Raw genomic sequence first — 110,649 nt, forward strand, 5'->3', positions numbered from 1 at the left:
GCCGAAGGTCAAGGCGGTCGACACGCTCGCCGCCGGCGACGTCTTCCACGGCGCCTTTGCCGTCGGCCTTGCCGAGGTCATGCCCATGGAAGAGGCCCTGCGCTTTGCCAGCGCCGCCGCCGCGCTCAAATGCCTGCGCTTCGGCGGAAGGCTGGGCGCGCCGGATCGGGCTGAAACGCTGGCCATGATGGCGGCGCACTGGCCGCCATCGGAACTAGGCTAAGGAATCCGCTTACGATTTGGCCGGATGCTCCACCGCCTGCCGGCCGAAATCCGGCACGTCGATATCCTGCCCTGCCTCGATGATCGAGCGGCGGATGGCGCGGGTGCGGGTGAAGAGGTCGAACAGCTTTTCGCCATCTCCCCAGCGGATCGCCCGCTGCAGCGAAGCCAGGTCCTCCGAGAACCGCGCCAGCATCTCCAGGATCGCGTCCTTGTTGTGCAGGCACACGTCCCGCCACATGGTCGGGTCGGAGGCGGCAAGGCGGGTGAAATCGCGAAAACCGGAAGCGGAATATTTGATGACCTCGCTCTTGGTCACCGCTTCCAGATCGTCCGCCGTGCCGACAATGTTGTAGGCGATGATATGCGGCAGGTGCGAAACGATCGCGAGCGTCATGTCGTGATGCTGCGGGTCCATCGTGTCGATGTTGGAGCCACAGCGCCGCCAGAACTCCGAAAGCGTCTCGAGCGCCGCGGGGTCGGTGCCCGGCAGCGGCGTGAAGATGCACCAGCGGTTCTCGAAGAGATCGGCAAAGCCCGCGTCGGGTCCGGATTTCTCCGTACCCGCCAACGGATGTCCGGGGATGAAGTGCACGCCTTCCGGCACATGCGGCTGCATCTGCGCGATGACGGAAGCCTTGGTCGAGCCGACATCGGTGAGGATGGCACCCTTCTTCAGCGCCGGCGCGATCTCGGCCGCGACCTCGCCGGACGAACCGACCGGCACCGAGACGATGACGAGATCGGCGTCGCGCACCGCTTCTTTTGCATCCGTCGTATAGGAATCGCCAAGGCCCAACTCCTCGGCCCGCTTCAGCGTCGAGGCGCTGCGCGTCGCGATGGCGATGTGCCTGGCGAGCCCCTCGCGACGGATGACGCGAGCGAGCGACGAGCCGATCAGGCCGATGCCGACCAGCGCTATTTTCTCGAACATCGGTGATGTCATGGTGTCTAGCTTTTCAGGAAGGTCTTGAGCGCGTCGATGACCCCGTGATTGGCCTCTTCGGTGCCGACGCTCATGCGAAGCGCGTTGGGGAAGCCGTAGCCGGTGACGCGGCGCAGGATGTAACCGCGCGCACTGAGATAGTCGTCCGCGGCCGCCGCTGAGTGCCTGTTATCGTCGGGAAAATGGATCAGCACGAAATTGCCGACGCTGGGCGTAACGCGCAGGCCGAGCTTGGTCAGTTCTTCATTCAGCCAGGCCAGCCATTTCTCGTTATGCGCCGCGCTGCGCTCGATATGGGCCCGGTCGCGGATCGCGGCGATGCCGGCCTCGATCGCGGTTGCATTGACGTTGAAGGGGCCGCGAATGCGGTTGATCGCATCGACGATATGCGCCGGTCCATACATCCAGCCGATTCGCGCGCCGCCGAGGCCGAGCTTGGAGAAGGTGCGGGTCATCACCACGTTCTCCGAGCTGCCGACGAGCTCGATGCCGGCTTCATAGTCGTTGCGCCGCACATATTCGGCATAGGCCGCGTCGAGCACCAGGAGCACGTTCTTGCGCAATGCCGCGTGCAACCGGCGCACCTCTTGGAACGGCACATAGGTGCCGGTCGGATTGTTCGGATTGGCAAGGAACACGATACGCGTCCTGGGCGTAACCGCGGCGAGGATCGCGTCGACATCGGCGCGCTCGTCGGTTTCCTTCACCGCCACCGGCTTGGCGCCCGCCGCCTGGATGTAGATCTTGTAGACCATGAAGGCGTGTTCGGTGAACACGGCCTCGTCGCCCGGCGCCAGATAGGTCTGTGCCAGGAGCCCCAGGATCTCGTCCGAGCCGTTGGAGCAGATTATGTTCGCCGGATTGAGCCCATGCACCTCGGCGATCGCCTCGCGCAGCCGCCGCGCCGTGCCGTCCGGATAGACGTCGAGCTTCGCCGCCACCTCGCGCGCGGCCTCGATCGCCTTCGGCGAGGGCCCGAGCGGGTTTTCGTTCGACGACAGCTTGTAGACTTTCGTCACGCCGGCCGGCGCGGTGCTTTTTCCCGGCACATAGGCCTCGATGTCCATGATGCCCGCGCGGGGCGTCGGACGGGGCTGATCCTGCTTCATGTCACAAATCCGTCGAGAGGGCCTTTAAAGGCCGCAGCGGAAATACAAGCCGTGACCGGCAATGTCGAGAGGTCTGCTGCATATCGCCGAGAAGTGTGCAGCGGCTCCTGCGACAACGACACACATTAAAACAAGGGCTTGAAGCGCGTGGCTCGGATCTGTTTCGGCGCCCCGCTTCAGCCGGGCACGGCGTTAATCGTCGCGGCCGACAATCCGGGTCTTGCGCGTCTGCTGAAGCTGCAAAATCCCTCGGCGCAGTTGCTCGAACAAAGCCGGCGGCAGCATTCCATAGGCGTAACTGCCATCGGAACGCGGTCGAACATCGTAGCCGGGCCAAAGGAACCTGTTCGATTCATCAAAGCGCAGCCAATGCCGGCCGTCGTCGAGGCCAAGGGCCCGGCATACTGCCGGCGGAATCTCGATTGACGCGGAATTGTCCGGTGGCGGGCTATGGGTAATCGGTGCGACTATGGTGTGGATGTGACCTTCCGCATCGCGTGGCGTAGCGACAACGATCGCGCAGGGGCGATCCTTCGTGCCTTCGATACCGCCCGGTCATGTTCGGTGCTCCAAAGAAAACTATAGCGAACGACAAGACCCAGCCTTGGAACCGGCAGTGTCACTTCGGTTCCACGCCATATTCGGCAGCTTCGATGGAGGCGATTGTATCCTCATCGAGATCGCCCACGATCAGGATTTCGCGCTCCCGGCGCTTCAGCGATTCGTAATGCGCGAACTCGGCGGCAGAGAGATACGCTCCGACAATCCGGCCATGACTGGTCACGTTGATGACCTTCTTGGCGATGGCTTCATCCTGATATTTCGCAAAATTTCGGGCGAAGTCACTCGCCGGAACCGCGGTGTGGCGTGGCATATCTGCCTCCATCCGATAAAAAACAGCTGGTGAAGTGAGTGAAACAGATCGAACCGGTATCTGTCACGCAATATGCGCAATCTACACAAATTACGCAAGATGGGCTCACCGGAACGCCGCCGTTGACGTTCGCACAACGCAGACGTAAAAGAACCATGAACTTCGTGGTGATTTGGCCGGTCGGCTTGCAGCCACGTTAAACAACTCGCTAAAGGGCCGTTTGCAACCTGTAACCGGCTTTGCGACGGCAAGCCGGTTTTTTGTTGTCCGCCGCTGGCCGGACACCGCATCGCGACGAGACAGATGCGGGACAGGATGAGGACGGACATGGCCGCTCAGCGCGCTGCAAGAACCAACGACGAGGCAGACCATCCGTCGAGCCCGGTGCTGCAGTTCGGCCCCGACAAGCCGCTGAAGCTCGATGCCGGCACCTTGCTTTCGCCTTTCCAGATCGCCTACCAGACCTACGGCACGCTGAACGACGCGCGCTCCAACGCCATCCTCGTCTGCCATGCGCTGACCGGCGACCAGCACGTTGCCAACACCAATCCGGTGACCGGCAAGCCGGGCTGGTGGGAGGTGCTGATCGGCCCCGGAAAGATCATCGACACCAATCGCTTCTTCGTCATCTGCGCAAACGTCATCGGCGGCTGCCTCGGTTCTACCGGCCCGGCATCGACCAATCCGGCGACCGGCAAGCCCTACGGCCTCGACCTGCCGATCATCACCATACGCGACATGGTGCGCGCGCAGGCGATGCTGGTCGATCATTTCGGCATCGAAAAGCTGTTTTGCGTGCTTGGCGGCTCGATGGGCGGCATGCAGGTGCTGGAATGGGCGGCGAGCTATCCGGAGCGGGTCTTCTCGGCCCTGCCGATCGCCACCGGCGCCCGCCATTCCTCGCAGAACATCGCCTTCCACGAGGTCGGACGGCAGGCGGTCATGGCCGATCCGGACTGGCATGGCGGCAAATATCTCGAGCTCGGCAAGCGGCCGGAAAAGGGGCTCGCCGTCGCGCGCATGGCCGCCCACATCACCTATCTTTCGGAAGCGGCGCTCCACCGCAAGTTCGGCCGCAATCTGCAGGACCGCGAGGCGCTCACATTCGGCTTCGACGCCGATTTCCAGATCGAGAGCTATCTGCGCCATCAGGGCATGACCTTCGTCGACCGCTTCGACGCCAATTCCTACCTCTATCTGACCCGCGCGATGGACTATTTCGACCTTGCCGCCGATCACGGCGGGCGCCTCGCCGATGCCTTCGCCGGCACCAAGACGCGCTTTTGCCTGGTCTCCTTCACCAGCGACTGGCTGTTCCCGACCGAGGAGAGCCGCTCGATCGTGCATGCTTTGAACGCGGCGGGCGCTTCCGTCTCCTTCGTCGAGATCGAGACCGATCGCGGCCACGACGCCTTCCTTCTCGACGAGCCGGAGCTGTTCGCGGCCATCAATGGTTTCATCGCCTCCGCTGCCCGCGCCAGGGGGCTCGGCCTATGAGCGGCAGGCGATCGCTGAGGCATGTCGCCCAGAACCGCGCCGTGGCTTCCGGACAACGACATGCATCAAGACAAAGGGCGGAGGTGTCCCCATGAGCGTCAACCGCGCCCAGCGTGTCGACCTCGACGTCGTCACCGATCTCATTCCAGCCAATTCGCGCGTGCTCGACGTCGGCTCGGGTGACGGCGTGCTTCTGGAACTGCTGCAGGAGACCAAGCAGGTCGACGGCCGCGGAATGGAACTGTCGCAGCGCGGCGTCAATGAATGCGTGGCGCGCGGCCTTTCCGTCATCCAGGGCGATGCCGACAAGGATCTCGGATTCTACCCCGACAAGGGCTTCGACTTCGTCGTGCTGTCGCAGACGCTGCAGGCGACGCGCAACCCGAAGGTAGTGCTCGATGAACTGCTCAGGATCGGCAACCGCGCCATCGTCTCCTTCCCCAATTTCGGTCACTGGCGCGTGCGCTTCTCGCTTTTGATCAAGGGCAGGATGCCGGTCACCAAGGACCTGCCCTATTCCTGGTACGACACGCCCAACATCCACTTCTGCACCATCCGCGACTTCGTCAACCTGTGCGAGGAGCTCGGCGCGACCGTCGAGAAGGCGACCGCGCTCGACGCCAACGGCCAGAAGATCGGCCTGTCGATGCCCTGGTGGTTCTGGAATTTCTTCGGCCAGCAGGCGGTGTTTCTGCTCAGACGCTGACGCCGCGCGATCGGCTCCATGAGCGCATGATTCTCACCGCCGGACCTGGTCGGCGGACGGCCTCCCCGGGCCGGAAGGCCGATTATGTTGCCATCAAACCGCAATGTTGCGGAAAAGCCGCGGATTTCCGGCATTTCTTGGTAAGCGCGGCGTGACAGAAAGGTGGCTTTTTTGTAGCGTCGGCCACAAATCAAAGGTGGGATACCAACATAGTCATCAAACCCGTCCGGCAGACACCAGAACCGACCGGTAGCGGCAGCCCGATGTCGAGCGAAGACGTTCCGCTGATTACGGTGATCACGCCGACGCACAACCGGCGCAGCCAGGTCGTGCGCGCGGTGGAAAGCGTTCTGGCGCAGACGCTTACCCGCTTCGAGCACATTGTGGTCGACGATGGTTCGACGGACGGGACGGCTGCCGCGCTTGCTGAAATCCGCGACCCCAGGCTGATCTATGTCGGCGCCAAATGGCGCGGCGCCAATGCCGCGCGCAATGCGGGCATCGAGCGCGCCCGGGCGCCTGTAGTGACTTTCCTCGATTCGGACGATGTCTATCTGCCGGACCGGCTGGAGCGGACGTTGGCGCACTTTGAAGAGAATCCTTCGCTGGAGGTGCTGATCAGTTCGTTCCTGTCGCTGAAGGGGAGCCGCAGCACCAAATGCATCAATCGCGGCGCCTTTCTCGACAAGAGCAAACTGCAGCGCGCCCTGGTCTCGCAGACCATCTTCATTGCCGGCTCGGCTATCACCGCCAGGCACGAGTCGCTGCTCGCGATCGGCGGCTATGACAGCGACATCACGCGCATGCAGGATCGCGAGCTTCTGCTGCGCTTCGCTCGGCGCGGCGGCGCTCTTTTGTCCGAAGACATCGACTGGAAGAAGTACAATTCGGAGAGCTCGATCTCCGGCCGCCGCGACGGTTATGTCGCGGCCTATGCCAATCTGATCGACAAGCACCCCTATATCGCCGACCGATATCCGGACGTTCCGCCCTATATGATCGCGCGCCAGATTATCGCCGACATCTTGAAGGGCCGGCTGCACCAGGCCTTTTCCGGCTATCTCGCCAACCGCTCGTCCAAGGCGCTCGGTTATTCGCTGCCGCAGCTTCTGCGCGGCTATGTCGTCGGCCGGCGTTGGCGCCGCGATTGCTACGACGAGTTCCGCGCCAAATACGGCGCTCGGGCGGCTTGAGACGGACTGCTAGAGCAATTCCAGGAAAAGTGTGAGCGGTTTTCCGTCCGGAATTGCGTAAAAACAAGGAGATAGTGCGTTTAACCGTTTCCGTGAAACGGTGAAACGCACTATCTGTCGAGTTCGGGAAAATATGGATCTGAGAACCGCCGCCGAAGGCGCTCGCCCAGCAGGCAATCGACGGGTGCGGCATCCTCGACGCGAATGGATTTGGCGTCGGTGAGGCCGCTCACCTCCTGGACCAGCTTGCGGCGGATGGCGGTCGAGAATTCTGACGCCGCGTAGATCGGCAGCACAAAGGAACCCGCTCCTCCGGTCACGCAGTCGGCGTAATAGCGGTCGAGACGGCTGACGCTCGGCGACGGCCTGATGAGTATGGGCAGGCCGTTGATGACGATACCCTTGGCGACGGTGGCATCGCGGATCTCGGCGACGGGCAGCCCGATATTGTTGGGTCCGTCGCCCGATATGTCGATGACGCGGCGCGGCGCCGAAAAGCCGCTTCTCTCCAGGAGCCCGGCGCCGAAGCCGAGGGCGCCTGAAATCGAGGTGCCGCGGAAGCTGCGGAACGGCCGCGCTTCTATCCTGTCGGCAAAAGCGTTGGCGCTGGCCTCCCCATCGATGATCTGCCAGGCAATGACGCCGTCGTCGCGCACCACGCCCGCCCATTCGAAATAAGCGAGCGCGATGCGGCCATTTCGACCCGAGCGCACGGCATTGATGAAGTCGGGATGGCGCAGCGCCTCGACATAGCCGGCGCGCTGCAGGGCGAACTCGTCCTCGTCCATCGACTGCGAGATGTCGACGGCAAGCACGAGTTCCACATCGACCTGCGTGCCGCCGTCAGGCGCGGGCAACGAAGCCGCCTCGGCGCAGGCGAAACAGGCAAGCAGGCTGAGTATCTCGAGCATGGCAGCCTCGAACGACCCGGCGAATCTTCCCGGCGATCGCGGCGAAAATAAAGCTATTTCTTCCTGGCGCGGGCAGTCATGGGCGGCGGCTCGATCGCTCCGGCGCGGACGCGCGCCGGCTTCAGCGCCGGTGCGCCGGTATCTTTCACGATATTCAGCGCGCGCGGGAAGAACTGGGTGTTGTGCAGGCCGCGCCCTATGTTCAGGATGGCTGTCCCTGGCAGGCGCTTTTCCATCATCGCCAGTACCCGTCGCAGCGACGGGCCGTCGAACGCGTCGAGCGCCTCGTCCATGATCACCCATTTTGGCTTGCGCAGGGCGAGTCTGGCGAAAGCCAGCGCTCGTTGTTCGTCATCGCTGAGCTCGCGTTCCCACCGCCCGGGATGGTCAAGTTCGGTTGCCAGCCGATCGAGGCCGAGCTCCATGAGCACGGCCGCGATCTCGGCATCGCTGGCTGGGGCCTCTCCGTTCGGATGATCGAGGACCTCGCGCAGCGTACCGGCCGGGAAATAGGGCACGCGCGGTACGAAGATGGGAGTCTCGCCCGCCGGAAGGCCGATCCGGCCGCTACCCCATGGCCACAGGCCGGCAATGGCACGGAAGAACAACGTCTTGCCGGCGCCCGGCTCGCCGGTGATCATGACACGCTCGCCGGAATGGATTTCGACCTCCGTCTCGGCAAGCTTGGTGCAGCCTTCCGGCGAGGACACCTGAAGCTTGTCGAAGGTCAGGCGGCCATTGGCGTTTTCGCCGAATTGGATGCGTTTCTCCGTGTCGTGCAGCGCATCGGTCTCGGTGAGCGCGATACGGAAATCGGCCACGCGCATCAGCGTCGCGCGCCAGTCGGCGATGCTGCCGATGTTGTTGATGAACCAACGGAGCGACGAATGGACCTGGTTGAAGGCGCCGACCGCCATCATCAGCCCGCCGAACGAGATGTCGCCGGAAAAGTAGACTGGCGAAGCCACCAGGATGGGCGCAACCACCGTTATCCAGCCATAAGTGTCGGTCACCCAGGACAGGTTGATCTGCGCGGTAAAGATGCGCCGCATGGCGCCCAGCACCGCGCCGAGGTCAAGCTCGAGCCGGCGCCTGGCATCAGGCTCGCCGTGGTAGAGCGCAATGGCGTCGACATTCTCGTTGACCCTTACCATCGAGGAGCGCAACTCCGCTTCGCGGGTATAGCGCTCGCTGTTAAGGCCGATCAGCGGACGACCGACCAGCCAGCTCAGCCACGAGGCTATCCCGGCATAGAGGAACGCGGCCCACACCATGTAGCCCGGTATCGCCAATGAATAGCCGCCGATGTGGAACACGAAGCCGGAAGACAGCTCCCACAAGACGCCGATGAAGGAGACGAGCAGGATGAGGGATTGCAGCAGGCCGACGCCGAGATCCGTCGACAGGTCCGACAAGTGAGCCGCGTCCTGCTGCATGCGCTGGTCGGGATTGACACCGATGGCACCGGCATTGGCCAACCGAAAGGCGCGCGCCGGACGCATCCATTGATCGATCAGGTCGAGCGTTAGCGCCTCGCGCAACCGCAAACGGATCATCTGGTTGAGCCAGGTCTGGCCGATATTGAGCACCAGAAGCCCACCGGCGATCATCGCGAAGACGAGAAGCTGGTGCAGGAAGTCCGACATGTCGCGACGCGCCAGCGCATCGTAGAAAGGCTGGTTCCAGCGGTTGAGCAGAACCTGCCCGATCGAGGTTGCGACGATGACCGCGACGATACCGATCGAGACCCAGGCAAGCTGGGTGCGCACCGGCGAGGACTTGAGCCCCTGCCTGATCGTCGCCACCTGGTCGGCGAGGCTGCTTGCCTCGACCGAGACAGCGGCCTTTTGTGGCGCCGGCTTCTTATTGGTTTGGTCGTCCATTGGGGATATTCCTGATTCCGCGGCGGTCACGAGTGTAGCGCCAAACGAGCAAGCTCAGGTCGAGCATGCCTCAGATAGGGTAACGATCGCCGCGCGATGCAAGGCGCTGCCGCGATCACGAACGCGTCACTTTGCCGGGAGCGGGGTCGACCGCCGGCCAAGCCGCGTCGCGCCCTGTGGCGAGAAGACCGGCACGAAGACGCGGCGCGAGGCGCGCTGAGCGACCGGCACCCCCTGGTAGAGCCGTTTCTGCGCCTCGACGACGATGACGCCGGAAAAGATCGGCCAGAACCGACGGCCGGCCCGCTCCAGCACATTGTGGAACCGCATCATGAAACGCCGTGGCGACGGCGGAAAGAACAGCGCATCGCTCCACGTCGCCGGGGTGAAGTTCGCCTCGCGCAGCAACTCGGTCAGCTGGCCGCGCGAGAACGGCCGGCCGTTGCCGAAGGGCGTGTGCTCGAAGCGCGCCCACACACCGCGCCGGTTGGGCACGACGATGACGACTCTGCCCGCCGGCGACAGCACGCGCCAGATCTCGTTCAGCGTCTCGCGCGGGTTTTCGGCGTGTTCGAGCGAATGCACCAAGAGCACGCGATCGATGCAGGAATCGACCAGCGGCAATTCCTCGTCGAAGACCAGCGCCGTCGCCGCCGGCCCGGTCGCCGGCCACACCACCGCGCCCTGCGTAGCCGGCATGAAAGCGAAGACGCGCTCGGCATCGGTGCCGAAGCGTTCCAGCCACGGCAGTGTATAGCCGAGGCCGACCAGCCGCTCGTTGGGCACGGTCGTCCAAATGGACGACAGCGCCATGGTGATCGAATGCTCGGCCAGGCGGCCAAGCGTGGACGAGTAGAAGGAACGCAGGTCGACGATGTCCGAATGCATGCGCGGGACGGTAGCCGCGATAAATGCCAAGTTCAACAAAGGCGGCAAATTCGATAAACGCGCCAAGTTCGATAAACCCGGATGACATCGGCGGCCGGTCGCCCTATGTCTGCGGCGACAACGGAGACAGATGCCGATGGCCGTCGAGATCGAGCAGTTCATGTGCCGCACCGACAATTTCGGCGTGCTGGTTCACGATCCGAAAAGCGGCGAGACGGCGATCATCGACGCGCCGGAAGAAGCGCCGATCCTGGCGGCGATCAAGCGCACCGGCTGGATGCCGACATTGATCCTCACCACGCACCATCATGCCGACCATGTCGAAGCCAATCTGGCGCTGAAGGAGCGCTTCAAGCTGCGCATCATCGGCCCGGAAGCCGAGAAGGCAAAGATTCCGGGCATCGATGAGACGGTCAGCCAAGGCTCGGTCGTGCGCCTTGGCGAGGAACGGATCGAGGTGATCGAGACGCCTGGCCACACCGCCGGCCATGTCTCCTACCACCTGCCGGCCTCGAAAGTGGCCTTCACCGCCGACACTTTGTTCGCGCTGGGTTGCGGCCGCCTGTTCGAGTGCAAGCCGTCGGTGATGTATGAATCGCTGAAGAAGCTGGCGGCGCTGCCGGCGGAAACCGCCATCTATTGCGGCCACGAATACACTCTGGCCAACGCCCGCTTCGCGGTGACGGTAGATCCGGGCAACCCGCTGCTGAGGCAGCGCGCGGCCAGGGTCGAAGCGCTGCGCGCCGACAACAAGCCGACATTGCCGACGACCATCGGTGAGGAGCTGTCGACCAACCCGTTCCTGCGCTGGCACGACCCGGCGATCCGCAAGCATCTCGGCATGGAGAAAGCTTCGGACGCCGAGGTGTTCGCCGAAATCCGCAAGCGCAAGGATAATTTCTGAGTATCGATGAAAAGCGCCGCCGAGATCATTGCAACGCTTGGCCTCGAACCGCATCCCGAGGGCGGCTGGTATGCCGAGACGTTTCGCGACGCCGCGGGCGGCCCGCGCGGTCATTCGACCGCGATTTACTTCCTACTCGAGCAGGGCCAGCTTTCGGCATGGCATCGGGTGAAGGACGCGGCCGAGGTCTGGCATTACTATGCCGGCGCACCGCTGGCGCTGTCGATGCATGAGGAAGGCGCAGGCGTGGTCATCGAGCAGGTTCTGGGCACCGCCATTGCCGCGGGCGAGCGGCCGCAGATCGTTGTGCCGGCAGGCTGGTGGCAGTCGGCGCGCAGCCTCGGCGAATGGACGCTGGTCGGCTGCACGGTGGCGCCTGGCTTCGATTTCGCCGCTTTCGAGCTGGCTGAGCCCGGCTGGCAGCCGACAACAAACTAAGCCAACAGAAAACCCAGCGTGATCGCCAATTGGGCGGCGTAATAAAGCACCCAGACCGCATAGCGCATCCAAAGGCGCTGCGGCGAGATCGCCGCGAGCAGGAAGCGCTCGGCCGCCAGCAACCCGTCCGAGGCGATGAACAGCACCGCGCCGGCAATGACCCAGGCGCTGGCGGTGGTGAGCGCCGAAATGCCCATGGCGAGGATCGCCCCGACATAGACGGCGATCGGGATGCGCAGTTGCGGACCGACGCGGCGCCAGAGCGCGGCAAGCATGACGATGCTGAATGCAGCCATGGCCAGCGCGATCGCGCCCCGCCAGGATTCGGCGCTCAAAAGGCCGAGCCCGCCGCCTGACTGCGCGAACAGCGCGACATAAGCGACGTGGCCGGCGAGGAAGCTCGCCAGCCCGCCGAGAAAGGGCTTTTCGCCTTCGCGCGACAGGAAGGCGTCGCCGATGGCGCTCAAGCCCAGCGCAGCGACAAGCAGCAGCGGACCGCCCTGCTTGGCGGCAAGCACAGCCAGCAAAGCGACTGCAAGCGTCTTTGCCGCCGTGCGCGTCCATTTCGGCGGCATGTCGAGCGCGAAGGCGTAGATCACGGCCGCGACGAACGAGAACAGAAGCGTCGCGTTGGCATTGGCCTCGATGCCGCCGGGAAACGGCATCATGCGTTCACCTCTTTGGCCCCCGGCTTGCGCATCAGCAGAGACTTCGCGGCCAGCGCAGCGCCCCCGGTGATGAGCACGCAGGCCGCGAGGATGCGCAGCGACGGCTCCGCGACGCCGGCAGCGATCAGCACCAGCGTCGACAACAGCGGCGCGGCATAGCTCGCGGCGCCCAGCACCTGGATATTGCCGCGCTTGACGCCGATATCCCAGGCGTAGAAGGCCGCGCCAACCGGCATCAGGCCGAGCCCGATGACGGCCAGCCACTGTCCAGGGCCCTCTGGCAGCACCGTTTTCTCAAGCAGAAGATGACAGGCCAGCGAAAGCACCGACGTCGCCGCGCAGAACCAGGTGACGATGGAGGTCGGCACCGAGGGGAAGCGCCGCGACAGAAGCGAATAGGACGACCACAAAAGCGCGCAGACGGCGGCCATCGCGTAACCGAAGGCATAACGCGCGTCGAAGGCCAGCCCGCCACCCTTGGTGACGATCAGGACCGTGCCGGCAAGCCCGAGCAGAGCGCCGACGACATGGTTCCAGGCCAGCCGCTCGCCCGGCATCAGCGCGGAACCCAGCACGATCAGCAACGGCCATAGATAGGCGATCAGGCTCGCCTCGACAGCCGGCGCGTTGCGCAGCGCGGTGAAGTAGAAGAAGTGGTAGCCGAACAGGCCAGCTATGCCGATCACCCAGACCTGTGGCGGGATCTTCTGGTTTCTGTCGGCGGCCGGCATCACCAGCCGCGCCGCTAAGCCAACGCAGGTGCCGATGGCGAAGGTGATGGCCGACAGCAGGAACGGCGGCACCTGCCCGGAAGCGTCGGTGAGCAGCGCCAGCAGCGCCCACATGGCAACCGCCGAAAAACCGATCAGTGTTGCGCGCCCCATGCGTTTCCCCGGCGGCGCGCCGGGCGCCTGACTTAATTAACTGCCTCGAACCGTCCGGCGCTGATGGTCAGCGGACCGATCTGGGTCCCGACCGTGGCGCGGATCGGCGCATATACGCCGGATTGACCGACCGGCGCAAACGTCACCAGCATGCGGCTCTTGTTCTGGAGGTAATTCAGCGCCTTGCGTCCCTTGCGATAGCCCGCTACCGGCTCGAAGCCCATCTTGCAGGTCACTGTGTCGCCCTTGTAGCCCGGCACCGAGATCGAGCCCTTGGAGGCATAGGTCAGTGTCAGGTCGGCGCGCATCTCGCCATCATAGAACTTGACCGTGCGTCCGCAGACCTTGTCCAGGCTGTCGGCATGGATGACGGTCGCGGCCATCGGGTCGAGCACCGATTTCAGGTCTCCGTCGCCGATCGGCACCCAACTCTTCGGATCGCGTTTCTTCGGAGCGGGAACGACTTGCGTGGAGGTGACCGCGCCGTTGCTGAAGCGGATGTCGACCATGGAGGCCTTCTTGCCGGACGTGTAGTCGGCCCTGAACGCCTGCGGCGTCATCCGCTTGTCCGAAATGATGCCTTTCGACGAAATCGTGCCTTTGGTGTCGTCGAACAGCCGGCCGAGCCCCGCGGCCGAGACGGTGCCATTGATGGCGTAGGTATTGCCCTCATAACGGCTGGAAAAAGTCGCCCTGGCGATCGAAAGGCCAAGATAGGAGACCGTGTATTCGCCCTTGAAGGACTGTGGCGAGGGGGCGGCGAAGGTGGTTGCCGGCACGACAAGGGCAAGCAGGCTGGCAAGTGCATGAGCAGGACGGAGCATGGTGGCTGGCGAATCCCTGGCAGTTCGGCCGAAACGCTAAGGCTCCAGCCTGGCATATCCCTTCGTGAAGGGCTTATAATACGAAATCCGGCCTTTATATGGAGCGCGCCGGACGGCAGGCTACGTGCCGGAGCTTGACGCAGTGGTGAAATGCCACTATGGAACGCCAACTTTTCCAAAGGCCGCCTGACCGAGACCGCGCGCCGCCTGGCGCGGGCAGAATGGTTTGGCAGGTTTAGAAACTGAAGGTTAGACAAGATGTCCCGCACCTGCGAACTCACTGCCAAGGCAGTCCAGACCGGCAACAATGTGAGCCACGCCAACAACAAGACCAAGCGTCGCTTCCTGCCGAACCTGGTCAATGTGACGCTGATTTCCGAAGCGCTGAACCAGAACGTTCGCCTGCGCATTTCGGCCAACGCGCTGCGTTCGGTCGAGCATCGCGGCGGCCTCGACGCCTTCCTGGTCAAGGCCGACGTCAAGGAATTGTCGCAGCGGGCTCGTCTGCTGAAGAAGCAGATCGCCAAGAAGCTTGCCGAGCAGTCGGCCGCTTAACTCAGCTTTCGGGCGGGGACGACCGCCTCGGGCACCGGCCATATCCGTTGCTCGAATAAGAGCGAGCGTCGGCACGACGCTCGGCTGGTTCCATTACCCAGGATAAAAAAATGAATTTCCTGACGCGATACCTGCCCTTCGTGGCCGCCATGGCGCTTGTCGTCGTGGCCTCCAACATCCTCGTGCAGTTCCCGATGCAAGGCCAGGTCGGCGGCTTGGCGCTCGCCGACGTGCTCACCTGGGGCGCCTTCACCTATCCGTTCTCCTTCCTGGTCACCGACCTCGCCAACCGACGCTACGGCCCGGCCGTGGCGCGCAAGGTGGTGTTCGTCGGCTTCATGACGGCGGTGACCTGCTCGATCTTGATCCCACCCTTCCTGTTCCGTCATGGCCTGATCGAGTTCGAGACCGCCGCCGACCGGCTGGTGCGCATCGCGGGCGCTTCTGGCGCCGCCTTCCTCACCGCGCAATTGCTCGACGTCACCGTGTTCAACCGGCTGCGCCGGCAGAGCTGGTGGCGCGCGCCGATCGTCGGCACGCTGGTCGGCTCGGTGTTCGACACGGTCGTCTTCTTCGGCGTCGCCTTTTCCGCCGCCTTCGCTTTTGCCGGCCCCAATGACGGTTTTGCGCTGGAGACCGCGCCGCTGATGGGCGTGCTGCCGGTCGAGACGATGCGCTGGGTGTCCTGGGCGCTTGGCGACCTTTCGGTCAAGTTGATCATCGCCGTGGTGGCGCTGATCCCCTACCGGCTGCTCGCCGCGCGCTGGAGCCAGCCGGCAATGGCGGTGTAAGCCATGCTTCCAGCGGGTGGAATCAGGCCGTGATCCCCTGGGTTCAACTCGACTCGGCCCGCACGCCCGATGGCGGCCAGGAACTTCGCCTGAAGCAGCGCGGCACTGAATTTTCGATCATGCTCGGCACCAACGAGCTGATGAACAGCCGCCTCAGCGGCTCGGAGGAGGCGCTCGCCAGGCTTTCCTGCGAACGGATCGCTGGCCGCAGGCAGCCGGGGATCCTCATCGGCGGGCTGGGCATGGGTTTCACCTTGCGCGCCGCCCTCGGCGCCCTCGGTGAGGACGCCGCCGTCACCGTTGCCGAGCTTGTCCCCGCGGTCGTTGGCTGGGCGCGTGGCCCGATGGCGAAAATCTTCGATGGCTGCCTCGACGATCCTCGCGTCAGCATTCGCGAGGCTGATGTCGGTCAGCTGATAAGGGCGCGGAAAGCCGCTTGGGACGCCATCCTGCTCGACGTCGACAATGGTCCCGAGGGCATCGTCTACAAGGGCAATGACTCGCTCTATGACGCGGCCGGGCTGGCCGCCGCGCGCGCCGCGCTAAAACCAGGCGGCGTGCTGGCGGTCTGGTCGCAAGGACCGGACAGTGGTTTCACCCGGCGGCTGAAGCAGGCAGGCTTCGCGGTCGAGGAGGTCGCCACGCGCGCCCACGGTAAGCGCGGCGCCCGCCACGTGATCTGGATTGCACCCAAGGGGCCTTGAGCCACAGGATTGCCACGGCGGCTTTACGCTTTGTTACGGCCGATGATGCAGGATCGCGAAAACTCTCCAGGGCATTGCGACCAGCATGACCGTGCAAGGCACCGGTTGGAAAAACGATCTCCTGCTTGCGTTGTGCGCCACGCTGGTGGTGCTGGCGATCGACGCGGTGTCCGGCTTCCCCGCCCTTGCCAATTATGGCGCGGACAATGACAGCATGCTGCGGCTGGTCGAGGTCCGCGACCTGCTCGCCGGCCAGGGCTGGTTCGATCTCCATCAATACAGGATGGGCACGGCGGGCGGCTTCGTCATGCACTGGTCGCGGCTGGTGGATGCGCCGCTCGCATTGCTTATCATGGCCTTCGATGCGCTGGGTGTAGGCACCGCCGCCGCCGAACGGGCAGCGCAGATCATCTGGCCGACCGCGCTCTATGGACTGACCATATTCGTGCTCATGCGCGCCTCGCGGCGCTTCGCCGGCGCCGACGTCGCGATGCCCTCGCTCATCCTGTCTACGGCGGCGCTTTTCTATCTGGTGATCTACAGCCCGGGCGTGATCGATCACCACAATGTCCAGCTGCTGCTGACGGCAGCCAGCCTCTGGCTTCTGATGGAAGCGCCCTCCTGGCGCCCTGCTGCCCTTCTTTCGGGCATTTGCGCCGGCCTGACGCTGGCTGTCGGCATGGAGACCGCTCCCTATGTGGCGACGCTCGGCATCTGCGCCGCGGTCCTGTTCATCCTCGACGACAAGGAGCGCCTCCCGGCGCGCGGCTTCGGCCTTGGATTTGCCGGCGTCGCCTTCCTGGTGTTCGTGACGACCATCCGGCCGTCCGAGTGGGGCGTCGCCCAATGCGATGCCTTCTCGTCCTTCCAGTTCGTGGTTGCGGCACTTTCCGGATTCGGCCTCGCAATCGCCAGCGCGTTGAGCGCGTCGACGGCGCGGGCCAAGCTTGTCTCGATGCTGGCGCTAGCGGCGGTGGTCGCGGCCGTGGCGATCGTGTTCTTCCCGCAATGCCTTGCATCGCCCTACGCGGGCATGGACGAACGCATCCGCACCTATTGGCTGGCCGACGTGGTCGAAGCGCAGCCCCTCTGGAGCGTCGCCATCCACCAGCCGAAGCTGATGGCGGCGCGCTATGTGACGCCCTTCATCGCCATGCTGCTGATCGGCTTTCAGTTGCGAAGCCGTCGCCTGCGCCGCGAGGAGACGCTCGCCGCCATCCTGCTCGTCGTCGCCTTCGGCATCAGCCTCTGGCAGGTTCGCGGGTCGACCTTCTCCGTCGCCTTCGCCGTGCTGCCGCTCTCGGCCTGGATCGCGAAAATCCGCCTCAAGGCGAGCGCCGCGCCCTCATGGCGCCTTTCCACCGGCATCGTCATGGCATGGCTGGTCTCGCTCAATGCAACCTGGGCCGGAGTCGCTGTGGCGGCGCAGTCCGTGGTCCAGAAGGCGCCGCAGCGGGTGAATTCCGATCCCGACCATGCCGTGACCTGCGGCAAGCCGGCCGACTTCCTCGACCTGGCCGCCTTGCCGGCCACGACGGTCCTTGCCTCGTCCAATCTCGGCTCGGGGATATTGATGTTCACCGGACACCGGGCGCTGGCCGGCCCCTACCACCGCAATGTCGGTGGCAACCTCGCCATGCTCGACGCTTTCATGGGAACGCCGGAGGCAGCCCGCGCCGTCATCCAGCGCGAGCAAGTGGGGTTGATCGCGATCTGTCGCGGCAACACGGAAGAGATATCGCTGGGCCTGGACGCGCCAGACGGCCTTGCCGCGGCACTGCTGCGGGGCGACGTACCGGATTGGCTCGAGCTGGACGCCTCGACCGCGGGAAAGCCGATCGAGATCTACAAGGTTCGTTGAATATCGGCTTGCGGCCAAATCAGCATCGTTGACCGCGCGCCTTGCAACGCGCTCGTTCTGCGCCGATGCAACACCACCTCGTGATCTGGAAAACCGCGATCGAAGCCGGTCCGTGTATCATTGCAATCCAGCCTGTGCTTTGGTTAGCATTCGGCGCGGTCAGCGATATATCTATTCAAGAAATTTTTGGATTCGGGCTCTTTGGATTGGGAAGGGTTATCCATGTCGGTCATAGACAGCGCGGCGGCCCCAGCATCAGCCACACAAACGCTGCAGCATGTCGTCTCCCACATGGTGGAGGCCGTGAACCGCGCCAGATTTGTGGAGATGCCGTTCTGGCACCTGGAAATGACCGATGTCTTCCCGGCGGACCTTTATCTGCGCATGCGCGCGGCCATGCCCGAGGCGCGCGAATATCGCGCGCTCAAGGGGCGCAACAAGGTGAATATCAAGGCCGACGGCACCGCAACACGGATCAAGATCGATCTCTATCCCGAATATATCCGCCATCTGCCGGCTGAGAAACGAGCCGTCTGGGCCCTGGTCGGCAAGGCATTGCATGCGCCGGAACTGAAAGACGCATTCATGCGCCGCCTTGCCCCGGGCCTGGAGCGCCGGTTCGGCTCGGACTTCATGAAGGTCGACATGTATCCGGTGCCGATGCTGACGCGCGACGTGGCGGGCTACAAGATCGGTTTCCACACCGACACGAAATGGAAGGGCATCACGGTACAGTTCTATTTGCCGGAGGATGAAAGCATCAACCACGTCGGCACGCGCTTTGCCCAGCGCAAGCCGGGCGGGGGCGGTTTCGAGAATTCGCACCGGATGTCGTTTTCGCCGAACACGGGCTACGCCTTTGCAGTCGGCACCGACACCTGGCACGCGGTCGATACTGTCGGGCCGGAGGTGCGCACCCGCGACAGCATCCTGCACACCTATTTCGTCGACAACACCGCGTCGCTCAAGATCCGCAACCGAAGCAAGCGCGCGGCCAATTTCGTGATGAACGAAGTCCGCCACGTCGGCCGGTAACCTCTCGCCGCCCGCAAAGCCGGGCTCCATGCCGGCTCAGTCCTGGTGCAGGATGAATTCCAGGTAGAGGTTGCGCTGCAGGATCGAATGGTTGTCGTCGGATACCAGCGACACCATCAGCGCGCCGTCGTCGCGGGTCCAGACGTCGAGCCCTTCCATATTGTCGATCTGGTAGCCCATGTCGGCTTCCATCAGCACCGGCCCGTCGGCGACCACGCCCTTCTCGACGCTCTCGCCATAGATGCGCCGCAGCCGCATCTTCACCCCGCGCGCGATCGAGAAGCTGCGCTCCAGGAGCAGCAGGTCGCCGTCCGGCAGGAAGGCACCGTCGGTGATGTCGAAATCGCCGTTTCGCTTGATGGTAAAGACGCCTTTGTGCGGCCCTTCGATAATGGCGGCGTAGACGTTGCCCGCCTTGTCGAGGCTCCTTTCCGAGACCACGACCAGCCCACCCGCGTGCTGCCCGTAAGGGTTGGCGTAGGCGACGGTCTCGAAGCCGCGGTTCTGGCGCAGCTCCCTGGCGGGAACCAGATAGTCGAGCTGCCGGACCGGCGCTTTCATATTGTCGGGATCGATCTTGAACTGGGCCACGCGCCGGGCGCGCTCGAAGCCGACGGTGGCGATGCCGTCCTTGACCGCGAGCCCCTCCGCGTCGACCCCCCATTTCCGGTCGATCGGCCGGCCCGCGGCGTCAACCATCTGCTGCATGCGAAAATTCTTGACGCCCGAGGGGCGCTTGCCAGCGTCATGCGTGATCGTGCCGAAGAACCAGAAGCCGGTATCGGCGACCCCGATGAAGTCGCTGCCCGGCTTGAGAAAGCGAAGCGCCGACAGCGCGCCGAAATCGCGCGCCGGCGAGGTCATCTCCAGCCCGCCGACGAATTCGAACGGCCCGAACCGCGTCTCATCATGGCCGACATGGAACTGTGTGATCGGCCGCGCCGAAATCTCGACCGTTTCGACGGGAGCTTTCTGGGCGGCGATGGCCGGCGAAGCGCAGGTCAGCACGCAGGCGAATAGCGTCCGCCGCGCACGCCGCCCCGAAAAGATCATCCGGCGCGCCGCAAACCGCCGCGGCGGGTGTCGCGCGCGCTTTCCTCGCCGAACAACGAGGCGAGCTGCTCGGTCATGGCGCCGGCCAGTTCCTCGGCGTCGACGATGGTGACCGCGCGGCGATAGTAGCGCGTGACGTCGTGGCCGATGCCGATGGCCAAAAGCTCGACCGGCGAGCGCGTCTCAATCAGCTCGATAACCGCCCGCAGGTGCCGCTCCAGATAGTTGCCCGGATTGACCGAGAGCGTCGAATCGTCGACCGGCGCGCCGTCCGAGATCATCATCAGGATCTTGCGCTGCTCGGGCCGGCCGATCAGCCGGTTATGCGCCCAAAGCAGCGCCTCGCCGTCGATGTTTTCCTTGAGCAGGCCCTCGCGCATCATCAGCCCGAGATTGCGCCGCGCGCGCCGCCACGGATGGTCGGCGGACTTGTAGATAATATGGCGCAGGTCGTTGAGCCGGCCGGGATTCGGCGGCTTGCCGTCCTTCAGCCATTTCTCGCGCGCCTGCCCGCCTTTCCAGGCGCGGGTGGTGAAGCCGAGGATCTCCACCGAAACGCCGCAGCGCTCCAGCGTGCGCGCCAGGATGTCGGCGCAGGTGGCAGCGACCGTGATCGGCCGGCCGCGCATGGAGCCCGAATTGTCGAGCACCAGCGACACCACCGTGTCGCGGAACTTGGTGTCGCGCTCCTGCTTGAAGGACAGCGGCTGCATCGGATCGATGACGACGCGCACCAGACGCGCCGGGTCGAGATAGCCTTCCTCCAGGTCGAAATCCCAGGAGCGGTTCTGCTGCGCCATCAGCCGACGCTGCAGCCGGTTGGCGAGCCGCCCGACGACGCCGGACAGGTTGGCGAGCTGCTTGTCGAGGAAGGCGCGCAGCCGGTCGAGCTCCTCTTCCTCGCAAAGGTCCTCGGCCCCCACCGTCTCGTCGAAGGCAGTGGTGAAGACCTTGTAGTCGATTTCCTTCGGCAGGTTGAGGAAAGGGTTGTCGTTGCGCTTGGCCTCGCCCGGCGTTTCGGCGTCGGAATCGTCCTCGTCGGAGAGGTCGTCGGAGGTGGCGTCCGTCGCTTCCGTCTCGGCCGACTCTTCCTCGTCGGCGGAGGCTTCGGCGTCTTCCGACTGCGACTGCTCGGAGCCTGAATCCTCCTCGCCGCCTTCCTCGCTCTGTTCCTCGCCCTGCTGCTCGTTCTCTTCGTTTTCCTCGGTGTCGTCGGTTTCCTGGTCGTCGCCGAGTTCCTCGGCCATCTCCATGGAAACGAGCATGTCGCGCACGACGCGGGCAAAGGCCTGCTGGTCCTCCAGCTTGGCCGACAGGCCGTCGAGGTCGCCGCTCGCTTTCTCCTCGACCCAGGGGCGCCAGAGATCGACCAGCCGCTCGGCGCTCTTCGGCACGGACCGGCCGGTGAGTTTTTCGCGCACGATCAGCGCGATCGCTTCCTCCAGCGGCGCGTCGGCCTTGTCCCTGACGTCGACGAGATTGGCCTTGGCGTATTTGTCCTCGAGCATCGAGCCGATATTGTCGGCCACGCCCTGCATGGCGCGGCTGCCGATCGCCTCGACGCGCGCCTGCTCGACGGCGTCGAAGATGGACCGCGCGAGCTTGCCTTCCGGCGCCAGCTTGTTGTGGATGCGCTGGTCGTGGCAGGCGCGCTTCAGCGCCATGGAATCGCCGATGCCGCGGGTGATCGCGATGTCGTTGCGGGAAGCCTTCTTCGGCAGCTCGGGCAGCCGGGCGCGATTTCCCGCCAGTGCCGGCCGGTCCTTGGCGAAGCCGACCTCGAGGTCCTTGTCGCCGGCGACTGCGCGCATGCACACGGTGACGGCGCGCTTGAAGCTGTCCGCTTCAGACCCGTTCTTCGGCTTGTTGCGCGTGTTGTCGCCCGGACCCGCCATTGATCATTCCCTGCGCGTTTTCATGCTGAAAGGCCGAAGGCCTTTCAGCGGCGCGCCTAGCCCAGCACCACGTTGGCGGCGCTTTCCGGCAGATCCTCGCCGAAGGCGCGCTGGTAGAACTCGGCCACCACCGAACGCTCCAGCTCGTCGCATTTGTTCAGGAAGGTCAGCCGGAACGCCATGCCGATGTCGCCGAAGATCTCGGCGTTTTCAGCCCAGGTGATGACCGTACGCGGGCTCATCACGGTCGACAGGTCGCCGTTGATGAAGGCCGAGCGCGTCATGTCGGCGACGCGCACCATCTTGTTGACGACGTCCCTGCCCTTGTTGTCGCGATAGTGCTTGGCCTTGGCCAGCACGATGTTCACCTCATTGTCGTGCGGCAGGTAATTGAGCGTGGTGACGATCGACCAGCGGTCCATCTGCGCCTGGTTGATCTGCTGCGTGCCGTGATAGAGGCCGGTGGTGTCGCCAAGGCCGACCGTGTTGGCGGTGGCGAACAGCCGGAAGGCCGGATGCGGGCGGATGACACGGCTCTGGTCGAGCAGCGTCAGCCGCCCCGAAGATTCCAGCACGCGCTGGATGACGAACATCACGTCCGGCCGGCCGGCGTCATACTCGTCGAAGCACAGCGCCACATTGTGCTGATAGGCCCAGGGCAGGATGCCGTCTCGGAACTCGGTGACCTGCAGGCCTTCCTTGACGACGATGGCGTCCTTGCCGACGAGGTCGATACGGCTGACATGGCTGTCGAGGTTGACGCGCACGCAGGGCCAGTTGAGCCGCGCCGCCACCTGCTCGATATGCGTCGACTTGCCGGTGCCGTGATAACCCGACACCATCACGCGGCGGTTGTAGGCAAAGCCGGCGAGGATCGCCAACGTCGTCGCTTTGTCGAACAGATAATCCGGGTCGATGTCCGGGACATGCTCGGTCGCCGCCGAATAGGCGGGAACGACCATCTTGGAGTCGAAACCGAATTTCTCCTTCACCGACACCGTCGTATCGGGCAGGTTGGCGATGTCGCGATCGACCTTGTTCATCTCTATCAACGTCTCCACGGGCGAAACGCCGCGTTTCGCCGGCAATCGATTTTGTCCGGGGGCGGTCTTAGAGCCTTTTCCAACCTTATGAAAGTTGGAAAACGACACGGACCGTAGGGCCGCTCAGCACAATCCTGCCTGCTTGAGCACGCGATAGGCCTGCAGCACATCGCGGAACCGGTCTTCCGAACCTCGGTCGCCGCCATTCGCATCCGGATGGTGGCGCTTAACCAATTCCTTATAACGCGCCTTGATGTCCTGACCAGTCGCCTTTGTATCAAGGCCAAGCGTTTCCAGCGCCTTGGCCTCAAGCGGCTTTGCCTTGCGTTCGCGCGGCTCGCGCGCGCCTGAGCCGAACAGGTTGAACGGGTCGCGCATGCGGTTGTAGTAGCCGGCGCGCCCCGAGCGCTGCTGCGCGAAATCCGGCGCCGAGCGCGTCCCGCCGCCATTGGCGCCCATGCGCCAGGTCGGCCTGTGGCCGGTCAGCGCCTCTTTCTGGAAGCGGGCGATCTCGCTGTCCGACACGCCGGAGAAGTAGTTGAAGCCCTTGTTGTATTCGCGCACGTGGTCGAAGCAGAAGCGGAAATACTCGCCCTCCTTGAGCCGTCCGACCGGCGCCCGGTGCGTGCCGGCCTCGTTGCAGCCGTCCCACTGGCAGACCGGCGCGCGCGACTTCAGCTCGGCGTCCTTCTCCGGCCGGATCCGGATCTTTTCGAAATATTTGGGATACGCTTTCATTTCACCCATTTATGGGCTGTTCGCATATGCGAAACAAGAATTGACATTTCGCCGATGATCGCCCTAACCGCTGAATCGCGGCTTAAAGCGGTCAAAACATAAGACTGCGGCCATGCCGTCAGTGTTTTTGCGGCTGTGCCGCATAAAAGTTGCGGCCATGCCGTCATGTGGTGAAGGGAAGCCCGGATGTCCATACAGGCAAAGATGGAAGAAAAGCTGAAAGCGGCATTTTCGCCCGAGCGGCTCGCCGTCATCAATGAAAGCCACCTTCACGCCGGCCATCACCATGTCGAGTCCGGCCATCATGCGACATTCGACGGCACCGGCGAGACGCATTTCCGCGTCCGCATTGTCTCGCCGCGTTTTGCCGGCATGAGCCGCATTGACCGCCACCGCGCCGTCAACGAACTGCTTGCCGACGAATTGAAGGCAGGCGTGCACGCGCTGGCGATCGAGCCGGCGGCACCCGGCGAGAAGACGCGCTGGTAGTCAGGCCACCGTTGCCTTCAGGAACGCCAGCGCCGCCGCGGTCAGGGCATCGCCATCCTGCCCGAAATCGCTATTGATCGACATATGCGTATAGGCGCTTCCGTCGAACAGCGTGACCTTGGTGCCGGTGGCGCTCAGGCGTTCCGCGAAAGCCTTTGACTCTTCGCCTCGCCCGGGCGCGCGCGAATAGGCGATGAAGGTCGGCGGATGTTTTTTGCCGTCGACATAGCTCGACGGCGACAGCGCCGCCCATTGTTTCGGGTCGGAGAAGACACGCGCATAGGCGCGCACCATGCCGCCATGTCTCGAAAGCGCGGCAAGATCATAGGCCCTGGTGTCGTCCAGGATCAGCGCGGCGACGGCCGGCAACCCTCCGCGCATGCCGGTCAGCGCAACAAGATGGCAGTCGGCCGAATGGCCCATGCCGACGATGCGGTCCGGATCGCCGCCATGCCGGGCGATGTTGGCGCGCACATAGGCGTAGGCCTTTTCGACATCGCCGGCCTGGGTGGCGACATCCGCTTCCGGCAGCATTCGGTAATCGATCGAGACGAACACGAAACCATTAGCGAGCAGGAAGTCCGGCTTTGAGCCGACCTGACTGCGCTTGCCGAACCGCCAGGCGCCGCCATGGACGAAGAACACCACCGGCAGGTTCTTTGCGCCGGCCGGCGCGTAGATGTCGAGCTTGGCCGGGCCGTAATCGAGGGTTTGCGGGTCCGGCTGGCCCGGACGCCCCGCGGCTGACGCACCCGCCGGCGACAGCGCCGCCAGGGCTGCCACGATGAAACTGCGTCGATCGATCATCGCCATCTCCGGCCCGGTTGGGCAGCCGCGGGCACGGATGCTCGCTACGCGCCTCGTTTACGAACCAAAAATGACAACTTTCGGTGCGAAACCAAATCCGCTCCTTGACCGTCCGCTGGCAATCACCACGTATGTTCATAGGCGAGCATTTGCGGCCGAATCGGGGTGTCCCGAAGGCCAATACCGGAGTGCATTGTGCGCTTCCCCTTCACGTGAAGGGAACCACAATGCTTTCCGGCGGTTGATGAAGCGATGAGCCGATTGGCAGCCTATCGGCTCCGAGGCAAAGCATCATGCGCGAGAACCAATCCGACGTCTTCGATCTGTTTTCGGAGATCTATTCCAACGCGGCCCAGGAAGAGATCAGCCTCCAGCAATACCTGCTGGCCTGCCGCGAGGACAAATCCATGTACGCCTCGGCGCCCGAACGCATGGTAGATGCGATCGGCGAGCCGAATCTGGTCGATACCAGCAAGGACGAGCGGCTCGGCCGCATTTTCTCCAACCGCACCATCAAGATTTATCCTTCCTTTTCCGACTTCTACGGAATGGAGGATACGATCGAGCGCATCGCCGGATATTTCCGCTACGCCTCGCAAGGCCTCGAGGAACGCAAGCAGATCCTCTATCTTCTCGGCCCGGTCGGCGGCGGCAAATCCTCGCTCGCCGAACGGCTGAAGAAGCTGATGGAGGAGCGGCCCATCTACACGCTCAAGGTCGGCAACCAGATCAGCCCGATCTTCGAATCGCCGCTCGGCCTTTTCCATCCCGACCGCATGGGCGATCTGCTGGAGGATAAATACGGCATCGCCCGCCGTCGCCTGAACGGACTGATCTCGCCCTGGGCGGCCAAGCGCCTGGATGAGCTGTCGGGCGACATCTCGAAATTCAGCGTCGTCAAGCTGATGCCGTCACGGCTGCGCCAGATCGCCATCGCCAAGACCGAGCCGGGCGACGAGAACAATCAGGACGTCTCGGCCCTGGTCGGCAAGGTCGACATCAGGCAGTTGGAGCATTTCAGCCAGTCCGACCCGGACGCCTATTCCTACAGCGGCGGCCTCAACCGGACGACGCAAGGCCTGCTCGAATTCGTCGAGATGTTCAAGGCGCCGATCAAGGTCCTGCACCCATTGCTGACGGCAACCCAGGAAGGCAGCTATAACGGCACCGAGAATTTCGGCGCCTTCCCCTATCAGGGCATCGTCGTCGCCCATTCCAACGAATCGGAATGGCAGCAGTTCAAGAACAACAAGAACAATGAGGCCTTCCTCGACCGCATCCTGGTGGTCAAGGTTCCCTATTGCCTGCGCATCACCGAGGAGCGGCAAATCTACGAGAAGCTGTTGCGCGAAAGCGAGCTGGCAAAGAGCCCCTGCGCGCCCGAAGTGCTGGACATTCTCAGCCGCTTCACCGTGTCGACCCGCCTTGCCGAGCACGAGAACTCGCCGCTCTACACCAAGATGCGCGCCTATGACGGCGAGAACCTCAAAGAGATCGACCCGAAGGCGAAGTCCGTCCAGGAATATCGCGATGCCGCCGGCGTCGACGAGGGCATGACCGGGGTCAGCACGCGTTTCGCCTTCAAGATCCTGTCGCAGACCTTCAACTACGACACCAAGGAGGTGGCCGCCGATCCGGTCCACCTGATGTACATCCTCGAAGAGGCGATCAAGCGCGAGCAATTCCCGAAAGAAACGGAGGCCGCCTATCTTGAGTTCATCAAGTCGGAACTCGCTAGCCGCTATGCCGAGTTCATCGGCCACGAGATCCAGAAGGCCTATCTGGAATCCTACAGCGAGTACGGCCAGAACCTCTTCGACCGCTACATCGCCTATGCCGATGCCTGGATCGAGGATCAGGACTACAAGGACCCTGACACCGGCCAGATACTCAACCGCGAGGTTCTGGAGAAGGAATTGTCGCAGGTCGAAAAGCCGGCCGGCATCGCCAACCCCAAGGACTTCCGCAACGAAGTGGTCAAGTTCACCTTGCGCGCCCGGGCGCGCAACCATGGCCGCAATCCTTCCTGGACGAGTTATGAAAAGCTTCGCGAGGTTATCGAGAAGCGCATGTTCGGCCAGGTCGAGGACCTGTTGCCGGTGATCAGCTTCGGCTCCAAGCAGGACAGCGTCACGGAGAAGCGGCACAATGAATTCGTGCAGCGCATGGTGGAGCGCGGCTATACCCAACGGCAGGTGCGCCGATTGGTCGACTGGTACATGCGCGTGAACAAGGCGGGTTGACGAACGCCCGAACGGTGCCATGCCGATCTTCATCGACCGCCGTCTAAACCCGAAAGACAAGAGCCTTGGCAATCGCCAGCGCTTCCTCAGGCGTGCCCGCGAGGATCTCAAGCGCAGCATCCGCGACAAGGTCCGCACCGGCGGCATTGCCGAGCTCGACCGCGAACACGCCGTGCCGATGCCGCGCAAGGGCACCGACGAACCGAGCTTCGGCGACGACAGGCAAAGTGGCCGGCGCCAGCACATCCTGCCGGGCAACAAGACGTTCAGCCCCGGCGATCTCATCGACAAGCCTGGCGGCGGCGGAGGCTACGGATCGGCTCCGGGGACCACGGAATCCGAAGACGACTTCCGCTTCGTGCTGTCGCGCGAGGAGGTGCTCGACCTTTTCTTCGAGGACCTCGAATTACCGGATCTGGTCAAGCTCAACCTCAAGCAGATACTGAGCTTCAAGCCGAGGCGGGCAGGCTTCGCCGCAAGCGGCGCGCCGACCAACATCAATGTCGGACGCACGATGCGCAACAGCCACGGCCGGCGTATCGCGCTGAGACGCCCCAAGCAGGCGGAGGTGGACGAAATCGCCCGGCAGATCGCCGAGTTGGAAGCGAAGCCGGCAAGCGCCGCCGTGCGCGAACGCATCACGGCGCTGCGCGAAGAGCTCGAGCGGCTTGAGCGCCGGCGCAGGCGGATTGCCTATGTCGATCCGGTCGACATCCGTTTCAACCGCTTCGATCCACAGCCGGTGCCCAATGCGAACGCGGTCATGTTCTGCCTGATGGACGTCTCGGGTTCGATGGGAGAGCGCGAGAAGGATCTGGCCAAACGCTTCTTCGTTCTGCTGCATCTGTTCCTGACGCGCCGCTATGAACGCATCGAGGTCGTCTTCATCCGCCACACCCACCAAGCCAAGGAGGTGGACGAGCAGACGTTCTTCTACCACACCGAAAGCGGTGGCACGGTCGTCTCCACCGCGCTCGAGGAAATGCATCGCATCATCAAAGAACGCTATCCGGTCGCCGAATGGAACATCTATGCCGCCCAGGCCTCCGACGGTGACAACTTCGCCACCGACTCCGAGCGCTGCATAGAACTGCTCGACCGCAAGCTCATGCGGCTTTGCCAGTATTTCGCCTATGTGGAGATCATCGACGAGCGGGAAAGCCATATCTTCGGCTCGACCGAGAACGGCACGTCGCTCTGGCGCGCCTACAACGCCGTCGACGGCAAATGGCCGAACTTCCAGATGAGGCGCATTGCTGCGCCGGCCGATATTTACCCGGTCTTCCGCGAGCTCTTCGCCAGGCAGCCCGCCCTGCGCAAGAGCGCTTGAGGGCTTCTGCAATGGTCAGCCAGGCGCGCAAATCCGAATTGCTGTTTTCCGGCTCGGACTGGAATTTTGCAAAGCTGTCCCGCGTCTATGACGAGATCGAGGCGCTCGGCACCGAAGAGCTGGGCCTCGACATCTATCCTGTGCAGATGGAGGTGATCTCTTCCGAGCAGATGCTCGATGCCTATTCCTCGGTCGGCATGCCGCTGATGTACCGGCATTGGTCGTTCGGAAAGCGTTTCCTCTACGACGAGTTTCTCTACCGCAAGGGCGCGCGCGGCCTGGCCTATGAGTTGGTCATCAACTCCAATCCCTGCATCGTCTATCTCATGGAAGAGAACACCATGGCCCTGCAGGCCCTGGTGACAGCGCATGCCGCGCTCGGGCACAACCATTTCTTCAAGAACAATCATCTCTTTCGGCAATGGACCGATGCGGGCGGCATTCTGAGCTATCTGGATTTTGCCAAGGGCTATATCGCCCGATGCGAGGAACGGCATGGCCTGGCGGCCGTGGAAGCAATCCTGGACTCGGCCCACGCGCTGATGGAGCAGGGCGTGTTCCGCTACCATCGGCCGCCGAAACTGTCGTCCGAGCAGCAGCGCGAGGGGCTGCGCGAGCGCCTCGAATACGAGGAGCGCTCCTTCAGCGATTTGTGGCGAACGCTGCCGCCGTCGCAGGGAAAGACCAAGCCGGAAGTGGGGGATGAAATCCTTGCCGAGCGGAAGAAATCGCTCAAGCTGCCGGAGGAGAACCTGCTCTATTTCCTGGAGAAGAACAGCCTCGTCCTCGAGCCGTGGCAGCGCGAGATCGTCAGGATCGTGCGCGTCATCGCGCAATATTTCTACCCGCAGCGGCAAACCCAGGTGATGAACGAAGGCTGCGCCACCTTCGTGCACTACACGATCATGAACACGCTGTTCGATCGTGGCCGCATCAGCGAAGGCGCCATGCTCGAGATCCTGCGCAACCACTCGAACGTGGTCTTCCAGCCGACCTATGACGATCCGCGCTACTCCGGCATCAATCCCTATGCGCTCGGCCTCGACATGATGCAGGATATCCAGCGTATCTCGACCGTGCCCACCGCCGAGGACCGCGACTGGTTCCCGGACATCGCCGGCCGCGGCGACTGGCGCGACACCCTGCTCGACGCCTGGGCCAACCACCGCGACGAATCCTTCATCCGCCAGTATCTGAGCCCGGCGCTGATCCGCAAATGGCGGCTCTTCGTGCTGGCCGACGGCGCTGACGAGCCGCATTACGAGGTGGCCTCGATCCACAATGAGCGCGGCTATGCCAGGATACGGTCGGCGCTGGCGCAAAGCTACGATATCGGTGCCAGCCGCCCCGACATCCAGGTGGTCGACGTCGACCTGCTGGGCGACCGGCATCTGCGGCTGCAGCACAAGGTCAAGGACGGCATCATGCTCGAGGGCCAGAGCCGCGACGCAACCCTGCGCCATATCCGCAACCTTTGGGGCTACGAGGTCAGCCTGGCCGCAATCGACGCCGGGACCGGCGCGACGCTCAGCGAGCGCTGGACGAAGGAATTGTGAGATCGCAAGCCGCTCCGCCTAGAGCAATTCCAGGAAAAGTGTGAGCGGTTTTCCGTTCGGAATTGCGTAAAAACAAGGGGATAGAGCGGTTCGCCGTTTCCGTGAAACGGTGAAACGCTCTAGGTGTGTTGAGATTCAGGTCAGGCCGAGCCGAAAGTGGTGGCTTCCGAGAACCGGAGCGGAGCGTACTTAAGTACGTGAGCACCGGAAGCGCAGGAGGCCTCCATTCGCAGGCCGGCATCACCTGAACATCGACACACCTAGCTTTCGCTGGCGGGCCTGATCCTCAACCTCGCAATGCGGTTCTTGTCGCGCTTCATCACGACGAAACGCTTGCCGTGAAAGGTGAAAGCCTGCTTTTCCTCGGGGATCGACTGCGTCTCGTGGATGACGAGACCGGCGATCGTGGTGGCCTCCTCGTCGGGCAGATCCCAGTCGAGCGCGCGGTTCAAGTCGCGGATCGGCACGGTGCCGTCGACGACGACCGAGCCGTCGGCTTCTTTCTTGACGCCCTGCATGTCGACATCGTGCTCGTCGGCGATCTCGCCGACGATCTCCTCGATGATGTCTTCCAGCGTCACCAGCCCTTCTACCTCGCCATACTCGTCGACGACGATGGCGAAATGCGTCTTGCGCCGCAGGAAGGCGTTGAGCTGTTCCTGCAAGGTGGTGGTGTCCGGCACGAACCAAGGCTTCGCCGCGATCTTCATGACGTCGATCCGCGAAAAGTCGTTGCCGACCTCGTGGAGGGCCCTCAGCAGGTCTTTCGCGTGCAGGACGCCGACGATGTTGTCGAGCGAGCCCTTCCACAGTGGCATGCGGGTGTGCGGACTCGTGAGGATCTCGCGCACCACTGCCTCGGGCGCATTGTCGGCATTGACCGAACGCATATTGGTGCGATGGACCATGATATCCGACACTTCGAGCTCTTCGAGGTCGAAGAGGCCCTCGAGCCGGTTGCGCTCCTCGCGGCCGGCTTCGCCGTCGCGACGGGAATCGTCGCTGTCATGATCCTTGCCGTTGCGCTCGGATCGCTGCGGCGGCTCGATCGGCCGCAGCGCGTAGCCGAAAGCGGCAAGCAGGCGGGCGCGGAACAGAAGCGCCGAAAGCAGGATGACGGCGAGGACGGCGGCGACGATCCAGCCGGCGTCGGTCATCCGGAACGGCTCCTCTTGGACCGTTCGGAACGGCTCCTCTTGGACCGTTCGGGATGGCTTGCTTTGAGCGTTGCGGGATGGCTTGTCTTGAGGAAAGCCAGCACTTCCGAGGGCGGCACGTCCTTGGCGATGAATGACTGGCCTATGCCGCGCGTCAGGATGAAGGTCAGCGCGCCGCGCGAGACCTTCTTGTCCTGGGTGATGAAGCCGAGCAGCGCATCGGCGTCGGGCAGTTCGCCCGGAATATCGGCCATGCGCCAGGGCAGGCCGACGGCGCGCAGATGCGCTTCAACGCGTTCCGCGTCGTCCGGGCTTGCCAGGTTGAGCCGCGCCGAGAATCGATGCGCCAGCGCCATGCCGATGGCGACGCCCTCGCCATGGACGAGGCGGGATCCGTCATATTGCGTGGCGGCCTCCAGCGCATGGCCGAATGTGTGGCCGAGATTGAGCAGCGCGCGGTCGCCGGTCTCGAACTCGTCGCGGGCAACGACGTCGGCCTTGGCGCGGCAGGCCTCGGCGATCGCCTCGACCCGCGCGGGGCCGCCGGCAAAGACTTGCCCCCAGTTCTGTTCCAGCCAAGCGAAGAATGCCGGGCGATCGATCAGTCCGTATTTGGCGAGCTCGGCATAGCCGGCGCGGAACTCGCGGATAGGCAGCGTGTCGAGCACTTGAGTGTCTGCGAGCACCAGCCTGGGCTGGTGGAAGACGCCGACCAGGTTCTTGCCGCGCGGGCTGTTGATGCCGGTCTTGCCGCCGACGGAGGAATCGACCTGCGCCAGGAGCGAGGTCGGGATCTGTACGAAATTCATGCCGCGCCGCACGATGCCGGACGCGAAGCCGGCCAGGTCGCCGATGACGCCGCCGCCGAGCGCGATCACGACGTCGCGGCGTTCGAGCTTTGCGGCGAGCACGCCGTCGACCACCTCCTCGAGATGGGCGAAACTCTTGGTCTTCTCGCCGGCCGGCAGCGTGATGACAGCGGACTGGATACCGCCTTTCTCCAATCCCGCCTTCAGCGTGTCGAGATGCGCGGCGGCGACGTTCTCGTCGGTTACGATGGCCGCGCGGGTGCCGGGAAGCCGGCGCGCGATCTCCTCGCCGGAGCGCGCAAGCAGCCCCGAGCCGATCAATATGTCATAGGCGCGCTCGCCCAGCCCGACCTCGACCTTCACCGGTTCGGCATGGCTCACGACTGCACCTCGTCCGTTGTGGCGCTTGTAGCGCCCGTCGCAATCGCCTCGACGCCGAGATGGGCGCAGAGCGCCGCGACGACTTCGCCGGCAATGATCTCCTTGCGGTCGTCGCGCGTCGGCACGGTCAGATCGGCCGTGGCGTAGACCGGATAACGCTCGCCCATCAGCTTTTCCAGCACGCCGCGCGGATCGGGGTTCTTCAACAGAGGCCGGTTCTGTTTCTTCGAAACCCGCTCCATCAAGAGGTCCAGATCGGCCTTCAGCCAGACCGAGACGCCATGCGCCGAAATCGCCTCGCGCGTGTGCGCGTTCATGAAGGCGCCGCCGCCGGTCGACAGCACCTGCGGTCCGTTCTCCAGCAGGCGCAGGATCACGCGCTGCTCCAGGGCACGGAATTCCGGCTCGCCATAGCGCTCGAACAGTTCCGGCACCGTCATGCGCGAGACGCTTTCGATCTCCTGGTCGCTGTCCATGAAGGGCAGCGAAAGCATTGTCGCCACCTTACGGCCGATCGCTGTCTTGCCCGCCCCCATCAGCCCGACGAAGACGATCGAACGGCCGCCGAGCCGTTCGACCAGCGCGGCATGGCCTTCGTCCGTTGGATTTGCGGGCAGAGCGTTCATCAGGGCCTCTTTGCGCCGTATCGACATCAAAAGCCTGTTTGCGTCAAGCACGGCTGGAGAAACGTCCTAAGCAGGTTCCGCGAAAGTGGCCCACGGCTTTTCGAAGAGAACCTGCGAAAAGCAACAATCCCCAAGCAGGCATTCCAGGGCTTGCCCGCGAATGCCTGCTTGGAAGCTTTCCGGCAAAACCTGCAGTAACCGGAATCCTTCGTCCTTGAATTGCCTGGATTGCCGTCCCATAAGGGCACAGGGCTTTGGAAACGCAGAACAACAAGACGGGCGAAATTTGAATGCCGACTTTGTTTCGCTTCGTCGTGACGCTGGCGGTTCTGGCAGGCATTGCCTATGGCGCGATGTTCGCGCTGGCGATGTTCGTGGAGCCGAAAAAGGCGGAAATGAGCATCCGCATTCCCGCCGAGAAGCTCAACCCCAAGAAGAACTGACAAACCCGGCCCGATGAACAGCGCCGCCCGCATCGAAGCCTTCCTCGAAATGATGAGCGCCGAACGGGGAGCGGCTGAAAACACGCTTTCGTCATACCGCCGCGACCTGGAGCACGCTTCCGAGGCGATCAAGGGCGGACTTGCGGGCGCCGGATCGGCCGACATCCGCGCCTATCTCGACGAGGTGGCCGCCCGCGGCTTCGCGCCGACCTCGCAGGCGCGCAAATTGTCGGCGATCCGGCAGTTCTTCAAATTCCTCTACGCCGAGGGGCTGCGCGGCGACGACCCGACCGGCACGCTGGACAGCCCGCGCAAGGGTCGGCCGCTGCCGAAGACGATGAGCGAGGCAGAGACCGGCCGCCTGCTCGACCGGGCTGCGCAGGAAGCCGGCGAAGCTGGTCCGGATGGCGACCGGATGGCGGCGTTGCGCCTACACGCGCTGGTCGAGGTGCTCTATGCTACCGGCCTGCGCGTGTCGGAGCTGGTCGGACTGCCGGTGACGGTGGCGCTGCGCGACGACCGCTTCTTCATGGTGCGTGGCAAGGGCGACAAGGAACGCATGGTGCCGCTCTCGACCAAGGCGCGCGCGGCCATGCGCGCCTGGCTTGCCGCCAGGGCCGAGCGGCCGGCCTTCGCCGAGAGCCCATTCCTGTTTCCGGCCTCCTCCGACAGCGGCCATCTTTCCCGGCAGGTTTTCGCCCGCGATCTCAAGGGCTTGGCCGCGCGGTCCGGCATCGCGGTGGCGAAAATCTCGCCGCATGTGCTTCGCCATGCTTTTGCCAGCCATCTCTTGCAGAACGGCGCCGATCTCAGAGCCGTTCAGCAACTCCTTGGCCACGCCGACATCTCGACCACGCAGATCTACACCCATGTACTGGAGGAGCGGCTGGTGCGGCTGGTCAACGATCATCATCCGCTTGCCGACTAGGCCCCATATCGCTATGTGAGGGCGACGTTCCACCGCCCGGAGCCGGCATTTCAGCGGTTCCGCCAGCCATTTCGCCTTCCGACGGATCGGTCCGCTCAAGCATGTACAACTACCTCGACTTCGAAAAGCCGGTGCAGGATCTGGAGCTCAAGATCCTTGAGCTGAAGAAGCTTGCCGAGAACGGCGAGGCGGTCGATGTCGCCGAAGAGATCAGCCGGCTGGAAAAGCGCTCGCGCGACGCGTTGCGCGATCTCTACAAGGCGCTTACCCCCTGGCAGAAGGTGCAGGTCGCGCGCCACCCCGACCGCCCCCATTGCGTCGACTACATCAAGGCGCTGTTCACCGATTTCACGCCCCTGGCCGGCGATCGCAATTTCGGCGACGACCAGGCGATCGTCGGCGGCTTCGCCCGCTTCCGCGGCGAGCCGGTGGCGGTGATCGGTCAGGAAAAGGGCTCGGACACGGCAAGCCGCATCAAGCACAATTTCGGTTCCGTGCGGCCCGAAGGCTACCGCAAGGCGGTGCGCCTCATGGAACTGGCCGACCGTTTCAAGATCCCGCTTCTGACGCTGGTCGACACCGCCGGCGCCTATCCCGGCGTCGGCGCCGAGGAGCGCGGCCAGGCCGAGGCGATCGCGCGTTCGACCTCAGCCTGCCTGGCGCTGAAAGTGCCTTCGATCTCGGTGGTCATCGGCGAAGGCGGCTCCGGCGGCGCCATTGCGATCGCCACCGCCAACCGGGTCTACATGCTGGAACACGCCATCTATTCGGTGATCTCGCCGGAGGGTGCCGCTTCGATCCTGTGGCGCGACACCACCCGCTCCAAGGACGCGGCGACCAACATGAAGATCACCGCGCAGGATCTTCTCGAGATGAAGATCATCGACGCCATCATTCCCGAGCCGATGGGCGGCGCCCAGCGCGCGCCGGAGACGGTGATTGCGTCCACCGGCGACCTTATCGCCAGGACAATGAAGGACTTTGCCGGCGCCAACACGGATTTCCGCGAGCAACGCCGCGAGAAGTATCTGGCGATGGGCCGCAGCCTCTAGAGCAAGGAAAAGTGTGCGCGGTTAGGCTCGGCGTCTTCGCCGTAGCCTTCCGTCGGGAATTGCGCTGAAACAAAGAGGTAGAGCCGCTTGCCGTTCCGAAACGGTGAACCACTCTCCGGCATCTGGCGGTAAACTGTGGCGGCGACGCGCAATTTCGCCACAAAAATGCCGCCGCATTCGGCTCAATGAAACTTGCCGTGAGGGGTTTGCCCAGATTTGTGTGAAGGCTTGCGGTAAGGAATTTTCAAGGTTAACGGGCTTACGGTCCACTGGTGTTCAGCCTGCGGGCCCGGCCATGCAGATAGCCGTTGGCCCGAGAGAAAAGACGTAGCCCTATCGATGTTTGCCAAGCTTGCCCGCACTGGAGTCCTGATCGCCGCCGTAGGCATCGCCGGCTGCAATGATTCGTCGATGAAGGATTTCGCGCCGGAAGCCAACAAGCCGCTGCCGGACAAGATCCTCGCCGACATGAAGGCCAAGGGCATGGTGCGCACCTCCTCGGTGATGGCGCGCATCTTCAAGGAGGAAGGCAAGCTGGAGATCTGGAAGGCCAAGACCAACGGCCGCTACGATCTCGTCGCCACCTACGACATCTGCAAATGGTCGGGAAAGCTCGGCCCCAAATACACCGAGGGCGACCGCCAGGCGCCGGAAGGCTTCTACACGGTCCGACCGTCGCAGATGAACCCGCGCTCGAACTACCATCTGTCGTTCAACATCGGCTTCCCCAACGCCTATGACCGCGCCAATGGCCGCACCGGCCAGAACCTGATGGTGCATGGCGCCTGCTCGTCGTCCGGCTGCTATTCGATGACCGACGCGCAGATCGAACAGATCTATGCCTTCGGCCGCGACGCCTTCCAGGGCGGCCAGACCGAGTTCCAGATCCAGGCCTTCCCGTTCCGCATGACCGCCGCCAACATGGCGCGCTACCGCAACGACCCGAACTACGAGTTCTGGAAGATGCTGAAGGTCGGTTACGACAATTTCGAGATCACCAAGGTGCCGCCGAAGGTCGACGTCTGCGAGAAGCGCTACGTCTTCAATCAGGTGGCGCCTGAAGGCACGACCTTCGACCCGACCGGCCCCTGCCCGGCGACGACGCAGCCGGATTCGCTCAAGATGGCCTACGCCAATTACGAGAAGAGCTATGACGCGGCCTTCAACTCGGCCGTGAACTCGAGCAATCCGCCGCCGAAGCCGACGATTGCCGGCATCAAGGAAGCCAGCATCGTTTCCGACTGGTCGAAGCGCCGCGCCCGCGGCGAGCGCGTGCCGATCGATCCGCCGTCGATGAACGCCGACGGTTCGGTGACCGAGACGACCCGCATGGGCCGCATCGACTCCCCGCTCGGCCGCAAGATGGCCGCTCTCGACGCCGAGAAGGAAGCCAAGCGCAAGGCCGAAGAGCAGCGCCTGGCGGCGATCGAGGCGGCCAAGGCCGCCAAGGAAGCAGCCAAGCAGCAGGCCCTGGCCGAGAAGGAAGCCGCCAAGCAGGCAGCGCAGCAGCCGGTCGTCACAGCCGGCGTCGAAGCGGCACCCGCGCAGGAAAGCCAGCAGGCCGCCGAAGCCGACCAGGGCACCGTGTCGAAGCTGAAGAAGAAGCTGCTCGGCATGTTCGGCGGCTGAGAGCCTCCAGCTTGGCGAAGCCGCCCGCCATCTACGATCTCAAGGGACTGAACTGTCCTCTGCCGGTGCTGAAAGCCCGCAAGCGGCTGGCCGCCATGCGGCCGGGCGTCAGGCTCTGGCTGGAAACCACCGATCCGCTGGCCGTGATCGACATCCCGGCCTTCTGCGCCGAAGCCGGACATCAGTTGGTCGAGACGGCCGCGGTCACCGGCGGCCACCGCTTCCTGGTCGAACGCGGCAACGCGGCCTGAGCCGGCGTCGTTTTCGGCCTATAACCCTGCAATTGCCAGCGGATTGGCTTCGAGCGCGGCCCGGTCGGGCGTGTCGATCGAAGGCTTGTTGGTGAAGGCGGCGAACAGCCGCTGGATATAATCCTGCGGCATGTCCAGCGTGATCAGCACCAGCCTTGTGCCGCGCTGGCCGTCGGGCCAGGCCGGCAGCCGTGCCGGTGGATGCAGGATCTTCTGCACGCCGTGAATGACCAGCGGCCGCGACGGATCCTCCGCAAGCTCGATGACGCCCTTCATCCGCAGCAGCTTCTCGCCATGCGTCGAGCGCAGAAGGTCGAGGAACATCTCGATCGCCGAGAACGGCACCGGGCCATCATGGACGAGCGAGTGCGTGCGCACACGCGCGTCATGGCGATGCTCATGATGATGGTGATCATGATCGCCGTCATGGTGATGATGGTCATGATCATGGTGATGATCTTGATCATGGTTATGATCTTGATGCGCCGCCTCTTCGCCAAGCCAGCGCCGCACGTCGGCGGACTTGGTCTCAGGGTCATAGAGACCGCAATTGAACAGCGCCGCGGCGCCGGCGTCGTTGACGTCGAGCAGGACGGCGCCCGGATTGACCTGCTTCAGCCTTGCCCGCAACGCTTCGACCTCGGCCGCGTCGGCAAGGTCGGTCTTGGTCAGCACGATGCGATCGGCCACCGCCGCCTGCTTCACCGCCTCGACATGGGCGTCGAGCGTTGCCTCGCCATTGACGGCGTCGACCAGCGTGATGACGCCGTCGAGCCGGAAGGCCTGCACCAGCGCGGGATGCGCCATGATCGACTGCAGCACCGGTGCCGGATCGGCCAGCCCCGTCGTCTCGACGACGACGCGGGCGAGTTTCGCGATGCGGCCGGTCTGCAACCGGTCGACGAGATCGGCCAGCGTGTCGACCAGGTCGCCGCGCACCGTGCAGCAGAGGCAGCCGTCGGAAAGCTGGATGATGCCGTCGGAAGCCTGCTCGACCAAAAGATGGTCGATCGCCACCTCGCCGAACTCGTTGATGATCACCGCCGTGTCGGCAAGCGCCGGATCCTTGAGCAGCCGGTTGAGCAGCGTCGTCTTGCCGGCGCCGAGAAAGCCGGTGAGCACCGAAACCGGGATGGGAAAGCCGCCCATCATGATGGCTAGTTCGCCGCCTTGGCGGGTTGGTCGCCTTGCGCCGCGGCTGCGGCCGTTCCTGTCGCCGCCGGCTCGGCGCCGGCCGGCGCCGGCCTGTCGGGCCGCCAACTCGGCAGCGGCACGTCGGCATAGTTCTGATCGGTCTGGTCGACGAATGCCTTCGGCGCCGGCCCCGTGGCGCCGCCCAAGCCAACCGCGATCAGCGTCGGATGATCGAGTTTCACCTGATAGGGCGACTTCGGCTTATCCTTGGCAGCGACCTCGGGGGCCGCCTCGGATTGCTCCTCCTTCGGCTTCTTCTTGCAGATCTCGTCATGCAGGTCGTTGGGCGACAGCGTGTCGCCATAGGGCTTGAGCGCGGCCAGCGTGGTCGAACCCGCCGCCGGCGTATCGAAACCCCGGTCGAGCAGCTTTGCCGCCACCTCGGCGCGGCTAACCGCCGATTTCTCGCCAAGCACCACCGCGACCAGCGTGCGGCCGTTGCGCGTCGCGGAGCCGATCATGTTGAAGCCGGAAGAGCAGACGAAGCCGGTCTTCATGCCATCGGCGCCGGGATAGCGGCCGATCAGGAGATTATAGTTCGGGAGCGCCTTCTTGCCGACGGCGAGGCCCTCGATCGAGAACCACGGGGCATATTGCGGAAAATCATTGCGCAGCGCCGTGACCAGCACCGCGAGGTCGCGCGCTGTGGTGTACTGTTCCGGCGAATAGAGCCCGTTCGGATTGACGAAATGCGTACCGACCATACCGAGCCGGGCCGCCTCGGCGTTCATGCGGTCGGCGAAGGCCGCCTGCGATCCGCCGATATTCTCGCCCACGGCCATGGCGATGTCGTTGGCCGATTTGACCAGCATCATCTTCAGCGCATTGTCGAGCCGCATCACCGAGCCGGGCTTGAAGCCCATCTTGCTCGGCGGCTCGCCGGCCGAATGCTTCGTCACCTTGATCGGCGAATCGAGCGCAACCTCGCCGGCCTGGATCGCACGAAAGGCGACATAGGCGGTCATCAGCTTGCTGAGCGAGGCCGGATACCAGCGCTTGAACGCGTCCTGATGCTCCAGAATGGAGCCGCTCTTGAGGTCGAACAGGACCACCGGATTGGCGCGCGCAACGCCGGCAAACACCGGAAGCGCCAGCGCGCCCGCCAGCAACAGGTTGAGGAAATGCCTCTGCCGCATGATCAAATCCGAAATCGCCTCTTGCCGTAATCGGCGCTGGGTCCGTAAGATTTCGTTACCCATCGCCCGCATAAATGCGGCCCAGCCCCTCGACCCGGACCCCTTTGTTGCGGTGCTATTTACCCTATGTGACGCCAAAATGGCAAAGTTCAAGACAATCACAATTGCTGGGCAGCGGCTCTGAACCGCCTGCCGTCAACCAGGAAATGGACCGATCATGCCGATTCTGAACCGCGCCGCGCAAATGCAGGAAGAAGTCGCCGGCTGGCGACGACATCTGCACCAGACACCGGAGCTGAATTTCGACGTCTTCCAGACCGCCGGCTTCGTCACCGAGAAACTGAAGGCCTTCGGCTGCGACGAAGTGGTGACGGGACTGGGCAGGACCGGCGTCGTCGGCATCATCCGCGGCCGCAAGGGCGATGGCCCGACCATCGGGCTGCGCGCCGATATGGACGCGCTGCCGATCGACGAGATCACCGGCAAGCCATGGGCCTCGACCGTGCGCGGCAAGATGCACGCCTGCGGCCACGACGGCCACACCGCGATGCTTCTGGGCGCCGCCAAATATCTTGCCGAAACGCGCAATTTCGCCGGCACCGTTGCTGTGATCTTCCAGCCGGCCGAGGAAGGCGGCGGTGGCGGCAACGAGATGGTCAAGGACGGCATGATGGAGCGCTTCGGCATCGAGAAAGTGTTCGGCATGCACAATATGCCGGGCCTGCCGGTCGGCCAGTTCGCCATCAAGCCCGGCCCGATCATGGCCGCGACCGCGGAATTCACCATCACAGTCAAGGGTCGCGGCGGCCATGCCGCGATGCCGCATGGCACGATCGATCCGATCGTCATCACCAGCCAGCTGGTGGGCGCGCTGCAGACCATCGCCTCGCGCAGCACCGACCCGGTCGAGGCCGTGGTGGTGTCGGTGACGAAGTTCCACGCCGGCGATGCCTATAACGTCATTCCCGAAAGCGCCGAGATCGCCGGCACCGTGCGTACCTTGAAGAAGGAAGTGGCCAAGAAATCGGAAGAGCGCATCCGCGCGCTCTGCGCCGGCCTCGCCGCGGCCTTCGGCGCCACCATCGAGGTCGATTACGACGCCAACTATCCCGTCACCTTCAACCATGCCGAGGAAACCGTGTTTGCCGGCGACGTCGCCGCCGACATCGCCGGCGACAGCCATGTCCACCGCGCCATCCAGCCGGTGATGGGCGGCGAGGATTTCTCCTATATGCTGGAAGCCCGCCCCGGCGCCTTCATCTTCATCGGCAACGGCGACTCGGCCGGCCTGCATCACCCGGCCTACGACTTCAACGACGAGGTCATCCCGCACGGCATGAGCTACTGGGTGAAGCTGGCCGAGACGGCACTGGCGGCCTGACGGCACAGGCTTGGCAACAGGAGGCGGCCGCCCATCGCAAGACGGCCGCCCGATCGGCTTTCAGACTCCTCTTGGCGAACCGACTCGAAGCGTTTATGTGTCGGGCCGCGTGGTCCCGTAGCTCAGTAGGATAGAGCGGCAGATTCCTAATCTGTAGGTCACAGGTTCGATTCCTGTCGGGATCACCACCTCTTCAACAGACCGGTGAAAAATGCGGGCCGGCGGTGCCGCGCCGGTCCCGCAATCGGCGCACCGGTCTGGAGGGGCCGATGCGCGGCGACACTTGAACCCTCAGGCAACCTTGCGATCGGGCTGGCGCGCAAAGATCTCCTGGACCTTGGCCGCTATCGCCTTGCCGAGGTCGCGGTTGTTCTCAGCCGTGAAGTGGATGCCGTCGCAGCCGTCGGTGGTGATGAAGTCGCCGGCATTGAGGAAATCCACCTTCGCGAAATCGGCCATGGCGCGGTATTCGGCTGCCAGCGCCGCCGTCTTCTCATGACCGCCGGCGAACATGCCCTGGAAGAAGGGATGAGGCATGGGTGTCAGCGGCGGCGGCGCGACCACCAGTGCCTGCGGCGCCGGATAGGGTGTGCCGACACCACCGGCGCTGGTGAGTATCTGGCCGACGAGCTTGGCCATGCCGTTGGCGATCTCATAGGGCGTGCGGCGGAAGAACGACTTGGTGTCGTTGGTGCCGAGCATGACGATGACGAGGTCGAGCGGCAGGTGGCTGGCGATGGCCGAGGGCAGATAGGCGCTGCCGTTGAGGCGCGGATCGTTGGGGTCGTCGAGACTGGTGGTGCGCGCGCTCAAACCCTCCTCGATCACATGATATCCCTCGCCAAGATGCGAGGCCATCACACCCGTCCAGCGGTCTTCATAGGCGTAGCGATGCGTCGGCGATCCCTCGATGACCGGAATCCACCCCCAGGTCAGCGAATCCCCAAAGCACAAAATCGATCTTTTGGTCATGTCTCCAATCCATTTCCCTTGCGATTGATTATTTGGCCGCTCGGAACTTGCCCGCTCAGTTCGACCTGCTCCTGATGCCGTAGAAGATCGCCGCCAGCAGGATGATGAGCCCCTGCGCGATCAGCTTGCCGGGCTCGTCGACGCCGAAGGTGGTCATCACGACGAACAGCAGCGCAAACGACAGCACGCCGAAGAAAGGTCCCCAGACGCCGCCTTCCCCACGCCCGAAGACGACGCCGCCAAGGATGGTCGCGGCGACTGCCAGGATCGGCAGGTCGAGACCGACCCTGACGCTGCCGACAGCGATCGAAGCCGTCTGCACCAGCGCGGCAATGCCCGCGAACAGGCCGGCCAGCGTATGCGTCAGCACGACCGTGCGCGCGACCGGCACGCCGGAGAAATGCGCCGCCTGCACGTTCTCGCCCACTGACGTGACGAAGCGGCCGAAAACCGTGCGCGACAGGAACAGCGACAGCGCCGCCGAAGCCGCGACCCAGAAGATCACCGGAGTCGGAACCGGGCCGAGCTTGGTGTTGTAGATGTCGGCGAACATGCCGGGCACATCGCCGGGCGGCTTGCCACTCGACAGATATTGCACGAACCCGACCAGGACGATGCCGACAGCCAGCGTGACGATGACGGCTGAGACCCGTCTCACCCCGACCATCAGGCCGTTGAAGAAGCCTACGGCGAGACCGATAGCCAGCGCCAGGACAATGAAGAACGCCATGGAAGCGCCGGGAAAGACGCCGGACGAGATGGTGTAGTTGATAAGCAGGATGACGCCGCCCCCCGACAGGTCGATGCTTCGCACCCGCATGACCAGAAGCTGGCCGAGCACCAATATGCCGAGCGGCACGATCTGGCGCACGAATATGCCCATGATGTTGAGGTTGAGCATATTCGGCCGCGCGACCCACAGGACCGCAAGCAGCACGGCAAAGACGTAATAGGCCGGCGGGACGCGCAGCAGGCGGCGCATGACGGGATTGGCGAGCGCGGCGGCCACTTACAACCCCATCTTCTTGCGCGATTGCAGGGCGACCACCAGAAGCAGGATCGCGCCCTTGATGGTGGTCTGGATGAAGGGCGACACGTTCGTCAGGTTCATGCCGTTGGCGAGCAGCGCCATGACGAGGGCGCCGATGACGGTGCCGTGCAGGCTGCCGATGGCGCCGGAAAGCTGAGTGCCGCCGATGGCGACGGCGGTGATCGCGTCTAGCTCGAAGAGCAGCCCGACATTCGGGTCGCCAGAGACGATGCGCCCGGCGAGGAAGATGCCGGCAAGGGCCGCGAAACAGGCGCAGATCACATAGGCGAGCACGATGTTGCGCCGATCGGCGATGCCGAAATTATGCGCCGCATCCTCGACGCCGGACGACACCCCGCCGCCGATCGCGAAAAGATGCAGCCCGAAGCGCGAGCCGTAGAGCAGCTTCCAGGCGACCGCGAGCGTGACGATGCCCCAGAACACCGGCATTGGTATCCCGAGGAAGGACCCGGCCACGGCGCTGATGACGATATCCGGCACCGTGCCGCCCGAAACCGGCCGCAGCACCCGTGTGATCCCGAGCAGGATGTATTGCATCGACAGCGTCGCGATGATCGGATGCACGTTGAAGCGGGTGATGATGAAGCCGTTGCTGAAACCGACCAGCGCGGCCAGCACGAACACCGCCGGGATCAACGCCCAGGCGGGTCCGCCGAGGGCGAGCACCGCCGTCGTGAAGCTGATCATCGACCCGACCGAAAGGTCGAGCCCGCCGAGCAGGATGACGAACATCTGTCCGACCGCCGTGATGACGAGCGGCATCGCCTGCGGCACCAGGTTGAGCAGGTTTTCCCCATTGAGGAACTGCGCTGTCTGGAGGCTCAGCCAAAGCGCGATCGCCAGGACGATCAGCAAGGGCAGCAGCCACATGCCTTGCCTGGATCCCCTCGCCCCTGTCAGGCGTCTGCTAATGGCTGTCATTGATGATCCTTGCCGTCCCATTGGCGCCGAGCGCCGCGTCGAGGATGTTGTGCTCCGTGGCGTCGGCCGCCGGCATTTCCTTCACGATCGTGTCGTTGTGGACGACGCAGATCCGGTCGCAGAGCCCGATCAGCTCGATCGTCTCGCGCGACAGCACAAGCACCGCGCCGCCCTTGCGCGCAAAGTCGCGCAGCAGCCGGTAGATCTCGGATTTTGCGCCGATGTCGACGCCGCGCGTCGGTTCCTCGACCAGCAGGATGTCGATGTCGGCGGCAAGGTAGCGGCCGAGCAGCACCTTCTGCTGGTTGCCGCCGGACAGTGTGCCGACGGCGGCGCCCGGGCCGCCGGCCTTCACGGCAAGGCTCGACATCGTGTCGGCGATCAGCCGCTGATAGCCTTCCGCAAGCGCCAGCTCCGACCGTTTCGAATGCAGCGCGGCGGCGATGTTGTGCGCCACCGAAAGGCCGAGGAAGAGCCCGTCTTCCTTGCGATCCTCCGGCACGAAGCCGACACCCATCGCCTGCAGGCGGCGCACGCCGCCGCCAGACGGCACCGGCAAGGGCAGCGCTTTGCCCTTGATCGTCACGCGGCCGGCGAAAGGGTAATATTGACCGACCAGCGAGCGCAGGAAGCGTTGCTGGCCCTGCCCTTCCAACCCGGCCAGCGCGACGATCTCGCCGCGGCTGAGCGACAGCGAGAACGGTTTCGAACGCTCGGTGATACGGAAATCCTCGACCGAAAGCACAACCGGACCCGGCGCATCGCCGCGCTGCGGAAAGAGGTCGGCCAGCTCGCGGCCGACCATCATCGCGATCAGCGTCGCCGGTGTCATCTCGGCAAGCGGCCTGGTGCCGACCAGCTCGCCATCCTTAAGGACCGTGACGGTGTCGCAGATGGCGAAGATCTCGTCCATCCGGTGCGAGATATAGACCACCGCCTTACCCTCGTCCTTCAGCCGGCGGATGTGGCGGTTCAGCACCTCGACATCGGCGGCATTGAGCGCCGCCGTCGGCTCGTCGAGGATGAACACGCTGGCGTCGGTCATGATGCCGTGCGCGATCTCGACGAATTGCCGTTCGCCAATGCTGAGCCTCGAGACCAGTGTGCCCGGATCGAGCGTGAGCCCCAGCTCGGCAAGCGCCTTGCCCGCCTCGCGCCGCATGCGCCGATGGTCGACACCACCGAAAGCGGCGGTCGGCTCCCGGCCGAGAAACATGTTTTCGGCAATCGTCAAGTTGGGCAGCAGCGACAGTTCCTGGAACACGGTCGAGATGCCGGCTTCCAGCGCGTCCTTCGGCCTGTGGAAGACGACCTGTCGCCCGTCGCGCAGGATGGCGCCGCCATCCGGCTGGTGGACCCCGGCGAGGATCTTCATCAGCGTCGATTTGCCGGCGCCGTTCTCGCCCATCAACGCGTGGACGGAGCCGGATTGGAGTGTGATCGAGACGCCCTTCAGCGCCGCCGTGCCGGCGAACGCCTTCCGGATCTCGGACATTTCGACAAGGGTTTTCACGAAACAAGCACCGCTTCGTTCAGGGGAGTTCCGTGGCGCGGGCCTGCATCGCCGCCGCCCGCGCCACCATGGCCACCTTTATTTCTTGGCGTAGAACTCCTTGAGCTTGTCCTCGGGAAGCTCCGATGGCCACCAGACATTGGCCGAGAGATCGTCGCGATAGTATTTCTTGACCTTCTCGACGTCCCAGCCGGGCGGGTTGTAGTCGTAGTGCTTCTTCAGTTCCTTGCCTTCGAGCAGGGCCACCGCGGCGCGGATGCCGGCCGCTCCTTGCGCCGGGCTGTATTCCGCCGAGATCGACTTGAAGCCGTCGGCGATCCATTGGCCGAAGAAGCCGTTATTGCCCTCGCCGGTGATCGGTGGGATCTTGGCGCCGAACTGCTTGAAGACGTCGACGCAGGCGCGCGTCATGTCGGCGCCGGAAGACCAGATGCCATCGACCTCGGGATTGTTGAGGTAGAGCGTCTCGCAGAGCTTCTTGGCTTTGTCATACTGCCAGTCGCCATGCTCCTCGGCGATGATCTTGACGTCGGTCCCCTTCAGCGCCTGCAGCAGGCCGTTGTAGCGGTTGGTGTCTTCCGGATGGCCGGCGAGCCCGCGCAGCACCCAGATATTGCCCTTGCCACCGAGTTCCTTGACCAGGAAATCGCCCATCACCTTGCCGAAATGCTCGGCGCCGCCCTGGATCTCGGTGGTGAAGGCGTCGCTCTCGATGCGGCCCGTATGCACGATGACGGGTATGCCCGCCGCCACGGCCTTGGCGATGCTGGCGTCCGCCGAGGTCGACGTGACCGGCTGGACGATGATGGCGTCGACCTTCTGGGCGATCAGGTCCTCGATGTCGGCGACCTGCTTCTTCTGGTCGAAACCGGCGTCGAGCAGGATGAATTTGGCTATGCGCTTGTCCTTGGCGGCGGCGGCCTCGGCCTCATGCGCGACCTGCACCGTCCAGGTGTTGGCGTTGACGCCGAAATGGCTCATGCCGATGACCCAGGGCGGATCCTTCTTGAATTTCCCAGCTTCGACCGCCGGATTGTCGCCGGCACGGGCGGTAACCCCGTCGAGCAGCGACACCTCGTCGGCGTGCGAAGGCGCGCACCACATGGTGGTCGCGATCACTGCCACTGCGATTGATTGGATAATCCGTCTCACTGAGCCATCCTCCTTCTCAAGCTCCACGGACCCTGGCGACCAGGGCCACGACTTCCCCATCGGCGTCCGGGCATAGCCAGACACCGCACCTGCCGGGGCGAGCCCGGCACTGCTTCAGTTCATTGCTCAACCCGCGCGCAGGGCCGCTGGAGACAAAGCTCCAGCGTTGCCGCCATGGATCACGGCAGCCGGTCGGCGCAAAAGGTTCGGGGCATTCCTCCCAGGCTCATTTCAACCATCGATCCGGCAGGCTGTCAATAATTATTCAGAGTGATGGATTATCTTTGCGGCTTGCGCTACCTTTCCGCCAGATGGCAGGGTCGAGTGACGCGGACGGCCGAGTCTCGTCCAATAACTCCTGCAAATCACAACCTTGGCTGGATCGGGGAGGAGCATGCGATCGGTCTTGTGCTACGGCGACTCCAACACGCATGGGCAGGTGCCCGGCGGCACGCCGCTCGACCGCTATGGCCCGGCCGAGCGCTGGCCCGGTGTCATGGCACGGGAGCTGGGCGCCGGCTGGCATGTCATCGAGGAGGGTCTCAGCGGCCGCACGACGGTGCGCGACGATCCGATCGAGGGCGCCCACAAGAACGGGCGCACCTATCTCAGGCCCTGCCTGCAGAGCCATACCGTCCTCGATCTCGTCATCATCATGCTGGGCACCAATGATCTCAAGGCGCGCTTCAACCAGCCCGCCTCGGAAGTCGCCATGGCCATGGGGTGCCTCGTCTACGACATCAAGGAACTGAAGCCCGGTCCGGGCGGCGGCGTGCCTGAGATCATGATCGTGTCGCCGCCGCCGATGCTGGACGACATCAAGGAATGGTGGTCGATCTTCGCCGGCGCGCCGGAGAAGTCGCGGCAGCTGGCGCTCGAATTCGAGATCATCGCCGATTCGCTCGAAGTGCATTTCTTCGACGCAGGCTCGGTCGTCACCTGTGACCCGCTCGACGGATTCCATATCAATGGACAGGCCCATGCCTCGCTCGGCCGTGCGCTGGCCCGCGAGGTCGAAGCAATCGGGTGGCCGGATGAGAAATAAACGCGGCATACGGGTGTCCCGCACGAACGATTGCGAGAGGACGCACCATGCCTGATATGCGCTTTGCGCCGCCCAACCCGCTGCGGATTGCGGACCGCGCCAGCGGCCTCAACGCCGTCAGCGTGCGCGGCTACAACGAGCGCCTCGTGCTGTCGCTGCTGCTGCAGAGCAAGGATATCACCCGTCTCGAGATCGGTGAGCGGACCGGCCTGTCGGCGCAGACGGTATCCGTCATCGTCCGCTCGCTCGAGCAGGAGGGGCTGATCGCCAAGGGCGAAGCCCAGCGCGGCCGGGTCGGGCCGCCCACAGTGCCGCTTTCGCTCAACCCCGAGGGCGCCTATTCCGTCGGCATCAGCGTCGGTCACCGGCAGGTGGAGGTCGTGCTGGTCGATTTCGTCGGCTCGATCCGCTCCCATGCGGTGCTGCCGTTCTCCGCCGCCGCGCAGGATACCAACCATCCGCAATTCATGAGCGCCATCGCCAAGGCCATCGCCGGTCTGCCGCGACATCTTCATTCGCGCATCGCCGGCATCGGCCTCGCCCTGCCAGGCGACGAGGTGGAGCTCGAACTGACCCCCAAGGCGGCCCGCGAGCGGTTCGACGCCTTGCAGGAGGAGGTCGAACGGGAGATCGGTTACCCCGTCTATGTCCAGAACGACATCACCGCGGCGGCCGGGGGCGAAAGCATGTTCGGCGTCGCCAGACACCTTTCGGATTATCTGTTCTTCTATCTCGGCGCGCGTCTGCACAGCCGCCTGGTCCTCAACCACCAGATCTACAACACGACCGGCGCGGTAAGCTTCGACGTCGGCATCCTGCGGCTTGAACAGGAGATCATCAAACAGGGAAGGCAGACTTCCGAGCTCTGGGAAAGAGGCGCGGACTGGCCGTCATTTGGCGAAGCCGAAATCGCCTGGCAGCGTGAACTGGTCGGGCAGATGAAGTCGTCGATCGCGGCATTGAAGCAGTTCGTTCCAATCGCCTCGGTCGTCCTGTCATCCTACGCGCCCCAGGCCGTCTGCAGGGCGATCTGCCGGGAGCTCGAACAGGCAATGCCCGGCATAAGCGCCATCGCCGGCAACATCGAGCGTTCGCCCAAGGCGGTGGGCGCGGCGGGCCTGCCCTTCAGCTCGCGGTTCATGGTGGAGTGACGTTCATGATCACCTGCGTCTCGCTGCCCATCGACGGCCGCTGCGCCTGCCGCTGATATCGAGCCGGCGGTGCGGCGGGGCCGCCCAACCGGCCGTGTCAGCCCGGGATAATCTCATAGTGCAGGATCTGGGCGTCGCCGAGGGACGACCTGCGTCCGGGCGAGATGACGCCGGAGCCGAAGAGGAGGATATCCTCGCGGCGTACGAATACTTCTTCTTGGCCGGGTCCCATCGACACAAATGTGCCTGACGAGCTCCGCTCGACAAGCCGTGCCTTGCCATTCGAAATGGTGAAGGTCGCATGGTGCCTTGAGACCCAGGGCCGCTGGACGACGATATCGCATTCCGGAGACCGGCCGATCGTCACCAATTCGTTGTTTCCGCAGGATCGCAACTGATCTTCATAGCGGATGACCAGATTGATCTGCGGCGGCGGATCGGAGCGCCTGTCGACAAAAGTGCCCCGGCTGGCGACGTGCGTGCTGGGGACCCCATCGTCGCTCCTCAGCGTATACACATCGAAGAGTTCCTGCTTTCCCTTGAACGCCATTTTGTCGAGAAGCCGCAAGGTACTGCGGCTGCCCGCGGAGAGGGCTTCGAAGAAGCTCTGGCTGATCAGGACCTCCCCGGGGTTGGCCGTGGCGGACAATCTTGCGGTAACATTGACAACGTCGCCGAACACCGCGCCCCGCGCGCGAATGACCGCCCCGAAATGCAATCCGATCCGGGCGATCAAAGGCTCTTTCGACAGTTGATGGCTGATTTGGCAGACGGCCATCAGCGCCGCCTCCGAGCTCTCGAACAGGCTGAGCACGTCATCGCCCTTCGAGTAGATGAAGTCACCGCCGTGCTGGGCGACGATCGCGCGTATCGCATCGAGGCAATCCGAGACCTGCCGCAGAGCGGCATCGTCGCCGACGCGCTCATAGAGCGGCACGCTGCCCACGACATCAGCCAAGAGGACCGCGGCTAGAACTCTTTCCTGATCCATCGACTCGTACCCGCCCCGAGAACGCGGCGTGTATAACATACCGAAGTCGACCATGACTTATCACTTATGCGCCAACCGGCCGGCGCAACGGCGCGCTTCGTTCCCTAACCCGGACTGCCCGCTGCCGGATTGGCGATGATCGCCGCCCGGAAGCGGGCGACGAAATCGTCCAGCGCCGGGCGTTCGGCATCCGAGATCGCCCAGTAGGAGAAGGCGTCGTCGGTCCAGTGGACCAGGAGGAATCCGCCGGCCGAGAGATCGTCGGCCATCGGCACCGATTTGGCCTCGTTCTGCCGCGGCGCGGCCACCAGGGTGATCAGGTGCTCGTGATGGCGGTAGACCAGCGCCGGCATCGGCCTGTCGCCAATCACCTCGACGCGTCCGCCGAGCAGCGCGTAGCCGTCCTTGGCCATGTCGGGCGCCGGCGGCGACACGCCGATCCGGCCGTCGAGCCATGGTTTCACCGTATGGCGGTCGGACGACACGATGTCGACCGGCGTCGCCGCGAGCAGGCTGCGGCGATGACCATTGGCGACGGCCACGGCGAAACTTTCGGCCCCGTTATCCGCCGTCGCCAGCCACTGCGTCGCGCCGCTGGCGAGAAACGCCGTCAGCACGATCGAGGCCGCCATCTGGCGCCAGTCGAAGGAGTTGAACCAGCGCGACGCGCGTGCCCGCATCTCTATGACTTTGCCCTGTTGCTGTTGCAGCTGCTGCTCCGCCCTTGCGGAAGCGGCTTTCGGTGCCTCCGCTTGTTCCGGGCTTTTCACCTCGGCAATGGCGGCGATGCGCGCCAGGAAATCGTCGCTGACAGTCGGACGCGGCACACTGGCGACAGCGCCGCGCAGCGCCACAAGGCGTGCATGCTCGGCGGCAAGGTCAGGATCGGCGGCCATGCGCCGCTCGACCGCCAACGCGGCCGCGGCATCGAGTTCGCCATCGACAAGGGCGTGGATCATCAGCTTCATATCCTGCGGGTCTTCCGGCAATCCGTCCTCACGCGGGCGATTTTCATGCGGGCTCATGGCGCCCTCCAAGTTCCGTCATCAACAGGCCGCGTGCCCGTGCCAACCTCGACATCACCGTGCCTTGCGGCACGCCGAGCATGGCGGCGATCTCGCGGTAGCTGAGACCGTTTATGTCACGCAGCACCACCGTTTCGCGGAAGGCTTGCGGCAGCCTGGCTATCGCCGCTTCCACCGCCGCCGAATTCGCCTTGGCGATCAGCGCCGCCTCCGGGCTATCCGCGTCATTGTCCGGCGGCGGCGAGACGTCGTCGAGATCGGCGAGGTCGCCGACAGCCACCACGCTGCGCGGACGGTTCTTCGCCATCCATGTATAGGAGGCGTTGCGCACGATGGTGAGCAGCCACGCGCGGGGGTTTCCCCCAGCGAACCCGGCAATACCCGCATGCGCCTTGAGGCAGGCCTCCTGCACCACATCCTCGGCATCGGCCGTGTTGCCGGTCAGCCAGCGGGCGAGCGACAGCGCATCGCCAAGATGCGGCAGCACCACCTCGGCAAAACGCGCGGCCAGCATCTTTTCGCTCAAAACCGTTCCGCCGTCGGGCGCTCCCGCCATGGGCCTGCTGCTTCCCTCAGCGGGAGGCGACGATCTGTCCCTGCTCGTGCGGGTGAAGATCGCGACCGCAGGCGATGGCGCCTGCTTCGAGGGAGGAGAAGGCATTGGTGTCACCGGAGTCAAGAGTCTCGGAAGCAAGGGGCGCCTCGCAAGGGGACGGCGCATCGCTGGCTGCAACGGGATGCTCGCCGTCATGGTCGTGGATCTCGATGGTTGCGATCGGCACGGATCAGGGCCGGCGGCGGGGCGGTATCGCCCAGAAAAGATGCGCGCAGCGCCAACGCTCCAAAGGGCGGCGGCTGAGGCCTCCGCCCTCTTCGGCCCTCACGCTTTTGTCTTCGTGCCGTTTCATGATGGTCTCCTGCTGCTGCGCACGGGCGGCGCATGCCCTAGAGACCAACTGCGCCGGCAGTTTATTCCCGGCCGTTCAACTTTTTTCGATCACGCCAAGATGGTCGGTGCAGCAAGACTAGATCGCCTGCAACGCAAGGCCCACCAGCGCCGATCCGGCCAGCGTCGGCAGCATGCCGAGTTTCAACCTGAACATGGCGACCATCGCCGCCGCCGACAGCAGCGCGGCGCGCCAGTCGAGCGAGGACAGGACCGGCACCTCGACGCCCCAGCCGACGCTCTCGACCTTGCCGAAGACGACATGCAGCGCGAACCAGAGCGCAAGGTTCATGATCACGCCGACCACCGCCGCGGTGATCGCGCCGAGCGCCGCCGCCAGCGCCTTGTTTTGCCGCAATTGCTCGATGTAGGGCGCGCCCAGGAATATCCAGAAGAAGCAGGGCACGAAGGTCGCCCAGAGCGTCAGCAGCGACCCGAGCGATCCGGCGAGTAACGGGCTGACAAAGCCGGCATGGCGATAGGCGGCGGCGAAACCGACGAATTGCAGCACCAGGATCAGCGGCCCGGGCGTCGTCTCGGCAAGGCCGAGGCCGTCGACCATTTCGCCGGGCGACAGCCAGCCGAATGAGGCCACCGCCGCCTGCGCGACATAGGCCAGAACCGCATAGGCGCCGCCGAAGGTGACGACGGCCATCAGGCTGAAGAAGCCGCCGATCTGCGCCCATACGCTGCCCGGCCCCGCCAGCAAGGCAATCAGCGCCACCGGTCCGAGCCAGAGCGGCAGCCAGATGGCGATGGTGCGGGCCGCGTGCCATTTGGTGGGGACGGTGTGGGCCAGCTCGCCGCGCTCGAACATCAGGTCGACCACGCCGATTCTGTCGACTGTGGCCCCACCCTTGCCATGCGCCGAGCCGGAAAACAGGCCTGGTGCGAAGCGGCTGCCGATCCAGCCGATGAGGCCTGCCGCAAGCACGATCAGCGGGAACGGCAGCCTGGCGATGTAGATGGCCAGGAACGCCGCCACCGCGATCGCCACCATGGCACGGTTCTTCAGCGCCCGCTTGCCGATGCGGATCACCGCCTCGACGACGACGGCCAGCACCGCCGCCTTGACGCCGAAGAACAGCGCCTCGACCACCGGCGCGTCGTTGTAGAGCATGTAGAAGCTGCTCAGGCAAAGCATCACCAGCGCGCCGGGCAGCACGAACAGGATGCCCGCGACGAGGCCGCCCGCCGTGCGGTGCAGCAGCCAGCCGATATAGACGGCAAGCTGCTGCGCCTCCGGCCCAGGCAGAAGCATGCAATAGTTGAGCGCGTGCAGGAAACGCTCCTCGCCGATCCAGCGGCGCTCCTCGACCAGCTCCTTGTGCATCAGCGCGATCTGCCCTGCCGGCCCGCCGAAGGAGAGCAGGCCGATCTTGGCCCACAGCCGCGTCGCCTCACGGAAGCTCGGCATGGCCGGAGCTTCGGCCGGACGCGCGGCTCCATCCTTGGCAAGGACAGTCATGGCGCCTTGCCTCCGGCCGGCCAGTTATGCGTCTCGTCCGCCGCGTCGCGGCACCAGCGGAAAAACGCGTCGTAGAGCAGCATGCCGGCTTCCAGCTGCTCGAGATCGTCGCGGAACATGCGCGACAGGCCGAGCGAGGCGGCGAGGAACCCGGCCGCCTGCGGCACGAGGTCGAGCCGCGCCGTGTCCGCACCGCGCACGATCAGCGCCAGGCGATCGAGCGCCTCGACGCGCAGGCCAAATTCCTCGATCATCGTGTCGAAGCTGCAGCGATCGCCGCGATGGCTCCAGAAAACGCCTTCGATGTCGAAGGGAACCGCGCCGAAGCGATCCGCCACCAGGGGCACTTCGGCCGGATCGACGAACAGGAAAACCGCATCGGGATCGACAAAGCGGCGGATCAGCCAGGGGCAGGCGATGCGGTCGACCTTCGGTCGCGAGCGCGTGACCCACACCGTACGTCCCTTTTCGTCGCGCGGCGGGATCGCGCCGGCGCTGACCGACGGCGCCTTGGCGGCGATCCAGGCCTCGAAGCCGCCTTCCAGCGACTCCGCCGGAATGCCCTCATGACGCAGCCATGCGGCAACGCCCTGCGAGAGTTTCTGCCCCCTCTGGCAGATCACGACGACCTTGCGTCCGGAAAATTCCATGGCCCAGGTCGAGACAGTCCTGAAATCGCGCCGGCAGGATGCCGGCAGCAGCCGCGGATCGGCTTCATAATCCTCGTCTATGCGTACATCGACCAGACAAGGCGCGTCGGGCAGGCCGACGAGACGGGCAAGCTGCGGAACGGTGATTGCGGTTGTTGACGGCATGGCGTCCACCTCCTGAACAGAGAGAGTCTGGACGCGATCGTTGGGCTGACGCCTCACGGGGTCGTCGCGGGGAACCCCTTGCGGGAATGCTGGAACGGTCCCCTGCGATTGTCAAGAAATCAAATTGCCAAGGAGGACGCGAGCTCCGGCCTTCCCTGAACGGCCTTTGTCCCTACTGCGCCGTCCAGCCGCCATCCATCGGCAGGGTCGTGCCGGTGATCTGCCTGGCGGCATCCGAGCAGAGGAACAGCGCAAGCGCGGCAAGCTCCTCGACGGTGACGAATTCCTTGGTCGGCTGCGCCGCCAGCAGCACGTCGTGCTTGACCTGCTCCTCGGTCATGCCGCGCGCCTTCATCGTGTCGGGGATCTGCTTCTCGACCAGCGGCGTCCACACATACCCGGGTGCGATCGCGTTCACCGTGATGCCGTCTTGCGCGACCTCCAGCGCCACCGTCTTGGTCAGGCCGGCAATGCCGTGCTTGGCCGAGACATAGGCCGACTTGAACGGCGAGGCGACCAGCGCATGCGCGGAAGCCGTGTTGATGATGCGGCCCCATTTGCGGCTCTTCATGCCCGGCACCGCCGCCTTGATGGCGTAGAAGGCGGCCAGGAGGTTGATACGGATGATGGCTTCCCACTTGTCGTCGGGAAATTCCTCGATCGGCGCGACATGCTGGATGCCGGCATTGTTGACCAGGATGTCGAGGCTGCCGAACGCCTCCTCGGCCCCGTGGATCATGGCGGTGACGGCGGCGCCATCCATCATGTTGGCGCCCGAATAGCGGCACTTGACGCCGAAATCCCTTTCGATGCCGGCCCGCTCCTGCTCGATCGCCGCGGCATCGCCCAGGCCGTTGATGGTGACGTTGGCGCCCTCCGCGGCGAAGGCGCGGGCGATTGCCAGGCCGATGCCGCTGGTCGAGCCGGTGACGAGCGCATTCTTCGAAGACAGGGAACCCATGGAAGATCTCGCGATAGGAGGGAAGGAATCTAAGGGACATAGTTTGTGCGCCGCAGCATGACAATGCCATGGCCATATGTCGTTGCGATTACAATGATGTGATGCTGTGTGAGCCCTGAAGCTGGCGCTCGAAGACGATGACATGGCACTGTCATGGTGCCGTGCAACATACTCCTGCGCCTTTCGCTCGTATCATTTCCTGAACCGACGAGTGAACAGCATGGAAATCGCCGATGTTGTGAAGCGCGCCTATGCCATGCCGCTCACCAACCCGTCCTTCCCGCCCGGCCCATATCGTTTCTTCGATCGCGAATACATCATGCCGAAGGCGTCACCATCCACGACCTGCACCGCGAAGACCGACATAGCCAGTCCTGCGCGGCGGCTTTTCAGCGGGCATCGTATCTGTTGGCCCCGAGAATCCAGTCGTTCGATCGAGCGGATCGGCCGCACGAGATTGTCGAAGCCCTCCCTCGGATCGTCATCCACGGGCGGAGCAGCCGCGGAGCGGCGTCGCGGAGATGCGCCTGCGATGACGCAAAAGATACATCCCTCGCTTCTCGTGTCTCGAACAAAGGGCTGACCAAAGAAAAAGGCAGCGCCGGCGACCGGCGCTGCCTTGTTTGGAACGCTTCCGCCGCTCAGAAAACGTGGCGGAAGATCACGAACAGCACGAAGGCCAGCGCGATCGAGCAGGGCAGCGTGAGCACCCAGGCCAGCAGAAGGTTGCGCACGGTCGACCACTGCAGGCCGGAGCCATTGGCCGCCATCGTGCCGGCGACGCCGGATGACAGCACGTGGGTGGTCGAAACCGGCAGGCCGAGACGGTCGGCCATGCCGATGGTGATCATCGCGACCAGCTCGGCGGCGGCGCCCTGGCCATAGGTCAGGTGGCTCTTGCCGATCTTCTCGCCGACGGTGACGACGATGCGCTTCCAGCCGACCATGGTGCCGAGCCCGAGCGCCAGCGCCACGGCGATCTTTACCCATAACGGGATGAACTTCGTCGCGCTGTCGACCGCCTTGTGATAGTCGGTGACCGCCTTCAGGTCGGCGTCCTGCATCGGCAGCAGCTTCTTCTTGTCGATCAGCTTCAGCGCCTCGCCGATCAGATAGATGTCGTTGCGCGCGTTGCTGACCAGGTCGGTCGGAACATTATTGACCGAGGCGTAAGGCTGCAACCCGGCGGTCGTGTTGTGGATGTAGCTCTGCAGCGCGAGCGTTGTCTGATCGCTCCACGACTTGCTGCGCACCGCTTCCTGCACGGCAGCCTTTGCAGCGTTGGCACCCGCGACGGTGACGCCCGGCTTGACGTATTTGCCCAGCGCCTGCTCGACGGCGACGGACGCCGACTTATAGGCGTCGAGATAGTTGATGTCGGGCGTGCGGTTGAGCGCATAGGCGGTCGGCACCACGCCGATCAGGATCAGCATGATCAGGCCCATGCCCTTCTGGCCGTCATTGGAGCCATGCGCGAAGCTGACGCCCGTGCAGGTGAAGATCAGCAGCGCGCGGATCCACCATGGCGGTGGCGTTTTGCCCTTCGGCGCTTCGTAGAGGGCAGGATTACGCACCAGGAGCTTCATGGCATAGAGCAGCACCGCGGCGGCGAAGAAGCCGATGATCGGCGAGACCAGCAAGGTGGTGCCGACATTGGTCGCCTGCCCCCAATCGACGCCGCTGGTGGCGCTTCCTGCCGGGGCCATGAACTGGTTGGCGAGGCCGACACCGATGATCGAACCGACCATGGTGTGCGAGCTCGAAGCCGGCAGGCCGAGGAACCACGTACCCAGGTTCCACAGGATGGCGGCAACCAGCAAGGCGAACACCATGGCGAAGCCGGATGACGAGCCGACCTGCAGGATGAGCTCGACCGGCAGCAGCGACAGGATGCCGAAAGCCACCGCGCCGCTCGAGGTCAGGACGCCGAGGAAGTTGAAGACGCCGGACCACATGACCGCGAATTCGGCAGGCAGCGACCGCGTATAGATGACGGTGGCGACCGCGTTGGCGGTATCGTGGAAGCCGTTGACGAACTCGAAGCCCAGCGCAATCAGAAGGGCTAAGCCAAGCAGGATCCAGGGAACCGTCTTGGCAATCGCCAGGTCCTGGCTGAGCGCATAGCCGACATAGATGATGCCGACGAGCACCAGCACGCCGAAAGCCGGCAGGAACCATTTGGCGCCGCCCGATTGTTCTAGGGGATGATCCGGTCTCGGGATCCCCGCCTCACTGGAAACTACGTCCACCATTGCCCCACTCCATTTGCATTGCAGCAAAGAACCGGGGAGGACGCTATGTCCCCAGGATGAAGCTGGTGTGACGCCTTGGCCGGCTGGCGACCTATCCGGCTATCTTCAGGAGCGAGGCCACCAGAAGCTTATGCTCGTCTTCGGAAAGCACATCGGAATCGAAAAGGTTCATGCTGCGCATCCCCTCGATGGCGAGAAAGCAGACCAGCAGCGAGCCAAGGTCCTGCGTCTCCCCCTTCAGCCGTTCGAACAGCTGATGCTTGAAGGCATTTATCGGCGTCAGGAAATCGGGATCTTCGGCGATCGCCGAGAACATCCAGGAGGCCGAGGGTTTGGGCCGCTCGCAGTCGTCGGCCGACAGTTTGATATAGGCCGAGAGAACGCTTTCGTGCCTGGCCTCGGCGGCGCGTGCTTCCAGCGCCTTCTGGAAGTCGCGGAGATAGTTTTCGACAAGCCCCTGCATCAGCTTGGCCTTGGTCGGGAAGTTGTAAAGCAGCCCGCCTTTCGACACCCCGGCGCGACTGGCGACCGCCTCGAGCGACAGGCTTCCCGGGCCTGCCTCGCGCGCCACGTCGGCGGCGGCGGCAAGTATCTTCTCGCGTGAGTTTGCCTTGCGTGGTCTCATCGCGCCCCCCTTACATTAGCGTAGTCGGAATTGACAAGACCGTCCAGCCGGTACAGTAAGGCGCGCCGTTTGAAATCGGGACCTGTCGTCGATATGTGTCCCGGCATCGATTGTTTTGCCGGTTGCCGGCTCGAGGGGACTGTCCGTGAAGCGCTTTATCACCATCGCTGTGTTCCTGATTCTGCTCGCTTTGGTCTGCGTCGGCATCGTTGGTTTCAACTTCATGCGCGATGCCGGCATCAAGCAGTATTTCGCCACCATGAAGCCGCCGGCCGCCACGGTCTCTACAGTGATCGTCAAGCCTTCGGAATGGACGCCGGGCGTCGAGGCGATCGGCACCGTCAATGCCGTGCGCGGCGTCGACCTTACCGTCGAAACCAGCGGCATCGTCAAGAACATCCTCTTCCACGCCAACCAGAAGGTCGCCACTGACGCCGTGCTCCTGCAGCTGGACGACGCGGTCGAGAAGGCCGATCTGGTGGCGCAGAAGGCGCAGGCCGCCTCGGATCAGGCGGCGCTGACCCGCGCGATCGAATTGCAGCGGCGCGGCGTCGGCACCGACGCGACGCTGGACGCCGCGCGCGCTGCCGCGGATGCCTCGGCCGCGCAGGTGAACAAGCTGCAGGCCGTGCTCGACCAGAAGCAATTGTCCGCGCCCTTCGGCGGCACGGTCGGCATCCCGAAGATCGATATCGGCCAATATCTGGCCCCCGGCAACTCCGTGGTGACGATCCAGGATCTGGACACGATGCGGGTCGACTTCACGGTTCCGGAACAGCAGCTGCCGCTGCTCAAGATCGGCCAGACCGTCAAGCTCGGCAGCAGCCTTGCGGACATGTCCTTTGCCGGCTCCATCCGCGGCATCGACCCCAAGATCGATCCGGCAAGCCGGCTGGTTTCGATCCGCGGCGAGGTCGCCAATCCGGAAGGCAAGCTGACGCCTGGCCAGTTCGTCCAGATCCGTGTCGAGCTGCCGCAGGAAAACAATGTCATCTCCGTGCCCCAGACAGCGGTGACGACGAGCCTTTACGGCGATTATGTCTTCGTGGTCGTGCCGGCAAAGCCCGCGGCGGGCGCCGCCGCCACGCCGGCAAAGCCGGACGAGCAGAAAGCCGCCACCGGCAAGCCGGCTGCCGATGCCGCCAAGCCGCAGGCGGACGCGTCCAAGCCTGCCGACAACGCGGCGAAGCCGGCTGACGCGAAGCCGGCCGATGCCGCGCAGCAGCAGCCGCTCACCATCTCGCAGGTGTTCGTGAAGCTCGGCCGCCGCAACGACGGCATGGTCGAGATTACCGAGGGCCTCAAGGATGGCGACCAGGTCGTCACCGCCGGCCAGAACCGGCTCTTCAACGGCATGTCGGTTGCCGTCGACAACACCATCGATCCCAGCAAATCGGCGAACAAGCAGGTTCAGCAATGAGCTTCTCCGACCTTTTCATTCGCCGGCCCGTGCTCTCGACGGTGCTGGCCTGCATGATCCTGCTGCTGGGTTTTCAGGGCATCTTCGGCCTGTCGATCCGCCAGTATCCCAAGGTTGACGAGACGGCGATCACCGTCACCACGGCTTATCCGGGCGCCAGCGCCGACCTCATCCAGGGCTTCATCTCGGCCCCGATCGCGCGCGCCGTCGCCTCGACCGAAAACATCGACTACGTGACCTCGTCCAGCCGTCCGTCCTCGAGCACGGTGACGGTGCAGATGAAGCTCGGCTCCAATCCGGACGTCGCGCTCGCCGAGGTGCTGTCCAAGGTCCAGGGCGTGCGCGGCACCCTGCCGGACGCGGCCAAGGATCCTGTGATCGTCAAGGGCACCGGGCAGCAGTTCGCGATGATGTACATCTCGATGCAAAACCCGAACATGACGAAGGAGCAGCTCACCGAGTATATCGAGCGCGTCATTCGGCCCCGCATCTCGACCGTGGAAGGTGTCGCCGACGTCCAGATCTTCGGCGCCCAGGAATATTCCATGCGCATCTGGATCGACCCGATCCGGCTCGCCGCGCGTGGCGCCACGGCCGTGGACGTGCTCACCGCCATCAACAACTCGAACTTCCTGTCGGCGCCCGGCAACACCCAGAACGAATATGTAGTCTCCTCGATCACCGTGCATTCGACCCTGCAGACGCCGGAGGCCTTCGCCCAGCTGCCGATCCGCTCGACGAATGGCGAGGTTGTGCGCCTGCGCGATGTCGCGCGTGTCGAGCTCGGCGCGGCCAGCACCGACACCAGGGTGAGCTTCAACGGCAAGCCCGGTACTTTCCTTGCCATCTTCCCGACGCCTGCCGCTAACCCGCTGACGACCGCGGCCGCGGTCACCAAGCTCGTGCCGGTTATTCAGGAAACGCTGCCGAAAGGCATGACGATCGAGGTCGTCTACGACGCCACCGGCCAGATCAGCGCCTCGATCGAGGAAGTGTTCAAGACCATCGGCGAGGCCGTCGCCATCGTCATCGTGGTCATCCTTCTGTTCCTCGGCTCGTTCCGCTCGGTGATGATGCCGATCGTGACCATCCCACTGTCGCTGATCGGCGTCTGTTTCATTCTGTTTTCGGTCGGCTACTCGATCAACCTTCTGTCGCTGCTGGCCATGGTGCTGGCGATCGGCCTTGTCGTCGACGACGCCATCGTGGTGGTGGAGAACATCCACCGCCATATGGAGGAGGATCACATGTCGCCGATGCAGGCGGCCTTCAACGGCATGCGCGAGATCGCGACGGCCATCGTGGCCATGACCATCACGCTGGCCGCCGTGTTCGCCCCGCTTGCCTTTACCGGCGGCCTTACCGGCGCGCTGTTCCGCGAATTCGCGGTGACGCTGGCCGGCTCCGTGGTGCTGTCGGGCCTGATCGCCATGACGATCACACCGATGATGTCGGCGCGTTTGCTGAAGGCTGGCCAGCACGGCCGCTTCCAGCGCATCGTCGATGGAACGTTCAGTCGCGTCGAGCGCGTCTATGAACGGGCCGTCACCGCTTCGCTCAGAAACCGGCCGGTGACGCTGATCATCGTCGTGGCGCTTGTCGCCCTCACCGGCTTCATGTTCACCAAGACTTCGACCGAACTGGCGCCGGAAGAAGATCAGGGCTTCCTGCTCTCGATCGTGACCGCGCCGCGCTATGCGACGTCGGACTACACCGAGACATATGTCAACCAGATGCTCGGCCTGGTGAAGGACATCCCGGAGACCCGGGCACAGTTCTCGGCCGTTGCCTTCGGCGGCGCCACCAACAGCGCCTTCGTCGGTTTCGCCTTCAAGGACTGGGCCGACCGCAAGCGCAGTTCGAAGGAACTGCAGGCCGACATCACCGCGCGGCTCGCCAAGGTCGCCGGCGTTCAGGCCTTCGTCTTCGCGCCGCCGACGCTGCCTGGCTCGGGTGGCGGCCTGCCGATTTCCATGGTCGTGCGCTCGACCGGCGATCCCTCGGAAGTCTTCGAACAGGCCGAAAAAATCAAGAATAAGGCGCAGGCTTCCGGCCGCTTCATCGTCGTGCAGAATTCGATGGCTTACGACGCGCCGCAGGTGACCGTCACCATCGACCGCGAGCGGGCGGCGGCGCTGAACCTGCCGATCGCCGACGTCGGCCGCACATTGACGCTGCTGGTCGGCGGCGCCGAGGTGGCGCAGTTCGACCGCGATTCCAACAGCTATGACATCATCCCCCAGGTGCCGCAGGAATTCCGCAACAACCCCGAGAAGCTCGGCGAATATTTCGTTCGCAGCGTCGACGGCAAGATGGTGCCGCTATCGGCGGTCGTGAAGATCTCGACCAACGCCTCGCCGGCGGCCATCGAGCAGTTCAACCAGCTGAACTCCTCGACGATCTCGGCCTTGCCTCTGCCCGGCGTGACCACCGGCGACGGCTTGAAGGTGCTGGAGGATCTCGCCAAGGAGACCCTGCCCGACTCCTTCTTCATCGACTATTCCGGCCAGTCGCGGCAGGAGAAGGAGCAGGGCAACACCATCCTGATCGCCTTCGCCGCGGCGGTCGTCGTGATCTATCTGGTGCTGGCGGCCCAGTTCGAGAGCTTCCGCGACCCGCTGATCATCATGATGGCCGTGCCGCTGTCGATCTTCGGCGCCATCGTGCCGCTGAACATCGGCCTGGGGACGCTCAACATCTACACCCAGGTCGGCCTGATCACGCTGATCGGCCTGATCACCAAGCACGGCATTCTGCTGGTGGAGTTCGCCAACCAGCAGCGCGAGATCCACGGCATGCGTCGCCGCGACGCCATCATCGCTTCGGCCAAGGTGCGCCTGCGACCGATCCTGATGACGACGGCGGCCATGGCGCTGGGCGTCGTGCCGCTGATCATCTCCAGCGGCGCGGGCGCGGCCGCCCGCTACTCGATGGGTCTGGTCATCTTCACCGGCATCCTGGTCGGCACGATGTTCACGCTCTTCGTCGTGCCGATGTTCTACACCTTCATCGCCAGCAAGGACCTGCCGCATCTGGCCGAGAAGCCCGATCCGAAGCTGATGCCGGCACTGCCGAACTGAGAAGGCTAACAAGGCGAAAAACAAAAGAGGCCGGATTGTCCGGCCTCTTTCTTTGGCGGCTGCCTCACGGCTTCGGCGCTATTCCGAAGGCGGCAATCCGCCTGCTACTCTTCCCAGCCTGTTACTTGACGATGACGATGCTGGTGTTGCCGGGGCCGAAGGCCTCGACGAGCTGATAGAAGTCGGCCGCCGCATCCGGATGCAGCCGCACGCAGCCATGCGAGGCCGGACTGCCAAGACGGCTGATGGCATAGGTGGCATGGACGGCATAGCCGCCGCTGAAGAACACCGAATGCGGCATCGGCGCGTTGTCGTATTTCTTCGAATACCACATCTCATGCATGCGCGTCGGCTTGAACGAACCGGTCGGCGTGATGTGCCTCCTGTCGCCGGTCGACACCTTCCAGGTGTAGGTCGGGCGCCCGTCGACCGTGACTTCCATGATCTGCTGCGACAGCGAGACCTTGGCGACGATCTGGTTGGCGTGAGCGGCATTGCCGGCGCCGAAGAGCAGCGCGGCACCGGTGAGCGCGGCGGCGGTGATGTTGATGAGCTTGGCCGAAATAGCGGTATGCATGACGATCCCTCTCTGTTTTTTTGCCGGTCGGGCCGGCTTCAATTCGATAGGGCTCTTATCGTGCCCGTCCGTTTCAGACCTATTTCGCTTGATACTCGTTTCTGTTTCGAATTCGTTTCTATAAATCGACGGCAGACGCAGCCGGCCGGGACTGCGGAGCGCTTCCAGGGCGCGGGAGGTCGGCGCCATACAATAAGCTTAGGCCGGAAACGAAAGTTCATTTCAGGCGCATATGAAAGACATAAGCCGGCTTTCGAAACCAAGCTGCAACAAAGTGCGTCTCCGGCGGCATGATCTGGATACAGGGCGGCAGCAGATTTGACGCAACGGGAACAGACAACTGCAAACGAAAATGGGCAGGAAATCGAAACTCCGCTCCTGGCTTCTCAGGATCAGCGTCGCGGCAATTGCGCTCGGCGGCGCCGGCTCGGTGGCCGGCAGCCCGGTGACGGCGCTGGCGGCGATGACGTCCGGCGAGGTTTCGACGCTGCACATGGCTCTGTTCATCGCCACGGTCTGGATTGTCTCCAGCCTGCGCGTCCACCGGCTGAAGGCCCTCTGGCGGGTCGGCCTCCGGCTGATGAGGACGCGCGGCCCCTCCGGCTACTTGCTGCCGAGAGGACCGAAGGCCCGCGCCGCAGCGGGGGGCTCCGTCAGCGGCGCGGGCGCTTCGGGAGTTTCCTGAAGCTCCGACGAATTCGCGATTGGATTAAAGAGATGAAGACGACATTTGCTGCCTCAGTGCTTTCGGCGCTGCTTTATGCTCAGGGCTTGCTCGGCTTTGCCGCGCTGGCGACGGTGCTGCTCAAGGAGCGCGCCCACGCCGAGACAACCGCCAGCGCCGACATCTTATCCGGACCCTCGATCATCGTGGTGCGCTGAGCGCCAGGCGCCGGACCCAAAATGACCACCGCTTTGGGGAGTCCGATGCGCGGAAGCCTCGCCCACTCAAATTCATTCATTGCGCGGCGTCGGCGGATCGAAACGATAGCCGGCACCCCTGATGGTGGTGATGGTATCGGTGTCGAGCTTGCGGCGCAGCCGCACGATGCGCGAGTCGATCGAACGGTCGAAGGCGTCCGCATTCTCAGCCGGGGCCGCGGCAATGATGTCGTCGCGCGTCAGCACCTTGCGCGGGCTCGCCAGGAACAGCTTGAGCAACGCCACCTGCCCCGGGGAAAGCTGATCCTCCGTCCCCGAGCGATGCATGACCATGGCCGATCGCAGGTCGACGGTGGCGTTCTCCAGCACGATCAGTTCCCCGGCCGCCCTGCCGCGTCTCATCAGCAGGCCGCCGATGCGCGCGGCAAGCTCGCGCACATTGAGCGGACTTTCGATCACGTCGGCGGCGCCGAGCTCGAGCGCCAGCACCTTGTCGACAAGATCGCGCGGCCGGCAGATCAGGATGAAATCAGGACCGCCTTCGCCGCCCCCGCCCTGGCTGCTGTAACGCTTGAGCAGTTCGCGACCCTCGGCCTGGGTGACCTCGTCGCCGACCACCACGACATCGATGCCGCCGGCCGAAAGCAGCGTCTCCGCCTCCCAGGGCTGGCGCGCCTGACGCACGTCGTGCCCGCGCCGCTCGAGATGGTCGGCGAGATCGCCTGCCACCACCTCGGCGACGGATACAAGCGCAATGACGGATCGTGCGGCCATTTTCTCCACCCCGCCACAGACAACTCGAGATGAGTGCTGGACATCATGTTTATACCCAATCTACTTTCCGCTGAAAGCGGGAGCGAGCGCGTCGTGAAGGCACGCATCATCGTCGTCGAGGACGAACCGGATCTGAGGGAGGCCGTGGCCGAGTATCTCGGCGCCAGCGGCTATGACGTCGTGACGGCCGAGAATGCCGTGGCGGCGCGCGCGCTGTTCGAAGCGCAGCCCTTTCACCTCGCCATCCTCGACATCGCCATGCCCGGCGAGGACGGACTGTCGCTCGGCCGCTGGCTGCGCTCGAAAACGCAGATCGGCATCATCTATGCCACCGCCGCCGGCACCGCGCTCGACCGCATTGTCGGGCTGGAGCTCGGCGCCGACGATTACATCGTCAAGCCATACGAATTGCGCGAGGTGCTGGCGCGGGTGCGCAGCGTTTTGCGCCGCGTGCCGCAGGCGGCCGAGCCGCAAGCCGCGAGGGCCGAAGCCGGCAATCGTCGCTTCATGAATTTCGGCGGCTTCCAGGCCGATTTCGACGGCAGGCTGGTCACTGCCGCCAATGGCGCGGTGATCGAGATGGCCAAGAGCGAGTTCGACGTGCTCGAGGTTTTCCTCACCCGCGCCAACCGGCTGCTGACGCGGGCGGCGATTTCGGAAGCCATCGGCTTCGTCGAGGATCCGGAATCCTCGCGCGCCGTCGACATCCGCATCATGCGGCTGCGAAAGAAGATCGAGGCCGACCCCGCCAATCCGAAATTCCTGCGCACGGTGCGCGGCGAAGGCTATATCTTCTCGCTGCCGAGCGGCGACGCCAACTAGAGCAATTCCGAAAGTGCGAGCGGCCGGGCTCGGCGGTTTCGCCGTAGCCTTCCGTCCGGAATTGCGTCAAAACAAAGCGGTAGAGCGGTTCGCCGTTTCCGTCGGAACGGAGGGATGCTCTGAACGACCGACGTCCGGGCCTGGAATGACCATGACTGCTGATGCAGCTCGCACCGATACGCATGGCTCGCGCCCGGGCGGCGCCGCGATGGCGGCCGTCCATGTCGTGCGCCGCCTGCGCGAGGCAGGCGACTGGCAGCGCGAGATGGACGACATATTGGGGACGATGTGCCGCAAGATGGATTGCCAGCGCGGCATCCTCTTCCGGCTGCGCGAGTTGCCCGGCGAAGGCTTCGCCCAGTCCGTCGCCGCTTATTGGATCGACCCCGATTTCGGCGGCGAGCTGGCGTCGCCCACGGTGATCATGCAGTCGATCATCAACTCGGATTCCTTGCTGGAGCGCCTGCAGGAAGACGAGCGGCAAGGCAAGATCTTCTCCGGCCACACGCGCGACCTCGACGGCTTCCTGCGGGCCGATTTCGAGAAGCAGAGCATCAAGTCGTTCCTGTCCGTCTCGGTTTTCGCGCATGGCCACCTCTGGGGCACGCTGGCCGTCAACGACTGCGTCGCCGAGCGCGAATGGACGGACGAGGAAGAGGCGACGCTGCACATCATCGCTTTGGCCATCGGCGACGCCATCGAGCGCTCGCCATCCGAGGCGCATGCCAGCGAAGTGATCCGCCGCACCATGCTGCAGGCCTCGCTCGACGCCATCATCGTCATCGACGAGACGGGTTCGATCATCGAGTTCAATCCGGCCGCCGAGAAGATGTTCGGCTTCCAGCGCAGCGCCATCCTCGGCAAGGACCTGCTCGATACCATCGTTCCGATATACTACCGCAAGGGCTATGCCTCGGGCGCCGAATACATGGCCGGCCGCGGCGCGCCGATGGTCGGCCAGCGCCTGGAGACCGTCACCCAGAACGCCGCCGGCGAGATTTTCCCGATCGAGTTGACGGCGACGGAGATGCGCGTTGCCGACCGCCGCCTGATCTTCGGCTCGATCCGCGACCTGCGCGAAAAGCTGCAGGCCGAGGAAGAGATCAACCGCCAGCGCGAGAAGCTGCATCAGAACGAGAAGATGGCGGCGATGGGCTCGCTGCTCGCCGGGGTCTCGCACGAGCTCAACAACCCGCTCGCGGTAGTGGTGGCGCAGTCGACGCTGCTGCACGAATTCGCTGGCGACCCGCAGACCAAGGTGCGCGCCGAGAAGGTGCGCGCCGCCGCCGAGCGCTGTGGCCGCATCGTCAAGAGCTTCCTGTCGATGGTGCGGCTGCACCCGACCGAGCAGGCCGAGACCGATCTCAACCAGGTGATGCGCTCGGCGCTCGAAGTCACCGCCTATGGCGCGCGCTCCAGCGGCATCATCATCGACACCGACTTTGCCGACGGGCCGCTGCTTGCCATGGCCGACGCCGACCATATCACGCAGGTGGCGGCGAACTTCCTCATCAACAGCCAGCATGCGCTGGCCGGCGTCACCGGCGAGCGGCGCATCAAGGTGCGGACATTCCGCAACGAGCGCGGCAATCCGGGCTTCTCCGTCGAGGACAACGGCCCAGGCATTCCCGAGGCGATCCGCTCGCGCATCTTCGAATCCTATTTCACCACCAAGCCGGTCGGCGTTGGCACCGGCATCGGCCTGTCGATCTCGAAGTCGATCGTCGAGCGCCACAACGGCAACATCTGGTTCGAGGAGGTCGTGCCGCAGGGCGCGCGCTTCGTCGTGCAATTGCCGGCGATTGCCGGCGGCATCGCGATCGCCGGTGAAGGGCCGGCACGCTCGAGCGGGTTGCGCCATGCCTTGATCATCGACGACGAGCCCGACGTCGCGGGCTCGCTTTCGGACATTCTGGAACTGATGGGGCTTAAGTCGCGTGTCGTGGCAAGCTGGACCTCTGCCGCCGATGTGCTCACCGGCCATATGCCGCCGGATATCGTCTTTTCCGACCTGCGCATGCCGGGCACCAGCGGCATCGCGATCTACCGTCAACTGCTTGCTGAGAAGCCGGCGCTGGCAAAACGCTTCGTGCTGGTGACCGGCGATCTGATCGGCGCCAAGGCGGAGATCGAAGCGCTGCCGCCGCCGCAGCGCCCGCACATTCTGGAAAAGCCCTTCTCGACGCTCGACGTCCGCGGCATCCTATCGGCCGTCGCCGACGAAGCCGCAGCCGACAACGGCGCGCACATCTGAGCGGGGCAGGTGGTATGGCTTGCAACGGATAAGTGATCAGGCCTGAGCTTGCGCAGCCGCAGGATCTGCCGAGATTCAGGTCAAGCCGAGCCGAGAGTGGCGGCTCGCGAGAACCGGAGCGGAGCGTGCTTAAAGTACGTGAGTACCGGAAGCGGAGGAATGCACCGTTCGCAGGCCGGGCTCACCTGAATATCGACGGAGCCGAAAAAAAGAGGCTCCCGACCGATTTTCGCGGCGGGAGCCAGACTGGAGCGCAGGAGGGCGCGCTCAGGGGAGCTCTTAAAAAATATTTGGCGTGTTGGTCAGCGGCGCGGCGTTGGCGATCATGCGCACAGCACGCTCTCGGTGCTGGCCGGACTGCTCGGCGATGGCGCGCAGGCACTCGACGCTCTCGGCGCCCCAGTTCTGGCCCTTGCAGGCAAAGTCGATTGCGGATTCCGGCAGGCGGGCGGTCTTGAGCGTGGTCAGCGCGCCTTCCACGACATTGGCCGGCGGGTTGATCGACGCGAAGGCCGGACCGGAGGCGGGCGCGGCCAGCATGCCGACGAAGGCGCAGGCGCCAATCAGCATGAACATCGCCATCGGATGGTCGCTGGCGCGCTGGCGCAACGCGAGCTTCGGCCGGCGGTCATTGCGCTCCGGGCCATGCAGGCGGCGATTGGTGTCGGCGGCATGAACTTTCGCAAACATCGGTTGTTCCCTTCATTATCTTTCTTTTTGACTATGAAACGAACTTAATCGCACTGGGTAACGGCCGGATATTGGCGGCGGCCGACTCTGTAACAGGATTGAAACAGCGCTCGGCATCTCGCCCTGCTGCAACCATTCCCTGGTTCGAAGCTAGGTCGGCGGACATATGCCACCTGTTGCGGCCAGCCGACTGTAAACGACCTCACACAAGCCTGCCGGGATCGGCCACCTCGGCGGCTTTGCCGCCCGCCCGGAATCCATCGAAATGGACCTTCTCCGGGGTAGCTGTCGGCGCGCAATTTGGCCATTGCGCTTCCTTGATTAAGGCCCGGATTTTCCGGGATTTTTCGGGTTCAATCGGAGTCGAATCTGTCGTCACGAAATTTCCATATTTCCACAAGCCATTGCATTTCAATGAGAAATATGTGTATATTGAATGAGTATTCAACAAAAAGAAGAGCATTCCGATGAACCCGCATCTCCGTGACGTGGCGATCCCCAATGATTGGGACCGGCGGGGTTTGCCGGGGTGGAGTTATCACTCCAACGCCCTTCTCGAGCTCGAGAAGGAATACGTCTTCCGCAATCACTGGCAGATCGCCGGCCATGTCTCCGACGTGCCTAGTCCAGGCGACTATCTGACCATGGACGTCATCGGCGAGCGTGCGCTGATCGTGCGCGGCAAGGACGGCGTCGTGCGCGCCTTCAACAATATGTGCCGCCACCGCGGCAGCCGCGTCGTCGCCGACAGCCAGGGCAGTTGCAAGAACGCGCTGGTGTGCCCGTTCCACGGCTGGGTCTACAATCTCGACGGCACGCTGCGCGGCGCCGCCCGTCCGCGCTCCTTCCCCGACCTCGACAAGACCGAGTTCGGCCTGATGCCGCTCGACCTCGAAATCTGGATGGGCTTCATCTTCATCCGCTTCCGCAAGGGCGGCCCGCAGCCTTCGGTAGCCGAGCTCTTGAAGCCCATCGAAGCCGAGATGGCGCATTACAACGTCGCCGATATGGTGCCGTCCTGGGGCATCTGGACCCAGAAATCGCCGGTCAACTGGAAATCGGTGCGCGACGTCGACAATGAAGGCTACCACGTCGCCATGGCGCATCCGGCGCTGCAGGACCTCTACGGCGCGACCTATTTCGACGAGCCCTTCATCAACGGCGTGTCGCGGTCCTTCGCCACCTACAATCCGCATGCCGGCCGGCGCTGGAGCGTGCGCGAATACATCAAGCTTGCGCCTGAGGCCACGCACCTGCCGGAGCACCTACGCAAGGCCTGGATCTATTACGGCATCTTCCCCAACAACGCGCTGTCAATCATGCCGGAATCCGTCCAGTTCTATCAGGAGTTCCCGTTGTCGACCGGCGAGACGCTGCTGCGCGGCGCGATCTACCGCTACAAGGACGAGACAAGAGAGCAGGCCGCGGCGCGCTACCTCGCCTACCGCATCGACCGCGACACGATGAACGAGGACGTGCAGCTTTCGGTGTGGTCGAACGAATCCATGCTGTCGGAGGCTTTTGAAGGCTTCTACTTGTCGGATCTGGAGTATGGCGTGCGCACCCACCACGACCACCTGCGCAGGCAGGTCCCGGTGCTGAACCTGGAGGCGGCGCCGGAGGAAAAGGACATGTGGGGTCTGAACGACGCGCTACGGTCGAGGGGGTAGCCCTCTTCCTTCTCCCCGTTCTACGGGGAGAAGGTGCCCGAAGGGCGGTTGAGGGGCAACGCCAGCGTCGCGCGATTGGCTTGCCCTCAACCTCAGAAACCTACCTCCGACTGAAATTTTGGCGCCGGCCGGCCGGTGAGATCATCATCTCGGACGGACGAAGTTCCTTGTGCGCACCCAATCGCCAATGTCGGTGCCGCCCCTCATCCGCCTGCCGGCACCTTCTCCCCGTGAAACGGGGAGAAGGAAAGAGGCTAATCACCCCCGCCACACCCCTTCCTTCCTGAGATCATCCATCGTCCGCGAAATCCCTTCGCGCAGGATCGCCACCATGTCGTCGACCTGCTCCTTGGTGATGATCAGCGGCGGCGACATCACGCACATGTTGATCAGCGGCCGCACCAGAAGGCCGAGCTCGTGGCAATGCGCGTCGATGCGTTTGCCGACACTCTTGTCGAGCTGCAGCGGATCCTTGCTTTCGCGATCGGCGACGCATTCGACGCAAGCCATCAGGCCGAGGCCACGCACCTCGCCGACCAGCGGCAGCTCTTCAAGCGTCTTCAACTGCGCCTGGAAATAGGGCGCGATCTCGCGCGTGTGGGCGAGCACGCCTCCTTCCAGCAGGTCGAGATTCTTCAGCGCCACCGCGCAGCCGATCGGATGGCTGGTGTAGGTGAGGCCATGGCCGAACAGCGCATCGGGATGGTTGGAGCGGCGCAACTCCTCGAGCAGCCGCTCGGAGATGATGACGCCGCCGAGCGGGAAATAGCCCGACGTAACGCCTTTGGCGAAGGTGATCATATCCGGATCGATGCCGAACACGTCTCCGGAGGCGAAGACATGACCGAGCCGTCCGAAGCCGGTCACCACCTCGTCTGAAACATAGAGGATATCGTTCTCGCGGCAGATCTCGCGGATGCGCTTCAGATACCCGTCCGGCGGCACGACGACGCCTCCGGAAGCCTGCACCGGCTCGCCGACAAAGGCGCCGACGCGCTCGGCGCCGACGCGCGCGATGGTGTCGCGGAACTGGTCGACCAGGAAATCGGTGAAGGCTGCGACGTTCATGCCCTTCGGCCGCCGGAACGGATCCGGCGAGGAAAGCTTGATCACCAGATCGCTTGCGCCGTCCATCCAGTCGTGATCGCGCGGACGGCCGTTGAGCGAGGCCGAGAGATAGGTCGAGCCGTGATAGGCGCCGCCGCGGCTGAGGATCAGCTTCTTCTCCGGCCGTCCGCGCACATTGTTGTAGAACTGCATGAAGCGCAGCGCCGTTTCCACCGCCGACGAGCCGCCGGTGGTGAAGAAGGTGTGGCTGAGATCGCCCGGCGCCGCGTCTGCGATTCGTCGCGCGAGCTCGGCCGAGGGCGCGTTCATCGTGTACCAGGGCGTGTTGTAGGAGAGCGCCATCGCCTGGTCGTACATGACCTTGGCCAGCTCCTCGCGGCGGTGGCCGACATTGATGCACCACATGCCGGCCGGGCCGTCGATCAGCCGCTTGCCGGAGGCGTCGGTGATGTAGATGCCGTAGCCCTCGCCGATCAGCGTGCGCGCCTCGTCGCCGACCGAGCCGGCATAGGGCCAGGGCTGGACGAGATGGCGCTTGGCGAGCTCGACCGCGTCGTCATCGCCAGGCCCGATCAGTTCGCTTGCCTTGATCTTGCTTTGAGCCGCCATCTTCGCCTCACACCACCGGGTTGCAGAAATTTATCGCACATCAACAGCGCGGAAAACCAAGGAAATTCGGCTTTTCATCGCTTCATTTTGAATGTTCGTTCAATCAATATTGCAGAAATAGCGCTTGATTTCAATCGGCGGATACGCTCATGATGAAGGAAAGCCGGCAAGCCAGGAGCGATCACGTTCCGAGCATAAATCGGGAACAGGCGGCCGGCACTGCGAATGGGAAGGCCGCATGGCGGGACAGTCCGAGCCAGCTACCGAAATCACGCCTGGAGCGCTGCAATGACGGTTGCCGCGGAAGGGTCGCCCCCGTTGCGTATGGCGGGGGCCAGGCGAAATCCCCTTCTGCAATCGGAAGCCGTCCAGGGCTTTGCCCTGATCAGTCCCACCTTCGTCTACGCCCTTATTCTTCTCGTCCTGCCGATCCTGGTCGTCATCGCCCATTCCTTCTGGACGCAGAACTACCTCACCATCGACCACACCTTCACGCTGGAGAACTACCGGATCGCGCTGACCGAGCCGATCTACCGCGACCTGCTCTGGCGCTCGCTCTACATCTCGCTGACGGTCAGCCTGTTGACGGTGGCGCTGGCCTACCCGATCGCCTATTTCATTTCCTTCCACGGCGGCCGCCACAAGAGCCTGTGGCTGTTCCTCATCACCATCCCCTTCTGGACGAGCTACCTGCTGCGCGTGATGTCGTGGAAGGTGATCCTTGGCTATAACGGCGTCTTGAATTCCGGGCTGATGGGCCTCGGCATCATCAGCGAGCCGTCGGACGCGCTGCTCTACAATTCCAGCGCCGTCATCATCACGCTCACCCATGCCTGGGCGACCTTCGCCATCCTGCCGATTTTCGTTTCGCTGGAAAAGGTCGACCGAACCCTGGTCGAAGCGGCGACCGATCTCGGCGACGGGCCGCTGCGCTCCTTCCTGCGCGTGACCCTGCCGCTGTCGGCGCCCGGCGTCATCTCGGCGGCGCTCATCGTCATGATCCCGACCGTCGGCGACTATGTCACGCCGAAGCTCGTCGGCGGCAAGGACGGCGTCATGATCGCCAACGCCATCCAGGCGCAGTTCGGCAAGGCGTCGAACTGGCCGCTGGGTGCCGCGCTCTCCGTCACCACGATGATCATCGCCTCGCTGATGGCCGGCGCCACGGTGCTGGTCATCCGCGCTTTGCAGAGGCTGGCACGATGACGGCGACGAGACGTTTCCTGCCTGGATGGCTGTCGAGCTACGCCACGCTCTACATCCTCTTCCTTTATCTGCCGGTGATCTTCCTGCCGATCTTCTCGGTCAACACGGCGGCGACACCGAAATTCCCGCTCTCCGGCGTCACGCTGCACTGGTACGAGGACCTGCCGAAAACGCCGGCGCTGATCGACGCCACCTGGAACAGCCTGATCGTCGGCGTCTCCGCCTCGATCCTGTCGACGGTGCTGGGCATCCTCGCCGCCCGCTCCATCACCCGCTACCGCTACCCGGGCCGCCGCGCCATCAACGGGCTGATCATGGCGCCGCTGGTGCTGCCGGAAGTGATCGTCGCGATCTCCATGCTGCTGGTCATGCTGCAGCTGGGCCTCAGCCTGTCGCTGTTCACCGTGGTGCTCGGCCATGTTCTGGTTTGCATCCCCTATTCGATGACGGTGCTGACCTCCGGCTTCGAGGGTTTCGACCGCAGCCTGGAGGAGGCTTCCGCCGATCTCGGCGAAAGCGCCTTCGGCACCTTCCGGCGCGTGACGCTGCCGATGGTCGCGCCGGCGATCATCTCCAGCCTGCTGGTCTGCTTCACCATCTCGCTGGACGAATTCATCATCGCCTTCTTCCTCACCGGCACCGAGGCGACGCTGCCGATCTACATCTGGGGCCAGCTGCGCTTCGCGGCCAAGCTTCCCGGCGTGCTGGCGCTCGGCACCTTGCTGCTCCTCGCATCCTTCGTGCTGATGACGATCGCCGAAATCCTGCGCCGCCGCGCGGCCAGACGCACCCAGAACGAGGGAGGCCTCTATGCTTGAGCAGGTCCAATCCGAGCGCATCCAAACCGACCGGACCATGATCGAGATCCGCGACGTGACCCGCAGCTACGGATCGTTCAAGGCGCTGGACAATGCCTCGCTGGCGATCCGCGAAGGCGAGTTCTTCTCGCTGCTCGGACCCTCAGGCTGCGGCAAGACCACGCTGTTGCGCATGATCGCCGGCTTCGACACGCCGACCGGCGGTTCCATCGCCGTCGATGGCCAGCCGATGGAGGGCATCCCCGCCAACCGCCGGCCGACCAACATGGTCTTCCAGAGCTATGCGATCTTCCCGCATCTCAATGTCGAGCAGAATGTCGCCTATGGGCTGAAGCGGCTGAAGCTCGACGCCGGCGAGGAGAAGCGCCGCGTCGAGGAGGCGCTGGCGCAGGTGTCGCTGACCGGCCTCGGCAAGCGCCGCGCCACCGAGATTTCCGGCGGCCAGCGCCAGCGCGTGGCTTTGGCCCGCGCCCTGGTCATGCGACCGAAGGTGCTGCTGCTCGACGAGCCGCTTTCGGCGCTCGACAAGAAGCTGCGCGAGCAGATGCAGGTCGAATTGCGCCGCCTGCAGCAGGCGGTCGGCATCACCTTCGTTCTGGTCACGCACGACCAGTACGAGGCTTTGGCGATGTCGGACCGCATCGCGGTGATGTTCGGTGGCCGCATTGCACAGGTCGCCTCGCCGAAGGAGATCTACCAGCGCCCGGTCAACCGCCAGGTGGCCGATTTCCTTGGCGGCATGAATTTCGTCAAGGCCGAGATCGTCGAGGAGAACGGCGCCTCGCTGGTGCTCGACACGCTGGGCTTCGGCCGCGTCAGGACCGATAAGCCGAAGGCTTTCGTGCGCAATGGCGGCGCGGCGACGCTCGGCATCCGGCCCGAGCGCCTGCGCGTTCTGTGGGACAACGCGACGGCGAAATTCGAAGTGGCCGGCAAGGTTGTCGAGCGCCATTATTTCGGCGAGATCACCCATCTGATCGTTGAGATACCGGGGCTCGAAAAACCGCTCTCGGTGACCGAGACCAACGATTTCGGCGCCGACGACATTCCCGTCGGCGCGCCGATCCGCCTCGCCTACGATCCCGAAGCTCTGGTGGCGATGGCCGACTGAATCTTTCCGGCCGCGATGCGGCCGGCGACGATCGCGCCCTCGACATAACCCGGGAAAGACGGCGAGACCTCCGAAGCGGCGAAATGGACCGACGGCGCGCCGGCGAGGATCACACGCTCGGCATCGCGCGCCGTGACATCGATGATGAGATCGCTATAGGCGCCGCCGCTCCAGCGGTCATGCGTCCAGTCCCGCGCGCTGAAATCGACGATGTCGGCGGCCTGTGGGCCAAGCGCCTGGACAAGCCTCGCGGTGATTTCCGCCTGCAGCGCCGTCTCGCCGAGCGGATGCCAGCGCAGCGCCAGCGGCCCGCCGACAAACACCACAAGCGCGGCGTGATCGGCATCCTTGCTGGCGTCGCAGGCAAACAGCCCCGGCTGGTCGCGCCACATCACCATGCCGCACAGGCCCCACTCGCGCCAGAACGGCTTTGCGTAGCGCACCAGGATCTTGATCACCGCGCCGCTTTCCCAGACGCCGAGCGCGCTTGCGAGCTCCGCCGGCAGGGCAGGCACGAAGTCGAGCTTCGCGGCCGTCGCCGGCGGCAGCGCGATCAGAACCTGGCGCGCTTCGATGACACCGCGGGCCGAGACGACGCGAACGCCTTGCGGCCCATGCTCGATCCGCGTCGCGGCTTCGCCGAGCCGCAGCCGGTCGGCGAGGTCGCCGGCCAGATCCTCGGCCAGCGATTGCATGGTGTCGCCCAGAAAATACTGCAGCTCGAACACCTCGTTGGTGATGCGGCGGTCATTGTCGATCAGGTACCAGAGCGGCACCTTGTCCGCCGCCAGGCACCACAGGCCCTCGACCAGCGAGCGGAAAGCGGCCTTGGCATCGGCCTCATCGTGCTGGCGTTCCAGCCAATCGGCGACGGTCAGCCCGGCTATCGCCGGATCGTCCGGTTCAATCCGGTTCATGCGCTCGCGGATCGCCATCGAGACATGATAGGTCCGCTCCGCCCGGGCCGGCGTCATCGACGGATGGGTGAGGAATTCGCCGTCGATATAGGTCTCGACGAAGGCCTTGCCGTGGGCCTTGGCCAGCGCCATCACTTCGGGCATGTCTTGGCACAGGAACTGGCCGCCGCTGTCGATCAGCTCGCCGAGTCCGTTGCGGACAGCCTCCACCCTGCCGCCGACGCGATCGCGCGCCTCCAGCACAAGGAAATCGGTGCCGGCGCGCTTCAATTCAAACGCGGCGGACAGGCCGGTGAAGCCGGCGCCGACGATGACGACGTCGGTTCTTTCAACGATGCTGCTCAATAGCCGGCCTTGATCTTCTCGAACTCGGCGACCATGCGCTGCTTCAAATCCGGCGCCACCGGCTGCTGGAACAGCGTCTTGTCGAGGAATTTGTCGAGATTGTCGAAGCCGCGCTCGGTGAGCAGCTTCTGGTCCATCGCCGCCATGCCCGCGCTGTTGCCGTGGCCGTAGCCGAAGGTCTTGACCATATACTCCGAAACACCCGGCGCATTGACGGCGCTCAGGAACTCATAGGCCTGGTCGAGCTTGCCCGGCGCATCCTTGAGCAGCACATAACCACACACCCAGGTCGAGATGCCTTCCTTGGTGTCGCGGTTCATGGCGATAGGCAGACCCTGCCCTTTCAGCGTCACATAGGTCTCGTTCCAGCCCCAGACCAGGTCGACTTCGTTGCCCGTGAAAGCCTGGTTGAGATCGGTGTCGTCGGTCCAGTAGAAGCGGACATTCTTGTGAACGTCGCGCAGGAAGGCGGAGGCCTGTTTGAACTGCTCGTCGGTCATCTTGGTCCAGTCCTTCAGGCCGATGACCAGGCTCGCCAGCGCATAGGCGTCGTCGACATTGTCGCCGATGGTGACGCGGCCCTTGAACTTTGGATCGGCGAAAATCCTCAGCGACTGCGCCTCGTCCGCCGTCACCTTGTCGGTGCGGTAGAGCAGCGAGGTGTTGCCCCAGTCGAACGGCATGAACCATGCCTTGCCGTCGGCGGTGGTGGCGAGATCCTTCATCGCCATGATGCCGGGATTGAGGTCCTTCCAGCCGGCGATCTTCGAAGTGTCGAGCGGCTGCAGCAACCCTGCCTCGCGCCATTTCACCACGCTTTGCGAGCAGGGATGCGCGATATCGGCCTTGAAGCCGGCGCGCATCTTCTCGAAGGCCTCGTCCTCGTCGCCGAAGAAGGAGAAGGTCGGCTCGGCGCCGTATTTGATGGTATAGGCCGGATGCAGCAGCGGGTCCTCATAACCGGACCAGTCGAAGACGACGAGGTCGCCGCCGCCTTCGGCAAGCGCATAGGCTGTGCCCGCGCCAATGGTGACGACGGCGGCAAGGACAAGGCGGCGAAGCATCATGGCGCGAGAACTCCCCCATCGAACGCATCAGGGAGGTTAGGAGAATTCCCGGGCTTTGGCGAGCCCGTCACTTTGCTCTGCTCGCAAGTGAGCGGGCCGTTTAAATTCGGCTCAATAGCCGGCTTTGATCTTCTCGAACTCGGCGATCATCTTGAGCTTGAGCTCCGAGGGCAGCGGCTGCTGGAACAGCGTCTTGTCGACCCATTTTTCCACGTTGTCGTAGCCCTTTTCCTTCAGGATTGCCGGGTCGACGCCGGCCATGCCCTTGGCGTTGGCCTGGCCATAGCCCCAATCCTTGACAAGCACCTTGGCGACTTCCGGGTCGTTGACCGCGTTGAGATAATCATAGGCCTTGTCGACGTTGCCTGGCGCGTCCTTGAACAGGACGTAGCCACAGACCCAGGTCGAGATGCCTTCGTCGGTGTCTTTCTTCGACTTGATCGGCACGCCGGCCTTGACCGACTGCACCGTCGCATCGTTCCAGGCCCAGGCGAGGTCGACCTCGCCGCCCGAGAGCAGCTGCACGATGTCGGTGGTGTCGGTCCAGTAGGAGCGTACGTTCTTGTGCACCTGGCGCAGGAAATCGGACGCCTGTTTGAACTGGTCGTCCGTCATCTTGGTCCAGTCCTTGAGCCCGATGGCGAGGCTGGCCAGCGCGTAGGCGTCATCGACATTGTCGCCGATCGAGACCCTGCCCTTGTATTTCGGATCGGCGAAGGCCTTCAGCGACTGCACGTCCTTTTCAGCGATCTTGTCGGAATTGTAGGTGAGTTGGGTATCGCCCCAGTCCCAGGGCATGAACCAGGCTTTGCCGTCGGGCGTGGTGGCGAGGTTCTTCATCGCCATGATGCCGGGATTGAGATCCTTCCAGCCGACGATCTTGGAGGTATCGAGCGGCTGCAAGAGCCCGGCCTCGCGCCACTTCACCACGCTTTGCGAGCAGGGATGGCCAAGATCGGACTTGAAGCCGGAGCGGATCTTTTCGAACGCCTCGTCCTCGTCGCCGAAGAAGGCGAAGGTCGGGGAGTCGCCGTTCTTCTCGACATATTTGCCATGGAAGCTCGGATCCTCGTAGCCGGACCAGTCGAACACGATCAGGTCCTTGTCGGCGGCAACGGCGAACGCCGCCGCCGAAGCCGCGAGCGCGCCGCCAAGCGCCAAGGTCAAAGTCAGGCGTCGGCTGAGTTTCTTCATGCTGTTCCCATCCTCTTTTGGTTTTGCCGGTCTTGTTCGGCCGGCTGTTGCTAACCCCGGCTTTTGCTAGCCCGATCCTTTGCTAGCCCCATCCTTTGCTAGCCCCATCCTTTGCTAGCCATAGTGTTTCGGGAAGGCGGCGGCCAAGAACGCGTTCGCCGCCTGCAACGCGGTCTCTCGCGTGGTGTCTTCCGTTCCCATCATCAGCCGCAGCCACAGGCCCTCGAGCATGGCGCTGAGCGCCAGCGCTATGACCTGGGGCTCATAGCTGTAGCCGCCGCTCTCTTTGAGCGTCGCGCAGAGATCGATGAAGACCTGCTGGTAATAGGCGTCGCGCGAGCTGCTCAGCGCCTGGTAGGTCGGCCGCGACTTGGCCTCGCCCCAGAAGGCGAGCCAGGCGGCGAGCTTGCGCTTGTTGCAGATTGAACGGTCGAAATCGGCCCAGACCAGATACTGCAGCTGCCTGGCCGGATCGTCGCCGGCCTTCTGCAAGGCGGTGCGCCAATGCGCCGAATACTCATCATACATATGCTGCAGCGTGGCGATCAGCAGCTTTTCCTTGCTCTCGAAATGGAAATTGACGATGCCGCGCGACAGGCCCGCGCCGTCTGCCACATCGGCCATCGTCGTTTCGGCATAGCCGCGCTTGGCCAGGGAATCGATCGTCGCCTCGATCAGCTGCAACCGCCGGACCTCTTTCGAGGCCTTGCGGCCGCGTTTTTCGGCATCGCCTTTTTGCGCCGTTTCGGAGAGAGCATCGCTCGCCTCGGTCTTCATGGGTGTGACGGTCTCCAGCATCGCCGGCTATCCAACCGGCTTCCAACCGCGCAGATGAGTGGGGCGGTGCTCGCCACTGTCAAGCACCTTCTGCATCGCCTCCCAGGTCCTGATGTTCTTGTCGACATAGGCCGCGCCGACCGCTGCCGCGGCCTGCGCGTAGAGCGGCCCCTTGAGCCGCGAAAGTTCTTCGCGCGCGACCTCGCGGTACCATGGATTGCGGTCGCGCACCGTGATGTCGGTGAAGCCGGCCCTCCGCATCGCTTCGCCATAGCGCGCCGGCGAGGCCATGGCGAAGGAGAGCCCCTCGGCCGCGATATAGGCCTTCATCTCAGGCGACGGTTCGCCGTCATGCCCGATCATCCAGTTCGACGCGGCGAAGACCCCGCCAGGCTTCAGCACGCGGAAGATTTCAACGAACAGCGCATCCTTGTCCGGCACATGCAAAAGCGCGTCCTTGGAGAAGACGACGTCGAAGGAGGCGTCGGCAAAAGGCAGCGGTCCCGGCGGCGCCTGGACGAAGCTGACGCGATCCTCGAGCCCCTGCCTTGTCGCCCCTCGCCTTGCCGTCTCGATAACCGGCTTTTCGACGTCGAAGCCGGTCGCGCGAGCCGCGCCGTGCGCTGCCACCAGATGCAGAGTGATGCCCCCGGCGCCGCAGCCGATATCGAGGATCGTCTTGCCCCTGAGCGACAGACCTTCAACCACGCGGTCGACCTCTTCGGGACCGCCCGGCGACAGGTAGCCCTCACCCCACAGCGCTTCGAGAAAGCGGATGGCGGCATCGTCATATTCCGGCTCGGCGTCCGCCGTGTCGATCATCGGATCTTCAGCCCTAACTGCCGATGTGGATCAGTCCAGAGATACGGGCAAAGCCTAGCGCATTAACAGAAAAACGCAACACCATTTGTTGAACATTCATTCAATATGGCTGGACAAAATGCCGTGATCCATGCCAAATTCGAGCGATCAGGGAACAAACGCACCGAGCAATCCCCCGGAAAAACGTGAAGCGGTTTTCCGTCTGGAGTTGCGCAAAAACAAGAAGATAGGCCTACCGGATGGAGGGTGAGCGCGCATGAAGGCATGGGACGCGATCGTCATCGGCGGCGGCCATAACGGCCTGGTCAACGCCTGCTACCTGCAGCGCGCCGGGCTCGACGTGCTGGTTCTTGAGAAGAACGACTGGGTTGGCGGCGCGGCGACCAGCCGCGAGCTGACGCCGGGCTTCCTCTACTCCAACTGTTCCTATGTCTGCTCGCTGTTCCGACCCGAGATCATGCGCGACCTGGAGCTGCCGCGCTTCGGCCTGCAGGTGATCTCCTATGAAGGCGGTGCCGTATTCACGCGCGATGGCGACTATCTCGCCAATTACCGCGACCACGATGCGCATCGCCGCGAGTTCGCCCGCTTCTCGAAGCGCGACGCCGAGGCCTATGACCGCTATTCGCGCGACGTCACCAGGCAGTGCCGCTTCATCCAGCCGCTGTTGATGCGCACCGCCCCCGACCCGACCAGTTTTAGGCCGCGCGACCTCGGTGAGCTGCTCCATCTGGGGAAAAAATTCGCCGGCCTGTCGGCCGAGGAGATGGCGCTGACCCTGCGCTTCTGGACGATGTCGATCTCGGACTTCCTCGACGAGTATTTTGAGACCGACGTCATCAAGGCGAACTTCGCCCTCTCCGGCATCATCGGCACGGCGCTTGGGCCGATGTCGCCCGGCACGGCTTACGTGCTGCTGCACCATTATATGGGCGAGGTCGACGGCTCGGTCGGCGCCTGGGGCTATGCGCGCGGCGGCATGGGCGCCGTCACCAAGGCGCTGGCTGCCTCCTTCAAGGTCAGCGGCGGCACCATCCGCACCGGCGCCGAGGTCGACCATGTGCTGATCAGGAACGGCAAGGCCAAGGGCGTGGTGCTCGCCGGCGGCGAGGAGATCTACGGCAAGCTCATCATCTCGAATGCCGACGTCAAGCGCACCTTCCTGAAGCTGGTCGAAGAGAAGGAACTGCCCGACATCTTCCTGCGCCGTGTGCGGAATTTCAAAATTCGCGGCTCGTCCGGCAAGGTCAACATCGCGCTGGATTCACTGCCCGAATTCCCGGCTCTGCCGAAGGATTCGCCAGTCTATCGCGCCGACATGCACTTCACCGATTCCATCGAGCGCATGGAGCGCGCCTATGACGACTGGAAGGCCGGGCGCTGGTCGGCCGATCCCTTCCTCGACATGATGATCCCAACCACGCTCGACCCGACCATGGCGCCGCCCGGCAAGCATTTCATGAGCTGCTTCGTCCAATACGCGCCGCCCAAGATCGACGGGCGCGACTGGACCGATGTCGACCGCGACGGCTTCGCCGAAAGCGTGATTTCCCAGATCGTGCAATATTCGCCCGGCTTCCGCGACCGCATCGTCCACATGGAGGTGCGCACACCGCGCGAGATCGAGGCCGAGGTCGGCCTCACCGAAGGCAACATCTTCCAGGGTGAGCTCACCTTCGACCAGTTGCTGTTCAACCGTCCGGTGCCGGGCTACGCGCAATACCGCTCGCCGGTAGGCGGGCTCTATATGTGCGGCTCCTCCACGCACCCGGGCGGCGGCGTCATGGGCGCGCCGGGACGCAACGCCGCCGCCGAGATCCTGCGCGATCTCGCCAAACCAAGCCTGCATATGAGCCCGGCCCATGACGTCATCTGATTTGAACTGGGATGCGATCGTCATCGGCGGCGGCCATAACGGCCTCGTCGCCGCCGCCACGCTCGCCAAGTCCGGCCGCAAGGTGCTGCTGCTCGAAGCCGGCAACGAGGTCGGCGGCGCCGCGCGCACCGAGGAATTCGCACCCGGTTTCCGTGTTTCCTCGATCGCCCACCTGCTGAACCGCTTGCATCCCGATGTAGTGAAGACGCTGGAGCTGGAACGGCACGGGCTTACGGTCGAGCGCGGCGACTTCGTGCCCTCGGTGGTGCTGTCGAAGGACGGCCCGCTTACGCTGCACGGCGCCTATGGCGAGGTGCTGACCGGCGCGAGCTCGGCGGAGCAATCCGCCTGGAAAGAGCTGCGCGCGCAGTTGCTGCGCTATGCCGGCGTGCTGAAGCCTTTCCTGTCGCGCCGGCCGCCGGATCTCGGCAACATGTCGCTCGCCGAGATGACCGGGCTCGGCCAGACGGCGCTGGCGCTGAAGCGGCTCGGCAAGGAAGACATGCGCGATTTCCTGCGCGTGCTTCTGATGAATGTCTACGATCTGCTCGACGAGCAGCTTTCGGATGATCGGCTGAAGGGCCTGCTTGCCTTCGACGCGACGCTCGGCTCGCATCTGGGGCCACGCTCGCCGACCTCGCTGCTCGGCCTCTATTACCGGCTTGCCGGCGAGATTGGCGGCCTCGCCGGCGCGCAAGTCCAGCCGAAAGGCGGCATGGGCGCCGTCGTCGCCGCCATCCGCGCGGCGGCGGAAAAGGCCGGCGTTTCCATCCGCCGTGCTTCGCCGGTCGCCAGGGTGATCGTCGAGAAAGGTCGCGCCGTCGGCGTCGTCACGCAGGGCGGCGAGACGCTGCGGGCAAAGACCGTCGTTTCCGCCGTCAACCCGGCGACGACGATCCTCGATCTCGTCGGCCCGCGCGAGGTCGACACCGGCTTCGTGCGTAAGGTGAAGAACATCCGCATGAAGGGCGACGCGGCCAAGCTCCATCTGGCGCTCGACCGCCCACCGCAATTCTCAGGTGTCGATGCCGCCGGCCACAAGGGCCGCCTCGTCATTGCCCCCTCGCCCGTCCATGTCGAACGTGCCTTCAACCCGTCGAAATATGGTGAGTTCTCGCCCGAGCCGGTGATGGAGATCACGCTGCCCAGCCTCGTCGATCCATCGGTCGCTCCTTCAGGCGCCTGCGTGCTCTCGGCGGTGGTGCAATACGCGCCCTATGCGTTGAAAGAGGGCTGGACCTCCGGCAAGCCGAAATTCCTGAGAGCAATCATGGCGCAGCTCGAAACCTATGCGCCCGGCATCGGCGCGACGGTGCGCCACGCCGAGTTGCTGACCCCGGCCGATATCGAGGCGCGCTATCGCATGCCCGGCGGCCATTGGCACCATGGCGAGCTGCAGGCCGACCAGATGCTGATGTCGCGGCCGGTCTCCGGCTGGTCGGGCTACGACACGCCGCTCGAAGGACTGTTCCTTGCCGGCTCCGGCTCGCATCCGGGCGGCGGCATCTCCGGCGCGCCCGGCCTCAACGCCGCGCGCCGCATCATCGCGATGAGGGCCTAGAGATGTTTTTGCAAATTGCTGAAGCCGCGCTCTACGGCGAAGGAACGCCGTCATGAACCATCATCCCACCATCAAACCGTCGCTCGACGCCCGCACAGCAGCGCAATCCCATTTCCGCATGCTCAGGCTCGGCACGCCGTTCCAGCCGCGCATCGACGCGCTGGGGCTGAAGCAGGATTGGTACAATTGGGCCGGCTACCGCGCGCCGCATTCGCTGTGGGACGAGGAGCTCGAATATTTCGCCATCCGCAGCCAGGCAGCGTTGTTCGACATCTCGCCGATGACCAAATACCGCATCGAGGGCCCGGACGCCGAAGCCTATCTCGATCGCGTCACGCTGCGCGACGTGACCAAGCTGAAACCCGGCCGCGTCCATTACACCGCCTGGTGCGACGACGAGGGTTTCGTGCTCGACGACGGCACGCTGTTCCGGCTGTCGCCGGCGCGCCTCCGTCTCTGCTCGCAGGAACGGCATCTGCCGTGGCTGCTCGACAGCGCTTTTCGGTACGATGTGACGGTCGAGGAAGAGACCGAGGCCGTCGCCGGCCTGGCGCTGCAGGGCCCGACTTCCTTCGCCATCCTGCGAGACGCGGGCTTTGCCGGTGTCGAGCGGCTGAAAATTTTCGACCTCGCCGAGTTCGCGCATGACGGTGCTACGGTGACCATCTCGCGCACCGGCTTCACCGGCGATCTCGGTTACGAGCTGTTCGTGCCGGCCGACAAGGCGCTGAGCCTGTGGGACCGGCTGATGGCCGCAGGCGAGCTGCGCGGCATCCGAGCCATCGGCTATACGGCGCTGAACCGCGCCCGACTGGAGGCTGGGCTGATCGTCGCCAATGCCGACTTCACCACGTCGGAGCATGCCATTCGCGCCGACCGTCTGCGCATGCCGGATGAGATCGGCCTCGGCTTCATGATCGATCCGAACAAGGGCCATTTCAACGGCCGCCGCGCCATCCTCGAAGCGCGGGCGAGAAAGAAACTGCGCCACGTGCTGGTCGGGCTGGAGATAGAAGGCAACATCCCGGCCAAGCATGCCATCGTCTACTACAAGAAGAGCCAGGAGGTCGGGCTGGTCAGCGCGGCGATGTGGTCGCCCATGGCCAAGCGCAACATCGCGCTCGCCTCGCTGCACCGGCCTTATGGCGACACGATCGTCGACGACCTCTGGGTCGAGATTTACGCCATGCGCGAGCTGCAGTACCAGAAGCTGATGAAGAAGGCGAAGGTGGTGCCGCGGCCCTTCATCAAGCTCGATCGCCGCACGGCCAACCCGCCGGCGGATTTCTGACGATGGCAAGCGAAGCGGAAGACCTGGAGGCGGAGGCCGCCGAGCAATGGCAGCTGGTCAACACGCCGCTCGGCGAGATGTGGTCCGGCCGCACCCGCTACGCGGCGGCGATGTTCTTCTTCAAGCGCGGCGAGATGAATGCCGAGACGCTGGAAGTCTATCGTATTTGCGCCAGGCTCGACGCCGAAGATCCCCTGCCGATCATCCGCGACCGCGGCGTCGGCAAGGACTGGCTGAAGCGGATGGGCTACGGCTGATGTCACCGCCAAGACCCTGTCGAGATTCAGGTCAGGCCGAGTCGAAAACAGTGGCTCTCGAGAACCGGAGCGGAGCGTACTTAAAGTACGTGAGCACCGGAAGCGCAGAGAGCCGCTGTTTGCAGGCCGGCATCACCTGAATATCGATAGGGTCTCACCCGATTGTTCTCTCCAGCACGCTCAGCCAATTGCGATAAGCGATCTTCTCGATCAGCGCGCGCCCAAAGCCGCGCGCGGCGAGCGCGTCGATGAGTTTGGGCAGGCCGGCGACGTCGCCGATGGGGGCCGGGATCATGGCGCCGTCGAAATCGGAGCCGAGGCCAACGCCATCCTCGCCCAGCGCCTGCAAGAGCGAGTCGATATGGCGCACCATGATGTCGATGCTGGTGTCGGCATTCATGCGGCCGTCCTCGCGCAAAAAGCCGGTGGCGAAGTTGAGGCCGACCATGCCGCCCGACTCGCGGATCGCGCCGAGCTGCCAGTCGGTCAAATTGCGCGAATGGCCGCAGATCGCATGCACGTTGGAATGGGTGGCGACCAGCGGCGCATCGCTCAAGCCCGCCACGTCGCGAAAACCCTTCTCGTTGAGATGCGAGAGATCGATCATGATCCTGAGCTTGTTGCAGGCTTTGACCAGCGCCTTGCCGGCATCGGTGAGACCAGGCCCGGTATCGGGCGAGGAGGGAAAGCGGAACGGCACGCCATTGCCGAACGCGTTCGGGCGGCTCCAGACGATGCCCAGCGAGCGCAGGCCTGCGGCGTGCAGCACGTCGAGCATGGCAAGCTCGGGATCGATCGCTTCGACGCCTTCGATGTGGAAAATCGCCGCGATCGAGCCTTTCGCCATGGCGGCGCGCACGTCGCCGGCGCTGCGGCAGACGGTCAGCGCGCCGGCGCGCTCCAGCCTGAACAGGATCGAAGCCATGCCGATGGTCGAGGTGATCGCCTCGGCCTGCGGCAGCTCGGGCGGCAAGGGCTCGTTGTCGCTTGGCGCCGGCGGCACTGCGCTGCGCTTCGACTTTTCGACCGGCGGCGGAAAGATCGCGAACATGCCGCCGGCAAAGCCGCCTTTTCTGGCGCGCGGCAGGTCGATATGGCCTCCCGGCGTCCCTTCGATGAACAGCTTTTCGACATCGGCTTCCTTCGACTGGTAGAGTCGCAGCAGCGTGTCGTTATGTCCGTCGAAAACGGGGATCAGGTCGGTATCGGTCATCAGGGGAGCCATTCAAATCTGGGACGGGCGGGACGACAGGTTTCGTCCGAAGCGAACCCTCAACTTAGGCAAGATGGCCGGGCGGTGCAAATGCGAAGAGTTCCCTTCTCCCCCAGGGGGAGAAGGTGGATCGGCGCAGCGCCGAGACGGATGAGGGGTGTTCCAGGGAATGCAGACGTCGCACTCCGCTGGAACACCCCTCATCCGGCCGCTTCGCGGCCACCTCCCCCACAAGGGGGGAAGGAAAAAATCCTCTACTGCTTCAGCACGTCCGCCCATTCCGGATGGCGGCGGAACTGGGCGTTGGCGAAGGGGCAGAGCGGAATGATCTTCTTGCCGGCGGCGCGGGCGTCCTCGACGGCGCGGGTGACGAGCCGAAGCCCGGCGCCCTGGCCGCGAAACACGTCCGGCACCTCGGTGTGATCGATGATGAGCTGGTGCTCGCCGATCTTGGTGAAGGTCATCTCGGCCTCGGCGCCGCCAGGGCCGCGCAGCACATAGCGCCCCTTGGAGCCGCGGTCTTCCAGTTCGATCTCAGGCAGTTGGTCAGCCATTTTGTTTGTCTCCTCAGAGCATGATGCCGAAAAGTGTGAAGCGGTTTTCGGACGACATCATGCTCTATCTCTTTGGAGCCGGCGCCGGCGCAAAGAACCGCCGCGCAGCTTCGATTTCATTTGGCCGAACCTCATGCCCGCCATCGTGCCATTCCACTGTGACATCCGCGCCGTCGGCACGCAAATAGGCCTCGAGCCGCGTCGTCAGGTTAGGCGGACAGATCGGGTCGCGCCTGCCGGCCGTGATTAGGATGTGGCGGCCGGCGAGGCTGCCTTGCACTTTAGGTTCGAACGGGATCAGCGGATGCATCAGCGCCGTGGCGTCGAACAGGCCGGGCTCGGCGAACACCACCGAAGCCAGGATGTTGGCGCCGTTGGAGTAGCCGAGGCCGAACACCGCCGAAGGCTTTGCCGCCTCGACATGCGCCTTGACGAAGCTTGCCATCTTCGATGTCGCGCGCGCCAGGTCGTCCATGTCGTAGACGCCCTCGCCGGTGCGGCGGAAGAAACGGGCAGCACCATGCTCCGACACATCGCCGCGCGGCGAGATGATCGTCGCCGTAGGCACAAGCTCGCGGCCAAAGTCAAGAAGCTGGTTCTCATCCGCGCCGGTGCCGTGGAAGACGAAGAGCAGCGGGCTGCCCGGCGAACCGGGCAGCATTTTGTGGATGTAAGCGTCCTTGCTCATGGCTTCAGTCTTCCAGCTTCTGCAGATGCTCTTCGAGATAGGGCCTGAGATGCTGATGCTGCGTCGGCAGCTTCAGCGCCTCACCAAGATGCGCGGTGTCCTCGTCGCGGTCGAAGCCGGGCTCGTTGGTGGCCACCTCGAACAGCACGCCGCCCGGCGTGCGGAAATAGATCGCCCAGAAATAGTCGCGATCGATGACCGGCGTCACGCCGTAGCCGGTGTCGACCAGCGCCTTGCGCACCTCGAGCTGCTTGGCGCGATCCTCGACCGCGAAGGCGACGTGGTGCACCGAGCCGGCGCCGAGATTGGCGAAGCCGGCGCCCGGCAGCGATTCGATGTCGACGACATCGGCGCCATTGCCGTTCGTGATCGCCAGCCGGCGGATGTTGCCGGATTTGTCGACCTCCTCATAGCCCATGAACTTCAAGAGCTCCTCGGTGGCGCCGCCATCCTTCAGCCGGAGCGAGACCGAGTGAAAGCCGCGGATCGCCTCGTCGCCGGGAACGCCACCCTTGACCCAGGGTGCCCTGCTGTCGGCCTTGTCCTCGACAAGCGCGAAGCTGTCGCCGTCCGGGCCGGTGAAGGTGAGCCGCTTTTCGCCGAAGCTTTCGGTGCGGGCAACATTGCCCACGCCCTCATCGGCGAAGCGCTTTTCCCAATAGGCAAGCGTGCCTTCCGGCACAGAAAACACCGTTGTGCCGACCTCGCCGACACCGTGCCGGCCCTTGCCGATATCGGGGAACGGGAAATAGGTCATCACCGAACCCGGCGTGCCGACCTCGTCGGCATAGTAAAGATGGTAGACATCCGGCGCGTCGAAATTGACCGTCTTCTTCACCCGACGCAGGCCGAGCTTTTTCGTGAAGAACTCATTGTTGCGGCGTGCGTCGCTCGCCATCGAGGTGACGTGATGCAGGCCCTGGATCTGATTGAGCATGATCTTGCTCCTTCCCTTGTTCTTGCGCGGCCCTTGCCGCTGTCCACGCCAATATGAGGATAGGCGGGCCAGCGGCAAAGCGGGCAAACACAGAATGGACTGTTTTATAAAAGTGAACGACTGCTCGAAATATGTTCACCAATCTATCACCGCCTCAGGCTTGCACCGCCGGTGATTTCCGTTCCATCTGAGCGCTTCGACAAGGAGACGATCTTGGACCACCAGCCTCGCCGCCCGAATGTTCTCCTGATCACCTGCGACCAATGGCGTGGCGATTGCCTGTCGGCGGCCGGCCATCCGGTGGTGAGGACGCCAAATGCGGATGCGCTCGCAGCCGAGGGCGTGCTCTTCCGCCGCCATTTTGGTGGAGCAGCGCCTTGCTCTCCGGCCCGCGCCTGTCTCTACACCGGCCTCTACCAGATGAACAATCGCGTCTGCCGCAACGGCACGCCGCTCGACGTGCGCCATGGCAACATCGCGCTTTCGGCGCGCGCGGCGGGCTACGATCCGACCCTGTTCGGCTACACCGATGTCTCCCTCGACCCGCGCCAGCTTGCGGCGGAGGATCCGCGCCTGCGCAGTTATGAAGGCGTGCTGCCGGGCTTCACTGTCCGGCAAGCTTTGCCCGAGCATCAGAAGCAGTGGCTGTCATGGCTGCGCGCGCAAGGCATCGACACAAGCACCGGAAGTCCCGCCATCCACCGTCCGGCCGAGGGGCAGGCGGAACGCGACGTCACCAACGCGCCGCCGGTCTATTCGAAGGACCAGACGCCGAGCGCCTTCCTGGCCGGCGAATTCATCCGCTGGCTTGGCGAGCAAGAGAAGCGCGCGCCATGGTTCGCGCACATCTCCTTCATCAGCCCGCACCCGCCTTTCATCGTGCCGGAGCCTTACAACGTTATGTACGATCCGGCCGAAGGTCCTGCCTTCAAGCGCGCGGCAAATCGGCAAGCCGAAGCCGCAAGCCACCCCTACCTCGCCTACGATCTCGCCCTCCAGAAAAGAACGAAATTCATTCCGGGCATGGAGGGCAACGTGCCTGACTGGAGCGAGGAGAATTTCCGCCGTATCCGCGCGATCTATTACGGCATGATTTCGGAGGTCGACGCGCAGCTCGGCCGCATCTGGCAGGCGATCAGGTCGGCGGGCGCCTGGGACGACACCGTCATCGTGCTGACCTCCGACCACGCCGAGATGATGGGCGACCATTTCATGCTCGGCAAGGGCGGCTTCTTCGATGCCAGCTACCACATTCCGCTGATCGTCCGCGACCCGCGCCGGAGAGCCGCGGCCGGTTCATCCGTGAATCATTTCACCGAAGCCGTGGACGTCTTTCCCACCTTGCTCGACCTGATCGGCGCCGCGCCACAGCGCCATCTCGACGGCTGCTCGCTCACGCCGTGGCTTGACGGCGACCGGCCCGAAAACTGGCGCGATGCCGCGCATTGGGAGTTCGACTTCCGCACGATCGCGCAAGGCGAAGCCGAACGCTATTTCGGTATGGAATCCCGCGACTGCAACCTCGCCGTCATCCGCTCGGCCGACTTCAAGTATGTTAATTTCGGCGGCGGTCTGCCGCCGCTTCTGTTCGACCTGTCGAAAGACCCGGGAGAACTGAACAACGTGGCAAACGACCCGGCCTATCTGCCGGTACGGCTCGAGTTCGCGGAGAAGATGCTAGCCTGGCGGGCCGCCCACCTCGACCAGTCGCTGGCGCTGGCGGAGCTGACGGACAATGGCGTGGCCGGGTACGTCACCAAGGCAGTAGGGCAGTAAGGCAATAGGGCAGTATGTCGAGACTGCGTCTCCTACTGCCTTACTGCCCTACTGCCCTACTCACTTACTTCAGCATCATCCGCTGCCGGTCGCGATTGGCGGCATAACTGCTCTTGTCATAGGCCGTCTGCGCCTGCAGCTGCTCCTTGGTGAAGTTCGTGTAGAGATATTTCTTGCCGTTCTTGTCGGTCATGAATTTGAGCTTGTCCATGCCGATCGCCACTTCCTTGGCGCCGATGCCGAGGAAGCCGCCGACGTCGACGATGACCGCGTCCGGCTTGTTTTCGGGCGTCAGCACGACATCGCCGATCGAACCGATCTCGACATCGTTGGCGCCATAAACCGTCGTGCCCTTGAGGTCGTCGACTCGCATGTTGCCCATCGGCATTTCGGTAAGCGTCGACTTGTCGATAGACGAGGTCTTGGTCTGGTCGGTTGCCGCCGCGCTGTTATCGGCAGGCTTGTTCTCGGCCGTGGTCTGGGCCGGCGGCGTCGCGGGCTTGTTCTCAGCCGTCGACTTGGCCGGCTCTGCCGGCTTGGCCCCCTTGTCGGAGGTCGTGTCCGAAGACACCACCGCGGGCGTGGTCGCTGCAGGAGCGTTGTTCGCGGCCGCCGTCGTGGCCGGTGCCGGGTCATAGGCCTTGCGGTTGAAGTCGGGCTGTGCCTGAAGCTGCTCCTTCGTCGTCTCTGCCACCAGCCAGCGATCGCCGTTCTTCTCGGCCCACTTGGCCTTGTCGAAGTCATAGGTGACATTCTTCGTGCCGATGCCGAGGAAGCCGCCGACGCCGATCACCAGGGATTCGGCCTTGCCATTCTTGGCAAGCACGATGTCCTTCACGTCGCCGATCTTCTGGGCGTCGTCCGCGGTGCCGTTATAGACCGACTCGCCCATGATGTTGGAAGCGAGGTTTCCCTCCGCCTTCTTCATCGGTGCGGCCGCGGGAGCCTGGGTCGTCGTCGTGTTGTTGGCGGGCTGCGTAGCGTCGGCCGACTGCGCCGGCGCCGGATCGTAAGGTTTGCGGTCGAATGCCGGCTGGGCATTCAGTTCGTCCTTCGTGGTCTTGGCCACCAGCCAGCGCTCGCCGTTCTTTTCGGCCCATTCCAGCTTCGCGTAGTCGAAGGCGACGTCCTTTTTGCCGACGCCGAGGAAACCGCCGACCCCGATGATGGCGGATTTGGCCTTGCCGCCGGAATCGAAGACGACATCATCGACCTTGCCTATGTTCTGTGCATCGTCGCCGGTGCCATTGTAGACAGACACACCGATGATGTTGGACATCAGCGCGCCCTCGGCGCGCGGCACCGGAGCCGTGTTTTCGGCCGCTGGGGTCTGTTGCGCCGGAGCAGTTGTCGTCTGCGCAAAAGCGCCGGTTGCGAGCAGTGTAGCGATCGCGGTGGTCGCAAAAAGAGTGCGGATCATGATGGTCTCTCCTCGTGCCTGATTTGTGCATTGCGCTCATCCGGCCAACCTCTGAACGGCGGGTCGGGAGCGGCAGTGTCGACAGGTTCACAACGTCGTGACCGGGGTGTTGTTCCAATCACGGCCCGTCCACCAGCATCTGGGGTGCCAAACCTCCGGTGGAACCTTTGCGGCCGCATCCTCGTTCCAGCCTGCGGCTGACGGCTCAAAGCGGCCTGAAGGGATACGGAGCGGGTATGCGGTTTGCTGCGGTGCTTAATCGGGACGGCGGCACGCTCCGCACCGTCGACATGGAAGCTTTTTCCGGACAGCTGCGTCAGACGCTTGAAGCGGCGGGACATTCGGTCGAGATCGATATCGTTGCCGGCCGGGATGTTGCTACCGCGCTGGGGAAGGCCATAGCCAGGCCCAACATCGACGTAATCCTTGCCGGTGGCGGCGACGGCACGATCTCGACCGCGGCGTCCCTTCTCATGAACAAGAAGAAGGCGCTGGCCGTTTTACCTGCGGGGACGATGAACCTCTTCGCGCGTGGCCTGGGCATTCCGCAGACATTGGAGGCAGCGTTGCAGTCCTTCGCCGATGGCGAGGTGATCGCCGTGGACATGGCGAGCGCCAATGGCCGGCCTTTCGTGCATCAGTTCTCGATCGGCATGCATGCCAAGATGGTCCAGCTGCGAGAGAAAATGGATTTCGGCTCGCGCCTTGGAAAGATGCATGCCTCCGTGCGCGCCGCCTGGGCGGCGATCAAGAATCCGCCGGCGCTGAAAGTGAGCCTGAGCATCGGCAAGGCGGAGATCGTTACGCGCACGACGGGCATCGGCATCTCCAACAATCTGTTCGGGGAGGGCCACCTGCCCTATGCGGACAATCCGGCCGGCGGCGTGCTCGGCATCTATGTCAGCGTCGCGCGCCGGCGTCACCATTTGGCAAAGCTGCTGCTCGACATGCTGCGCGGCCGGCTGCGGCGGAGCGCCCATGTCGAAGTTCATCAGGCCGACAAGGTTGTCCTGAAGATCCTCTCGCCCGCTAGGAAATTCAGCGCCGTCCTCGACGGCGAACTGATCAGGCTCGAGCGCGAAACCACGATCGAAATCCACCCCGGCGCCTTGCACGTGCTTGTTCCGTCACGCGGCGTCAGCGCAAAGGCAGCTTGAAGACAGCGCTGCTTCAGGGTTTCGCGGTCGATTGGCCTGGAGCAGTGCCCTGCTCGGTGCCAGACGGCCGCGGGATATGCTGCTCGCCGGAAGTCGGCGACTTTATCAATTCCCCGTAAATCTCCACCGCGCCCCACGCAATGAACGCCAGCAACAGGCCGGCTATGAGAATCCTTAAGGCGTGCCAACCCCAGTGTCCCTGGCGGGCTTTGTCTTCAGGAACGATCTTGGTCATGATTGGCCTCCATGTTGCGTGGCGGCGGGCGTCTCGGGCGCGGCACGATCGGGTAACGGGCCCTTGCCGTGAAGGTTCCGAGCGGGTGAGGATCACTGGACGAATGATGCCCGAGGCAGGTGTTTGAAGCTCGCCGGCAAGTAGCCATGCTTAAGCAGGTCGCCACGCTGAAAGACCTAAGGCCTAATGCAGGTCGTCCGGACCTTGCCTTGGCGGCGGGGGTTTGGTGTTCTCGCGATAGATGGCGTAAGCGACGACCGCGAGGGCGGGCGCGGCAATGGCTGCCAGTCCGCCCCTGCTCTTGGCAAGTGCCGGAAGCAGGGCAAGCGCCGCGGTTATACCCACCGCCGTCATGTCTGCCTGTCGCCGTCGCGCCCGGCGTTTGCCGCGCACGCTTGCCGTCAGTTTGTGGATGACGACAATCAGCCCGGCAATCACCAGGAACCCGATGCCGAAGCCCAGGCTGGTCGCCAACGGCCCGTAGCGCGCCGCCAGCCAGATATAGGCGGCGCCGATAAGGAAGCCGACGCCGCAGAGGGCAAGAATGGCGGCAAGCCCATAAAGGATGACCGTCGTTCGCGCCCTTTGCACGGCAGCCACGGCCTCGCCCGAGGCAAGGGCCGAGATCAGCGAGACAAGCGCCCCCATCTGAGGTTAGCGGCGGGAAAGAAGGGCGAAGAGGAAACCGACCCCCGCGGCGATCGCCAGCGACGTCACCGGCTTCTCACGCACCTTGGCTATCAGCTGCGCCTCTATGTCTTCGGCGCTTCCCCGCATGCTCTCGAACGCGGCTTCACCTTGCGCGCGCAACTGTTCAACGCCATCCGCGGCGGCGCGGCGCGCGGCGCCGTAACCGTGCTGGCCTGTCCTGGCGAGTTGCTCCGTGAGTTTCTGGATATCAGCCTTCAGCTGCTCGATATCGGCCTCGAGATCGGCGGTGGTTGCTTGATCCGTTGCGGATTTCCCTGCGGCGGTTGCCATTCTCTAACTCCTTGCGTTCGCGTTGGTTTCAACGCCCGTTCCGCACCATGGTTCCGGGCCTGCCTCTCACAACTGAATATTGACACCCTAGATCAGCGGCCTGCGTTCCTCGCCCAATCCTTCCCAGCGGGCGAGCTTCTTCAGCCCATCATAATCGATCACTTCGCACCCACCATCCCGCCACAGGACCAATTTGCGGTCCATCAGCTTGCGGATCGTCTTGTTGGTGTGAACAAGCGAGAGGCCAAGCGTGTCGGCGATGTGCTGTTGCGTGATCGGGATTTGCACCGGCGTCTTGCCGTTGAGGCCGGCGCCGCGAGCCCGGCTGGCGATGAAGGCGATAAGATAGGCGGCGCGCTCGAGCGCGGTGCGACGGCCGATGCTGAGCAGGTTCTCGTCCAGCATGCGCTCCTCGCGCGAAGCGATCCAGGTTATGTCATAGGCAAGGCCGGGGTGGTTGCGATAGAGTTCCTGCAACTGCTCGCGTTCGAAGACGCAAAGCAGCATCGGCGACAGGGCTTCGACGGAATGCTGCATCTCGCCCATCAGGCTGCCCTGCAGGCCGATGAGGTCGCCGGGCATGGAAAAATTGAGGATTTGGCGGCGCCCGTCGGGCAAGAGCTTATAACGAAAGGCCCAGCCCGACAGCACCGTATAAAGATGAGCGCTGTGGCTGCCTTCGACCAATACTGTCGCTCCCTTGTCGACGGCAAGCTCGCCGCGCTTGAAGGTGCTGATAAATGACAATTCCTGCTTGTCGAACTCACGGAATGCAGGCAAGGGCCGCAACGGGCACTTTTCGCAAGGATATTGACGGCTGGCGACCGGACGTGCGCTTTGGCTGGACATTTCGACCCCTCTTCGAAATCCCTGCCCTTGTGGGGCGCAAGGAAACGCTTGAGACAGGCAGGGGTTCCGCGAGGCGGACCCCATGTCTTTTTTAAATGACATGACAGCCAATTCCGCGCATGAGTGCGGCCCTCCCGAGGAGACATAGGGTGCCAGCATTGCTTGACGGATTGCGTATCCTCATCCTGGAAGACGAGTTCCTGATCGCGATGGATGTCGAGCAGCTTTGCCGTGACCATGGCGCCGCGGATGTGACGATCGCCCGCGAGCTCGCGGAGATCGACGGGCAGGCGCTGCCGGAGCGCTTCGACGCGGCCGTCGTCGATCTTATGCTCGGCGGCGTCTCGACCCTGGATTTCGCCGCGCGGCTGCGCAATGAGGGCGTGCCGTTCGTATTCGCGTCCGGCTATTCGGATTCGGACGAAATCAAGGGTTCATTCCCGGATATACGGCTGGTGACCAAGCCTTACTCCGGCGACGACCTGATCGAAGCCGTGGCGATGGCCTGCGGCCGGGTCGCCTCGGCCTGAGGCCATCCATGCTATCGGAATTTTAGGCGATCGGCTCACGCCGCGTTCGAGCCTGTCACCTGCGCCGAGATCGCGTCAGGTCCGAATTCGTCCTCGCCGGAAATCTTGAGGATCTCCTGCAGCCTGGTGCGCGCCCGGCTGACACGGCTCTTGATCGTGCCGACCGCGCAGCCGCAGATTTCGGCCGCTTCCTCGTAGGAAAAGCCGGAAGCGCCGATCAGGATGATGGCTTCGCGCTGGTCCTCGGGCAGTTGCTCGAGCGCGCCGCGGAAATCCTTGAGGTCGAGTTGGCCGTGCTGGGCCGGATGAACGGCAAGCCTGGCGGTCATGATGCCGTCGCTGTCCTGCACTTCGCGGCCGCGCTTGCGCATCTGCGAATAGAATTCGTTGCGCAGGATGGTGAACAGCCAGGCCTTGAGATTGGTGCCCGGCTGGAAACTCTCATGCTTGTCCCACGCTTTGACCAGCGTTTCCTGGACGAGGTCGTCGGCCCGGTCGGCGTTCTGCGTCAGCGACACGGCAAAAGCACGCAGGCTCGGGATCGCACCGAGCAGCTCGGTCTTGAAGCTCTGGGATACCGCCGCCATGCCTCAGTCCTTTTTCTGGGCAGGTTCGGTCTGTTCCAGTTGGCTCAGCAACTGAGCGAAACGGTCCGGCACCTGGTCCGAGACCAACTCGTCATAATATTGCTTGAGCTTGCGGGCAATTTCGGAGTTCGCCCCAAGCGGGTTGCCATCCCCGTTCCGATGCCTGCTTTTGGCATCAGCCATCTGTTTTTTTGACATTTCTTTCATAGTCGCCCTAGTTTCCAGCACCCGAACCGCTCTTCGACTTCAAACCACAACGCAAGCGGAACCTTCGTCTGGTTGCCCATCCCGAAATCCCGAAACGCCGACCTGCTAATTTAGTTCCACTGCGGGCGGAACTTTTTCGGAAAGCCGGCGTTTGATTTTCCGGGGCGTGCGATCGGCATGGCCTTTGACAGGCAGCGTCATCTGAGGGAGACGTAAACAAAATGAGTTTGTCCGCAACCATCGCTCCGCATCTTCCGTTCCTGCGCCGCTTCTCGCGCGCGGTGTCCGGGTCGCAAGAGAGCGGTGACGCGCTGGTCGCCGCGATGCTGGAAGCCATCATCGCCGACACCAATATCTTCCCCGAAGCGTCCAGCGATCGTATCGCGCTGTACAAGGTCTTCGCCAGGCTCTTCACCTCCGTTGCCATCCGCGTGCCGCAGGAGCAGGCCCAGACAGCCTGGGAGCAGCGCGCGGCCGCAAATCTGAACGCGATAGCGCCCCTGCCGAGGCAGGCTTTCCTTCTTGTCGCCGTGGAAGGTTTCAGCGAGGACGAGGCGGCGGAAGTTCTCGACGTCGACGAGGACGAGTTCTCGGAGTTGCTTGCGCAGGCCAGCAACGAGATTTCGCGACAGGTCGCGACCGATGTGCTGATCATCGAGGATGAGCCGCTGATTGCCATGGACATCGAAGAGATGGTCGAAAGCCTCGGCCACCGGGTCGTCGGCACGGCACGTACACATGCCGAGGCAGTGGCCATGTTCGGCAAGACGCGGCCGAAAATGGTGCTGGCCGACATTCAGCTCGCCGACGGCAGCTCTGGCATCGAAGCCGTCAACGAGATCTTGTCGTCGACGCCGGTACCGGTGATCTTCATCACCGCCTTCCCGGAACGCCTGCTGACCGGCGAACGCCCCGAGCCGGCCTTCCTGGTCACCAAGCCTTTCAATCCCGACATGGTCAAGGCTCTGATCAGCCAGGCCCTGTTCTTCGACCGTCAGGCCAAAGCCGCCGCCTGATCCGCGTTTTCGACCGTTTTGAGCGTCATGCGAGGCTTTCACGCCTCGTATGACGCTCGTCCGGTTGCGATCTGAAAAGTCCCTTCAAGGGGGATCGTCTTTTTCAGCAAATGGTGGAACAAACGGCACCGACCCACGTTCTTTTCCCGACATTACAAGGAGACGCATCATGCTGTACTGGGCGCTCGTATTTCTCGTAGTTGCGATCATCGCCGGCGCGCTTGGGTTCGGCGGCATCGCCGGCACATCGGCGGGCATCGCGCAAATCCTGTTCTTCATCTTCCTCGCCTTCCTGGTCATTTCGCTCATCGCAGGCCTCTTCAGGAGAGCCTGACCGCGACACTGGAAGCCGCACCCCTCAAACGGTTTCCAGCCACCGCCGGGCGGCGTCTCGAAAGAGCGCCGTCCGGCGGACCGTTTTGGAGAGCACGGGCGTCGGAACCAGTTGCGGATTGAGCCGTTCAAGGACCGAGTGCGGGGATGTTCCAATGCCTCCCGACCATTCCACGAAGGACAGGACTGAAAAACAGGACACAGAGGTGATCGCGATGCATCCCGCCGAAAGCGGGATGCAGGTGGGGCGAGCTTTGCTTCATGCGCTGCACAATGCCGGAATCTCGGTTCTTTATCAGGATCGGCAGATGAAAACGGTCTGGGCGCGCAACATGAGCGCGCCGTGGGCGTCCGAAACCGCCGACGGCAAGGATTTGCTTTCGCCGGCGCAGGCCGAACGCATAAGGGCCGTCAAGCTCAAGGTGATCGAATCCGGTAACGCGGACCAGCTCGAGCTCAGCATTCCAGGAAGCCAGGGCGTCCGTTGGTTCCAGCTTTGGATCGATGCCGATCGCAGCGACACCAGCGAAGTCCTCGGCGTCGTCACCACCATGGTCGAGACGACGGAGCAGAAACGCCGCGAGCAGACGTTGAAGACATTGCTGCGCGAAGTCAGCCATCGATCGAAAAACCTCCTGGCCATCATCCAGAGCATCGCCACACAGACAGGACGCTACACGGAGACGCTCGGCGAGTTCCTGGCGCGATTTCGCGGCCGTCTGCAATCGCTCGCTTCCTCGCAGGACTTGGTCACGTCCTCCAACTGGCGAGGAGCGGCACTGCACGAACTCGTATCCGGCCAGGTCGGCCGCTACAGCGCCGATCTGGCGCGAAGCCTACGGTTCGCGGGCGACAATCCCTATCTTAATCCCAATGCCGCCCTGCATATCGGCCTGGCGATGCACGAATTGGCTGTGAACTCGGTGAGCTACGGCGCGCTGTCGCGACCGGACGGCCATGTCGAAGTGAGCGCAAGGCTTGAACCTGATAGCGGAACCTCGCCCAGCCTTTTGCTGACCTGGACGGAATCGGTCGGCGACGCACCGCGCAATGAAAAGCGCTTTGGCAGCGTGGCGCTGGAGCGCGTCGTGCCGATGTCGCTGAACGGCTCCGCGACGCTCGAAATCGGCAAGGACCGCATGGAATACCGCCTCACCGTCCCGCATGGAAATTTCGAGACGGATTGATTGCGCCCCTGTGGCGCTAAGCTTTGCAGGCGAAGGCCTTTAACGCCCTGTTCACCATAAAGTCCGATCCTGTGTCGCCGGCTGGCGATGCGCCGGAAACCCGTCCGTGCCTCCCGGCGCGCGATCTGGGAGACTGAAATGATGGTTGCCGATATGAACAGGCTGGAGCAGGCCGCCCGTGTCTCGATGAGCGGCTTCCAGGATGCCGAGCCGCAGCCGGCGCCGCGACCCTCCCACATTTCGCTCCGCCTTGGCGCCGTCGCGCTTCTCGCCGCCGTGGCCCTGACCGCCGCCTGGCAATTGTTCTGATTCCCGCATGCGGCTTGGACCGCGAGCATACGACCAAAGTTGCACGGCGGCTTTGGGGTAAACGATACCATCAGGCACAGGACCTAAAGCGTGTCGCATGAAGCCATTCGACGCTACGCCTTGAACCCGGCACCGGAACTTTCGCTCGGCGAGAATCGTTGTTTGCGGCGAGAGGTTTGGAGCCATGGAACACATCGCCGCACTGCTCTTCGTCGTCGGTTGCTCGAGCACAATGACCGATTGCCGCGAACTTGAAGTGCCGGTCAGCGTCTTCGAGACCGAGCAGGCCTGTACGGCCGAACGGCCCTTCGCGCTCGGCGACCTGCAGGGCCAGGCCCCGCACATCGTCGGCAGGTGCCTCGCCGTCGATCCGGCGCTAGAGGACGATTACGACCACATCGCCTGGAACGTGCGGCCCGACGGCACTTTGGTCGCGTCTTTGGAGGTTTCCGGCATGCTTGTCGCGTCGAACAGCGGGCGCCCCGAAAAAGACTATCTTAAACAACAGTAAGATCGGGCAGGCAAAGCCCGTTTTTTCATGCTAAATGGCGGCTGGCACTGCCGAAAGTGAGGACAAAAGTGAGGAGCATTTCAATGCGGAAGATTATTATTGCCATGGTTGCCCTGGTCGCTGTCAGCGGTTGCACCACGACCGAGCAGGATGTCGTGGGCGGTGGCCTGATCGGCGCCGGCGTGGGCGGCCTGGTCGGCGGCAGCAAGGGTGCGCTGATCGGCGCGGCCGTCGGTGCCGGGTCGGGCCTCCTGGTTCGCAACCTGCGCAACGGCTATTGCCAGTATCGCGATCATCGCGGCCGGATCTACACGGCTCGCTGCAACTGATGCCGGAAAGGAAGCGGAGGCCGGCAACCGGCCTCCGGTTCCAATCCGTTGATTCGCCCGCCTTCCCAGGCCATTTTGGCCGCTCACTCGGCCAGCGGGATTTTGATTTCCACCTTTAATCCGTCGCCGCGATAGTCGCGCGCGATCGTACCGCGTAATTCACGTGTGACGTTGAGATCTATCAGCTTGGTGCCGAAACCGGTCTTTGCCGGCGCCTCCAGTTTCTTCTGACCCGCTTCGCGCCAGTTCAGGGCGAGCGTCCGCTCGCGACCGCGCCCCTTCACGTTCCAGTCGACCTTGAGGGCGCTCATCGAGCTGCCAGCCTCGCCATATTTCAGCGCATTGGTCGCGAGTTCGTGGAAGGTCAGCCCCAGCGCCTGAGTCGTCGTCTCATCGAGCAGCACTTGCGGCCCGGACAGCACGCCTTCGGGGAGGTCTTTGCCGAACACCTGCCCGAGCTCGATACGCAGGAGGTCGCCGAGATCGGCCTTCTGCCAGCGCGAGCGCGTGAGCATATCCTGCGATGCGGCCATGGCCTGGAGGCGCGCGGAGAACGATGCCGAGAATTCCTTGACGTCGGTGGCTTGCGAGGCCGTCTGCCGCGCGATGGCCAGCACGCGGGTGATCGAATTCTTGATGCGGTGCTTCATCTCCTGCAGGATCAGGTCCTTTTCCAGCAGGCTCTTTTCCGTCGCCTCGTGCAGCGCCGATTTCGCGTCATAGGCGCGCTCCTGATAGCGCGCCACCAGGGCGATGGCTCCGGCAAGCAGCAGGCCGAACAGCCCCAGCATCACCGGAATGGCGCGCGAGGACGGTGGCTCGAAGGCACTTGTCGGCCTGAACAGCACCGTCCAGGGGCGGCCCGCGACGACGATATCGCGACGCGCCAAAAGGGTCGCGCCGATACGCTCCGCCGGTGGTGCTTCCGAACGGAAGAGCAGATTGCCGGCCTCCGGCTTGCCGTCATAGACCTCGACATTGACCGGCAGCAGCGGCGAATGGCTGAGCGCGACCTGGAATAGGTCCTGCGCGCGGAAGGCGGCGTATAGAAAGCCGGCCGTCGAGGAGCGGCTTGCATTGATGACGTCCGGGGCGGTTTCGATGTTCAGCCGCACGAAAACCAGGAAACCCGTGAAAGTCTGCGCCACGCCGGCGCCCTGGCCGAGCTGGACCAGGCCGCTCGCATGCTGCCGGTCGTCGGCCATTGCCTTTTCGATCGCCTCGCGCCGCACCGGCTCGCTGAACATGTCGAACCCGATGATCGACTGGTTGGACGTGTCGAGCGGCTCGAACAGCACGATCGGCGTGCGCCATTGCTGGGTCGTCGCAGGGTAGATCGGGTGGGCCGCCCCATGGTCGCGCAGGATATCGCGTTCGACCGCGGCCTCGTCGCCGGCTTTGACGAGCCTGAGGAAGCCTATGCCGCGCAGGCCCGCGAAGTTGTCATCGATGTTCAGCGCGGTGAAGAAGGCGTTGAATTCGCCGCGCGTGATGTCACCGTTGCGCGCATCAAACAGCGCCTGCGTCGAGCGCAACAGCGACAGATGCAGGTCGATGCGGCTTTCGATGCGGCTGAGCGCGTCGTCGGCGGTGCCTTCGAACTTGATCCGCGCCGCCTCTTGCGTCGCGAAATAGGCGAAGCCTGCCATCGTCAGGCTGATCAGCGCGACGGCGACAAAGGCAACGATCGGAAAGAGCTTCTTCAAATCGAGGATGCGGCCCGTGGACGGTCGACGACCTTTATGGGCAAGTCTCCGCGTCAACACAATGGCGCGGTCAAATCATCAACGCGGCTGGTACATCACGCAGCCGTTAATTAGCCGGCTATATACCGGGTGTTTAAGCCGCGATCTTCAGCGCTCCCGGGCCGGGAATGGCGCCGGGCGGGCATTTGCCCAGGATGATCATGCCGAGCACTTCGTCCTGGGTGACATCGGTGGTGCGCGCGGTGCCGACCACCTGGCCGTTCTTCATCACGCAGACCCGGTCGGCGAGCTCGAAAACGTCGTGGATGTCGTGGCTGATCAGGAAGATGCCGATGCCGTCGGCCTTGAGCTGCTTGACCAGCTCGCCGACCTGGGCCGTCTCCTGCGGTCCCAGCGCCGCCGTCGGCTCGTCCATGATCAGGATGCGGGCGTTGAACAGGATCGCGCGCGCGATCGCCACCGACTGGCGCTGTCCGCCCGACAGCTTGATGACCGGCTCCTTGAAGCGCTGGAAGCGCGGATTGAGCCGCCCCATCACCTTGCGCGCCTCGGCTTCCATGGCGACGTCGTCGAGCGTGCCCCAGCCGGTCATCAGCTCGCGCCCGAGGAAGAGATTGGCGGCGGCATCGACGTTGTCGGCCAGCGCCAGCGTCTGGTAGATCGTCTCGACGCCGTATTTCTTGGCGTCGCGCGGGTTCGAGATCGAAGCCTCCTCGCCATTGATGAAGATCTGCCCGCTGTCGCGCTTGTAGGCGCCTGACAGGATCTTGATCAGCGTCGACTTGCCGGCGCCGTTGTGGCCGAGCAGCGCCATCACTTCGCCGGGGAAAAGATCGACGGACGCGTCGTCGACGGCGCGGATGCCGCCGAAGGCGATCGAGATGTTGCGCATGTCGACCAGCGGAACGCCGGCGGGAGCGAATTTGTCAGCCATGTTGTTTCTCCTCCCTGATCAGGCCCGCTTGCGATAGAGGGTGTCGAGCCACACCGCCACGACCAGCACGGCCCCCACGACGATGCTTTGCAGCGGGGAATCGACGCCGAGCAGCACCATGCCGGACTGCAGCGACTGCATCAGAAGCGCGCCCAGCATGGCGCCGAGCACGGTGCCGGAACCGCCGGCGAGCGACGTGCCGCCGATGACGGCCGCTGCGATGACCAGCAGCTCGTCCAGCGTTCCGAGCGCATTGGTGGATGAATTCTGCCTGGCCGACGAGATCGCCGCCGCGATCGTCGCCAGCACGCCCATGATCATGAACACCTTCATGGTGATCCAGCGCGTGTTGATGCCGGCGAGGTTGGCCGCTTCCGGATTGCCGCCGATGGCGAAGACATAGCGGCCGAAGCGCGTGCGCTTGGTGACGAAGGTCATGATCAGGCCGACGGCGACCGCCATCAGCACCGGAATGGCGATGCCATGCGCGATGAACAGTCCACCCTCGGGGACGGTGATGTTGTTGGCGGCGGCGTAGCGGTTCACGATGCCGACCGGCCAGGGATAGGAGTTGGCGAGCCACACGGCGCCGAGGATGATCGCGCAGGTGACCGTGGCGAGCAGCGTCTCGGCCCAGACCGGGCGCAGCGGGAAGCGGAAGCGCTTGCGCTGCACGCGGCCGTTATAATGCATGAAGATGACCGCCAGGCAGGCGACGATGCCGACGACCCAGCTCCATTTGGCGCCGATCGATCCCGCCGGGCCGCCACCCATGAGTTGGAACGTGGCATCGAGCGGCGCGACGGTCTGGCCGCTGGTGACCCACCAGGCAGCGCCGCGCCACACCAGCAGACCGCCTAGCGTGACGATGAAGGCCGGCACTTCGAGATAGGCGATGATGAAGCCCTGGAAGGCGCCGATGAGGAGGCCGAGCGCCAGGCCGATCAGCAACGCCAGGACCCAGATCCACGGGTTGCCGAGCTCAAGCCCGACGAAGCGAACCAGGAAGTGCACTTGGGCAAATCCCATGACCATGCCGATCACCCCTTCGGCCGATCCCACCGACAGGTCGATGTTGCGCATGACGATGACCAGCACCATGCCAGAGGCCATGATCGCCACCGCCGAAGTCTGCACCGACAGGTTCCAGAGATTGCGCGGCGTGAGGAAGGTGCGGCTGTCGAAGTCGAGCGGATTGACGCCAAGCCGCAGGCTGGAGATCACATGCAGCCCGATCCAGATCAGGAGCAGCGCGCCGATCATGCCGAGCATGCGGGTGTCGAGCTCGGTGGCCTTCAGGAACCGGGCAACGGCGCTCAGCTCCGACGCACGCGCGGTGTCTGCCGGTTGGGTAGACGTCGTGTCGGTCATGATTTCCTCCCGCCGGCTTGCCCGTCTGGCGCGGATGCCGGAGCAAGCCTAGAAGCTATCCGCCAAAAGCGGAAACACAAATCTTTCTGAGAAAACGCCGCGGCTTTAAAGCAATCCCAGGAAAAGTGCGTAGCGGTTTTCCGTCCGGGATTGCGGCAACAAAGAAATGGAGCGGTTCAACGAACCGCTCCAGGCCGCGGCGCAGGTGTCTTGGTCAAACGTCGTAGAGCTTAGTTGCAGACCTTGACGCTGCCGGCGGGCACGCCCGCGCAGACTTCGTCCTTCTTGATCCAGCCGGCGTCGATGACGACGTTGAGATTGTCCTTGGTGATCGCGATCGGGGTCAGGAACAGCGACTTGACGGTGTTGCCGCCAGGCGTCGTGAAGTCCTTGGCGCCGGCGATGTCGGCATTCTTCTTGCCGTCGGCGAGCTGCGAGGCGATCTCGGCGGCGTTCTTGCCGAGCTCGCGCGCATCTTTCCACACCGACACGGTCTGAGTGCCGAGCGCGATGCGGTTGAGCGCCGCGTGGTCGCCGTCCTGGCCCGAGACCGGAACGGTGCCGGCCAGCCCTTGCGCGGTCAGCGCCGCGACGACGCCGCCGGCGGTGCCGTCATTGGCCGCCACGACCGCGTCGACCTTGTTGTCGTTGGCGGTCAGGAACTGCTCCATGTTTTTCTGCGCGTTGGCGGGCAGCCAGCCGTCGGTGTAGGCCTCGCCGACATTCTTGATCTTGCCGCTGTCGATCGCCTCCTTCAGCACTTCCATCGAACCCGAGAACAGGAAGTCGGCGTTCGGATCGGAACCCGAGCCCTTGATGAAGACGTAATTGCCCTCGGGCTTGACCTTGAACACCTCGCGGGCCTGCATGCGGCCGACTTCCTTGTTGTCGAAGGTCAGGTAGAACACGTCCTTGTTCTCGATCAGGCGGTCGTAGCCGACCACCGGGATGCCTTCGTCGAGCGCCTTCTGCACGGCCGGACCGATCGCCGAGGCATCCTGCGCCAGGATGATCAGCGAATTGGCGCCTTGCGAGATCAGGCTTTCGACGTCAGTCAGCTGCTTGCCCGGATTGGACTGCGCGTCGGCCGAAATGTACTTGTCGCCGGCGGCCTCGATGGCGGCCTTCATTGCGGCCTCGTCGGTCTTCCAGCGCTCTTCCTGGAAATTCGACCACGAGACGCCGATCACCTTGCCCTTCGCCTCGGCGACCGAAGCCAGCGTCAGCGACATGGCAACGCCCGCCAGAATGGCGGCTGCGAATTTTTTCATGATATCCTCCCTGCGCCTTGTACGGCGCGACCCAGACTGGCCCGAAGGCCGGCATAGAGGCTTTTTTTCGAGCCTCAAAAAAATAGTGATGCAGCGAAATGATGCTGTCAACCGGGATTCTGATGGCATTTGATGGGTCCAAGCATTTTTTTCGAGGTCCGCAATAAATAATGACATCGGCTTTGGCTTCTGCCACTATCCCTAGCGGGTCAGCGACAGGCCATGGCATCATCACAAGGCCGCGATGACCGGGGAGGACATGCGAGACGATGTCGGTCGGAATCCGCCACGACGATTTGCGTCGGCGCAACCGCGCCATGGTGATTTCGGCCGTGCGCCGCGCCGGCCAGCCATCGCGGACGGAAATTGCCGCCACCACCGGCCTCAGCCACTCGACCATTTCGGCGATCTCCGCCGATCTGATCCAGGAGGGCATTCTCACCGAGAGCAAGGCCAGCGAGCCGACGGCGTTGAAGCGCGGCCGGCCGCAGATCGGCCTGGCGCTGAACCCCGAAGCCGCAGCGGTGCTGACCGTGGTGCTGTCGTTGAACTTCCTTTCGGTCGCCGTCATCGACTATGCCGGCCAGGTGATCGCCGAGGAGCAGCGGCGCCTGGACACGCTTGTCATGCCGCGCGACGAGCTGATCGGCGAGTGCCTGGCGATCGTGCGGCGCCGGCTGCAGGATCCCGACCTCGACGTGAGCAGTGTCGCCCGCATCGCCATGGGCATTCAAGGCATCACCGATTCCCACTCGCGCGCCATGCTGTGGTCGCCGATCACGCCGCTGACCGATATTCCATTCGCCGACATCCTGGAGAGGGAATTCGGCATCCCGGCCACCATGGAGAACGACTGCAACATGATGGCGGTGGCGCTGCGATGGCGCGATCCCGAGCGCTATCGCGACAATTTCATCGCCATCCTGCTCTCGCACGGCATCGGCATGGGCCTTGTGCTGAAGGGAGAATTGTTCACCGGCACGCATTCCTCCGGCGGCGAGTTCGGCCACATGATCCATCGTCCGGGCGGCGCGCTCTGCCGCTGCGGCCGCCGCGGCTGTGTCGAGGCCTATGCGGGCAACTACGCCATCTGGCGCAGCGCCATGGGGATAAGCGAGGATGCCGCGCCGACCGATGTCGGCGACGCCGACATGCGCGCGCTGGCCGCAAAGGCCCGGCAGGAGGAAGGCCCCGAGCGGGAGGCTTATCGCCGGGCCGGCGAGGCGCTGGGCTTCGGCCTGGGCAGCCTGTTCGCCCTTATCGACCCGGCGCCCGTCGCCATGGTCGGCGTCAGCGCGGCCGCCTTCGACCTGATCGAGCCGGCGCTGAGAGAGGCGATCGCCCAGACCGCCGGCGGCCAGCATTCGAACTCGATCTCCTTCGACACCGAGCCGAACGAGCTGCCGCTGATCCGCGAAGGCTGCGCCATGCGCGCGCTCACCTTCGTCGACCAGGAGATTTTCGCGCCGGGCATGCAGGCGCGAGCGGGCAAGCACGTCGCATAGGCCGCAAGCTCAAGCGCCGGATATGCTGAGATTCAGGTCAGGCCGAGTCGAGAATGGTGGATTCCGAGAACCGGAACGGAGCGTACTTTTTGGTACGTGAGTACCGGAAGCGCAGGAAGCCGCCATTCGCAGGCCGGCCTCACCTGAATATCAGCATATCCCTAATCCTCGCGGATGGCATAGCCCGCCCCACGGATGGTGCGGATGACATCCGGCATGCGGCCGTTGTTGACGGCCTTGCGCAGGCGGCCGACATGCACGTCCACCGTGCGCTCGTCGATATAGATCGTCTCGCCCCAGACATTGTCGAGCAGCTGGCTGCGCGAGAACACGCGGCCGGGGTGGCGCATCATGAATTCGAGCAGCCGGAACTCCGTCGGGCCGAGCCTGATCTCGCTCTTCTTGCGGTAGACGCGATGCGATTCGCGATCGAGCACGATGTCGCCGACCTTGAGCACGCTGGACAGCACCTCCGGCTTGGCGCGGCGCAGCAGCGCCTTGACGCGCGCCATGAATTCCGGCGTGGAGAACGGCTTGACCAGATAGTCGTCGGCGCCGGTGGACAGACCTCGAACCCGATCGCTTTCTTCACCACGCGCGGTCAGCATGATGATCGGCAGCCGCTCGGTCTCGGGCCGCATCCTGAGGCGCCGGCAGAGCTCGATGCCGGAGACCGCCGGCACCATCCAGTCGAGCACGAGCAGGTCGGGAACATTTTCCTGAAGGCGGATTTCGGCCTCGTCGCCGCGGGTCACCACTTCCACCTGGTAACCCTCGGATTCGAGGTTGTAGCGGAGCAGCACCCCCAGCGGCTCCTCGTCCTCCACCACCATGATGCGTGGCGCGATCATCGGGGTAACCTTTTCGTCAGGCGGCCGGTGCCGACATTGCCGTCTCGTCCTGCTTTGGACGGTTGGCGGGCAATTGCGTGCCGGTCAGCACATAATAGGCGTTCTCGGCGATGTTGGTCACATGGTCGCCGATGCGCTCGAGATTCTTGGCGCAGAACAGAAGATGCGTGCAAGCGGTGATGTTGCGCGGGTCTTCCATCATGTAGGTCAGGAGCTCGCGGAAGACGGAGGTGTATTTGACGTCGATGCGTTCGTCGTCGTTGCGAAGCTTGGCAAGCGCCGTGGCGTCGCCCACCGTATATTCCTGGATTACCGCTTGGACCTGGATCAGCACCAGCTGCGCCATGGAATCGATCGAATGCGTGAGGTCGCGCGGAGCGGTGCTGACGCCGACCGACCCGACGCGCTTGGCGATGTTCTTAGCGAGATCGCCGATGCGTTCGAGGTCGCCCGCCATGCGGATCGAGCCGACCACGTGGCGAAGATCGTCCGCCATCGGCTGCCGCTTGGCGATCAGCGTGATGGCGCGGTCGTCAAGCTCGCGCTGACGCGCGTCCATGATGGCGTCGTCGGAGACGACGCGCTGCGCCAGCGCGTTGTCGCTTTCGAGCAAGGCCCTGGTCGAGCCGCCGACCATCGAGCCGGCGAGATCGCCCATGTCGTTGATGAGCCGGCTGATCTGCCTCAGATCCTCGTCGAAGGAGGCGACGGTATGTTCGGCCATGATGGTGTCCTCGTATGAGCTCAGCCGAAGCGGCCGGTGATGTAGTCCTGGGTGCGCTTCTCGCGGGGCGAGGTGAAGATCTTCTCGGTCCGGTCGAATTCCACCAGTTCGCCCAGATACATGAACGCCGTCTGCCGCGACACGCGCGCCGCCTGCTGCATGTTGTGGGTGACGATGACGATCGTGTAGTCGGCCTGCAATTCGTCGATCAGCTCCTCGATCTTGGCGGTCGAGAGCGGATCGAGCGCCGAGGCCGGTTCGTCGAGCAGGATGACCTCCGGCTTCACCGCGACGGTGCGGGCGATGCAAAGGCGCTGCTGCTGACCGCCGGAGAGGCTCTGGCCGCTGGCGTTGAGCTTGTCCTTGACCTCGTTCCACAGCGCCGCGCGCTTCAGCGCCGACTCGACGCGGCTGTCCATCTCGGCCTTGCTGATCTTCTCGTAGAGCCGGACGCCGAAGGCGATGTTTTCGTAGATCGACATCGGGAACGGCGTCGGCTTCTGGAACACCATGCCGATCTTGGTCCTGAGCAGGTTGAGGTCCTGCGAGCGGTCGAGGATGTTCTTGCCGTCGAGCAGCACCTGGCCCTCGGCGCTCTGCTTCGGGTAGAGTTCGTAGATGCGGTTCAAGACGCGCAGCAGCGTCGACTTCCCGCAGCCCGACGGGCCGATGAAGGCGGTCACGCTACGCTCGGGCAGGGACAGGTTGATGTCCTTCAGCGCCTTCGACTGGCCATAGTAGAAGTTGAGGTTCTTGACCTCGATCTTGGCCTTCTCGACGGTCGTGTCGGCTACGTTCAGGTCGGTGGACAACATCGGTTTCATCTGTCCTCTCTGCGTCCGGTCAGGCTGCGGGCGATGATGCTCAGCCCGAGAACCGTCAGGGTGATTATGAGTGCGCCCGTCCAGGCCAGTTGCTGCCATTCCTCGTAAGGGCTGAGAGCGAACTGGAAGATGGTCACCGGCAGGCTGGCCATCGGGGCATTGAGATTGCTCGACCAGAACTGGTTGTTGAGCGCGGTGAAGAGAAGCGGCGCCGTCTCGCCCGAGATGCGGGCGATCGCCAGCAATATGCCGGTCACGATGCCGGACAGCGCCGCCCGGTAGGCGACGGAGCGGATCACCACCCAGCGCGGCGCGCCGATGGCGGTGCCCGCCTCGCGCAGCGCGTTGGGCACGAGGTTGAGCATATCCTCGGTGGTGCGCACCACGACAGGGATCACCAGGATCGACAGCGCGATGGCGCCGGCAATGGCCGAGAAGTGTCCCATCGGCCGTACCAGCAGCTCGTAGACGAACAGGCCAACGATGATTGATGGCGCCGACAAAAGGATATCGTTGATGAAGCGCACGATCGTCGTAAGGCGTGAGAAGCGACCATATTCAGCCATGTAGGTGCCGGCCAGCACGCCGATCGGCGTGCCAACAACGATGCCGATGATGGTCATCACGATGCTGCCGTAGATGGCATTGAGCAGGCCGCCGGCGTCGCCGGGCGGCGGCGTCATCTGGGTGAACACGGCCAGCGACACCCCTGAGAGCCCCTTGTAGAGCAGGGCGCCGAGAATCAGCGCCAGCCAGGCGAGGCCGATGCCCGCCGCGATGACGCACAGCGCCATCATCACGGCATTCTTGCGCTTGCGGCTTTGGTGAAGCGATTGGGCAGTCGACATCGGTCAGGCTCCCGTGCGGCTATCGATGCGCAACAGCATGTAGCGTGCGAGCGCGAGGATGATGAAGGTGATGATGAACAGGATCAGGCCGAGCGACACCAGCGAGGATGTGTAGAGATTGCCGTCGGCCTCGGTGAACTCGTTGGCGATGGTCGCCGAGATCGTCGTGCCCGGCGCGAACAGCGAGGCGCTGATGCGATGCGCGTTGCCGATGACGAAGGTCACGGCCATCGTCTCGCCGAGCGCGCGGCCGAGGCCGAGCATGACGCCGCCCATGATGCCGACGCGCGTGTAGGGGATGGTCACGCGCCGGGTTACTTCCCAGGTCGTGCAGCCGATGCCGTATGCCGATTCCTTCAGCACCGCCGGCACCGTGTCGAACACGTCCTTGGTGATCGAGGTGATGAAGGGCAGCACCATGATGGCCAGGATCAGCGAGGAGGTGAGCAGGCCGATACCGTAGGGCGGCCCGGCAAACAGGCTGTTGAGGCCGGGGATGCCTTTGAACAGCCAGATGATGAAGGGCTGGATCGTCGTCTGCAGGAACGGCGCGAAGACGAACAGGCCCCAGATGCCGTAGATGATCGAGGGAATGCCGGCCAGAAGCTCGACAGCGATACCGATCGGGCGCCTCAGCGGGCGGGGGCAAAGCTCGGTCAGGAAAACGGCGATGCCGATGCCGATCGGCACGGCGATGATGATGGCGATGGCCGAGGTGACGATGGTGCCGTAGATGGGCGCCAGCGCGCCGAAATTCTCGGTGACCGGGTTCCAGGATTCGGTCGT

Annotated in this window: 111 protein-coding genes, 1 tRNA gene, 1 pseudogene and 1 riboswitch (2 of these 114 only partly in view); of the genes and pseudogenes, 50 read left to right on the top strand and 63 right to left on the bottom strand. The window is 64.0% G+C overall.

From position 1 onward, the window contains the following. Nucleotides 1-223: the 3' portion of a sugar kinase gene (locus DPM35_RS22860; protein WP_112129504.1), read on the top strand. 713 nt of this gene lie to the left of the window's left edge; only the last 223 of its 936 coding nucleotides appear in the window; its start codon lies beyond the left edge, outside the window; the stop codon is at nt 221-223. A 9-nt stretch (nt 224-232) separates the two neighbouring features. Here DPM35_RS22860 and DPM35_RS22865 read toward each other — a convergent pair whose 3' ends face one another. After that, entirely contained in the window at nt 233-1,168 is a 936-nt protein-coding gene (locus tag DPM35_RS22865) for a prephenate/arogenate dehydrogenase family protein (protein WP_181592103.1), read from the bottom strand. Nucleotides 1,169-1,173: 5 nt separating this feature from the next. After that, on the bottom strand, nt 1,174-2,277 hold the full coding sequence (hisC, locus tag DPM35_RS22870) for a histidinol-phosphate transaminase (RefSeq protein WP_112129506.1): 1,104 nt from the start codon (nt 2,275-2,277) through the stop codon (nt 1,174-1,176). 138 nt (nt 2,278-2,415) lie between these two features. Between hisC and DPM35_RS32505 the strand changes: the two genes are divergently transcribed. After that, nucleotides 2,416-2,703 carry a hypothetical protein gene (locus tag DPM35_RS32505; protein WP_181592104.1) on the top strand — a complete coding sequence of 96 codons (288 nt, stop codon included), beginning with the start codon at nt 2,416-2,418 and terminating at the stop codon, nt 2,701-2,703. Between the two features lie 193 nt (nt 2,704-2,896). Here DPM35_RS32505 and DPM35_RS22880 read toward each other — a convergent pair whose 3' ends face one another. Further along, entirely contained in the window at nt 2,897-3,151 is a 255-nt protein-coding gene (locus tag DPM35_RS22880) for a type II toxin-antitoxin system Phd/YefM family antitoxin (RefSeq protein WP_112129751.1), read from the bottom strand. 154 nt (nt 3,152-3,305) lie between these two features. Further along, nucleotides 3,306-3,383, top strand: a riboswitch (SAM riboswitch). Between the two features lie 95 nt (nt 3,384-3,478). Here DPM35_RS22880 and metX point away from each other — a divergent pair. From metX to DPM35_RS22895, 3 genes are all read left to right on the top strand, one after another. Beyond that, a complete protein-coding gene (metX, locus tag DPM35_RS22885; protein ID WP_112129507.1) occupies nt 3,479-4,648 on the top strand; it encodes a homoserine O-acetyltransferase MetX in 1,170 nt (389 codons plus the stop codon). A gap of 91 nt (nt 4,649-4,739) precedes the next feature. Continuing rightward, nucleotides 4,740-5,354, top strand: a complete 615-nt coding sequence (gene metW / locus DPM35_RS22890) for a methionine biosynthesis protein MetW (protein WP_112129508.1) — start codon at nt 4,740-4,742, stop codon at nt 5,352-5,354. A 263-nt stretch (nt 5,355-5,617) separates the two neighbouring features. Continuing rightward, nucleotides 5,618-6,547 (top strand): glycosyltransferase family 2 protein, encoded by a 930-nt coding sequence (locus DPM35_RS22895; RefSeq protein ID WP_112129509.1) that lies wholly within the window; start codon nt 5,618-5,620, stop codon nt 6,545-6,547. Nucleotides 6,548-6,657: 110 nt separating this feature from the next. On the opposite strand, the gene DPM35_RS22900 is transcribed toward DPM35_RS22895, so the two are convergent. From DPM35_RS22900 to DPM35_RS22910, 3 genes are all read right to left on the bottom strand, one after another. Continuing rightward, nucleotides 6,658-7,458 carry a DUF1194 domain-containing protein gene (locus DPM35_RS22900; RefSeq protein ID WP_112129510.1) on the bottom strand — a complete coding sequence of 267 codons (801 nt, stop codon included), beginning with the start codon at nt 7,456-7,458 and terminating at the stop codon, nt 6,658-6,660. A 53-nt stretch (nt 7,459-7,511) separates the two neighbouring features. Continuing rightward, nucleotides 7,512-9,341 (bottom strand): ABC transporter ATP-binding protein/permease, encoded by a 1,830-nt coding sequence (locus DPM35_RS22905; RefSeq protein ID WP_112129511.1) that lies wholly within the window; start codon nt 9,339-9,341, stop codon nt 7,512-7,514. Nucleotides 9,342-9,467: 126 nt separating this feature from the next. Beyond that, complete coding sequence (locus DPM35_RS22910; RefSeq protein ID WP_112129512.1) at nt 9,468-10,229, bottom strand: class I SAM-dependent methyltransferase; 762 nt, start codon at nt 10,227-10,229, stop codon at nt 9,468-9,470. 136 nt (nt 10,230-10,365) lie between these two features. Here DPM35_RS22910 and gloB point away from each other — a divergent pair, with 136 nt between their 5' ends. Together gloB and DPM35_RS22920 are read left to right on the top strand one after the other, a co-directional pair. After that, complete coding sequence (gene gloB, locus DPM35_RS22915) at nt 10,366-11,133, top strand: hydroxyacylglutathione hydrolase (RefSeq protein ID WP_112129752.1); 768 nt, start codon at nt 10,366-10,368, stop codon at nt 11,131-11,133. A 6-nt stretch (nt 11,134-11,139) separates the two neighbouring features. Beyond that, nucleotides 11,140-11,571: a cupin domain-containing protein gene (locus DPM35_RS22920; RefSeq protein ID WP_112129513.1), complete on the top strand. Its 432-nt coding sequence runs from the start codon at nt 11,140-11,142 to the stop codon at nt 11,569-11,571. On the opposite strand, the gene DPM35_RS22925 is transcribed toward DPM35_RS22920, so the two are convergent. Genes DPM35_RS22925 through DPM35_RS22935 form a run of 3 tightly spaced genes read right to left on the bottom strand, consistent with a single transcriptional unit; the run spans nt 11,568 to nt 13,947 of the window. After that, nucleotides 11,568-12,239 (bottom strand): lysoplasmalogenase, encoded by a 672-nt coding sequence (locus DPM35_RS22925; RefSeq protein WP_112129514.1) that lies wholly within the window; start codon nt 12,237-12,239, stop codon nt 11,568-11,570. The two genes, DPM35_RS22920 and DPM35_RS22925, sit on opposite strands and share 4 nt — an antisense overlap. Further along, nucleotides 12,236-13,123, bottom strand: a complete 888-nt coding sequence (gene yddG, locus DPM35_RS22930) for an aromatic amino acid exporter YddG (protein WP_112129515.1) — start codon at nt 13,121-13,123, stop codon at nt 12,236-12,238. Before yddG ends, DPM35_RS22925 begins: the two co-directional genes overlap by 4 nt. A 32-nt stretch (nt 13,124-13,155) precedes the next feature. After that, on the bottom strand, nt 13,156-13,947 hold the full coding sequence (locus tag DPM35_RS22935) for a DUF3108 domain-containing protein (RefSeq protein ID WP_112129516.1): 792 nt from the start codon (nt 13,945-13,947) through the stop codon (nt 13,156-13,158). 258 nt (nt 13,948-14,205) lie between these two features. Here DPM35_RS22935 and rpmB point away from each other — a divergent pair, with 258 nt between their 5' ends. The 5 genes from rpmB (at nt 14,206) to DPM35_RS22960 (ending at nt 18,893) form a co-directional block, all read left to right on the top strand. Further along, on the top strand, nt 14,206-14,502 hold the full coding sequence (rpmB, locus tag DPM35_RS22940) for a 50S ribosomal protein L28 (protein WP_040989302.1): 297 nt from the start codon (nt 14,206-14,208) through the stop codon (nt 14,500-14,502). Between the two features lie 110 nt (nt 14,503-14,612). Next, a complete protein-coding gene (locus tag DPM35_RS22945; protein ID WP_112129517.1) occupies nt 14,613-15,293 on the top strand; it encodes a queuosine precursor transporter in 681 nt (226 codons plus the stop codon). A gap of 29 nt (nt 15,294-15,322) precedes the next feature. Beyond that, on the top strand, nt 15,323-15,997 hold the full coding sequence (locus DPM35_RS22950; RefSeq protein WP_112129518.1) for a spermidine synthase family protein: 675 nt from the start codon (nt 15,323-15,325) through the stop codon (nt 15,995-15,997). Nucleotides 15,998-16,082: 85 nt separating this feature from the next. Then, complete coding sequence (locus DPM35_RS22955; protein ID WP_112129519.1) at nt 16,083-17,858, top strand: GtrA family protein; 1,776 nt, start codon at nt 16,083-16,085, stop codon at nt 17,856-17,858. A 222-nt stretch (nt 17,859-18,080) separates the two neighbouring features. After that, nucleotides 18,081-18,893, top strand: coding sequence for a hypothetical protein (locus DPM35_RS22960; protein WP_112129520.1), 813 nt, complete (start codon nt 18,081-18,083; stop codon nt 18,891-18,893). A 36-nt stretch (nt 18,894-18,929) separates the two neighbouring features. Here the strand turns inward: DPM35_RS22960 and DPM35_RS22965 are convergent, their stop codons facing one another. The 4 genes from DPM35_RS22965 to DPM35_RS22980 form a co-directional block, all read right to left on the bottom strand. Beyond that, the gene (locus DPM35_RS22965) at nt 18,930-19,946 is read right to left on the bottom strand and encodes an esterase-like activity of phytase family protein (RefSeq protein ID WP_112129521.1); all 1,017 of its coding nucleotides are present in this window, start codon (nt 19,944-19,946) and stop codon (nt 18,930-18,932) included. Continuing rightward, complete coding sequence (gene cobT / locus DPM35_RS22970; RefSeq protein WP_112129522.1) at nt 19,943-21,841, bottom strand: cobaltochelatase subunit CobT; 1,899 nt, start codon at nt 21,839-21,841, stop codon at nt 19,943-19,945. The genes DPM35_RS22965 and cobT overlap by 4 nt, the downstream gene beginning before the upstream one ends. A 56-nt stretch (nt 21,842-21,897) precedes the next feature. Beyond that, a complete protein-coding gene (gene cobS / locus DPM35_RS22975) occupies nt 21,898-22,884 on the bottom strand; it encodes a cobaltochelatase subunit CobS (protein WP_112129753.1) in 987 nt (328 codons plus the stop codon). A gap of 123 nt (nt 22,885-23,007) precedes the next feature. Continuing rightward, nucleotides 23,008-23,631 carry a J domain-containing protein gene (locus DPM35_RS22980; protein ID WP_042643766.1) on the bottom strand — a complete coding sequence of 208 codons (624 nt, stop codon included), beginning with the start codon at nt 23,629-23,631 and terminating at the stop codon, nt 23,008-23,010. Between the two features lie 177 nt (nt 23,632-23,808). On the opposite strand from DPM35_RS22980, the gene DPM35_RS22985 reads away from it, so the two are divergent. Beyond that, nucleotides 23,809-24,111 carry a BolA family protein gene (locus DPM35_RS22985; protein WP_112129523.1) on the top strand — a complete coding sequence of 101 codons (303 nt, stop codon included), beginning with the start codon at nt 23,809-23,811 and terminating at the stop codon, nt 24,109-24,111. Here the strand turns inward: DPM35_RS22985 and DPM35_RS22990 are convergent, their stop codons facing one another. After that, nucleotides 24,112-24,918, bottom strand: coding sequence for an alpha/beta hydrolase (locus DPM35_RS22990; RefSeq protein ID WP_112129754.1), 807 nt, complete (start codon nt 24,916-24,918; stop codon nt 24,112-24,114). It abuts the gene before it with no gap. A 293-nt stretch (nt 24,919-25,211) separates the two neighbouring features. Between DPM35_RS22990 and DPM35_RS22995 the strand changes: the two genes are divergently transcribed. From DPM35_RS22995 to DPM35_RS23005, 3 genes are read left to right on the top strand one after another with little or no spacing between them, the layout of a single operon-like run. Then, entirely contained in the window at nt 25,212-27,161 is a 1,950-nt protein-coding gene (locus DPM35_RS22995) for a PrkA family serine protein kinase (protein ID WP_112129524.1), read from the top strand. Nucleotides 27,162-27,180: 19 nt separating this feature from the next. Continuing rightward, nucleotides 27,181-28,491 carry a YeaH/YhbH family protein gene (locus tag DPM35_RS23000; RefSeq protein ID WP_112129525.1) on the top strand — a complete coding sequence of 437 codons (1,311 nt, stop codon included), beginning with the start codon at nt 27,181-27,183 and terminating at the stop codon, nt 28,489-28,491. Nucleotides 28,492-28,502: 11 nt separating this feature from the next. Further along, a complete protein-coding gene (locus DPM35_RS23005) occupies nt 28,503-30,047 on the top strand; it encodes a SpoVR family protein (protein WP_112129526.1) in 1,545 nt (514 codons plus the stop codon). A 260-nt stretch (nt 30,048-30,307) separates the two neighbouring features. Here the strand turns inward: DPM35_RS23005 and DPM35_RS23010 are convergent, their stop codons facing one another. Genes DPM35_RS23010 through DPM35_RS23020 form a run of 3 tightly spaced genes read right to left on the bottom strand, consistent with a single transcriptional unit; the run spans nt 30,308 to nt 33,020 of the window. Further along, nucleotides 30,308-31,204, bottom strand: coding sequence for an HlyC/CorC family transporter (locus DPM35_RS23010; protein WP_112129527.1), 897 nt, complete (start codon nt 31,202-31,204; stop codon nt 30,308-30,310). Beyond that, nucleotides 31,201-32,394 (bottom strand): 3-dehydroquinate synthase, encoded by a 1,194-nt coding sequence (gene aroB, locus DPM35_RS23015; protein WP_112129528.1) that lies wholly within the window; start codon nt 32,392-32,394, stop codon nt 31,201-31,203. Before aroB ends, DPM35_RS23010 begins: the two co-directional genes overlap by 4 nt. Further along, nucleotides 32,391-33,020 carry a shikimate kinase gene (locus DPM35_RS23020; protein ID WP_112129755.1) on the bottom strand — a complete coding sequence of 210 codons (630 nt, stop codon included), beginning with the start codon at nt 33,018-33,020 and terminating at the stop codon, nt 32,391-32,393. The genes aroB and DPM35_RS23020 overlap by 4 nt, the downstream gene beginning before the upstream one ends. A gap of 290 nt (nt 33,021-33,310) precedes the next feature. Between DPM35_RS23020 and DPM35_RS23025 the strand changes: the two genes are divergently transcribed. From DPM35_RS23025 to DPM35_RS23045, 5 genes are all read left to right on the top strand, one after another. Further along, complete coding sequence (locus tag DPM35_RS23025) at nt 33,311-33,463, top strand: hypothetical protein (protein ID WP_042643428.1); 153 nt, start codon at nt 33,311-33,313, stop codon at nt 33,461-33,463. 13 nt (nt 33,464-33,476) lie between these two features. After that, entirely contained in the window at nt 33,477-34,391 is a 915-nt protein-coding gene (locus DPM35_RS23030) for a site-specific tyrosine recombinase XerD (RefSeq protein ID WP_112129529.1), read from the top strand. Between the two features lie 101 nt (nt 34,392-34,492). Next, the gene (locus DPM35_RS23035; protein ID WP_112129530.1) at nt 34,493-35,443 is read left to right on the top strand and encodes an acetyl-CoA carboxylase carboxyltransferase subunit alpha; all 951 of its coding nucleotides are present in this window, start codon (nt 34,493-34,495) and stop codon (nt 35,441-35,443) included. 339 nt (nt 35,444-35,782) lie between these two features. After that, the gene (locus tag DPM35_RS23040; RefSeq protein WP_112129531.1) at nt 35,783-37,072 is read left to right on the top strand and encodes a L,D-transpeptidase family protein; all 1,290 of its coding nucleotides are present in this window, start codon (nt 35,783-35,785) and stop codon (nt 37,070-37,072) included. 11 nt (nt 37,073-37,083) lie between these two features. Beyond that, nucleotides 37,084-37,323, top strand: a complete 240-nt coding sequence (locus DPM35_RS23045) for a sulfurtransferase TusA family protein (RefSeq protein ID WP_112129532.1) — start codon at nt 37,084-37,086, stop codon at nt 37,321-37,323. A gap of 18 nt (nt 37,324-37,341) precedes the next feature. Here the strand turns inward: DPM35_RS23045 and DPM35_RS23050 are convergent, their stop codons facing one another. Continuing rightward, the gene (locus tag DPM35_RS23050; protein ID WP_181592115.1) at nt 37,342-38,472 is read right to left on the bottom strand and encodes a CobW family GTP-binding protein; all 1,131 of its coding nucleotides are present in this window, start codon (nt 38,470-38,472) and stop codon (nt 37,342-37,344) included. 8 nt (nt 38,473-38,480) lie between these two features. Beyond that, nucleotides 38,481-39,653: a D-alanyl-D-alanine carboxypeptidase family protein gene (locus DPM35_RS23055; protein ID WP_112129533.1), complete on the bottom strand. Its 1,173-nt coding sequence runs from the start codon at nt 39,651-39,653 to the stop codon at nt 38,481-38,483. Between the two features lie 217 nt (nt 39,654-39,870). Here DPM35_RS23055 and DPM35_RS23065 point away from each other — a divergent pair, with 217 nt between their 5' ends. Together DPM35_RS23065 and DPM35_RS23070 are read left to right on the top strand one after the other, a co-directional pair. Further along, entirely contained in the window at nt 39,871-41,034 is a 1,164-nt protein-coding gene (locus DPM35_RS23065; protein WP_112129535.1) for a M20 aminoacylase family protein, read from the top strand. A gap of 111 nt (nt 41,035-41,145) precedes the next feature. Then, nucleotides 41,146-41,222 (top strand) — tRNA-Arg (locus DPM35_RS23070). A 103-nt stretch (nt 41,223-41,325) separates the two neighbouring features. Here DPM35_RS23070 and DPM35_RS23075 read toward each other — a convergent pair. From DPM35_RS23075 to DPM35_RS23095, 5 genes are all read right to left on the bottom strand, one after another. Continuing rightward, nucleotides 41,326-42,006 carry an SGNH/GDSL hydrolase family protein gene (locus DPM35_RS23075; RefSeq protein ID WP_112129536.1) on the bottom strand — a complete coding sequence of 227 codons (681 nt, stop codon included), beginning with the start codon at nt 42,004-42,006 and terminating at the stop codon, nt 41,326-41,328. Nucleotides 42,007-42,061: 55 nt separating this feature from the next. Beyond that, nucleotides 42,062-42,988, bottom strand: coding sequence for an ABC transporter permease subunit (locus tag DPM35_RS23080; protein ID WP_181592116.1), 927 nt, complete (start codon nt 42,986-42,988; stop codon nt 42,062-42,064). Nucleotides 42,989-43,015: 27 nt separating this feature from the next. After that, nucleotides 43,016-43,978, bottom strand: coding sequence for an ABC transporter permease (locus DPM35_RS23085; protein ID WP_112129538.1), 963 nt, complete (start codon nt 43,976-43,978; stop codon nt 43,016-43,018). Then, on the bottom strand, nt 43,965-45,491 hold the full coding sequence (locus DPM35_RS23090; protein ID WP_112129539.1) for a sugar ABC transporter ATP-binding protein: 1,527 nt from the start codon (nt 45,489-45,491) through the stop codon (nt 43,965-43,967). Before DPM35_RS23090 ends, DPM35_RS23085 begins: the two co-directional genes overlap by 14 nt. A 78-nt stretch (nt 45,492-45,569) precedes the next feature. Continuing rightward, nucleotides 45,570-46,595: an ABC transporter substrate-binding protein gene (locus tag DPM35_RS23095; protein WP_112129757.1), complete on the bottom strand. Its 1,026-nt coding sequence runs from the start codon at nt 46,593-46,595 to the stop codon at nt 45,570-45,572. Nucleotides 46,596-47,037: 442 nt separating this feature from the next. On the opposite strand from DPM35_RS23095, the gene DPM35_RS23100 reads away from it, so the two are divergent. Next, nucleotides 47,038-47,688 carry an SGNH/GDSL hydrolase family protein gene (locus tag DPM35_RS23100; RefSeq protein ID WP_112129540.1) on the top strand — a complete coding sequence of 217 codons (651 nt, stop codon included), beginning with the start codon at nt 47,038-47,040 and terminating at the stop codon, nt 47,686-47,688. A gap of 47 nt (nt 47,689-47,735) precedes the next feature. Further along, nucleotides 47,736-48,839: an ROK family transcriptional regulator gene (locus DPM35_RS23105; protein WP_245431615.1), complete on the top strand. Its 1,104-nt coding sequence runs from the start codon at nt 47,736-47,738 to the stop codon at nt 48,837-48,839. 97 nt (nt 48,840-48,936) lie between these two features. Here DPM35_RS23105 and DPM35_RS23110 read toward each other — a convergent pair whose 3' ends face one another. The 7 genes from DPM35_RS23110 to DPM35_RS23140 form a co-directional block, all read right to left on the bottom strand. Beyond that, a complete protein-coding gene (locus DPM35_RS23110; protein WP_112129542.1) occupies nt 48,937-49,884 on the bottom strand; it encodes an adenylate/guanylate cyclase domain-containing protein in 948 nt (315 codons plus the stop codon). A gap of 50 nt (nt 49,885-49,934) precedes the next feature. Then, a complete protein-coding gene (locus DPM35_RS23115) occupies nt 49,935-50,855 on the bottom strand; it encodes an anti-sigma factor family protein (protein ID WP_112129543.1) in 921 nt (306 codons plus the stop codon). After that, nucleotides 50,842-51,411 (bottom strand): sigma-70 family RNA polymerase sigma factor, encoded by a 570-nt coding sequence (locus DPM35_RS23120; protein WP_112129544.1) that lies wholly within the window; start codon nt 51,409-51,411, stop codon nt 50,842-50,844. The genes DPM35_RS23115 and DPM35_RS23120 overlap by 14 nt, the downstream gene beginning before the upstream one ends. 16 nt (nt 51,412-51,427) lie before the next feature. Next, nucleotides 51,428-51,637: a hypothetical protein gene (locus DPM35_RS23125; RefSeq protein WP_095816823.1), complete on the bottom strand. Its 210-nt coding sequence runs from the start codon at nt 51,635-51,637 to the stop codon at nt 51,428-51,430. A gap of 243 nt (nt 51,638-51,880) precedes the next feature. Beyond that, nucleotides 51,881-53,269, bottom strand: coding sequence for a chromate efflux transporter (chrA, locus tag DPM35_RS23130; protein ID WP_112129545.1), 1,389 nt, complete (start codon nt 53,267-53,269; stop codon nt 51,881-51,883). Further along, entirely contained in the window at nt 53,266-54,084 is an 819-nt protein-coding gene (locus DPM35_RS23135) for a chromate resistance protein ChrB domain-containing protein (RefSeq protein ID WP_112129758.1), read from the bottom strand. The genes chrA and DPM35_RS23135 overlap by 4 nt, the downstream gene beginning before the upstream one ends. A 172-nt stretch (nt 54,085-54,256) precedes the next feature. After that, the gene (locus DPM35_RS23140) at nt 54,257-55,045 is read right to left on the bottom strand and encodes a 3-hydroxybutyrate dehydrogenase (protein ID WP_112129546.1); all 789 of its coding nucleotides are present in this window, start codon (nt 55,043-55,045) and stop codon (nt 54,257-54,259) included. Nucleotides 55,046-55,265: 220 nt separating this feature from the next. Between DPM35_RS23140 and DPM35_RS23145 the strand changes: the two are divergent. Further along, nucleotides 55,266-55,367 (top strand): annotated as a pseudogene (locus tag DPM35_RS23145) (acetoacetate decarboxylase); the annotation flags it as partial. Between the two features lie 319 nt (nt 55,368-55,686). Here the strand turns inward: DPM35_RS23145 and DPM35_RS23150 are convergent. Next, nucleotides 55,687-57,297 carry an inorganic phosphate transporter gene (locus DPM35_RS23150; protein ID WP_112129547.1) on the bottom strand — a complete coding sequence of 537 codons (1,611 nt, stop codon included), beginning with the start codon at nt 57,295-57,297 and terminating at the stop codon, nt 55,687-55,689. A gap of 91 nt (nt 57,298-57,388) precedes the next feature. Further along, on the bottom strand, nt 57,389-57,922 hold the full coding sequence (locus DPM35_RS23155) for a TetR/AcrR family transcriptional regulator (protein WP_112129548.1): 534 nt from the start codon (nt 57,920-57,922) through the stop codon (nt 57,389-57,391). Nucleotides 57,923-58,067: 145 nt separating this feature from the next. Between DPM35_RS23155 and DPM35_RS23160 the strand changes: the two genes are divergently transcribed. After that, complete coding sequence (locus DPM35_RS23160) at nt 58,068-59,342, top strand: efflux RND transporter periplasmic adaptor subunit (RefSeq protein ID WP_245431616.1); 1,275 nt, start codon at nt 58,068-58,070, stop codon at nt 59,340-59,342. After that, a complete protein-coding gene (locus tag DPM35_RS23165) occupies nt 59,339-62,422 on the top strand; it encodes an efflux RND transporter permease subunit (RefSeq protein WP_112129549.1) in 3,084 nt (1,027 codons plus the stop codon). Before DPM35_RS23160 ends, DPM35_RS23165 begins: the two co-directional genes overlap by 4 nt. 121 nt (nt 62,423-62,543) lie before the next feature. On the opposite strand, the gene DPM35_RS23170 is transcribed toward DPM35_RS23165, so the two are convergent. Then, nucleotides 62,544-62,999 carry a L,D-transpeptidase gene (locus DPM35_RS23170; RefSeq protein ID WP_112129550.1) on the bottom strand — a complete coding sequence of 152 codons (456 nt, stop codon included), beginning with the start codon at nt 62,997-62,999 and terminating at the stop codon, nt 62,544-62,546. Between the two features lie 352 nt (nt 63,000-63,351). On the opposite strand from DPM35_RS23170, the gene DPM35_RS23175 reads away from it, so the two are divergent. After that, entirely contained in the window at nt 63,352-63,684 is a 333-nt protein-coding gene (locus DPM35_RS23175) for a hypothetical protein (RefSeq protein ID WP_112129551.1), read from the top strand. A 32-nt stretch (nt 63,685-63,716) separates the two neighbouring features. After that, nucleotides 63,717-63,881 carry a hypothetical protein gene (locus tag DPM35_RS32510; RefSeq protein ID WP_181592105.1) on the top strand — a complete coding sequence of 55 codons (165 nt, stop codon included), beginning with the start codon at nt 63,717-63,719 and terminating at the stop codon, nt 63,879-63,881. Nucleotides 63,882-63,953: 72 nt separating this feature from the next. Here DPM35_RS32510 and DPM35_RS23180 read toward each other — a convergent pair whose 3' ends face one another. Next, entirely contained in the window at nt 63,954-64,655 is a 702-nt protein-coding gene (locus DPM35_RS23180; protein ID WP_112129552.1) for a response regulator transcription factor, read from the bottom strand. 93 nt (nt 64,656-64,748) lie between these two features. On the opposite strand from DPM35_RS23180, the gene DPM35_RS23185 reads away from it, so the two are divergent. After that, nucleotides 64,749-65,477, top strand: a complete 729-nt coding sequence (locus tag DPM35_RS23185; RefSeq protein WP_245431617.1) for a response regulator — start codon at nt 64,749-64,751, stop codon at nt 65,475-65,477. A gap of 151 nt (nt 65,478-65,628) precedes the next feature. Then, complete coding sequence (locus DPM35_RS23190; protein ID WP_181592107.1) at nt 65,629-67,731, top strand: ATP-binding protein; 2,103 nt, start codon at nt 65,629-65,631, stop codon at nt 67,729-67,731. A gap of 279 nt (nt 67,732-68,010) precedes the next feature. On the opposite strand, the gene DPM35_RS23195 is transcribed toward DPM35_RS23190, so the two are convergent. Next, entirely contained in the window at nt 68,011-68,421 is a 411-nt protein-coding gene (locus DPM35_RS23195; protein WP_112129553.1) for a hypothetical protein, read from the bottom strand. A 202-nt stretch (nt 68,422-68,623) separates the two neighbouring features. Next, complete coding sequence (locus DPM35_RS32515; protein ID WP_181592108.1) at nt 68,624-68,800, bottom strand: hypothetical protein; 177 nt, start codon at nt 68,798-68,800, stop codon at nt 68,624-68,626. 88 nt (nt 68,801-68,888) lie between these two features. On the opposite strand from DPM35_RS32515, the gene DPM35_RS23200 reads away from it, so the two are divergent. Continuing rightward, on the top strand, nt 68,889-70,091 hold the full coding sequence (locus DPM35_RS23200; protein ID WP_112129554.1) for an aromatic ring-hydroxylating oxygenase subunit alpha: 1,203 nt from the start codon (nt 68,889-68,891) through the stop codon (nt 70,089-70,091). Between the two features lie 258 nt (nt 70,092-70,349). Here the strand turns inward: DPM35_RS23200 and DPM35_RS23205 are convergent, their stop codons facing one another. Further along, a complete protein-coding gene (locus DPM35_RS23205; RefSeq protein WP_112129555.1) occupies nt 70,350-71,768 on the bottom strand; it encodes an aminotransferase in 1,419 nt (472 codons plus the stop codon). A 288-nt stretch (nt 71,769-72,056) separates the two neighbouring features. On the opposite strand from DPM35_RS23205, the gene DPM35_RS23210 reads away from it, so the two are divergent. The 3 genes from DPM35_RS23210 to DPM35_RS23220 are packed head-to-tail and all read left to right on the top strand — an operon-like array spanning nt 72,057 to nt 74,903. Continuing rightward, nucleotides 72,057-72,974 carry an ABC transporter permease gene (locus DPM35_RS23210; RefSeq protein ID WP_112129556.1) on the top strand — a complete coding sequence of 306 codons (918 nt, stop codon included), beginning with the start codon at nt 72,057-72,059 and terminating at the stop codon, nt 72,972-72,974. Continuing rightward, the gene (locus DPM35_RS23215; protein WP_112129557.1) at nt 72,971-73,792 is read left to right on the top strand and encodes an ABC transporter permease; all 822 of its coding nucleotides are present in this window, start codon (nt 72,971-72,973) and stop codon (nt 73,790-73,792) included. Before DPM35_RS23210 ends, DPM35_RS23215 begins: the two co-directional genes overlap by 4 nt. A 37-nt stretch (nt 73,793-73,829) precedes the next feature. Then, nucleotides 73,830-74,903 (top strand): ABC transporter ATP-binding protein, encoded by a 1,074-nt coding sequence (locus DPM35_RS23220; protein ID WP_112129762.1) that lies wholly within the window; start codon nt 73,830-73,832, stop codon nt 74,901-74,903. Here DPM35_RS23220 and DPM35_RS23225 read toward each other — a convergent pair. The 5 genes from DPM35_RS23225 to DPM35_RS23245 form a co-directional block, all read right to left on the bottom strand. Beyond that, nucleotides 74,867-76,165 (bottom strand): flavin monoamine oxidase family protein, encoded by a 1,299-nt coding sequence (locus DPM35_RS23225; protein ID WP_112129558.1) that lies wholly within the window; start codon nt 76,163-76,165, stop codon nt 74,867-74,869. The genes DPM35_RS23220 and DPM35_RS23225 overlap by 37 nt on opposite strands. Further along, the gene (locus DPM35_RS23230) at nt 76,162-77,229 is read right to left on the bottom strand and encodes an extracellular solute-binding protein (RefSeq protein ID WP_112129763.1); all 1,068 of its coding nucleotides are present in this window, start codon (nt 77,227-77,229) and stop codon (nt 76,162-76,164) included. The genes DPM35_RS23225 and DPM35_RS23230 overlap by 4 nt, the downstream gene beginning before the upstream one ends. A 114-nt stretch (nt 77,230-77,343) precedes the next feature. Next, on the bottom strand, nt 77,344-78,426 hold the full coding sequence (locus tag DPM35_RS23235) for an ABC transporter substrate-binding protein (protein ID WP_112129559.1): 1,083 nt from the start codon (nt 78,424-78,426) through the stop codon (nt 77,344-77,346). Nucleotides 78,427-78,540: 114 nt separating this feature from the next. After that, a complete protein-coding gene (gene betI / locus DPM35_RS23240) occupies nt 78,541-79,224 on the bottom strand; it encodes a transcriptional regulator BetI (RefSeq protein ID WP_112129560.1) in 684 nt (227 codons plus the stop codon). Between the two features lie 6 nt (nt 79,225-79,230). Then, entirely contained in the window at nt 79,231-80,025 is a 795-nt protein-coding gene (locus DPM35_RS23245) for a class I SAM-dependent methyltransferase (RefSeq protein WP_112129561.1), read from the bottom strand. 256 nt (nt 80,026-80,281) lie between these two features. Here DPM35_RS23245 and DPM35_RS23250 point away from each other — a divergent pair, with 256 nt between their 5' ends. The 4 genes from DPM35_RS23250 to DPM35_RS23265 are packed head-to-tail and all read left to right on the top strand — an operon-like array spanning nt 80,282 to nt 85,010. Beyond that, nucleotides 80,282-81,901 (top strand): phytoene desaturase family protein, encoded by a 1,620-nt coding sequence (locus DPM35_RS23250; RefSeq protein WP_112129562.1) that lies wholly within the window; start codon nt 80,282-80,284, stop codon nt 81,899-81,901. Then, nucleotides 81,888-83,462, top strand: coding sequence for a phytoene desaturase family protein (locus DPM35_RS23255; protein ID WP_112129563.1), 1,575 nt, complete (start codon nt 81,888-81,890; stop codon nt 83,460-83,462). The genes DPM35_RS23250 and DPM35_RS23255 overlap by 14 nt, the downstream gene beginning before the upstream one ends. Before the next feature lie 52 nt (nt 83,463-83,514). Further along, complete coding sequence (locus tag DPM35_RS23260; RefSeq protein ID WP_112129564.1) at nt 83,515-84,753, top strand: aminomethyl transferase family protein; 1,239 nt, start codon at nt 83,515-83,517, stop codon at nt 84,751-84,753. Nucleotides 84,754-84,755: 2 nt separating this feature from the next. Beyond that, on the top strand, nt 84,756-85,010 hold the full coding sequence (locus DPM35_RS23265) for a hypothetical protein (protein WP_112129565.1): 255 nt from the start codon (nt 84,756-84,758) through the stop codon (nt 85,008-85,010). A gap of 154 nt (nt 85,011-85,164) precedes the next feature. Here the strand turns inward: DPM35_RS23265 and DPM35_RS23270 are convergent, their stop codons facing one another. The 4 genes from DPM35_RS23270 to DPM35_RS23285 form a co-directional block, all read right to left on the bottom strand. Then, entirely contained in the window at nt 85,165-86,223 is a 1,059-nt protein-coding gene (locus tag DPM35_RS23270; RefSeq protein ID WP_112129566.1) for a dipeptidase, read from the bottom strand. Nucleotides 86,224-86,477: 254 nt separating this feature from the next. After that, entirely contained in the window at nt 86,478-86,777 is a 300-nt protein-coding gene (locus tag DPM35_RS23275; protein ID WP_027166574.1) for a GNAT family N-acetyltransferase, read from the bottom strand. A 64-nt stretch (nt 86,778-86,841) separates the two neighbouring features. Beyond that, complete coding sequence (locus tag DPM35_RS23280; RefSeq protein WP_112129567.1) at nt 86,842-87,465, bottom strand: alpha/beta hydrolase; 624 nt, start codon at nt 87,463-87,465, stop codon at nt 86,842-86,844. A gap of 4 nt (nt 87,466-87,469) precedes the next feature. Next, entirely contained in the window at nt 87,470-88,402 is a 933-nt protein-coding gene (locus DPM35_RS23285) for a VOC family protein (RefSeq protein WP_112129568.1), read from the bottom strand. Nucleotides 88,403-88,615: 213 nt separating this feature from the next. On the opposite strand from DPM35_RS23285, the gene DPM35_RS23290 reads away from it, so the two are divergent. Next, on the top strand, nt 88,616-90,178 hold the full coding sequence (locus tag DPM35_RS23290) for an alkaline phosphatase family protein (RefSeq protein WP_198419725.1): 1,563 nt from the start codon (nt 88,616-88,618) through the stop codon (nt 90,176-90,178). A gap of 64 nt (nt 90,179-90,242) precedes the next feature. Here DPM35_RS23290 and DPM35_RS23295 read toward each other — a convergent pair whose 3' ends face one another. Beyond that, nucleotides 90,243-91,598: a PRC-barrel domain-containing protein gene (locus DPM35_RS23295; RefSeq protein ID WP_112129569.1), complete on the bottom strand. Its 1,356-nt coding sequence runs from the start codon at nt 91,596-91,598 to the stop codon at nt 90,243-90,245. A gap of 236 nt (nt 91,599-91,834) precedes the next feature. Here DPM35_RS23295 and DPM35_RS23300 point away from each other — a divergent pair, with 236 nt between their 5' ends. Further along, nucleotides 91,835-92,755 (top strand): diacylglycerol/lipid kinase family protein, encoded by a 921-nt coding sequence (locus tag DPM35_RS23300; RefSeq protein ID WP_112129570.1) that lies wholly within the window; start codon nt 91,835-91,837, stop codon nt 92,753-92,755. Nucleotides 92,756-92,768: 13 nt separating this feature from the next. Here DPM35_RS23300 and DPM35_RS23305 read toward each other — a convergent pair whose 3' ends face one another. The 4 genes from DPM35_RS23305 to DPM35_RS23320 all read right to left on the bottom strand — a co-directional run bounded on the left by DPM35_RS23305 (nt 92,769) and on the right by DPM35_RS23320 (nt 94,820). Beyond that, nucleotides 92,769-92,990 (bottom strand): hypothetical protein, encoded by a 222-nt coding sequence (locus DPM35_RS23305; protein ID WP_112129571.1) that lies wholly within the window; start codon nt 92,988-92,990, stop codon nt 92,769-92,771. A gap of 183 nt (nt 92,991-93,173) precedes the next feature. Beyond that, nucleotides 93,174-93,638, bottom strand: a complete 465-nt coding sequence (locus DPM35_RS23310; protein WP_112129572.1) for a phage holin family protein — start codon at nt 93,636-93,638, stop codon at nt 93,174-93,176. Nucleotides 93,639-93,644: 6 nt separating this feature from the next. Then, on the bottom strand, nt 93,645-93,971 hold the full coding sequence (locus DPM35_RS23315; protein WP_042643003.1) for an ElaB/YgaM/YqjD family protein: 327 nt from the start codon (nt 93,969-93,971) through the stop codon (nt 93,645-93,647). A gap of 87 nt (nt 93,972-94,058) precedes the next feature. Then, nucleotides 94,059-94,820: a Crp/Fnr family transcriptional regulator gene (locus tag DPM35_RS23320; protein ID WP_112129573.1), complete on the bottom strand. Its 762-nt coding sequence runs from the start codon at nt 94,818-94,820 to the stop codon at nt 94,059-94,061. A gap of 209 nt (nt 94,821-95,029) precedes the next feature. Between DPM35_RS23320 and DPM35_RS23325 the strand changes: the two genes are divergently transcribed. Then, nucleotides 95,030-95,350, top strand: a complete 321-nt coding sequence (locus DPM35_RS23325; RefSeq protein ID WP_425373404.1) for a response regulator — start codon at nt 95,030-95,032, stop codon at nt 95,348-95,350. Between the two features lie 35 nt (nt 95,351-95,385). On the opposite strand, the gene DPM35_RS23330 is transcribed toward DPM35_RS23325, so the two are convergent. Both DPM35_RS23330 and DPM35_RS23335 read right to left on the bottom strand, forming a co-directional pair. Further along, complete coding sequence (locus tag DPM35_RS23330) at nt 95,386-95,937, bottom strand: RNA polymerase sigma factor (protein WP_027166584.1); 552 nt, start codon at nt 95,935-95,937, stop codon at nt 95,386-95,388. Nucleotides 95,938-95,940: 3 nt separating this feature from the next. Continuing rightward, nucleotides 95,941-96,120 (bottom strand): NepR family anti-sigma factor, encoded by a 180-nt coding sequence (locus DPM35_RS23335; protein WP_425373405.1) that lies wholly within the window; start codon nt 96,118-96,120, stop codon nt 95,941-95,943. A 245-nt stretch (nt 96,121-96,365) separates the two neighbouring features. Between DPM35_RS23335 and DPM35_RS23340 the strand changes: the two genes are divergently transcribed. The 6 genes from DPM35_RS23340 to DPM35_RS23360 all read left to right on the top strand — a co-directional run bounded on the left by DPM35_RS23340 (nt 96,366) and on the right by DPM35_RS23360 (nt 99,829). Next, nucleotides 96,366-97,160, top strand: coding sequence for a response regulator (locus tag DPM35_RS23340; RefSeq protein ID WP_095816782.1), 795 nt, complete (start codon nt 96,366-96,368; stop codon nt 97,158-97,160). Nucleotides 97,161-97,329: 169 nt separating this feature from the next. Further along, entirely contained in the window at nt 97,330-97,494 is a 165-nt protein-coding gene (locus DPM35_RS23345; protein WP_018429836.1) for a DUF1328 domain-containing protein, read from the top strand. Nucleotides 97,495-97,648: 154 nt separating this feature from the next. After that, entirely contained in the window at nt 97,649-98,680 is a 1,032-nt protein-coding gene (locus DPM35_RS23350; protein ID WP_112129575.1) for a sensor histidine kinase, read from the top strand. A gap of 138 nt (nt 98,681-98,818) precedes the next feature. Continuing rightward, the gene (locus DPM35_RS32520; RefSeq protein ID WP_181592109.1) at nt 98,819-98,989 is read left to right on the top strand and encodes a hypothetical protein; all 171 of its coding nucleotides are present in this window, start codon (nt 98,819-98,821) and stop codon (nt 98,987-98,989) included. Between the two features lie 184 nt (nt 98,990-99,173). Beyond that, entirely contained in the window at nt 99,174-99,500 is a 327-nt protein-coding gene (locus tag DPM35_RS23355) for a hypothetical protein (protein WP_112129576.1), read from the top strand. A gap of 83 nt (nt 99,501-99,583) precedes the next feature. Continuing rightward, the gene (locus DPM35_RS23360; protein ID WP_112129577.1) at nt 99,584-99,829 is read left to right on the top strand and encodes a YMGG-like glycine zipper-containing protein; all 246 of its coding nucleotides are present in this window, start codon (nt 99,584-99,586) and stop codon (nt 99,827-99,829) included. Between the two features lie 83 nt (nt 99,830-99,912). Here DPM35_RS23360 and DPM35_RS23365 read toward each other — a convergent pair whose 3' ends face one another. From DPM35_RS23365 to xylF, 4 genes are all read right to left on the bottom strand, one after another. Further along, the gene (locus DPM35_RS23365) at nt 99,913-101,535 is read right to left on the bottom strand and encodes a CHASE domain-containing protein (protein ID WP_112129578.1); all 1,623 of its coding nucleotides are present in this window, start codon (nt 101,533-101,535) and stop codon (nt 99,913-99,915) included. A gap of 133 nt (nt 101,536-101,668) precedes the next feature. Next, complete coding sequence (locus DPM35_RS23370; RefSeq protein WP_112129579.1) at nt 101,669-102,469, bottom strand: ATP-binding cassette domain-containing protein; 801 nt, start codon at nt 102,467-102,469, stop codon at nt 101,669-101,671. Between the two features lie 18 nt (nt 102,470-102,487). Then, nucleotides 102,488-103,840, bottom strand: coding sequence for a sugar ABC transporter permease (locus DPM35_RS23375; protein WP_112129580.1), 1,353 nt, complete (start codon nt 103,838-103,840; stop codon nt 102,488-102,490). A gap of 230 nt (nt 103,841-104,070) precedes the next feature. After that, entirely contained in the window at nt 104,071-105,111 is a 1,041-nt protein-coding gene (xylF, locus tag DPM35_RS23380) for a D-xylose ABC transporter substrate-binding protein (RefSeq protein WP_112129581.1), read from the bottom strand. Nucleotides 105,112-105,380: 269 nt separating this feature from the next. Here xylF and DPM35_RS23385 point away from each other — a divergent pair, with 269 nt between their 5' ends. Beyond that, nucleotides 105,381-106,616, top strand: a complete 1,236-nt coding sequence (locus DPM35_RS23385) for an ROK family protein (RefSeq protein WP_112129582.1) — start codon at nt 105,381-105,383, stop codon at nt 106,614-106,616. A 161-nt stretch (nt 106,617-106,777) separates the two neighbouring features. On the opposite strand, the gene phoB is transcribed toward DPM35_RS23385, so the two are convergent. The 5 genes in view from phoB to pstC are tightly spaced (at most 20 nt apart) and all read right to left on the bottom strand, a layout consistent with a single transcriptional unit that may run on beyond the window. Beyond that, complete coding sequence (gene phoB, locus DPM35_RS23390; protein ID WP_010911896.1) at nt 106,778-107,467, bottom strand: phosphate regulon transcriptional regulator PhoB; 690 nt, start codon at nt 107,465-107,467, stop codon at nt 106,778-106,780. Between the two features lie 16 nt (nt 107,468-107,483). Further along, nucleotides 107,484-108,191, bottom strand: a complete 708-nt coding sequence (gene phoU / locus DPM35_RS23395) for a phosphate signaling complex protein PhoU (RefSeq protein ID WP_095816775.1) — start codon at nt 108,189-108,191, stop codon at nt 107,484-107,486. Nucleotides 108,192-108,211: 20 nt separating this feature from the next. Next, on the bottom strand, nt 108,212-109,015 hold the full coding sequence (gene pstB, locus DPM35_RS23400) for a phosphate ABC transporter ATP-binding protein PstB (RefSeq protein ID WP_112129583.1): 804 nt from the start codon (nt 109,013-109,015) through the stop codon (nt 108,212-108,214). Then, nucleotides 109,012-109,863, bottom strand: coding sequence for a phosphate ABC transporter permease PstA (pstA, locus tag DPM35_RS23405; RefSeq protein ID WP_112129584.1), 852 nt, complete (start codon nt 109,861-109,863; stop codon nt 109,012-109,014). The genes pstB and pstA overlap by 4 nt, the downstream gene beginning before the upstream one ends. Before the next feature lie 3 nt (nt 109,864-109,866). Beyond that, nucleotides 109,867-110,649 carry the 3' portion of a phosphate ABC transporter permease subunit PstC gene (gene pstC, locus DPM35_RS23410; protein ID WP_112129585.1) on the bottom strand. The gene runs 204 nt beyond the window's last position, so 783 of the gene's 987 nt are visible here — the last part of the coding sequence; its start codon lies off the right edge, out of view; it ends in the stop codon at nt 109,867-109,869.

Source organism: Mesorhizobium atlanticum (assembly GCF_003289965.1).
Classification (GTDB): domain Bacteria; phylum Pseudomonadota; class Alphaproteobacteria; order Rhizobiales; family Rhizobiaceae; genus Mesorhizobium; species Mesorhizobium atlanticum.

What these genes read in the sequence shown, in the direction of transcription:
- DPM35_RS22865 (WP_181592103.1), bottom strand. Translation starts at nt 1,168, where the DNA reads ATGACATCACCGATGTTCGAGAAAATAGCGCTGGTCGGCATCGGCCTG.
- hisC (WP_112129506.1), bottom strand. Translation starts at nt 2,277, where the DNA reads ATGAAGCAGGATCAGCCCCGTCCGACGCCCCGCGCGGGCATCATGGAC.
- DPM35_RS22880 (WP_112129751.1), bottom strand. Translation starts at nt 3,151, where the DNA reads ATGCCACGCCACACCGCGGTTCCGGCGAGTGACTTCGCCCGAAATTTT.
- metX (WP_112129507.1), top strand. Translation starts at nt 3,479, where the DNA reads ATGGCCGCTCAGCGCGCTGCAAGAACCAACGACGAGGCAGACCATCCG.
- metW (WP_112129508.1), top strand. Translation starts at nt 4,740, where the DNA reads ATGAGCGTCAACCGCGCCCAGCGTGTCGACCTCGACGTCGTCACCGAT.
- DPM35_RS22895 (WP_112129509.1), top strand. Translation starts at nt 5,618, where the DNA reads ATGTCGAGCGAAGACGTTCCGCTGATTACGGTGATCACGCCGACGCAC.
- DPM35_RS22900 (WP_112129510.1), bottom strand. Translation starts at nt 7,458, where the DNA reads ATGCTCGAGATACTCAGCCTGCTTGCCTGTTTCGCCTGCGCCGAGGCG.
- DPM35_RS22905 (WP_112129511.1), bottom strand. Translation starts at nt 9,341, where the DNA reads ATGGACGACCAAACCAATAAGAAGCCGGCGCCACAAAAGGCCGCTGTC.
- DPM35_RS22910 (WP_112129512.1), bottom strand. Translation starts at nt 10,229, where the DNA reads ATGCATTCGGACATCGTCGACCTGCGTTCCTTCTACTCGTCCACGCTT.
- gloB (WP_112129752.1), top strand. Translation starts at nt 10,366, where the DNA reads ATGGCCGTCGAGATCGAGCAGTTCATGTGCCGCACCGACAATTTCGGC.
- DPM35_RS22920 (WP_112129513.1), top strand. Translation starts at nt 11,140, where the DNA reads ATGAAAAGCGCCGCCGAGATCATTGCAACGCTTGGCCTCGAACCGCAT.
- DPM35_RS22925 (WP_112129514.1), bottom strand. Translation starts at nt 12,239, where the DNA reads ATGATGCCGTTTCCCGGCGGCATCGAGGCCAATGCCAACGCGACGCTT.
- yddG (WP_112129515.1), bottom strand. Translation starts at nt 13,123, where the DNA reads ATGGGGCGCGCAACACTGATCGGTTTTTCGGCGGTTGCCATGTGGGCG.
- DPM35_RS22935 (WP_112129516.1), bottom strand. Translation starts at nt 13,947, where the DNA reads ATGCTCCGTCCTGCTCATGCACTTGCCAGCCTGCTTGCCCTTGTCGTG.
- rpmB (WP_040989302.1), top strand. Translation starts at nt 14,206, where the DNA reads ATGTCCCGCACCTGCGAACTCACTGCCAAGGCAGTCCAGACCGGCAAC.
- DPM35_RS22945 (WP_112129517.1), top strand. Translation starts at nt 14,613, where the DNA reads ATGAATTTCCTGACGCGATACCTGCCCTTCGTGGCCGCCATGGCGCTT.
- DPM35_RS22955 (WP_112129519.1), top strand. Translation starts at nt 16,083, where the DNA reads ATGACCGTGCAAGGCACCGGTTGGAAAAACGATCTCCTGCTTGCGTTG.
- DPM35_RS22960 (WP_112129520.1), top strand. Translation starts at nt 18,081, where the DNA reads ATGTCGGTCATAGACAGCGCGGCGGCCCCAGCATCAGCCACACAAACG.
- DPM35_RS22965 (WP_112129521.1), bottom strand. Translation starts at nt 19,946, where the DNA reads ATGATCTTTTCGGGGCGGCGTGCGCGGCGGACGCTATTCGCCTGCGTG.
- cobT (WP_112129522.1), bottom strand. Translation starts at nt 21,841, where the DNA reads ATGGCGGGTCCGGGCGACAACACGCGCAACAAGCCGAAGAACGGGTCT.
- cobS (WP_112129753.1), bottom strand. Translation starts at nt 22,884, where the DNA reads ATGAACAAGGTCGATCGCGACATCGCCAACCTGCCCGATACGACGGTG.
- DPM35_RS22980 (WP_042643766.1), bottom strand. Translation starts at nt 23,631, where the DNA reads ATGGGTGAAATGAAAGCGTATCCCAAATATTTCGAAAAGATCCGGATC.
- DPM35_RS22985 (WP_112129523.1), top strand. Translation starts at nt 23,809, where the DNA reads ATGTCCATACAGGCAAAGATGGAAGAAAAGCTGAAAGCGGCATTTTCG.
- DPM35_RS22990 (WP_112129754.1), bottom strand. Translation starts at nt 24,918, where the DNA reads ATGATCGATCGACGCAGTTTCATCGTGGCAGCCCTGGCGGCGCTGTCG.
- DPM35_RS22995 (WP_112129524.1), top strand. Translation starts at nt 25,212, where the DNA reads ATGCGCGAGAACCAATCCGACGTCTTCGATCTGTTTTCGGAGATCTAT.
- DPM35_RS23000 (WP_112129525.1), top strand. Translation starts at nt 27,181, where the DNA reads ATGCCGATCTTCATCGACCGCCGTCTAAACCCGAAAGACAAGAGCCTT.
- DPM35_RS23005 (WP_112129526.1), top strand. Translation starts at nt 28,503, where the DNA reads ATGGTCAGCCAGGCGCGCAAATCCGAATTGCTGTTTTCCGGCTCGGAC.
- DPM35_RS23010 (WP_112129527.1), bottom strand. Translation starts at nt 31,204, where the DNA reads ATGACCGACGCCGGCTGGATCGTCGCCGCCGTCCTCGCCGTCATCCTG.
- DPM35_RS23020 (WP_112129755.1), bottom strand. Translation starts at nt 33,020, where the DNA reads ATGAACGCTCTGCCCGCAAATCCAACGGACGAAGGCCATGCCGCGCTG.
- DPM35_RS23025 (WP_042643428.1), top strand. Translation starts at nt 33,311, where the DNA reads ATGCCGACTTTGTTTCGCTTCGTCGTGACGCTGGCGGTTCTGGCAGGC.
- DPM35_RS23030 (WP_112129529.1), top strand. Translation starts at nt 33,477, where the DNA reads ATGAACAGCGCCGCCCGCATCGAAGCCTTCCTCGAAATGATGAGCGCC.
- DPM35_RS23035 (WP_112129530.1), top strand. Translation starts at nt 34,493, where the DNA reads ATGTACAACTACCTCGACTTCGAAAAGCCGGTGCAGGATCTGGAGCTC.
- DPM35_RS23040 (WP_112129531.1), top strand. Translation starts at nt 35,783, where the DNA reads ATGTTTGCCAAGCTTGCCCGCACTGGAGTCCTGATCGCCGCCGTAGGC.
- DPM35_RS23050 (WP_181592115.1), bottom strand. Translation starts at nt 38,472, where the DNA reads ATGGGCGGCTTTCCCATCCCGGTTTCGGTGCTCACCGGCTTTCTCGGC.
- DPM35_RS23055 (WP_112129533.1), bottom strand. Translation starts at nt 39,653, where the DNA reads ATGCGGCAGAGGCATTTCCTCAACCTGTTGCTGGCGGGCGCGCTGGCG.
- DPM35_RS23065 (WP_112129535.1), top strand. Translation starts at nt 39,871, where the DNA reads ATGCCGATTCTGAACCGCGCCGCGCAAATGCAGGAAGAAGTCGCCGGC.
- DPM35_RS23075 (WP_112129536.1), bottom strand. Translation starts at nt 42,006, where the DNA reads ATGACCAAAAGATCGATTTTGTGCTTTGGGGATTCGCTGACCTGGGGG.
- DPM35_RS23080 (WP_181592116.1), bottom strand. Translation starts at nt 42,988, where the DNA reads ATGCGCCGCCTGCTGCGCGTCCCGCCGGCCTATTACGTCTTTGCCGTG.
- DPM35_RS23085 (WP_112129538.1), bottom strand. Translation starts at nt 43,978, where the DNA reads ATGACAGCCATTAGCAGACGCCTGACAGGGGCGAGGGGATCCAGGCAA.
- DPM35_RS23095 (WP_112129757.1), bottom strand. Translation starts at nt 46,595, where the DNA reads ATGTGGTGCGCGCCTTCGCACGCCGACGAGGTGTCGCTGCTCGACGGG.
- DPM35_RS23100 (WP_112129540.1), top strand. Translation starts at nt 47,038, where the DNA reads ATGCGATCGGTCTTGTGCTACGGCGACTCCAACACGCATGGGCAGGTG.
- DPM35_RS23105 (WP_245431615.1), top strand. Translation starts at nt 47,736, where the DNA reads ATGCCTGATATGCGCTTTGCGCCGCCCAACCCGCTGCGGATTGCGGAC.
- DPM35_RS23110 (WP_112129542.1), bottom strand. Translation starts at nt 49,884, where the DNA reads ATGGTCGACTTCGGTATGTTATACACGCCGCGTTCTCGGGGCGGGTAC.
- DPM35_RS23115 (WP_112129543.1), bottom strand. Translation starts at nt 50,855, where the DNA reads ATGAGCCCGCATGAAAATCGCCCGCGTGAGGACGGATTGCCGGAAGAC.
- DPM35_RS23120 (WP_112129544.1), bottom strand. Translation starts at nt 51,411, where the DNA reads ATGGCGGGAGCGCCCGACGGCGGAACGGTTTTGAGCGAAAAGATGCTG.
- chrA (WP_112129545.1), bottom strand. Translation starts at nt 53,269, where the DNA reads ATGACTGTCCTTGCCAAGGATGGAGCCGCGCGTCCGGCCGAAGCTCCG.
- DPM35_RS23135 (WP_112129758.1), bottom strand. Translation starts at nt 54,084, where the DNA reads ATGCCGTCAACAACCGCAATCACCGTTCCGCAGCTTGCCCGTCTCGTC.
- DPM35_RS23140 (WP_112129546.1), bottom strand. Translation starts at nt 55,045, where the DNA reads ATGGGTTCCCTGTCTTCGAAGAATGCGCTCGTCACCGGCTCGACCAGC.
- DPM35_RS23150 (WP_112129547.1), bottom strand. Translation starts at nt 57,297, where the DNA reads ATGGTGGACGTAGTTTCCAGTGAGGCGGGGATCCCGAGACCGGATCAT.
- DPM35_RS23155 (WP_112129548.1), bottom strand. Translation starts at nt 57,922, where the DNA reads ATGAGACCACGCAAGGCAAACTCACGCGAGAAGATACTTGCCGCCGCC.
- DPM35_RS23165 (WP_112129549.1), top strand. Translation starts at nt 59,339, where the DNA reads ATGAGCTTCTCCGACCTTTTCATTCGCCGGCCCGTGCTCTCGACGGTG.
- DPM35_RS23170 (WP_112129550.1), bottom strand. Translation starts at nt 62,999, where the DNA reads ATGCATACCGCTATTTCGGCCAAGCTCATCAACATCACCGCCGCCGCG.
- DPM35_RS23175 (WP_112129551.1), top strand. Translation starts at nt 63,352, where the DNA reads ATGGGCAGGAAATCGAAACTCCGCTCCTGGCTTCTCAGGATCAGCGTC.
- DPM35_RS32510 (WP_181592105.1), top strand. Translation starts at nt 63,717, where the DNA reads ATGAAGACGACATTTGCTGCCTCAGTGCTTTCGGCGCTGCTTTATGCT.
- DPM35_RS23180 (WP_112129552.1), bottom strand. Translation starts at nt 64,655, where the DNA reads ATGGCCGCACGATCCGTCATTGCGCTTGTATCCGTCGCCGAGGTGGTG.
- DPM35_RS23190 (WP_181592107.1), top strand. Translation starts at nt 65,629, where the DNA reads ATGACTGCTGATGCAGCTCGCACCGATACGCATGGCTCGCGCCCGGGC.
- DPM35_RS23195 (WP_112129553.1), bottom strand. Translation starts at nt 68,421, where the DNA reads ATGTTTGCGAAAGTTCATGCCGCCGACACCAATCGCCGCCTGCATGGC.
- DPM35_RS23200 (WP_112129554.1), top strand. Translation starts at nt 68,889, where the DNA reads ATGAACCCGCATCTCCGTGACGTGGCGATCCCCAATGATTGGGACCGG.
- DPM35_RS23205 (WP_112129555.1), bottom strand. Translation starts at nt 71,768, where the DNA reads ATGGCGGCTCAAAGCAAGATCAAGGCAAGCGAACTGATCGGGCCTGGC.
- DPM35_RS23210 (WP_112129556.1), top strand. Translation starts at nt 72,057, where the DNA reads ATGACGGTTGCCGCGGAAGGGTCGCCCCCGTTGCGTATGGCGGGGGCC.
- DPM35_RS23215 (WP_112129557.1), top strand. Translation starts at nt 72,971, where the DNA reads ATGACGGCGACGAGACGTTTCCTGCCTGGATGGCTGTCGAGCTACGCC.
- DPM35_RS23220 (WP_112129762.1), top strand. Translation starts at nt 73,830, where the DNA reads ATGATCGAGATCCGCGACGTGACCCGCAGCTACGGATCGTTCAAGGCG.
- DPM35_RS23230 (WP_112129763.1), bottom strand. Translation starts at nt 77,229, where the DNA reads ATGCTTCGCCGCCTTGTCCTTGCCGCCGTCGTCACCATTGGCGCGGGC.
- DPM35_RS23235 (WP_112129559.1), bottom strand. Translation starts at nt 78,426, where the DNA reads ATGAAGAAACTCAGCCGACGCCTGACTTTGACCTTGGCGCTTGGCGGC.
- betI (WP_112129560.1), bottom strand. Translation starts at nt 79,224, where the DNA reads ATGCTGGAGACCGTCACACCCATGAAGACCGAGGCGAGCGATGCTCTC.
- DPM35_RS23245 (WP_112129561.1), bottom strand. Translation starts at nt 80,025, where the DNA reads ATGATCGACACGGCGGACGCCGAGCCGGAATATGACGATGCCGCCATC.
- DPM35_RS23250 (WP_112129562.1), top strand. Translation starts at nt 80,282, where the DNA reads ATGAAGGCATGGGACGCGATCGTCATCGGCGGCGGCCATAACGGCCTG.
- DPM35_RS23255 (WP_112129563.1), top strand. Translation starts at nt 81,888, where the DNA reads ATGACGTCATCTGATTTGAACTGGGATGCGATCGTCATCGGCGGCGGC.
- DPM35_RS23260 (WP_112129564.1), top strand. Translation starts at nt 83,515, where the DNA reads ATGAACCATCATCCCACCATCAAACCGTCGCTCGACGCCCGCACAGCA.
- DPM35_RS23265 (WP_112129565.1), top strand. Translation starts at nt 84,756, where the DNA reads ATGGCAAGCGAAGCGGAAGACCTGGAGGCGGAGGCCGCCGAGCAATGG.
- DPM35_RS23270 (WP_112129566.1), bottom strand. Translation starts at nt 86,223, where the DNA reads ATGACCGATACCGACCTGATCCCCGTTTTCGACGGACATAACGACACG.
- DPM35_RS23275 (WP_027166574.1), bottom strand. Translation starts at nt 86,777, where the DNA reads ATGGCTGACCAACTGCCTGAGATCGAACTGGAAGACCGCGGCTCCAAG.
- DPM35_RS23280 (WP_112129567.1), bottom strand. Translation starts at nt 87,465, where the DNA reads ATGAGCAAGGACGCTTACATCCACAAAATGCTGCCCGGTTCGCCGGGC.
- DPM35_RS23285 (WP_112129568.1), bottom strand. Translation starts at nt 88,402, where the DNA reads ATGCTCAATCAGATCCAGGGCCTGCATCACGTCACCTCGATGGCGAGC.
- DPM35_RS23295 (WP_112129569.1), bottom strand. Translation starts at nt 91,598, where the DNA reads ATGATCCGCACTCTTTTTGCGACCACCGCGATCGCTACACTGCTCGCA.
- DPM35_RS23300 (WP_112129570.1), top strand. Translation starts at nt 91,835, where the DNA reads ATGCGGTTTGCTGCGGTGCTTAATCGGGACGGCGGCACGCTCCGCACC.
- DPM35_RS23305 (WP_112129571.1), bottom strand. Translation starts at nt 92,990, where the DNA reads ATGACCAAGATCGTTCCTGAAGACAAAGCCCGCCAGGGACACTGGGGT.
- DPM35_RS23310 (WP_112129572.1), bottom strand. Translation starts at nt 93,638, where the DNA reads ATGGGGGCGCTTGTCTCGCTGATCTCGGCCCTTGCCTCGGGCGAGGCC.
- DPM35_RS23315 (WP_042643003.1), bottom strand. Translation starts at nt 93,971, where the DNA reads ATGGCAACCGCCGCAGGGAAATCCGCAACGGATCAAGCAACCACCGCC.
- DPM35_RS23320 (WP_112129573.1), bottom strand. Translation starts at nt 94,820, where the DNA reads ATGTCCAGCCAAAGCGCACGTCCGGTCGCCAGCCGTCAATATCCTTGC.
- DPM35_RS23325 (WP_425373404.1), top strand. Translation starts at nt 95,030, where the DNA reads ATGGATGTCGAGCAGCTTTGCCGTGACCATGGCGCCGCGGATGTGACG.
- DPM35_RS23330 (WP_027166584.1), bottom strand. Translation starts at nt 95,937, where the DNA reads ATGGCGGCGGTATCCCAGAGCTTCAAGACCGAGCTGCTCGGTGCGATC.
- DPM35_RS23335 (WP_425373405.1), bottom strand. Translation starts at nt 96,120, where the DNA reads ATGGCTGATGCCAAAAGCAGGCATCGGAACGGGGATGGCAACCCGCTT.
- DPM35_RS23340 (WP_095816782.1), top strand. Translation starts at nt 96,366, where the DNA reads ATGAGTTTGTCCGCAACCATCGCTCCGCATCTTCCGTTCCTGCGCCGC.
- DPM35_RS23345 (WP_018429836.1), top strand. Translation starts at nt 97,330, where the DNA reads ATGCTGTACTGGGCGCTCGTATTTCTCGTAGTTGCGATCATCGCCGGC.
- DPM35_RS23350 (WP_112129575.1), top strand. Translation starts at nt 97,649, where the DNA reads ATGCCTCCCGACCATTCCACGAAGGACAGGACTGAAAAACAGGACACA.
- DPM35_RS32520 (WP_181592109.1), top strand. Translation starts at nt 98,819, where the DNA reads ATGATGGTTGCCGATATGAACAGGCTGGAGCAGGCCGCCCGTGTCTCG.
- DPM35_RS23355 (WP_112129576.1), top strand. Translation starts at nt 99,174, where the DNA reads ATGGAACACATCGCCGCACTGCTCTTCGTCGTCGGTTGCTCGAGCACA.
- DPM35_RS23360 (WP_112129577.1), top strand. Translation starts at nt 99,584, where the DNA reads ATGCGGAAGATTATTATTGCCATGGTTGCCCTGGTCGCTGTCAGCGGT.
- DPM35_RS23370 (WP_112129579.1), bottom strand. Translation starts at nt 102,469, where the DNA reads ATGGCTGACAAATTCGCTCCCGCCGGCGTTCCGCTGGTCGACATGCGC.
- DPM35_RS23375 (WP_112129580.1), bottom strand. Translation starts at nt 103,840, where the DNA reads ATGACCGACACGACGTCTACCCAACCGGCAGACACCGCGCGTGCGTCG.
- xylF (WP_112129581.1), bottom strand. Translation starts at nt 105,111, where the DNA reads ATGAAAAAATTCGCAGCCGCCATTCTGGCGGGCGTTGCCATGTCGCTG.
- DPM35_RS23385 (WP_112129582.1), top strand. Translation starts at nt 105,381, where the DNA reads ATGTCGGTCGGAATCCGCCACGACGATTTGCGTCGGCGCAACCGCGCC.
- phoB (WP_010911896.1), bottom strand. Translation starts at nt 107,467, where the DNA reads ATGATCGCGCCACGCATCATGGTGGTGGAGGACGAGGAGCCGCTGGGG.
- phoU (WP_095816775.1), bottom strand. Translation starts at nt 108,191, where the DNA reads ATGGCCGAACATACCGTCGCCTCCTTCGACGAGGATCTGAGGCAGATC.
- pstB (WP_112129583.1), bottom strand. Translation starts at nt 109,015, where the DNA reads ATGAAACCGATGTTGTCCACCGACCTGAACGTAGCCGACACGACCGTC.
- pstA (WP_112129584.1), bottom strand. Translation starts at nt 109,863, where the DNA reads ATGTCGACTGCCCAATCGCTTCACCAAAGCCGCAAGCGCAAGAATGCC.